Genomic DNA, 115,343 nt, shown 5'->3' on the forward strand with positions numbered 1-115,343 from the left:
TCCCACCGGCGGCCCCCACTCTAATAGAACGCTCATACTGATATTGCTGTTGAATCTCATTGCGTAAGGCAATAATAGAAGGGAGAAGGCAAACCAAAGAACGATTATCTGTGTGACCACCAGAGTCAGCTTCAACGGTTATATCATCGGCTAAAGGAACTTTTTCAGCTAAAGTTGCTTGTAAGGTTGTAATTTGTCCCTGTTCGACTAAAGCTTTCAGCAGTTTAGGGGGAGCAGGTTTTAAGAATTTCTGAGCAACTTCGGTCCGAGAAATTTTGGCAATGATCTTATTTTCGGTTTCAATATCGCCTTGAGAATTGAGATGTAATCCTGATGCTCGGTAACGGACAATATGGGGGGTTAAATCCATATAAGCAGAGGCTTCAACAGTTCTTACCTCATATTTGAGGTAAAGTTCCACTGAACCCCGTTCTAGGGCTTCCTCTGAGGGGCTATGGATTAAATTAAAGGCATATCGTCCATTGGGTAAAGCTTCTTGAATGGTGTGAATGGCTTTTTCAACCCGTTGGGGAACTAACCCGGCTGCCCCAAAACTGGCTAAAAATCCAGCTTTTCCCAAAGAAATCACCAAATCTTCGGAAGCGATACCCCCGGCCATTGCACCGGCTGCATAAGCATAGTCTAAACCATGAAAGTGACAAAAAGCGCGATCGCCTAATTGTTGGGGTGATAGGGCATTAATCATGCTACGGGGCAGTATATCAGCATTAGGTTCGTGAGAAAGTCCTATCTGGTTATTTTTGACATATACATAACAAGGCTGCTCTAAATTGGCTAATTTTTCTCGAATTCCTTCACTATCAAAGGAAATGGATGATTTAGGGGCGCTAGTAAGAGGGTTATGGTTAGCTAACATGGGGTTTATTTCTCCATTGTTATTGACTTTAAACTGAGGGAAAAGATGGGTGTTTACTATTCACTGGTAACTGGGTTTATCGCAGTTCGATGCTTAATGCACTAACCAAGTAGTCGAGATACACTGGTCTCTGTTAACTGTTCACTGTTCACTGTCTAATAGACACAAGGCGATGTCTTTAATTTCGTAAATTCTTAAGTCTTCTTTCCAAAGACTGGCATCTCCGATAATTGTGATTACATCATCTTCAACTCGAATATCGGAAATATGCACTTCTAAAGACATTAAACGATTTTCGGGTGTAATTTGTCCTCGATATTTCCAGGTAATTTGATGATTAATGGCTTGACCAAAGCGAGGATTTTTAAAAGATTTGCCTAAGTCTAATTGCAGCGCATAAGTTTGCATAGCTTGAAGAATAGACTCAATGCCTAAGGCACCAGGCATGACGGGATCTTGATAGAAATGGAATGGAAAATACCAATCTTCGGGAGTAATTGATTGGCTGGCATAAATATATCCTTTTTGATACTTACCCCCATCTTCAATTAGAAAAACTTTTTCGATAAAATCAAGATAATTTTGAGAAAGACGATAGTGGGGTTTTTCAGGATTTACTGAATAGAAGTTTTGGTGAGTTAAGGAATCTTGTAAATTAATTTCCTCTACGCTTAAATCGGATAAATCATTCAATTGATACCAAGGTTTAAGCCGTTTTCCGCCATCAAGTCCCACTTGATTTGCTAACACTGCTGTGCTAAAGTCTCCAAAAACCATATTACCCCGATAAAAAGGTTCACCCTCACAAGATAATTCAAACTCAAATTTTTGAATGATTGCCCCTTGAATAGCGGTAGTAGAAAGGAGACGAACTTTATCCGTAATGGTTTTATTACGGAGGTCAATTTCTTTGAGAATTGTTCCCTGTCCATCCAAATTACGAAAATGAAGATCATCTTCTGGGAATAATAAAGTTGCTCCCATATAAACCCCTAAGAAAATACAAGGTTGACCTGCAATTTCGATATAGGTACAGTAAGGTAAAGTGGGATAGGCATTATGGTTATAAAACCAAGCATTTTCTTTGACATCAAATTCGGTAATAATTTCCGATGGTTTTTGCAATTCATGACGCTTACCTTTGATGTCTAATACCCGACTGACTAACTTAAACTCCCCCTTAGGTAAACGAACCGATTGACGATTTTCATAAATATCGAATTCTGATCCCAAACAAGCAGCCACTGATCCTTGAGCAAAGGTTTTTAATTGGTTTTCATTAAATAAAACCGATGACTGTTTTGATAATTGGGAAATATGGGGGAATGTTTCTGACTCAATGGGTTGAAAAATACTGGGAATGGTAGCTGTTTTTTCTACCAGTTGAACACCAATATTTTTAATAGTAGCAATGGTTTTTCCGCCAAAAATAACATCCACATTAGCCAGAAGATAAGGTTGAGGAGAAAGTCCAATTTCTAACACCTCCATTTGATACATTAAAGTTCCATGTTGGGGAGTCACTTGTCCCCGAAAACGGGCTGCTTGGGTTTGATTTGGAATCACCTGAAAACGAGCATCTTTCCTGTGAGTTTGTAACCCTAACCATAAACAATAAAATTGCACCAGTTGGATACTTCCTTCAATCATTAAATTCCCCGGTAAAGTGGGGTCATTTTTAAAATGACAAGAATAATACCAGTCCTCAGGGGTGATCTGTTTTGCTCCCACTGCTAAACCTAGTCCAGCTATTCCTCCTTGAGGATTTACCATCATCACTTTCTCTAACATTAAGAGTTTTTCGGGGGGTAATCTGAGGGAAGAATTTAAGCCATTTTGTTGATAGGTTTTCCCGAAACAAGCCTCAATATTTCCTCGACTTAGATTAAAAATTTCTTCTTTTTTAAAGGATGACTTAGAACAGTTTAAAAGAGGAGTAAACTGTTGTCTTTTAATCAAGTCTCGTTCTTTTTCTTCAGCCTCTTTTAGCACAATTCCCTGTCCTTTTTCTAATTCTTCATCAGAAAAGAGACCAGCACAACCGTCATGAAGTTTCATCCAAACTTGATCCCCAATTAACACCTCTCCTTGGAAGAAAATTAATAAGCTATCATCAGTTTTAACCGAAGAGGTGATCTTAACTCGACACCGTAACAACTTAACATTTTCAGGTTGTTCAAATAAGAAGGTTGCAGATAAATCTAATAAACGGAAAGAGCGTTTTCCTTGATTTTCAAAATCTGTCCCGATATAACTTAATAGCATCAGGAGTCCGTGGCCGGCTTCTTTACAAATTCCTACCGTTAATTGACCATCTACTGCATACCAAGCATCTTCTGGTACATCATATTCTGTTTCGATGAAACCTGATTTATAATCACCTAATTTTCCTTCTAATTGAGTCACCCGACTGACGAACAAAAAGGGAGGAGACGGCATTCTGACTCGTTGGGTATAATGATCAATGGGTTCATATTCTTGACCAAAAACCTTAGAGACTTTACCTTCAATAAATTCGAGAATCTCAGGTTGATCAAATAAACAAGGTCTAACGGTTTTAGGATGAGAAGAAATAACGCTTGTTCTTAAATGATCAACTGTAGAAATGGTTGGAACTTGTGAAAGAGTTTGAGTAGAAGAAGCGACTAAAGCAGCGACTTTTTGAGAAGCAGTATTTTCTCGAATAATTGAATTTTGTTGCTCGGTTTGGGGTTCGATATTAGCTTTGGGTGCTGTGGTTAACACTGTCTTAAAAATCGCTTCTAAGGTTTCTGCTTCATCTGTTAAATAAAGAGGAGATAAGTCTAGTTCTACCCCATGACTGACTAATTGTGCTAACGTCTTAATAATGGTCGCTAAATCATCAGCACCTCGACGATTAATACACAATGCAAGATGCTCTTTTTGACCAAGAGTTTCCGATATCCAACGAGAACAACTTCCTCCTGATCCTAATTCTAGAAAAATTTTTACCCCGTCTTGATAAGTGCGTTCAATTAAGCGAGGAAAATCTAACATTTGACACATTCCTTGACTTAAATGCTCACCAATTTTCTCTTGTTCTAAGGCCAGAGAATCATAATGAGAAGAGGAATAAAAAATAGTATCAGGTGGTGTTCCTATTGTCACCGTATTTAGCTTAAGAAACTCATTGTATTCTGATTGCATAACTTCACAATGTAAAACCATATCAGAAGGCGAACGAAACCGATCACATTGTAATTTTTCAATCACCCGTAAACAACCTTGAGAATCTCCTGCGATCGCAACTTCTTGAGGGGTATTAATATGGGTTAAATAAACCTTACTTTCTGTTTTTAGACATTCCTGAACTGCTTCAGCTGTAGCCATTAAAACATAACTACTCCATGAATTTTCATCTATCGGTTGACCCCAAGATTCTGCAACGGCTTGTTTAGCTCCCATTAAACGGGTTTTAAATAGGGGAGAAGAATGAACAAATCGACTTCCTTGATCCGCATTTGGCCACACTCCTAATGAATACATCATGGTACTTTCTCCCATGCTATAACCGAAGGCAGCATCAGGTTTAATCTTGAAATATTTCTGCATAATTTCGGTGAATAAAACCGCAAAACCTGTTCCCGTTTCTAAGAGAGATAAAGGGTTAGCAATGAATTGAGTTTCTAGGGTTTCTAAGTCTTGTTTAGAAAGGGGAGATTGACGGCGAGGATAAAGAGAGTTAGCTTGAAAAAAGGTAGCAGGATCACTAATTAAACTCTCTGCTCTCTCCCATAATTTAGGGAATAATTGAAAAAGATTTCTTCCCATTCCTAAATAGGAGTTAAAGGCACCCGGATAAACAAAAGCGACTTTACCCACTTTTCCTAACCGTTTAGGGGTAAAATAACTTCCCTGGGGACTTTTCCAAGGCTTTCCTGTATGAAAGGCTTTATCAATTCCTTTTTTAGCCTGTTTAATTTCCTTTTGCAAAGCTTCTTTGGTATTCCCAACAATTGCTAGAACATAAGGAGATTGAGAATTCTGTTGAAACTGAATAAAATTCTCTTTCGCAAGATGGGGTAAGGAGAAACTGTTTTCAATACTCTGGGTTAAGTTATCAAGCTGACTTTGTAAAGATGAACTATCATTTCCAGCGAGGGGAAATAGATAAAATGACCCATAGGGTAAATAGCCATTATTGGGTGTACTTTGAGGAGTTGCTTCTGATAAAATTAAATGACTATAAGTATTGTTTTGAGTGACTAAATTAAGCGCAGCATAGCGTTTTTCTTGTCCTTTTTCAAGAAACCAAGGAAGTGATACATCAGGTAGATAAAAAGGACTATTTTGCCATTGTTGAGGAATATTAGAAGTTAACAGTTGAGCGGAAGCAGGAAGATAACGATTTTTTAAGCAAAGTGCTGTTTTAATTAAGCTAATTAAATCCTCAGTTATCCCTAAGTTATTATTATTCTCTTGGACTGTTCCGACGGCACAAGTTAGGTTATTCTGATTAGCAGAATAAGCTTCTAATAACCCTTGATCTATCTCTCTTGAGGAAACAGCTAAATAACCAATATTTGAGGGGTGAATCTTAGCATTTTTAAATGCTTGCTGACAACTTTGTTTAATCGCAACTGATGGAGAAGATAAGGGGTTAACTATTTTACTAAAGCTATCAATAATCCCGTAAAAAAGCGTATTATTATTGTTGGGGATTGTTTCATAATCTTTGAGGATTAAAGCTCCGCCAATAATAGACTCACAATTCCTATTAAGCGCACTAATAATAACTGTATCAACTTCTTTGGCAGTTAAGAGAATTTGGGCTAATTCGAGAGACTTTAATAAAGAATCAGAGCCTTGGGTTAATTGAAAGGGAACAATGGAACAATTCCATAATCTTTCCAATTGATAACTAATATTTTTAAGCTCAGTTTCTTGATTGTTGCTAATATTATTAGCAGTAATTAAAGCGACTTTTTTTCCTATCTTACAAGTACAATCTTTTAACCCTTGATCAGACATCTTTGATAAGATAGACCAAGAATGATCACTAATCGCTTTGTTAGAATAATCAAGGGAGTTTCCTTGATAAATTAAAGCTGATAGTTGTTGACTGGTTAACAGCTGATTAAAGAAGCCACTTAAGCCAGCGATCGCTAATTTGGACGGTTTCATAATATCTCCTGTGAAAATGTAAATAGGGTATCAATTGAGAAAAAATTACAAGCAAACGGTATTCGATGAATTCACCGTATTATTAAGAAACAAAACATTAAGACAAGAACTCAAAGTAACCTCCATATTAGTTGCTTCTAAATAAATTTTACCTTGAGAATGATAAGATAGTGCATTAGCAATTACCTTAGTATCACTATGTTCATTAATGGATAATTTGATCCAAAATTCTTGATTAAAAGGGAGGGAACTAAACTGCTTAAGCTCATTTAGTTTTAGGGGTAAACTACCCGAATTGTAGTGTTTTCTGACCCAAACTAAAAGACATTGAAACAAGAGATCAGCCGTATAAGAATTAAAGGATTGAACGCTAAACTGTCCTTGATCTTGTGTAGAAATTGGAGGTAAGTAACAGTTAAAAAGAAGTTCGTTGTTATTAATTTCTAAGATTTTCTTAATTCCTTGAAATCTGGGCTGATGAAACAGAACTCCTTCTTGATAGGGTTGGAAATTAAGGGAAGGTTCCTTAACAGGCTGAATACTTTCCTCAAGTTTTCTCTCAGCTATTACTTGTTTAGTAATATTAATAATCGCCCGATAATGATAAAGGGGAATTCCTTTAGCGGTTTCACTCCAAATTAAGGCTTCAAATTTAATTTCATCTTCTGTTTTCTCAACTTCAGTCAGATCCAAACAATACAAATTAGCTAAACTTTTATCAAAGACAACTCCTTTAAGCACTTGATAGTTATGACAACTTAAAAAACGATATCCTTTATAAAGTTGTTCGCAACTATTAGTGATCCATGCTAAGGCGCACATCGCGGGTAAAACTGCATTTCCCCCGATGACATGATCATAAACGAAAGGGTTTCCTCGTAACGTCAACCGACGATATAAACGGTAACTATGCTTTTGCGGTGTAACCAGTTTAGGAGAAGGAGAAATAGGGTTACTCATCACAATAATCTGAGGGGTTTTAGCTTGAGTTTGGGTTAATTCTTCCGCTAACATTTGCGCCCCTGTTTGTTGAGGAATAACCTTAATATTTTGCTGCTCAAACAACTGTTTAAGCTGTGGTGTCACCATTCCCCCATCCCAAGGACCCCACCCAATAGAAACAACATGACATTTAGGATATTTTTGTTGAAGTAAATAAGCATATTTGTTCAAAATTTCGTTAGCTAAAGAATAGTCAGATTGACCGATATTGCCATAAAATGAAACAAAAGAAGAAAATAAGGCAATAAATTTTAATCGGTTAACTTCTAGGGAACCTAATAAACTATTTAACCCATCAATTTTGACACTATAAACCTTATCGAAATCCTGTTCAGTTTTGTTTTCAATTAATTTATCTGCTAACGTTCCCGCACCATGAATAATGCCCGTAATCTCTCCCCAACGTTGAATAATCGGTCTTAAAGTTGCTTTTAGTTGCTGTGAATCGGTAACATTAACACTGCAATACTCGGCTTTTCCTCCTACTTTTTCAATCTCTGATAAGGTTTGCTTAATTTCACGACTTTGACAGAGTTGTTGATACAGTGCTTGAACTTTTTTCGGAGTTGGTTTTTCATTTTGAGTTGTTAAATGTTGCATGATTTGCTTCTTTAACTGAGACTCATCTTGACAAGAAAGACTCCATTCAGGTTCAGGGTCTAAAATTTGCGAACGACCTAATAAAATAAATTTACAATGATATTGTCGCGCCAAATAGATAACGCATTGAGCCGTAATTCCTCGGCCACCACCACTGACAATAACCACCGAAGATGAATTAAGTTGAGTATCATTAATCATGGGGAACATACCGTGTTAGTTGATAATTGATAGTTGATAGTTGATATTTAATAGTTAGTATATATTAGCCAAAAATCAGAATTTATACCGTAATTTATTTGAATAAATATAATTCTGTAGGGGCGCAATGCTCGCGCCCAGCTAATTTTATTCTAACTATTAACTTTTCCCTAATTACTGCTCAAAGAAGCTAATTCACAAGTCAAAGTCATTCGACCTTTTGGGGTATAACCCACCTCTTGAATTAAGCTATTAGGATCATGCAATTCAGCTAAAACAATTTGAGCCGTTGTCATTTCATCTAAGTCGGGACTAATATCTAGAGCGCGACAGAAGACCGATTCCCACTCTAGATTTAAGGTTTTCGTTAAGCCAAATAAACCGCCACTAATAGGGCTAAATTCTCGTTTTCCACTAAGACCAAATTCTCCATCTAAACGGGTTAAGCTGAGAAAACAACTGCGTCCTTGACTGGCCGCTTGCGTCAGAGAAGATTTAAGATGTTTGGCTAGTAAAAACACTTGTTTAACAATCGCTTGATCGGTGTTAATTGAAGTCTCTTGATCTTGATTAAACCCCTGAGAGAGAGGATGTAAATGAATAAATGTGCCGATCAGTCCACAAGTTTTAAATATATCTCCCAATTGTGCTTGTAAATGTTCTTCACTTAAATGATTGAGAACAAAATGTCGAACCCCCGCAGGAAGAGAAGAACGCACAGGAATAAGGAATTGAGGGAAACTGAGAACCACAACTTGCCAGCCTTGGTTTAGCAAACTTTGAGCAACTTGGGCAGTAGTAGATGAACCATCATCGGTCACCAAACAGGTTTGATCAGGGGTTGAGGGAAAATCCCAATAATCAGGTGCAGCAAGGGGCTTCAGTTTCATTTGATAACGTCCAATATCACCGTGTTTTCGATGGTTAGACTGGGTAGAGGTAACAACTAAGCTATTTTTTTTTCTGTCACCATCATTTTCTCCCTCAAGTACTGAACAATGTGGGCTAGGGTACGTTTTTCTGCTAACGCTTCAGGGCTAAGTTTGGGCAACCCAGAGAAAGCTTCTTGGAGACTTCCCATGATTTCTACCCGTTTGATCGAGTCAATGCCTAAATCTGCCTCTAAATCCATTTCTAATTCCAACATTTCCGTAGGATAGCCTGTTTTTTCACTGACAACCTCTAATAAGGCTTGACTTAGTGCATCATCTTGAATGGAGTCTAAAGAAGATTCGCTCACTTCTGACACAGGTTCAGGTATAGAGATGGGTGCAATGGGTTGACGAGGTTCTAAGTAGTTGACAATGGGGGAAATGTGAACGGGTTCAGGTTCGGGAGTCGGTAAGGGTTGAGGTGCAGTGTTTAAAGGTTGAGGTTCTGGAGTCCGTAAGGGCTGAGGTTCAGACTTAAAAGGGGTAGGATCAGGAAAGCTAACAGAGGAAACCTCTGAATTTTGCTGATCAAATTTTGAATTCTCCGAAGCCGCAGCAGGAGTAGAGAGTTCGTCAATTTGAGCAACTACTGTCATCTCTTTTTGTTTTAATAACTGCAACACTGACTGAAAACTCTGAGATTGATGTTTAATATACTCTTCGTGAACCTTGGCAAGACTCTGTTGATATTGGTAGAATGCCTGTAAAAGAGGGTTGATGTTGTTAGAAATAGCGTTGTTCATAGTCATGGTTACAGTTTGATCTCGAGAAACGATAGATAAATTGAGTGTTGGAATTTCCTCTGAAAGAGGCTGAGAATCAGAAGGATAGGGGTTGACGGAAGGAATAGAGGCTAAAATTTCCTCGTTTTCCGACCCTTTCACTTCCTCACACTTAGATTCAACCGTTTGGGAATCAACTGACGGTTCTATTTCCGCAGGTGAATCAGGTTGTAATGCAGCTCCGATCAAAGCTTTGGTTTTATCGCTGATGTAGTTGGTTGCATTCAGCTTAAGGGTCATACCTTTGCGTTTGCTTGAAGGAGTCTTCACCGTCAAAGCTGCATTTTCCAGATCGTTTAACGGTAAACCTAAAACTCGAAGCTGCATTACTCCTTGTGACAGTTGAACATCACTGTCCTTTTGCCGACTGGGGTTGAGCGCAATGGCCAGATGAGGGCGATCGCCTAAGATCTGTTTAACTAAGTTAGTGAGAATTTGGCGCGGTCCAATTTCCACAAAGCAATATCCGCCTTGAGCATAAATATTTTCAATTTGTTGGACAAACTGAACCGAATTCAACAACTGAGCTTCTAAAAGCTGACGCATCCCTGATAAATCTTTGGGATAAGGGGCCGCCGTCACATTAGCATAAACCGGAAGTTGGGGCGCATGAAACGTCACTTGATCCAACGCTTTCCCAAAGGGTTGACTAGCATGACGTACTAGAGAAGTATGAAAAGCAGCAGACACGGGTAAAGGCGTAACCCGATAGCCTTGAGAGCTTAAAATCTTATCAATAGTGGCAATTTCTGAGGCTAATCCCGATAATACCACCTGTTCAGGTGCATTATAGTTAGCAATCTGCACATTGGCCATTCCTTCAACCCATTGCGCTATCTGAGATACTTTCCCAGTCACCGCTAACATCGCCCCTTGAGGGGTGGCTCCTTTCGGTGCGGCCATGGACTGGCCTCTAGCTTGGATCAAGTAATAATAATCGTCGTCTGTGAAAACGCCCGCGGACCAGAGTGCGGTTAATTCCCCAAAACTGTGACCGGCCACAAAATTTGGCTTAAATCCCGTCTTTTGCAACGTTTTATATAGTCCTACACTGAAAGCCCCGATCGCAGGTTGAGCATTTTCCGTCCGTTGCAGTAAAGAGGTTTGCCGTTTTTCGTCCACCTCGTTAAAGGTAGGAATCGGAAATACTCCTGCTGAAAGGGGCGTTAAACCCGCTTTAGCTCTCAATGTATCCAATTTTTGATAAGCGGTTTGGATTTCTGGGAAATTTAGGGCAATTTCTCGACCCATATTCAGGTATTGAGAACCTTGGCCGGGGAACAGTGCTACGACTTTTCCCTCAAGTAATAACCCCGTCTTACGGTAATAAATACCTTGGGGATGTTCCCATGCGTCTGCTTGAGGCTGTTTTTGCAACTGTTTAACGGCTGCTTGCAGTAATTTAATAGCTTCCGCCAAGGAAGTCGCGACAAAGCCCACTCTAGCAACCTTTAAGGGAAGTTGAGCCGATTTGCTTTGATTTTGTAGTTCAATATAAACTTGTGACCCTTGGGGAGATTGCAACTGTTCTAGAGCTTTTTGACAAGTTTGTCTTAATTCTTCAGGATTTTGACCCCAGAGTAAAATTGATTGGGGACGGTGATGAATTCGATTTTCTCCTTGGGGTAATTTGGGCGTATATTCTTCTAACACCACATGATAATCTGTTCCCCCAAAGCCAAAGGAACTAACCCCGGCTCGTCTCGGTGTCTCTCCTTTGGGCAACCAAGGACGGGTTTCGGTGTTGAGATAAAAGGGCGAGTCTTCAATCTTAAATTTAGGGTTGGGTTCGGTAATATTAATGGTAGCAGGAAGAATTTTATGATGTAAGGCCAAAGTCGTTTTAATTAAACTTGCAGCACCCGCCGCCGCCTTAGTATGACCAATTTGAGATTTGACACTACCCAGAGCAATCGTTTGCTTTTCTGCGTTATTTTCGCTAAAAATCTCATTCAGGGCTGTAAATTCACAAAAATCTCCTGCTGGTGTTCCAGTACCATGGGCCTCAACTAACCCCAAGGTAGCGGGAGAAAATCCAGCCTCTTGATAGGCGCGCCGTAAGGCTCTAACTTGACCTTCAGGACGCGGTGCATAGATACTTTTAAAACGACCATCACTAGCAGTCCCGATGCCTTTAATCACTGCATAGATGCGATCTCCGTCTCGTTCCGCATCCTCAAGCCGTTTAATCACCAGCATTCCCAATCCTTCCCCCACCATCATGCCATCGGAGGTGGCATCAAAGGGATTGAGACAATCTTTCTTGGAAAAAGCCGGAGTTTTGCTAAAACACATATAATTAAGGATGGAATTATCCGTGTCAAAGCCCCCTGTAAGCATCATGTCACAACGGCCTTCGATTAATTCACTGATCGCCATTTTTAAAGCACTTAAGGAACTCGCACAGGCTGCATCCACCACACAATTAGTTCCTCCGAAATCAAAGCGATTAGTAATACGACCCGCTACGACGTTTGGTAACATACCGGGGAAAGAATTTTCTTGCCAAGGCACATAGGCTGCCTTCATGTTTTCGATAATTTTGTCGGTTTGTTCTTGAGATAAACCACTTTTTTGGCAGATTTTCTTCCAGAGAGGATATTGCAGACGACTGGTTAAGGGAGTAATGCTTTTCCAGAGGCCGCTTCCTCCTAAAATAACCCCTGTTGTTTCTCGATTAAACTCTTTTCCTTGGTCATAACCCGCATCTTCTAAAGCTTGTTTAGCCATCACTAAACCAAGTAAATGAGCCGAATCTAAAGCTTCTAACGTATCAGGTGGCAGACCAAATTCTAAGGGGTCAAAATCAATTTGAGGCAAAAATCCCCCCCATTTGGCATAGGTCTTATCTGGTGCTTTCGGGTCTGGATCATAGTAATCTTCTAAATTCCAGGCACTTTCTGGCACTTCAGTGATTCCATTCACTTTACCGAGAATATTTTCCCAATATTCTTGTAAATTCTTGGCCTTAGCAAATAGGGCCGACATTCCAATAATAGCGATCGGTGTTTTTTGTAAAGCAGTTAGGCTAGAGGTTGAGGATTGAGCAGACATTGTAGGTGTGTTCTCCAATCAATAATATAGCAGTCTGTAGAGACAACGAATAGTTCTTAAAGAATGAACAAAGAATTGTTTGATTCCCTTTAGCTTCAGTTTAGGCAGAGTTCCCCGTTTATACAATGGATGATCTACTCTCAAAAATGGATGATTTTTAGTAACCGTTCAAGGAGGAGACGAAATCTGGTAGGTGGAGTAGTCCATCACGCTCTTTGTAACGCCAATTCCAGTCTGAATTGGCGATATTCATCGATATCAAATCTATATTTGACCGATGATTGTCGATGTTTTTTTCAGACAGAACTGATGATCTAATGATTCTATCCAACTCTCAAAATTGGTTAGTAATTTATGATTGGCTTTTCTTATCTTTTGACAATCAGCTTCGTATTTATCTTAATCATCTATCACAAATTACCTGCATATAGTTGCTCATTTTTGTCGATTTCTGTATTACTATTCATGTCAATAACTAATCAATCTAAAGCTTGCTTAATTTTTGCCAGTCCACATCCTCTCAAGGGGTGACAAGCACCCCGACAGCTTGTCAGGGGGGAGTTTTGAAACTTAGAAGTGAGTAAAACAATGGCTCTTCGGTTTGTCTTATGCAACGGACAGGATTATAAGAGATGAAACCCTTATAGAGAAAGACATTGGGCGATTTTTGTCAATTGTTTTTGATCTAGAGCGAACTAATCAATTAAGTCTCTTGCCAGATAAGGATTTAGCCGATTTCTGCCCCCTGATCGAACCATACCAAGTAACGAAGAACCGGAGATATAAGTATTTCATATATGTTGATCGAGAAACCCTTATCTGGTAATACTTCTAGGTTTCCTCATTCTCAATAAGGCTGTCCTTATTGCGGTGACTAATTACAAAACCTCTTCATCCCTGGCACGAGATTTAACTCCGAGAAAGTTTGATAATCTTGACCATTTTTCTGATAGTTAGTTCCTTTTTTTTGCTGGAAAGCAAAAAATATTTTTGGTTCCTTTTCGGGCTGTTTGAGCCAATAGGCTAACTTAACACTATGAAATTCTCGGTCGTCAATAATCACCACTTCATAATTTATCAAGAGACGAATTACGGGTTTAATTAGGGTCTGCTGAAAAAGTTTTTCGTGGGGACAGGGTGTGGCCCCCCCTGCCCCCCCGACATCGGGGGGGCAGGGGGTAGGGCTGATTCATTCTCTCAAATGTCATTCTCTCAAATCCTTATCTGGCAAAGTTTTTAGTCGATTTCTCGGAAATATATATCTGAAAATTTTTAAAAACGTCGTGCTTTGCTTACCTGATAAGCGATTAAGGGTAACAAAAAAAAGAATTAGATTCGGAGAATGAAACGACCCTAGGGCAGGGGGGGGGTGTAGGTTTTTACCGATTTTGAGGGGGTCAATTACCTAATTTTCAGGGAAAAAGTCCCTGCATTTTCCCCCTGATCACTCCCGTATCCGGCACTTTTTGATTGACAAAAGGTCTAAAAGTGTTACCCAACAAGGTTTTCAGATTTATTCAGCCAACCCTAGGTAAAGATAAGCCGCCTCCAGTAGTGTTTCTTTGGTAATTCTCTCGTCGTGACACAACTGCCGCAAGGAATCATCGATCGCCCGATCAAGACGGATAGTATTGCGAACCGTCTCGAAATCATCCAGAACTGTTTCGGTATTAGTATCTTGACTCAAAGATGTCTTGCTGTCTTGACTTAAATTTTTTATAACATCTTGAGTTAATTGAGCAATTTTTTCTTTTTGTTCTGAAGGAATTGGCAGGATTTATTCGACCACATCGATGCGGGGGGGAACCGAGGTTTTTTTCTTGTTGACCAATCGATCGAGGGTGTTGCTCATCTACTTTCCTCAAGATACAGAAATCCCAGACGACGATTTGGTCTGAGATTGAATTTGATTGCTGGTATCTACAATTACGAACTTCGTTACCAACAAAAAGATATATCTTGATTACTTTTGCAAGAGAGCTAATTATTATTTTCCTAGTCCGAGTTTTCTGGTTACTTTTTGCCAAAAAGTTGGGGTCGGTGGTTGATAGGGTTTGGGACTGCTGGTAAATATAGGACGTTGACTAGGTTCGTAGAGATAACGATAGTGTAAGAAAATATCTCGATAGGGAAAATCGATATTTTCACCGCTACAAAGTCGAGTGAACAGAGAGGAAGATAAACCAATGTAGTGAAGGTATGTCAACCGTTTGTCGTGGTCGTATAATAGCCCATCCCGTTGTTGGAAATGGGCGGAGGTGACGGCGTTGCCGGTGCGACGGCTGGCAGGCCATTCTTTCGCTAAGTTACAGACGGATAGATGTGATCGCATCACCATATAGTTCAGCACCGACTGATTGGGAGCCGAGGGATACAACACCTCTGCCTCGCCCTCCTGTAGCCTTGCCACTAGCCAATCCCTTTGTTCCGACGGCATAAAGCCGCGCTTGGAGGCGTAGAACCCAGCACAAAAGATCTCCGCCTCGATCCGTTCTTGGGGAAACACTTCCAGCAGTTTCGGCGAATTGACATTGTAAATGTGGGTGGGGTCTTTGTACTGAAAGTCGTAAGTCACCACATCACAACTGTCTAACTGTTCAAACACAGGGGTGACATCATCCAAAATCAGCGCATCTGCATCAATGTAGATGAATTTTTCAAAGGGGGCGTTGGGGTCAAAGGCACAGTAACGGCGGTTCATACCCAACCGTCGTACTCCTTGTATGCCTTCAGTTTTCCGCCAATGTTGCAGTGCTGTGGGGTGAGCTTGCCAGACTTGTAACGAAAAGTCCTCCCACGGCTTAAACAGATCTTTGTCATTCCAGAGGGTGACATTGGGACGGGTGGCGATTTCGGCGGCGGTTTTTTCCAAGCGGTCGTCGTAGGCGATGACGCAGACGGGCATACCCGCACCCGCATTGACGGCGATGCTATTCAGCAAGGCCACCAGTTGGTCAAACACGACATCATTACCGAGGGTGTAAATACCGTAGTTCATTGCAGCTCAGGAAGAAAAAAAATCAAAACTTATTATCTTTGCCGTTAGTTTAGCTTATTTTTGTCGATAAATTTCGGTAATTTCAGATTATGACCATGACTTTAACTGCTGATCAGCCAATTCCCATTCAAGAGTGCAGTGCAACCCCTAAGATTGATAGAGGTAAGTCCCTAGAGATAATCTCAAGTTTCTCACAACAGAAGGACTGCCCGATCGACTATACCCAAAACCGATCGATTTAGCGTTTGCGTTTGAGTAATTTAGAAATGCGTCGATCATACCGCAACCAACGCCAAATTTTAATGACTAATTCCTCCACCCATAAAATAATCGCATCTAATCCCTCTAAAATCCGTTCTAAGGGGTGTTTAACGTAGCCGACGGGGGTTGATTCGGTTTCTAACCATTCTTCGTTAATTGGTTGAATTATCTCCTTGGCATAGCGGGGATCTAATTGGGTTGTGGGGGGGGATTCTCTAGGGGTAATTTGGGCAGCGGCCGGGGGGATTTTTTGTAAAGATTTATTTTGTTTTTCTTGACTAAAAGCTTTTTCTGTGCTGCGAGGATGGGACGGGGTGACTGGGGACTGGGGAAGGGTATAAGCGGGGTTAAGGCGCGGTTTTTCGGAGTCTTGGGGAGAAATAGCCAAGATATCGGCGGATTCTAGCCATGGCTGCTCACTGACGGCGGAAAATGTCAGGGATTGGCCAGAGGCAAAGAAGTGATCGATCGCCGCTTGGATGAGTTTGCCGATCGTGAAGGGATCCGCTTGGGTTTGTTTTTCTAGCCAATCCTGGAGACGTTGCTTGAAGGTGATCAGCAGAGAATTAGGAAGACTTAGGGGATATTTTGCCGATAAAGCGGGTGAATCAGCACTATATTCTAAATTATTCTTCTCTTTTGCCCAGAAATGCTCGATCGCCGCATAAATTAACCAATAAAGTCGCCAGAGATAGGAGGAATTTTTCTCCAGATTCGGGGACTCGTTAATGAGATCGGAAGGTAGGTTAGAGGTGTGGCTAACACTGCTGGGGATTGCGGGGGAGATAGCGAGAAATTTAGCCTCGAAAATTGCTAATTTTTCGTCAATAACCTGTAAAATCGCTTGAGAATTTAAATTAGGCAGTGGTAAGGAGGGTGGTGTCGGGGTTTTGACGAGATGGGATTCTTGGAATAGATCTATGGCGATCGCTATTTGTCCCTGTTGTTCCCAGCGTAGTAGGTTCCAAAACCAACGGATCGGAGGCAAGACAGGATTTTTGTCGGTAAAATTCGGTAATAAAGGCGGATATTGACGATTTAATCGCTTAATTCTCCGTTTTTCGAGGGCGTAGTTAGCCAGTGCCGTCCTAATTTGTTTTTCTATTTGTCTTTGGGTTTGATTATCGGTGATTTTAACAGTCTGGTGATCTTTAGTGACGAAAACTAAAGCTTGATCCTCTAGATCGGCTGCTATGCCAATAAATGCCGTTTCTTGGTCGGATAAGCTCTGGAGAAATTCTTCGATCGCATCCGTCCCATCTTTTCCGGGGGGTGATAATTGTTTCTGGAGACTGTTCCCTAATTGATTAGCCGTCATCCGCAGGGATTGTACCAGCAAATAGACGGGATAGAGGGCTATTTGCAAGGCAATAGCGATCGCATTTTGACCGCGACGGGAGACGCGGCCGAGGTTATCTTTCAGACGGATCAAACGACGGTTGATCAGGTTGAACAGTCGGCTTTTATAGGGATCGGCAGCCATGGATTTTGGGCGATAACATCTTCATTTAGACTATCCTATTGTGCAAGGACGGGATAAAAAAAATTTTGGCCAAAACCCTTGACTCCCAGAAAAATTATTGTTATATTTAAAAAGGTCTGAAATCCACGCCCCCATCGTCTAGTGGCCTAGGACACCTCCCTTTCACGGAGGCGACAGGGATTCGAATTCCCTTGGGGGTATGAAAAGAGGTCAGAGGCATCAAGCTTCTGACTTTTCGGTTTTTTTCTCCCGTTGATGGCTTTTCGGTAAGCTGACGGTGAAGATTGTTCCTCGATCGATCTGACTTTCGACGCTAATTTGTCCATGATGACTGAGGGTAATCGCTAAAGCGATCGCTAATCCTAATCCTGTTCCCCCGGAAGTGGCAGAATTTTGTCGCGCGGGATCGAGACGATAAAAGCGATCGAAAATATGGGACAAAGCAGCCTCGGGAATCCCGATTCCGTTATCTTTGACGCGTACCAGTAACACCGATTGTCGATCGCGTTTACTTTTTTCCAATTCCACTGCGACATTTTTAGGCTCAGATTCGGGCAAAAAAGCGTGTTTTAGGGCATTAGAAATTAAATTTGTGAATAAACGGGCTAATTGATCCCAATCTCCCCCCATAGTAAACATTTCATCGCTATAGGAAAAATCCTCCTGGTCCGGTTCCACGATCGACAAAGAGAGGGAAATTCCCTGCTTATCGGCGATTAAACGCTGTTCTTCCACTACTTCCATCAATAAAGCATCCAAAGGTACAGCTTGCTCGATCGGTTGGACGATGCCACTATCAGAACGGGCTAAAAAAAGCAGATCATTGACTAAATTGCCCAATCTTTCCGTTAAACGATCGATCACTTGCAAACGTTGATGGCCAGTTTGGGGATAGGCGATCGCCATTTGCACGTTAGTTTGAATCGTGGCGATCGGATTGCGTAATTCATGGGAAGCATCGGCGGTAAATTGTTTTAAACTCTGATAGGACTCTTTTACGGGTTGAATGGCTAAACCGGACAAAAACCAACCAATCCAGGCAACACTAGCAATCATCAGGCAAATTCCGAGGATTAAATCCAATAATAGCTGTCTAATTGGTTTTGTCACCTCAAACCAAGGATGACTTACCCGCAGATATCCCAAAACATAATGACCGATTTCCACCCTTTCGGTTACTTGTCGCAGCAGACGATTATCGGATAAGCGAATCGTTTCTCCTTGACGGTGGGGATGGAGGGGAATATCTAAGGATTCGGCCAGAGTTGACCAAAGTAGATTACCTTGGGGATCGAACCATTCCAAATCTATATGATCGTCCTCGACGGATTTACCCTGACTGGGAAAACTTGCCAGGGGATCGACCCGATAACGTCCTTGGTTCGGGGGAATCGATTCGATCACGAGGGAACGATTTACCACCTCAATGATGTGTTTGAGGGTATCATCAATGCGATCCACTAGGGTATGGCGCACATAAAAATACATTCCCGTAGCGAGAAAAAGCAGTAGTATGGCAGTGACAACAGTGTACCATAAGGCTAAACGGCGGCGAGTGGCTTGGAACACCGATAATCTATGGATTGGCTAGAGATTTTTAGAGCAATGTATCTTATTTTACAGCTTATTTGATTGATTTAATGCTGGGAATAAATTATTTTTAGCTATAGGGAAAAACTGACGGTTGCCAAGAATAGCTAGACTTGAACCCTTATAGTCCTTAAAAATTGCCGCTAACAAAAGTATTTTTAGATACATTCTTCTCAATAATTGTTTGAGTAGCTCGGCAAAAGCAGCCAAAGTGAATTATATTTAACCCTATGGTGATAGGGCTGACAGGAATGGCTAAAAATATTTTTGAGCTTATTTGAATTAATAACAACTATAAATGATGAATTTAAATTATTGGTTAATGAAATCGGAACCCGATGTCTATAGTATCGAGGATTTAAAAAAAGATGGTCAAACTATTTGGGAGGGAGTGCGAAATTATCAGGCGCGCAATTTTCTCCGTCAGATGAAACGGGGAGATTTGGCCTTTTTTTATCATTCTAATACGACCCCGCCGGGGATTGTCGGCTTGATGCGAGTGGTGCAAACTGATATGATCGATCCCACACAATTCGATCGCGATAGTCCCTACTATGATCCCAAATCCTCTCCAGATTCCCCGCGCTGGTGGACGGTTAAAGTTGAGTTTGATAGCCTTTTTCCCCAACTGCTGCCCCTAGGAATTTTAAAACAAAATTTTACCGCCGATGAATTATTATTAGTAAGGACAGGAAATCGTCTGTCAGTGATGCCTGTCAATCAAGAGATCGCAACAAAAATTCTCGCTTTAGTCGCTCATCAAGGAGTATAAACTGTGAACCAGAAAGATGCTATTAATTTACTTTCCCTGATCGGGGGATTATTAGCTGCTATTGTCATTTTAGCGGCCTTTAATGCCTATGTGATTATCACCCCCGGACAAGCGGGAGTTTTAAGTGTGTTAGGAAAGGCTAAGGACGGGGTTTTATTGGAAGGATTGCACTTTAAACCTCCCTTTGTTTCTAGTGTTGATATCTACGATGTTACGGTGCAAAAATTTGAAGTTCCCGCCCAAAGTTCCACTAAAGATTTACAGGATTTATCCGCTAGTTTTGCGATTAATTTTCGTCTCGATCCGACGCAAGTAGTGGTCATTAGAAGAACCCAAGGCACCCTGCAAAATATTGTCGCTAAAATTATCGCCCCTCAAACCCAAGAATCCTTTAAAATTGCCGCCGCTAAAAGAACCGTAGAGGAGGCAATTACTCGACGCAGTGAGTTAAAAGAAGACTTTGATAATGCCCTATCGACTCGCTTAGAAAAGTATGGTATTCTAGTCTTAGATACCAGTGTGGTAGATTTGAATTTTTCTCCGGAATTCGCCCGGGCTGTCGAAGATAAACAAATCGCAGAACAACGCGCCCAAAGAGCCGTTTATATCACCCAAGAAGCGGAACAACAGGCCCAGGCAGAAATTAATCGCGCTAAAGGGAAAGCTGAGGCACAAAGACTATTAGCAGAAACTTTAAAAGAACAGGGAGGAGGATTGGTTTTACAGAAAGAAGCGATCGAAGCTTGGCGCGAAGGTGGGGCGCAAATTCCCCGGGTTTTAGTGATGGATGGATCGGGAAAAAACAGCGTACCATTTTTATTTAATTATAGTGATTCTTTTCTAGAAAATACCCCCTAAATTCGGGTCTATCTCAATGGAGCGAGAGGACTGCCGTTAAACCCCATGGCGGTTAACGGGAGATGAATCGCCACCAGAATGAAACTAACGCAGTAGCGTTTCCACTTTACGACGTTAGGTTGCGACGGATTGCTAATTGTCGCCGTCTAACGCACCCTACTGGATTGTTTCAGCTAATTTGGTGTATTAGAAAAATGCTATAACTTCTATAATTTAAGACTTTAAGCCGAAATCTATTGCCCTATTTTAGTTGAAACAATCCACTACATTTTACTATCAGAAAACTCCCACTCATACTAATCCGTTGACTATAGGCTACTTATATAGGAGAGGCACTCATGCAAAAGGGGAAATAAATAATCAGTTGTTAATAACCAGATTTAGTGTCAGGTGGCGGCAAGTCTTTCGGGATCGGCACTGGCGACAGCTTCCCGGTATGTGCCGGTGGGGGTGGGTTTATATCCCACATTCCGCACCCTAAGCTGTCACAGAGAGAAATTACGGAGAGAAAAAATCAAAGTGAGCATAAAAATAAACATAAGGAGCGAAAAAAGGCATTTGAGAAACAGTAAAGCACCAAAAATGGCATCAAAACCTATTCTCAATAAGGAGCAATAAGAATTAACACCACCTAGAGGAGTCAACAGATAAATAAAAGAAGAAATCCAAGAGATAAATCATAATTTAGACTAATCAATTAAAGTAAAAAACTAAATTATAGACATAGTAAAGTGGAGCTATAAATCAAAGATATTAGCTCATGTTCACTCATAGAAATTAAATTGATAGAGATAATAATTAGGTGGCTAATTGATAGTAACGTAAACAATCATCTGGTAAAAGACGCAAGATAAAATCTCTGTCCTTATTCCAATTAGAAATATGTTCCTCCTGATTAAGTGTAATCAAATGAATACAATGAAAGCATTGAAAAATCCAGCGTAAAGTAGGGGAATTAGTTGCTTTACCTAATTGATTTTTAATTGTTGATTTAGACTCTTTCAGAGCATTTCTAATTTGACGTTGAGCCAATGTATAAACCAAGAGACATAAACCCATAATCATTCCCATAGACTCTATTCTCTCAGGACTTTTAAGGAAAATACTATCGGCAAAAAATAATGGGTCTTTGAGAAAACCAAACCCCCGTTCACATGATTGTTGAGCTTTATATTCCCTGAGCATAGAATCATCACTAAGTTCCTGTGAATCTAAAACATTCGTAGCAATAATAAAACATCCTGCACTCAGCAATTCTGTATTAATTTTACTTTCATCCTGGCAGACTGTAGCTGATATTTGGTAGGATATTTCATTTAGAGAATCTTTTTTATTAGATTTGGCTGGAGTAACCTTACTTTCGTTAATTTGGTGATATTTGAACTGGGTTGATAATTTTGATAATGCCTTGATAGCATCTGCTTCACAAGCAAATCTCTCTTGTGATAACTTTTTCAAATCAAGAACCGCTTTTGATTCGGCTTTGGTAATTTTTTGGGTTAGTTTACGCAGGTCTGATTCTCTTCTTTCTTGACTTTGTACTACTAACCATCTTTGTTCTATTCCTGCATAATTTTCGGTTTTTGATACTAATTTATATCCTGGTATTGTACTATCAATAAATTCTGATTCTGGTATTGTTGATATTAATGATTTTGCTGCTTTTATGCTTAATGGTACTCGACATAACCACTGTAAATCTGACATCATTTTCAGGTTTGATTCTGTATATAAGGCAGAGTCAGCAACCATGAGACTATTAACTTCTAATTGTTTGTGATATTCTACTGCTATTTGACCAAAACATGATGAGTCTGCTTGGTTTCCTGATGCTAGTTTCAAAAATATTGGGATGTCTCCATCTCCTGAACATATCATTTCTATGATGAACTGTTTTAAGTCCGGCCGATGGTCACGAGAATAACCATAAGTGATGGTTATTTCTTTTGGTGATTTTACTGCTATTTCTTCTAATTCTTGGTTATTTCCTATTTTTTGATTCTCAAATATTACTTCTGGTAAGCTAGTGTTATACTGCCCATGTACGTGGATTGATGATGAGTCTAGATGTGATGTTGATAGTGATACTCCAAATTTTTGGGCGGCTTTTACTGCGATGATGAAAAATATTGTATCTAATCCTTTTATAAATAGTTTATCCATGACTCTCCCCAATTTATCGTCGTTGAGATATTCTGGTTTTACTCCTGTTCCTATTAGATGTTCACAGGCGATTGTTTCAAAATATTCGGGAAACATATATAAGGGTTTGGAAACAAATCCTAACCCGTTGATTATCATGGCTTTTACTACTTGACCTGCATTTACTTTTTCGTCTTTTTCGACTCCTATCAATTCGTTTATTATTTCTACTATTCCGATTGAGTCTATTATTCCTGCCACTATCCCTAGATGGTCTATGTTCTGAATTTCTATTTCTTGGGGTTTTAATTTCACAACAGATTCCTCCACTACTTCTAAGTACCTAAGCAAAATTAATTACACATATCTAACCCCGCTCTTGCCTCTTGCCTATCTTCACTAGGAAATTAATTTTGCACGACTACTTATTGTAATCAATTATTTCTTGTTTTCTGAACAATTATTTTTTTCTCTTGAATTTTCTCTTTCTCGCTCCATACCCCTTTTAATGCTATATATTCTCATTAACCCTTTTAACCTTTGAATTAATTTTAGTTATTATGTACTACTTTAATGGCTTTTTTGATCTGTGACAGTTGAGGGTGCGGAATGTGGGTTATATGCGGGTTGGAATCCTGATTTTTCCTTAAAGGGTTGACAAGCTCAGGTGAGGACGGTGGAGCGTCAGGGTTATTTGTTGGGAGTTTGTGGTCATGCGTCATCTTTTTAATTATATTCCCCGGTTTTAACGGGCTAAACAGTAGGTTGCCTGAAATGCCCGGTTAATATTATAATTTTTTTATCTCAGTCAATGAATCGGCCATCACACGCTTATGAGTTTAATTCAAGAAGGAATAAAAAAAGGCTTAATTAAGTTAGATGATGAGCAGAAATATATTACATATATTAATCAAAATAAAAAGCGAAATTATAGCAATCATGAAGAACAGGTACAAGCTGAGACTTTTTTAAAATTAGTTTTGACCTATGGTTATGATCAAAAGCGGATTCGGTTATTTGTTCCCGTAGCAATGGGATCATCGACCAAAGAAGCGGATATTATTGTTTATAATGATGATGGGCATAAATCGCCTCATATCGTTGTTGAATGTAAAAAACAAGAGGTTTCAGAATTAGAATTTACTCAGGCAGTAGAGCAGGGTTTTAGTTATGCGGTGGCGGAAGGAGCGAAATATGTTTGGATAACTTCCGGTATTAAAGATGAATATTATCAAGTACCAACAGAAAAGCCAAAGGAAAGAATTACTATCACGGATATTCCACAATCGGGAGTGGAAACATTAGCGCGTTTTAAATATGCTAAAGGTGGTGGTATTTCTAATGGACAAAAGTTATTTGAGTTAACAGTAGTTACAGAGGATGAGTTAACCCGTCGTTTTAAGCAGGCTCATCAATCCTTATGGGGAGGGGGAGAGTTGAATCCCTCGGAAGCTTTTGACGAGTTAGATAAGCTAATTTTTTGTAAAATTTGGGATGAAAAGAAAGCTCGCAAGGTAGGGGAACCCTACGATTTTCAGATCTTTAGTGTTGCACCTAAAGCTAATGAAAAAGAGGAGGAAAGAAAACAACGGGAAAATAAGCAATTAAGTGAGCGCATTAAGGCTTTATATGAAGAAGGCCGTCGAGCAGATGCAGAAGTTTTTAAAGATGATATTCGCTTAAGTCCAGAGAAGTTGCGGACGGTGGTGGGTTATTTAGAAAGTATTAATTTAGGCGAAACAGACTTAGATAGTAAGGGTCGCGCTTTTGAGACGTTTATGGGGTCATTTTTTCGCGGAGATTTTGGGCAGTATTTTACACCTCGACCAATTGTTAAGTTTATTGTGGATGTGCTACCCATCCAGCACAATTCTTTAGTTTTAGACACATCTTGTGGAAGCGGTGGTTTTCTGCTTCATGCGTTAGAGAAGGTTCGTAGGGAGGCCAATGAATACTATCCCAATTATAAAACGGATCCGAAAGAATATAACAAACATTATCAGCATTGGCATAATTTTGCTCAGAGTAATTTGTTTGGCATTGAAATTAATGAACAGATTGCCCGGGTTGCCAAAATGAATATGATTATCCATGATGATGGTCATACCAATGTAATTGCGGCGGATGGTTTACGCGATAGTGAAGATTTAATTAAACGGACAGAAAATAAAGGCTTTACATATAATCGCTTTGATTTTGTTATTACTAATCCGCCTTTTGGTTCGGTTATTAAACAAACGGAACAGGCTTATATATCCCAATATAGCTTTGCGATGAAGGCGGTAGATTGGTTAAATCCTAAAAGTAGAACAACGGAGCGGGATAGCCAAAGTACAGAAGTTTTATTTCTTGAGCAATGTCATCGTTTTTTAAAGGAAGGTGGCTATTTAGCGATGGTGGTTCCTGATGGTATTTTGACTAATTCAAGTTTGCAGTATGTCAGGGAGGGAATCGAGGAAAAATATCGCATTGTGGCTGTGGTTTCGATGCCTCAGACGGCTTTTTCGGCAACGGGAGCGGGGGTTAAAAGTTCGGTTTTATTTTTGAAGAAGCATTCGCAAGCAGTAACGGAAAGTATTCAACAGGCTAAACTGACTTTACAGGATCAAATTAAGCAAGGCAATGATTATTTAAAGTTATTGGATAAGATTGAAAATAATAAGAAGCGGCATTTAAAGGAGTTACGAGGTTTTGATAATGCTCAAAATTTGTCTGGTAAAGCGTTGACGGATTCTGAGCTTTATAAGGAGTGGAAAAAGTCGGTCACGGCGGAATATAATGACCAAATTGAGGCGTTAAAGGAGTCTTTGAGTGATCAGTATGCGGAGGAAAAGCAAAAGGTAATCGAAGATTATCCGATTTTTATGGCAATTGCCGAAGATATTGGTTATGATGCAACGGGTAAACCGACTAATAATAATGAGTTAGATTTTATTGGTCGGGAGCTTGCCCGGTTTATTGAGTCGATAGAGTCAGGAAAGGATGGTTTTTTTTTAGGTCTTGATGTGGATAAAGATAAAATATTTTTAGTTAATTTAGTCGAGATAGATGAAAGACTTGATCCAACTTATTACCTTCCTTCCTTGAGAGGAATTAATTATATTTATGAAACTAAAAAGTTGAATAATATTTCAAAATGTATAATACATCCACCTGAGCATAAAAGAATTTATGTAGATCGAGGCATACAGTTATTAAGGTCTCAAAATATAAGACCAGATGGAATAGATATTAGCAATAGTCCTGTTTTTCTTGATTCTTCAATATTATCTTCTACTGAAATTTTTCCCCGTATTGGAGATGTTTTAGTTGTTCGATCTGGTGTTAATGCTGGAGATACTGCAACAATTGATGTAGAACTTCCAAATATAGTCATTGGAGCAGATACCTTGTTAATAAGACTTGAAAATTCTGTAGAACCTAAGTACATTCAATGCTTTTTTTCTTTGGTAATTGGTCAAAAAATTATGCAAAGAAGTTTAACAGGAGCGACAAATAAACATATTAGTCCTTACAACTTAAGTAAAATCAATATACCTGTTCCAAATTTGAATATTCAAAAAATAATTATTTCACAAATGGATGATGCTTATGCGGCTAAAAAACAAAAAGAATTAGAAGCACAGCAATTACTTGAAAGTATTGATGATTATCTGTTAGGGGAGTTGGGGATTGAGTTACCCGAACCCGAAGAAAACACCATTAAAAGCCGTATTTTTATCCGTAACTTAAGCGAAGTATCAGGCGATAGGTTTGATCCAGATTATTTTCAACGTTATTTTAAAAATCTTGAGAATGTGATTTTGTCAAGTTCCTTTAATGTAGAAAAAATGAGAGAAGTGACAACTTTAATAAAAAATGGTCATACTCCAGCAAGTTCAGAATACGCTGAGGAAACAACGCTATATCCTATCATCAAAGCAGGTAGTTATAACGGTGATTTTATTGCACTAGATAAAGTAGATTTTACAAAATCCCAGAAAAACTTACAAGCTAAAAAATTTGATATTTTTATTTTATCCGCAGCCCATCAAGCTCATTATGTAGGCCGCTCTATAAAATATCTTGATAGTAAACCCATAGACAGCACCTCATTTGTTGGTGAATTAATTTGCGTGAGAGTCGATCCCAATAGATGTCATTCAATGTATCTTTTTTCTTTGTTGAAAACTAAATTGTATAAAGACTTGCTAAATCGAGAAAAAACGGGTCAGACATCGCATATCTACCCCAAAGATATACAGCATATCCTTGTCCCTATCCCTCCTCTTGAAAAACAAATCGAAATTAGTGAGCATATCACGGCAATTCGTAATCAAGCCAAACAACTCCAACAACAAGCCAAAGACGACCTAGAAAAAGCTAAACAGGAAGTCGAAGCCATGATTTTAGGTGATGACTAAAAGCCTAATTTATCGGCTCTTCTAGGTTCTGTGTGATCAGTTTAACTTACATAGGATCGATCTTTGTGTCCTCTGTGTCTTTGTGGTTCCTTCCACTCCCTCGCCAACAGGACTGTATCTTAGAATCCATTTTACCCACCAAACCTAAGAGAGCCATATTTTTAATACACTCGACCGCGCCAACTTTGGGGACGGGTAAAAGCAGAGATAAAAATGCGGATAACTGCCAGCGGATCCGCGAGGGGAGATAGCCAAAATAATCCCGAAGATAGATTGACTTTTTCGCCCCGATAGTAACTAGGAGAGACAGCCAATAAAAGGGCAAAACGAATCAATAACAGCAGCAGGTTTAAAGTCAAGACAATTTTTAAACTCAGGAAATTGTAGCCAAAAATCAAAGCTGTGAGCAGTAAAGGGGTGATAATTATCGGTAATCCCTGAGTAAGAGCTAATAAAGCTAAATCGCCCCATAATTGCCCCTGATAGGAGGCATCTTTGAGGTCAAGAGATCTGCCCCATTCGCGCCAAGTTTCCTTAAGTCCTTCGTACATCCGCACGCGAATCAACTTCGCCCCATCGAGAAATCCCACCCGATAGCCTTTCGTTGCCGCTAGACGGGCCAGGGTGACATCATCGCAAAAAGAACCTTTTGCCCCGCTATAACCGTCTAAAGCCGCTAAAACTGACCGCCGGCAGAGAAAACATTGACCATTGGCCATGACTCGTTGGGGATCTTGCCCGCGCACTCCGGCCGCATCAAAGCGATAGAGCAAAGTCATCAATAAAGCTGGCTGTAACCACCATTCTCCCGGATAGGAGAGGATAAATTGCGGCGACAGGGAAACTAAATCGTAACCTTCTGCGATCGCAGCTTTGACTAAACTAGCCACTAAATTTGCTTGGGGTTGCGTATCGGCATCAATGCCCAAAATCCAGTCACTTTTAGGAGAACTAAACAAAAAACCATTGTGTAACGCCCAGGGACGACCTACCCAATCGGGAGGCAAAGCATAATCGGTTTTCAAGCGAAAGCGGGGGTCTTTTGCCGCTATCTCTTTGACTTTTTCCCGCGTACCATCTTGGGAATTGCTATCGACAATCAGAATTTCTCGCACTTCGTAACTCTGTTGACTCAATCCCTGTAAACAACCGTCAATCCTGGCCACTTCGTTTAACGTCGGCACAATCACGCTTACTGTCCCTAACATCTCCGGGGTGGGAGGTTGGGGAGTCAGGGGAGGACGACGACGCGCCCCTTTTAGCAGACGGGAAAGAAGGATAAAAAAGGCAACAGCCTGAGACAGCAGTAGCCCCAGGCAGAATGCACCGAGAATTATCTCAGTTAACAACTTATTTGGCTCCTCTCACCGAAACAACGGGGATTTTTAGGGTTGTTACTTCGCTGGTTGCCACTGTTTGCCCGGAAGCAACAGCCTTGGCGCGATTATAGAGGAGTGTTAAAGGCAGAATACCGGTGAGTAATCCTAAGAAAATCGGCGGATAAATACCAGCACCGATACTCATGACCGTAGCAAAGCCAAAATTACCCAAATACATCACAAAAGGCAGGGTTAAATCTTGACTTGGCAGTTTCACCGGTTGCACTTGCCAGATTAAAGTGGCTACCGTCATAAAAACACAGCCCGTACCGAACCAACCGGCAAAATTTTCATAGGGCATCCCAAAGAAGGCCCCCGGTTGTTCCCAAATCCAGAAGGGCATGGTAGTTTGACTCATGGCCGGATCTAGGACAAAATCCCAGGAAGTTAATAATACCGCCCCGATAGCGATCGATCCTAGATTTTGTAGCCACTGGGGTATAGCAAGAGTGGATAAACCAACACGAGCGATGATATAGGCACTAAAACCGAGATAAAACCAAGATAGGGGGATAGTAAAGGGTACTAAACCCGCAATTTTGTAACCTAGGCCCGAAAGATAACGATAATGACCGAAAGGAAAGCCGGTACTGGTTCCTAATAGTTCGCTACAAAGGGATAAACTGATAGCGGGAACCATGAATCCTAACCAGTGCCACACTCCTAGAGTCCGATAGGCATAAACAGCCACCGCTGCCATTCCTAACACCATATACACCACACCCCCCCCGGCCATTGACCAAGCAAAGGCGGTTTTGCCAAAATCCGGTAAATTGGCCACAAATTCGGGATGAGGCAAGACTAGCAACAATCCCGCTAGTCCAAAAGCCATCGATACAATATGACCGATGAGCAGAGCTTTTTCGATCGCAATTAGTCGTCTCATTAAATCTCTAGCACTGCGAAAGGATAATCATTTTCAAGTTTACAAATCTTTATTAAAGAATTATTACGCAGATCGGTCACTTTCGGCAAAAAACTTTTACAGGGGTTAGGGATTTGTCTGTGGTGGTTGTTTAGGAGTCAGCAGGCAGGAGTCAGTAGTTAGGAGAATTAAGAAGGAATAATAAGCAATTAAATTGTCTATTTAGAGATTTTATGCTACTTTATACTTAGTTTTTTCTTTTTTTTCAACCCCCAAAAATTAAGTATGGGAGAGACAATGACTAAAAATGCCTGAAAATATATGTTAACAACCATGCTTTTAGCCTAAAAAAAGGGCATTCTAAGATTAAGTCCTCTCGATCACATAGGGATTGCAGCGGTTCTTAAAAAAACTCTCTCCATCAGACTCACTATAAATTAAAACGGTAGCCTAGCTATGTCGGCAGAATCTAGACATCGGCGCTTACTTGCCAATCGATACCAACTGGTCGAGTTGATCGGTAGCGGTGCCATGGGACAAGTATATCGAGCAGAAGATAAACTATTGGGTGGCGTAACCGTCGCCGTGAAATTCCTCTCGCAAACTCTCCTCAACAAAAGAATGCGCGAGCGTTTCGAGCGAGAGGCAACTATTTCGGCACTTTTAGGCGAAAAAAGTATTCATATTGTTAAAGTTCGTGATTATGGTGTAGATGAAAAGGATGTCCCCTTCTACGTCATGGAGTTTTTGCAGGGGGAAAGCATGGGTGAAATCATCAAATATCACCCGCTGCCTCTCTCTCGCTTCCTCAATCTCGCCCGTCAGATTGGTTTCGGCCTGGAATGCGCCCATAAGGGTATTATCTTCCAAGGCGAGATGTGTCCGATTATTCACCGGGACATCAAACCAAGCAATATTCTTGTGATTCAGGACTCAGGATTAGGGGAATTGGTGAAAATTCTCGATTTTGGCATCGCTAAACTCATCCAATCGGGAGAATCGGAAACCCAATCTTTTATGGGAACCTTAGCCTATTGTTCCCCGGAACAGATGGAAGGTAAAGAACTCGATCATCGTTCCGATATCTACAGTTTTGGGATTATGATGTACGAGATGATCACGGGAGAAACGCCCCTTTTTCCCGATAATTCCTCCTTTGGCAGTTGGTATGAGGTTCACCACTACGCCGAACCCCGTCCCTTTAATCCTAGCTTGCAATTACCGCCAGAATTAGAACAGTTAATCCTGCGCTGCCTGGCCAAAGCACCCAGCGATCGCCCAGAAAGTGTTACAGATATACTACAACTTCTCGAAGGACTCGAATCCCTAGTCAAAAATGAAATAGTCAAAAAAACCGACGATTACAGCACCAAAATCAAAACCCTTAATGATTTAAATCAAACCATTGTTGCTGCCGCTAATGCCAAGGATATCTGTCTCAAGTCCAGTTGGCCCCAGGACAAACCCCGCCAAAAAATCGTCTTCCCACGCTGTCTCCAGGCTGCTGACGGCGTTTTTGCCAGTTTATGGGTAATGTTGGATCGAGAGGATATCGCTGTCCGGGTTGCTAGTGTCCGTTATAATCAATTCCTCTTTTTGCCCGCACCCCACCCGATGATTCTCTGGATTACTGTCCTCTATCATCGTCAATGGGGGCCTCGCTGGTTGTCCTGTTATTTGGACTTAAAAACCCCCCAGGGTCAAAAAATTACCAAAACCCTCGCCGAAACCGGTCAATACTGGATTTTATTTTTCCCCCTCGAAGGCAGCCCGATCTGTGAAAATGTGATCACCGCTAATATTCTCCCCAATCAATGCCAAATTTTGCAGCAATGGGTGACAGATGGTCAATTGGCCCAGGTTGGCAACCCGCAAATTAGCAAGCGGATGTTAAAACGGAAACTCGAGCAACTCAAACCCCAAATTCTGGCCAAATTAGCTTCAGAACTGGCTGCGCAGCCCTAAAAAATCAGGGAGGCGTTAACTAGGGTTTGCGGCAAAAAGTTTGTTGGTGGGGGCAGGGTGTGGCCCCCCAACCCCCCCGACATCGGGGGGGTTGGGGGGTGTAGGGTTTCACCGATTTTGAGGGGGTCAATTACCTAATTTTCAGGGAAAAAGTCCCTGAATTTTCCCCCCGACCACTCCCCTATCCGGTACTTTTTGATTGACAAAAAGTCTAAAAGTCTTACCCAACAAGGTTTTTAGATTTATTCAGCCAACTTTATCTATTCACCCAGATTACAGGGGTCGATAGACACGGTAATCAATATTGGGGAAAATATTGTCGATTTCCTCGACTTTTTGCAACCAACCAGCATCAATCTTCTCGGATTTCACATCTTCATAGATTTTATTTAACCGCAGCAGGTGGGAACGAGTGCGCCGGACAGCATAGGGAACCATTGTACCGGTTCGCATAATAAACGCCCAATCGGAAGATTGCGCCAATAATAACTCCCGGGCCGCCTGATTTAAAGCCCGTTGCTGCAATTCATCCTCCGCTTCGTGATGACTTAATTCAATCATCCGTTCCGTGCCTTTGTGCAGGTGAGGATAGATCCAAGCGTTAGTTTCATTCAGCCAGTATTCATGGAAACCCTTATAACCCCAACTGGATTGGGAAGGACGACAGACCTGCTGAGTCGGGTTAGCCCGGAGATAATCGGCTAAATGGGTCATTTGGTAGATATTTTGGTCATACCAAGACTTGCGGAACAGAAAATCAATAAACCAGGGTCCCTCATACCACCAGTGACCGAATAACTCGGCATCGTAGGGAGAAACCACCAGGGGAGGACGGCCCATAATTCCGGCTAAACTCTCCACCTGCCGCTCGCGATTATACATAAAATTGCCCGCGTGTTCGGCGGCCTTTTCTTTGGCCCAGTAGGGGTCATAAAGCCCTTTTTCCGATAAACCACCGTCCCGGCTAGTAATTTTGTGGTATTTAATGCCTATATTCTTGCGTTGACCGTTGGGCATGATATAGGGCTTAATATACTCGTATTCCGCTTCCCAGCCCAGATCTTTATAGAATTCCCGATAGACCACATCCCCCGGATAACCGACTTGGGAAGACCACACCTGTTGGGAAGATTCGTGGTCACGACCGAAAGCGGCCACCCCGGTTTCCGTGAAAATGGGCGCGTAACTGCCGTAACGGGGGCGAGGACGACCGTAGAGAATACCGTGGCCATCGACGAGGAAATAACGAATGCCTGCATCGGCTAACATTCTTTCTACCCCTTCGTAGTAGGCACATTCCGGCAACCAAATGCCCTTGGGACGACGACCGAAATTTTCCTCGTAGTGTTGACAGGCCACCTCAATTTGCGCCCACACCGCTTGTGGGTACATTTTCATCAGGGGCATATAACCATGAGTCGCACCACAGGTGATAATTTCTAGGTTATTACTGTCGAGGAATTGTTTAAATGCCTTGACCAGATCCCGATCGTATTTTTCCCAAGTTTGTCGGATACTTTGGAAAGATTGAGCGTAATATTCGGCTAAGTAGCGAATATGCCCATGGTGTTGATTGTGGTCGATTTCTTTAGCAATTAATTCTTCTAACTTACCTAAGTGTTCTTCATAACGCTCTTGCAGTAACGGATCCCGCAGCATCGACACCAACGGCGGAGTCATGCTCATGGTCATTTTAAAATCGATACCATCCCGTTGGAGACCTTCAAAAACTTGCAGGAGAGGGATGTAGGTTTCTGTGATTGCCTCGTATAACCATTCTTCCTCGAGGACGTAATCGCTTTCGGGATGGCGGACGAAAGGGAGATGAGCGTGGAGAACTAGGGCAACATAGCCAAAAGCCATAGGATTTCTTCTTAGAATTAAGGAATAAAACTTTAAGATTAGGTTGAGTAGATTTTATACTATCTTAAGCTTCTACAATAAAGAATATGATAAAAGTCGATCGACGATCGATCAATCCCGTCAATCCCTAGGTTTACTAATTTTCCGATGCTCCCATCTAACGAGCCACTGACTGCTTTAGGGAGAGAGACGACAACGCCTCTCTCGATTCAACTTTTGCTGTTTGTTGATGACCGTCCCAGTTCTCAAGAAATTATCCGTCAAATTCAGGCCTATCTCCAGTCTTTAAAGTCTGATTACCCAATTGACCTACAAATCATCGAAATTCGCCAGCAACCTCATTTAGTCGAACATTTTCGCCTTGTAGCTACCCCCGCCTTGGTCAAAATTGCCCCCGGCCCCCGCCATACCCTCGCGGGCAGTAATCTGGTGGAACAGTTTAAAAAATGGTTGGTACGCTGGCAAAAAGCGATTAAAGAGGAGGTCAAAAATAATCACGCTGATGATGCACAACTTCAAGAGGTAGAACATTCGGGCGAACTCATCCGCATCGCCGATGAGGTTTTTCGTCTCAAACAAGAAAAGGAAGAATTATTAGAACAATTAAAATTTAAAGACCAAATTTTGGCTATGTTAGCCCACGATTTACGCAGTCCTCTCACCGCCGCTTCCATCGCCGTGGAAACCCTAGAATTAGCCTATCATCAACCAGATACTGAGCGCAGTCTGCAATTACGAGAACAACTGCACCAACAGGCCCGCAAACAGTTCCGGATTATGAACCGTTTGATCACGGATATTCTGCAAGCTTCTAAGAGCATGGCGGCGCAATTCACTCTCCACCAGAGTAAATTCTATCTGCAAGCCCTCTGTCAGGAAATTTTGTCTCAATTTACCGATACTTTTCAGGAAAAGACTTTAATTCTCCAAAGCGATATCCCCCAAGATCTGCCCCCCGTCTATGCTGATGAGGAGTTAATCCGACAGGTGATTATTAATCTCTTGGAGAATGGCATCAAATATACCCCCACCGGCGGCGCAATTACCCTTTCTGTCCTCCATCGTACTACTCAAAAAGTACAAGTGAGCATCAGTGATACTGGCCCCGGCATTCCCGAAGAAAAACAAGAGCATATTTTTGAGGGTCATGTGCGTCTCAAACGGGATGAGGGTAAAGAAGGTTATGGCATCGGTTTATCGGTCTGTCGCAAGATTATTCGCGCCCACTACGGTCAAATTTGGGTGGATAGTGTCCCTGACCACGGCAGTAGTTTTCACTTCACCCTGCCAGTTTATCGCTAAAATGCTCCGCTAACCAATTATCAATGTCCCCTAAAACTAAGTCGGGGATTTCCCAGGGGAACAGATGGGCCGTATCTGGGTAACATTTCCACTCAGACAGTTTCAGTTTTTCGGCCGTTTCTTGGCTCGAGGCACTGGTAATATGGCGATCATTTGCCCCCGCCAGAACTAAGCAGGGAATTGTGATTTTGTCAAGAGATTTTAAACAATTGTAACCTTTTTTTAAAGCCCGATTTAAAGCGCGATTAGCAGCTGGAGAAGTGCCTAAGTAGGCAAGAACAGCATCTTGAGCGAGATATTGATAAGAAATCGCTTGATGTTGTGAAAAAAGGTACTGAAACAGGGAACGACGAGCAAAAGTATCAATATTCCAACGCCATCCCGGTTTGATCTGATTGAGAATTGCCGCCATCCCCGTCAAAATCAGATCCGTGGTGGTGATAGGAGGATGACTACCCCAAGGCCGCGCAGCCGAGGCCACTAGAATTAAACCAGGAAAGCGATCGGGATGCCGCAATACTAATTCCAGTGCGATTATACCCCCCAAAGACCAACCGAGAATTAAACATTGCGGGATTTTTTGGCGATCGAGCAGCTCGATTAAATCCTCTAGATGTTCTTCTAGCTGAAAATCCAGGCGATAACGACTTTTACCGTAGCCGCGCAGATCCGGGGCCAGGGTTTGCCAGCGTTGGCAAAAATGATCGGTAAATACAGACATACTGGCTGCCGAACCGGGATGACCGTGCAGACAGAGGATCGGATAGCCATTACCTTTGATCTTAACGTTGAGAGCGATCGACATTGAGCAGTTATCAGTTATCAGATTTGAGTTTTAAGTGAGCAGTATGTAAGTACCTAAGCAAAATTAATTACACACATCTAACCCCGCTCTTGCCTCTTGCCTCTTGCCTATCTTCACTAGGAAATTAATTTTGCACGACTACTTATTAAGCGAGCAGTATTAAATAGCAGTTTCCTGCTGTCTTTTCACTGTTCACCGTTTACTGATCACTGATTATTGACTAGGATATATGAGCGATCGAGTCTCTGGTATGTCAAACTAGAGAATAGGAGAGAGTTGGTCTAGAGGTTGCGGAATCATTTGATCAATGATTCCGAGGAAAGTCCGAACTCCCGAAAGACCACACTTGCTGGATAACGTCCAGTGCGCGCGAGCGTGAGGATAGTGCCACAGAAAAATACCGCCCCCTTTTTTTAGTGTTGCCAAAGGCACGGCGTAGCCGTCCAGTAAACAGTGATCAGTAACGAAAGTAAATTCACTGATAACTAATAACTTTTCACTGATAACTTTCCACTGATAACTGATAACTGATAACTGATTGGGGGTAAGGGTGCAAAGGTGCGGTAAGAGCGCACCAGCAGTATTGAGAGGTACTGGCTCGGTAAACCCCGGTGGGGAGCAAGGTGGAGGGACAAAGGTTGGTCTTTTTCCTGTCCCGTTCTTAGGAACCGCTTGAGATAATTGGTAACAATTATCCCAGATAGATAACCTCTATTCCAACAAAGGTAAAAGCAATTTTACTGCTGTTGGGAAATACAGAATTCGGCTTATGTCTGACTCTCTCCTTTATCAGTTATCAGTATTCAGTATTCAGTAATCAGTATTCAGGAGATTATTTTTATTTATTCTCCCCTGCTCCCCCGCTCCCTGCTCCCATCTCCCCTGGAACCTCAACTACCAATTTAAATGCTTCTTAGCTTAGAGGGGGATTGCACCGCTAACGGTTAGGTAATTGATCAAATCCCGTATCGCTTGACCGCCGCTACCGTGAGCTAGAGATATAATGGTGTGTCGCACTTAAGTAAGTCTGGGGTGTTTTTGGTTCTTTAGGAGATCTTAGGCTAAAATATTGGTCAATGGGTAAGTACCAGCAATATTGAATCTCTTAACAAAACTTGACATTCTGTTCAAAAAATGAGGCAAAGTCTATTGGCTAATCGCTATCGAATTATTCGACAATTAGCAAGTGGGGGAGGGAGCATCTCACTTATGCAATGAGTATTAATACTTATAGCAGTCAAAAACTAGAAAATCTTCAACTTGATCACAAAGAGAAATGAGATTATAATAGTTATAACTTACAATTCAGAATAGCTCTCGATGGGAGGAATAATTCAATGTTATCAGAAAATGAAAAAAGAATTAAAGAGTTATGTCAAGAGTTAGGGCAATGTCTCTATGAGCAATCCCAAATTAAGAAATTTAATAACTTGGGAGAGATAGAGGAGACAGTCAGAGATTTAATGATTCATTATGTTAACCCAGAAATCGGTATTTTTTTGTCAAAACAAGCACAGAAGAAACTGCCGGTCGGACGAGAAAAGTGAAAAGTATTTTGGGGGAATTACCAATTACAGAAAAACAAGCGAAAAAATTAGAAATAAAGTCTCGGACTCAGATGAGTCCAATGTTAGAGAAGAACTGTTTGCTATTAAGTGGCGATGAATCCTACGAAAAATCGGCGCAGAAAATCAAATCATTGACAGGGATTGCTGTTTCTCACAGTACCCAACAACGCCTCGTACATCGATATGCTTTTGAAGAATTACCGTCTAACCCAGAAGTGGAAGTGGAAGAAATGAGCCTAGATGGCGGTAAGGTACGACTAAGAACTGCCAAGGGAAAAGCCTTAATTTGGCGTGATTATAAAGCAGTGAGTTTTCATCAACTGGGGGTAGCGGCTTTTTTTCAAGATAACTCAGCTTTATTAGATTTGGTTAATTCTCAAGTTTTGGCCAAGCCTTTAATTTGTTTAGGAGATGGACATGATGGTATCTGGAATTTATTTCGTGAGATCGGAGAGAAACAGGAAAGAATTGAAATATTGGATTGGTATCATTTAATCGAAAACCTCTATAAAGTTGGCGGGTCATTCCAGCGAATTGAGGAGGTAAAATGTTTTCTATGGAAGGGGGACGTGGACGCCGCTATCTCTTGTTGTGAAGGATGGTCAGAGCCGCAAGTTGAGAATTTTATTACTTATTTAAACAAGCATAAACATCGAATTGTCAATTATGGTTATTTGCAGGCAGAGGGGATTTCCATTGGCTCTGGCTCCGTCGAATCAAAAATTAAACAAATTGCTCATCGTCTTAAAATTACTGGTGCAAGTTGGCAATCTTGTAATGTACCGCAAGTCCTTCGTCATCGCTGTGCTTATCTAAATGGTTGCCTTTTTTAACTTTTTTATTGATCTCATTAAGCATTTCTACTTATTGCAAAGGTGAGATGCTCCCGTGGGGGATTTGGCGATACCTTTCTTGCGGAAGATACCCATTTACCATCAGGTCGCACCTGTGTAATTAAACAACTGCGGCCCATGCACAATAACCCACAGGTCTATCAACTGGTCAAAGAGCGCTTTCAAAGAGAAGCAGTGATTTTAGAAGATTTAGGAAATAGTCATGATCAAATTCCCACATTGTTTGCTTATTTTGAGGATCAGGGACAGTTTTATTTGGTTCAAGAATATATTCAGGGACAGACTTTATCTAGTTTAGTTAAGAGCCAAGGAAAACAAGAAGAAACCTTTGTTAAAAGAATTTTACTAAAGCTTTTAGTCCTATTGGAATATATTCAAAGTAAACGGATTATTCACCGAGATATTAAACCAGATAATATTATTATTCGTCACCACGATCAAATGCCAATTTTAATTGACTTCGGTGCTATTAAAGAAGCAATAGGTACAGTGATGTCTCCTAGGGGTAATTCCACCAGTTCTATTGTAATTGGAACACCGGGGTTCATGCCTCCAGAACAATCAATAGGAAGACCAGTTTTTTCCAGTGATTTATATGCTCTTGGTTTAACAGCAATTTATTTATTAACAGGGAGAATACCTGAAGAATTAGAAACCGAACCGCTTACTGGAGAAATTATCTGGCGACAATATGCTTTAAATGTTAGTCCAACTCTAGCCAATGCAATTGATAAAGCTATTAAATCGCAAGCAAATCAAAGATTTACAACTGCTCAAATGATGAGACAGGCGCTACAGGGACAGCCGAGAGTAACGCCAACTGAACTTTCTTTCCCTTCATCTCAACAAGGCAACGTGATTCTGAAAAATGACTGGATAAAAATTACTATTGCTGCTGTAACAATAGGTATTACTTTCTTAGCTGGCTGGACTTTCTTCTCTAAAAAACAACAACAAAAATTAGAAGAAAGAATCTCTGAAATTCAATCAGAACAGACTAATCAAGCCAAACAACAAGAGCAAGAATTAGCGGAAAGGCAACGACAGCTAGATGAAAAACAACGTCAGCTTGAACAAAACCAAGAAGAATTAGCTGAAAAACAGCGTCAACTTCAACAAGAAAAACTTAAACCAACTGAAACTATCCCCTCTTCTTCTGAGCAAACAAGCTTAATTTGGCGTTCTCAAAGTAATTTAACTACAATTGCAAACTTAAATAAAATTTGTTTTGGTAGTAGTACACTCAGTTTAGTTGAAACTGTTTTTGGATATGGTAAACCACCATTTACAGGAACAATTACGATTCCTGCTCCCCAAACAGAAGGTTGTACAACTGGAGATACCCTACAAGGAAATTTTAACCTATCTGGAAATGCAGGTAACTGTGTCGGCACAGTTAAGATTACTTGGAAAAATAACGATAATGCTTTTATCCAATGGAATATTACTAATTTGGGTTTAGCTTGTCCTGTAGCTACAAGCAATTGGCAAGTTAATACTTATCCTGTCAAGCTTTAATTCGCCAAATTTTGAAAATTACCAAAAATAAAGCTTTGACTCTTGTAGTTAGCAATAAATTTATGATAAAATATTAATAAATAATCAGGAGCAATTATGACAGTTAAACCAAAATCAGAAAAATTAAACAGTGATATTTTATTAGAGCAAGAGACGAAAGCCTTTAATCCTCCGTCCCTTCCTAACTCTTCCCCAAAGAGTAAAACTGTTTTTCTGCAACAAGCAGGTGCTTTAAGGGATGATAGCTCTCTTGCTGACCTAAGAGACTCTATTTACCAAGCTAGAGGACGTTCAGAAACTGAAGATGATGTATATTCTTGACACGGATACTTTAACTCATCTCCACGCAGGTAATACTAACGTTATTAATCGGTTAGAAAGCTTACAGGATGAGGAAGTCGCCATTGCGATTGTCACCAAGATTGAAATTTTGCAGGGAAGGATAGATTATCTACTTAAAGCTTTTTCAGGAAGTGATTTATTGAAAGCACAAAAACTTTTTTGTCGTTCAGAAGTCCTACTGAATCAACTTCCTGTAATTTTAATTGATGGAGATGCTGCTAATCAATTTGACCGTTTACGAAGTGTTTCTAAAATCCAAAAAATTGGCAGAGCCGATCTATTAATTGCTAGTATCGCATTAGCTAATCAAGCTAGGTTAGTAACCAGAAATCTGCGACATTTTAGACAAATTCCTCATTTATCCTTAGAAAATTGGGTAGATTAATACAAGGTCTGATTTTCCCAGTTTCTGAACCTGTAGTTGGCTCTAGATTTACCTCAATAATCAGTCCTCGCTTGAGATTTATTATGCTGTCCATCCTACTAAAGCTGATTCGGTAAGTTGCTGTAATTCTTCATCTTGTTGATAAATTGCTGCATACAGATTTGCTGATTCTTGTAAGTCCTGAGCCTCTAGTTCTAGTTGAAATCGCTCTAGAGCCACTCTCACTATCTCATTAGCATCTTTAAAGCCGTATTTTTGATAACGGTTGAGAAATTCTCTGTGAGGTTTTTCTAGACTGTTGGTAAAGGTAATCCTTCTTTGAGTATAACGCTACAGATGAGATAAGCTGTTGTGCATTTAAACTGGGTATGAGGACGTTACAAAACAAACAGAGAAACTCACTCTCTCCCCTCTCCCCTCTCCCCCACACCCCTTCTCCCCGCTCCCATGTCCTTAAGTGATCCGCGTCGCCAAAAACAATTAAAAACCCTAGTGGAAAAGCTGGGTTTATCGGCTGATGTCCCCGTCAGGTGGGATTTATTAGATTTAGCTCTAACTCATCCCAGTATTTCCCGTGATCAGAATTATGAACAATTGGAATTTGTGGGCGATTCTGTGGTAAGACTGGTGGCGGCGGAGGTATTGTTAGAAACCTATCCGGAGGCCCTAGTGGGAGAATTTGCCGCCCTGCGATCGATGATGGTTAGCGATCGCACTCTGGCGGAATTTGCGGATCGCTACGGTTTCGAGCGTTATTTGTTGGTATCAAGTAGTACAAGTATTGACCAAGCGGGGCGAATTTCCCGTCTAGCAGACGCTTTTGAGGCGGTTTTGGGGGCATTATATCTTAGTACACAGACTATGGTTTTAGTGCGTTCTTGGCTAGATGAACCACTAAGGGAAAAAGCGGCCGAAATTCGTCGAGATCCGGCCCGACAGAATTATAAGGATGCCTTGCAGGAGTGGACACAAGCAAAATACAAAAAACTGCCGCAATATTTAGTTAAAGAAATCAATGGTTTAGATCAAGAGCGTTTTTGTGCGGAAGTGTGGTTAAATGAGCAGAAATTAGGAGTGGGAACTGGCAGAAGCAAAAAAGCGGCGGAACAGGCAGCGGCTAAATCAGCTTTTCTAGAAGTGGTTAAAGGCTAAATGGGGGCATTTTTGCCTAACGGACGAATTGCCAGAGGCGAATTTTAAAATCATAATTACCACTAGCCAAATACTGCCCATCGGGACTAAAAGCTAGGGATTCCACCCAGTCGGAATTATTATCAAACCAGGCTAACTGTTTACCCGTGGTCACATCCCATAAACGCACACCGTCATTACTGGCACTAGCGAGAATTTGTCCGTTAGGATGGAGCGCGAGGGAACGGATTCGGTTCGTATGACCGATGAGGGTAAATAATAACTTATTATTGCTCGTATCCCAGATTTTAATCGAGCGGTCTAAACTACCGGTAATTAAATTTTTACCGTCGGGACTGTATAAAAGCTTGCTCACCGCTTGGGGATGGGCAGCAAATTTTGACAAAAATTTGCCCTCGCGGATGTCCCAAAAATGTACCTCACCGTTTTCATGACCACTGGCAAGGGTGAAACCATCGGATTTCACCCCTAGGGAATAAACAAAATTACCCACCCAATTTAAACGATAGAGGGGACGGCGGGGGGGTTGCACTGTCCAGAGGCGAATTCCTTCCAAACCACCACTAATTAACGTTTTACCATCGGGAGTAACGGTGAGGGCGAGGACCGTATTGCCGTGTTCGAGGGCAATTCCTAAATACTTGCCTTCCACCAGATTCCAAAAATTAATAGAACCATCTGAACCGCTACTAACTAATAATCTTTCGTTGGGACTAATAGCTAAAGCTTTGACGCTGGTTCTTTGGGCGCGAGTTTGGGAAACTTTTTGCCCTGTTTTTACCGACCAAATTCTCAGGAGAGGATCCGTATCACTACCACCAGCGAGAACAAATTGGTTATCGGGACTGAAAATCACAGCATTAGGGGTGGATTGTTGCCCTTCTAGGGTTTTAGCGAGGGTAAGTCTGCCTAAACCTTCTACTAGGATAGTTTCTGGGGTTTTTTGGCCACTTGCAGCCGCGGGTTTAGGGGGAGCAATAGGACTTTGGGCCTGACTAAGCTGATGTTGCCCGATTGTCAGCGTGGTTAAGACACTGACCACAATTGCCCCGACAAGTTTCTCCCCACCCGTAAATCGGAATTTCATAAATTTAGTTGAATATTAACCAATGAACCGTGCTATAGATTCTAGCCTTTGAGGAGATTGATTGCCAAGCAAGGTGAGATTTTTGAGCTAAGAAGGTCGATTTTTTTCGTTTTTCAGGTTTGGTAAAGCCACTTGACCCGATTGGGGCGGTAAATAGTATCTTGCTGCTTCTTCTTGGTTGATTGCCTCAGTTTTTTGGCTCTGTTGCCACCTGGTGAGGATAGCGATCGCCATAATCGTTGCCCCTAAAGATAGCAGTGTCCATCTTTGTCCTAGAACCCCGATGATGACATCTACTGCCGCTGCGGTAAAGATAAAGCTGGTTATTGGTTCTTGACGGTAAGCTTTCTTGAGAAAACGCGGCCAGAGGAGATTACTCATTTTATCTATTATTTCTACGGTTTCGATAATTCCAGCTTATCCTATCATCCTAAAAAATGTTGTCGATCAGGTGATGGGGGGTTTTTCAGTGAGCAGTAATCAGTAATCAGTAATCAGTAAGAAAAATAATATTAGGGATTCTACTGCTGAACTGCAAATAATCACCCCCAGAGAATCGGATCCTTTAACAAATGCAAAGAGACGATACCCTCTCAAAACCCGTTGATAGGATTATGGTAGTGACCAAAATCAACTTTTAAGAATCTATAATGGGCGTTATTGTCCATTATCATCCAAATAACGGCTAAACAGCCTGTTGTATGCACTTTTCCTCGGTATTATCATGGCCTATCCTCTCTACGTCGCTTTTATTTGGCATCAACACCAACCCCTCTACAAATCCTGTCAAACTCGCACCGATGCTTCGGGACAATATCGCTTACCCTGGGTGCGACTGCATGGAGTGAAAGATTATCTCGATTTAATCCTGATTCTAGAACGTTTTCCCAAATTACATCAAACTGTCAACCTTGTCCCCTCTTTAATCCTGCAATTAGAGGATTACGTCAACGGACTAGCTATAGACCCCTATCTTGCCCTCACCGTCACCCCAGAAGCGCAGTTAACCCTGGCACAAAAACACTTTATCCTCGAACACTTTTTCGATGCTAACCATCGTACCCTGATCGATCCGCACCCCCGTTACGCCCAATTATACGCACAGCGTCAAGAAAACGGTCATAGTTGGTGTATTAGTCATTGGCATCTGCAAGATTATAGCGATCTCTTGGCTTGGCATAACCTGGCTTGGATCGATCCTATCTTTCACAGTGACCCGGAAATCGCTGCCTGGTTAGAACAGGGAAAAAACTTCACTTTAAGCGATCGCCAGCGAATTATCTCCAAACAGCGTCAAATTCTGCGTCGTATCTTGCCGCAACACCGGTTAATGCAGGAAACCGGACAACTAGAAATCATTACCAGTCCCTACACCCATCCAATTTTACCCCTGCTGGCCAACTCGGAAGCCGGCCGGGTGGCAGTGCCGAATATGACCCTTCCTCGCCAATATTTCCACTATCCTGAAGATATTTCCCGCCATCTCCAGAAAGCTTGGCAAATCTATATCGATCGCTTTGATAAACATCCTCGAGGACTTTGGCCCTCGGAACAATCCGTTAGTCCTGCGATTCTCCCCGCGGTCGCTAAACAGGGTTTTCAGTGGTTATGTTCCGATGAGGGGGTGTTAGGTTCGTCCCTGGGACATTACTTTCATCGCGACGAAAAGGGCAATATTAGCGAACCGGAATTGCTTTATCGTCCCTACCGTCTGGAAACTAGCAACGGCAATTTATCGATGGTTTTCCGCGATCATCGTCTCTCGGATCTGATCGGATTTAGCTATAGTGGCATGAAAGCAACCGAGGCCGCTACAGACTTAGTTAAACACCTAGAAGCGATCGCCGAACAACTGAAAACTAACGCAGAAACCACGACGCTAGAAAAACCCTGGTTAGTTACCATTGCGCTAGATGGTGAAAACTGCTGGGAAAACTATCATCAAGACGGTTTACCCTTCCTAGAGAACCTTTATCAACTTTTAAGCGACCACCAAGCGATCAAATTAGTCACCGTCTCCGAATATCTCGATCGCTTTCCCGCTAATGCCAAAATCCCTGTCAATCAACTTCACAGCGGCTCTTGGATCGATGCCAATTTTACCACTTGGATCGGCGATCCCGCTAAAAATAAAGCTTGGGAATATCTAATTTTAGCCCGTCAAACCCTGGCTAATCACCCGGAAGCGACGGAAGATAATAACCCCGATGCGTGGGAAGCATTGTATGCAGCCGAGGGTTCCGATTGGTTTTGGTGGTTTGGTTATGGCCATTCCTCCAATCATGACGCAATTTTTGACCAACTTTTCCGCGAACACCTGATCGCTCTTTATCAAGCTTTAAATGAGCCAATTCCCTCCTATTTGCTCGAACCGGTGGAAGAACACGGGGATAAACAAGGTAATCGTCCACTGGCTTTTATTCACCCCATTATCGACGGTTTTGGTGACGAACAGGATTGGGATAAAGCCGGACGGATCGAAATTGGCGGCACCAGTGGTACAATGCACCGGACTTCCTTAGTACAAAAGCTCTTTTTCGGTTGGGATCACCTCAATTTTTATCTGCGTTTCGATTGGAAACCAGGGGCAAAATTAGGAGAAGAAATTCCCGCAGAAGTGCATTTATACTGGTATTATGACGAAGTGCATCGTCTGCAAAGTCCAATTCCCCTAGCAGATATTCCCCCTCGATCGCCCCTCAATTACGGTTATCATCATCATCTAGGGGTTAATTTAATCACGGAATTTACTTGGCTAGAAGTCGCTCAAGAATATTTTACTTGGCAGCGAGTTCCTAGTAATGCCAAAGCTTCTTTTAATCAATGTTTGGAAATTGCTGTCCCCTGGGAAGGATTACACATTGAACCCGATGATCGTCTCCATTTAATTGCAGTTTTAGCCAATCAAGGTCAATACTATGATTTCCTCCCCGTTGAAGAATTAATCTTCCTGCAAAGACCTTAAATCAGTTATCAGTTATCAGTTATCAGTTATCAGTGATCAGTGATCAGTTATCAGTTATCAGTTATCAGCTTCTGAAGGCAAGAGGCAACAGGCACTCGTGCAAAAGACAGGATCTGGCAATTCTCCTACTTAGGGTTTGCGGCAAAAAGTTTTTGGCTCTCTTGGATTTGGTGGGTAAAATGTATTCTAAGATACATTCCTTAAGAGCGAGGGAGTGGAAGGAACCACAGAGACACAGAGGACACAAAGATCGATCCTATGTAAGTTAAACTTATCACACAGAACCTAGAAGAGCCAGTTTTTCAGCCAACCCTATATAGTCCCATGATCTAGCTTTTTTAGGGCGCTGAGAGCATGGAGACGGACAATCGCCTCCCCATCGGCTGCTAAAGTCAGCAAAATACTTTTATTGTCCCGATCTAATTCTCCTAAAGCGATCGCTAGAGACTGTTTAACTCCAGCATGAGCGAGGAGCGCCGGACGGGAGTGATAAAAATTACCGAGAATTTCCCCTGCTTGTCGGCGTAATTTCTGGGAGGTTTGCCGGCCGAGAATAGCGATAATTTCCCGACAAATCAAGACATTTTCGCTATATAAAGCCTTTTCTAGGTAATTTAAAGCTTCCCCATCCTCGATCCAGCCCAATGCTCGCACTACAGTTAATTTTAAACTATCGGGAGTTAAGGAAGATTGCAGCAGTGGATTTAAAGCTTTGGCTGAGGTTGCTGTGCCGATACGACCGAGAGCGATCGCCGTTTCTTGACAGATCTCCAGGTGGATATCGAATAACAGCGGTTGCAGATGGTTAACTAAATCTGCTTGGGGATAATTTGGCCCCAGGTAACTACTAGCTTTAATTGCTTCCCGTCGCACATCGATGGCCGGATCCTGTAAAGCATCGAGGATCATCGCAGTAATCTGGGGATGGTGAAAACTGCTTAAAGCTTCGATCGCCATCGACCGAATGGCACTAGATTGATCCTTAACTACGGTTAAAAGCGGTTCGATAATTTCCGGCCGGCGAATTTGTGATAAAGCTTGTACGGCTAAAAAACGCCTGTTCGAGTCGGACAGTAATTGTCCTAAACTAGAGATGGCAGAACTGCCGATATTGGCTAAAGCGGCCGCAGCCATTTGGCTGAGTTCCTCCTCCTCCGATCTTTGCAATAATTGACTGAGAGCGAGAATACAGGCTCGATCGTCAAATTGACTGAGAATTCTCGCCAGAAACCAGCGCATTTCCCCATCTTGTTCCTCGGATTCTAACAGGGCAATTAAAGGAGCGATCGCTGGTTGGCCGATTTGGGGAAATAGTTTCGCTATCTCCCATCGCTGTTGAAAATCGCATTTTTGTAAAGCTTCTAGGGCTAAATCGAGGATTTCATCGTTAATAATCGGTTCAATCGCATCTTTTTGGTTTAAAAGTCGCTGTATGCTGGTGTTTACTGTCTCCCAGTCCTTTTTATTTAACGCTATCTGAGCTTTTTCTAGCAGAGCTTGCATCGTCAGAAATGGCCTCGATTTTCGTGCTACCTATCCTAAAGAATGTCAGACTTTCTCGCTTTTGTCTTCTCTTCTATGCAAGAAACCGATAATAAATCTCCAAATTGTGCATCAGACGTCAGTAGAGGGGGCATCAGCGATCGCACAGTAGGGACGACTATAACAAAGGGGTGTTTCCAGGTCGTGTTGTTCCAAAAATTCCCGATTACTTAAAATCTTAGCGGTTTCTCCCGCTGCCACCACCTGACCACGACTTAACACCACCGTGCGATCGCATAGTTCTAAAGCCAGATCGAGATCGTGGGTGGCGATCACTTGGGTTTGGGGTAAAGTGGCCAACAGTTGTATTAATTGCCGACGGGACCGGGGATCCAGTTGGGCGCTAGGTTCATCAAAAACTAATACCTGCGGCAACATGGCTAAAACCCCCGCAATGGCCACGCGTTTTTTTTCACCCCCCGATAGATTCTGACTGTTTCTCTTACCGTAATGCTGGGAATCCAATCCCACCGCGTGTAAAGCATGATGACAGCGATGGTTTAAATCCTCTCCCCGAATTCCCTGATTCATCGGGCCAAAAGTCACATCTTCCCAGACAGTGGGCATAAATAGCTGATCGTCGGGGTTTTGGAAGACTAAACCGACAAAATTGCGGATATTTTCTAAATTCTCCGGTTTAACTTGGTAAGGACCGACGGTGATTTTACCGGTTTGCGGCGGGAGAATACCGTTAAAATGCAGTAATAGAGTGGATTTTCCCGATCCATTGGCCCCAACCAAAGCCACCTTTTCCGTAGCTTCAATGGCTAAATTAATACCTTTTAACGCTTCTGTGCCGTCAGGATAGGTATAAACTAGGTTTTCAATAAAAATCGGGTTGTGGTGCATGAAAAACGAGACTTTTACCTGAGTAGATGTACCATTTGACCCCAGAGGATCAGAATTACTATGGCAATTATAGCGAGATGATCGTTCAGCTTGCTTTGGGGAAGCTGTAGAGAAGGCAAGGAACCAGTGTAACCCCTCGATAACATGGCTTGATAAATGCGATCACCACGTTCGTAGGTACGGATAAATAAAGCGCCGATTATATGTCCCACTAGCAGCCGTTGCCATCGGGGACTACTCATTAAATTACGCGCAATTGCTGCCCTTCGCATGGAATTAAATTCAGCGATCAAAACAGCTAGATAACGGTACATAGAAGCTAAAATTGCCACCAATAAAGGGGGCATTTTCAGGGTAACTAAGGCTTGTAACAGGTCGGGAATTGCTGTGGTTAAAACCAGAATATTAACCGTACAAAGACAGAGAAAAGCTTTTAGGGCCACACTGCCTAACACCAGCAATCCCTCGCTAGTTATCCGCAAAAATCCCCAAGACCAAAGAATTTCGCCGCCATCGCGAAAAAGGGTTCCCAATAAAACCACACCAATAAAGACAAATTCGATCGCTACTCTTCGTAAAAGTACGAGAATAGTCACCCGACTGATCAGAATTAAAATAATTAATCCTAATCCGTAAATCCCCCAAGTTTCCCAGCTACCATTCGGAGTTAACGATGTGGCAAAAACTAACAAAAGAGTCACTAAAACCCGGGTATGGGGCGCAAGTCTCTGCCAAAAACCGCAATTTTGGCGCTCATTTTGGCGAGAAAAAGTGGCAATGTGTAGCATTTATTCAGTGATCAGTTATCAGTGATCAGTTATCAGTTAGAAAGGGGATATAGGGGTTTAGGGATTTAGGGGTTTAGGGATTTAGGGATTTAGGGATTTCGGGAAATTTCAGCTAAATGCCCCACTCCTATCTCTTTATTCCTGATTTTGGGATTTTGGCATCACTAATTTACCGATACCCCAAGCGATGGCGAAAGTGGCAAGAGTTCCCAGAAAACCGGCGAGGGGAGTGGCCACACCTTGGGGAACACCTTTGAGGGCATAACCATCAAAAATTCGGGCGAAGGGTAATTGATTACCAAGGGCGTTGGGGTCTTCTTTTTGGCTAAATTGCAAGTCTTCCGCCACTCGATCGAGTCCGTCGGGATCGGGACTGGCAAAGGGAGAAAGAAAAACGGCGATAATTAGGGAACATACTAGGCCAATCAGAAAAAATTGCCTATTTCTGCGAATATTCATCGGCTAATCTTTATTGACGAGGAGCGTAGGCAGGGGAAACAGAAGTATTAACGGAATCGGGTGGATAGTAGAGGAGATCGGGACGAGTTCGCCAGATATAACCGACCGCGAAAACGGTAATCACCGCTTCCCCGATACCGATGAGGATATGCCAAGATAACATGGCAACAAGGGCGACTAAAGGCGGTACAGTCCCCGATAAAGCCAATTGCAGGGCGCAAGCTAACGCCGCCACCACTACACTTGTCCAAGCGGCCAGGGCAACAGCGATCGCCGTACTGCGCCAACTATTAAAACCCAGGGCTTTCCTAATCCCCAGATAGAGATAATAACCGCCAAACGTCCCGATCAGACCCATATTGACGATATTTGCCCCTAAAACCGTTAAACCGCCATCTTGAAAAAATAAAGCTTGCACGATAAAAACCACCGCCATCACCAGAGAACCCGCCCAGGGACCGAGTAAAACCCCCGCCAGAGTCCCCCCTAACAAATGTCCTGAGGTTCCCCCCGGAATGGGAAAATTAATCATCTGGGCGGCAAAAATAAAGGCGGCACAAACTCCCATCAAAGGTACAGCCCGTTCAGCGTAGTGACCGCGCACTTTTTTAAGAGAAAAGCCAATCAGGACGACGGCAATTATCCAAGTAAATAGACTCACCGATGGACTCAAAAAGCCGTCAGGAATATGGAGGGCGAGATAAGGGGTGAGGAGAGGGTGAAACAAACCAACTCCCAAAAAATTAACAGACATTAAAACTCAGTCTCCTTGGCAATTTGGGTTAAAGATTTTAATAGAATTGTTTCGCCTGGACGGAAAATTCCTATCTTCTAGTAGATAACTAACCGCTTCATTCTACAATGCTCTCTCTGGGGATTTAAACCCTTTAGCTTCTTAAGAATTTCTGTTATTTTTTTGGTCGTCAGGGTTCAGGGTTCAGGGTTGAAAACTGGGAGCATCTCACATTTTCCCTAAGCATAAATACTTAATTTCCCTTAAATGATACCAGTCCAAAATTTCAATCCTTTCCTATTCCTCACCGATTTAACCATTGATCCTCCTCGATATTAATTGGCCTCCCTTCAACTTGTACTATATTAGGGAATTGAGGGAGATGGGGTAAAAAACCAAAGGAATTAGGAACCATCGGTCCCTAATTCCTGTAGTATATGCCATTGTATCTAACGGGCTTGGAGAGACTCGAACTCCCGACCTTGTGGTCCGTAGCCACACGCTCTAATCCACTAAGCTACAAGCCCTCGTTTTTCTCAACAGTAAACCACTATAGCACAGGTTCATTCAATGACGCAAGAGGGTAAAGAAAAATTATCTCATCTCGATGGCCTTGGCCAGGCCCAGATGGTGGATGTATCGGAGAAAATGCCCACTAAACGCACTGCTATCGCCCTAGGACAAGTGAGAATGCTAAAAACGACTTTTGAAGCCATAGAACAGGGAAATGCGCCTAAAGGTGACGTTTTAGGGACGGCCAGACTAGCGGGAATTATGGCGGCCAAACAAACTTCCTCCTTAATACCCCTTTGCCATCCCTTACCCTTGCAAAAAATCAATGTTCAGATTATCCCGAAAGCAGAGTTACCCGGCTACGAAATTCGGGCAGAAGTGGTGACAAAATCGGAAACTGGGGTAGAAATGGAGGCTTTAACGGCGGTATCTGTGGCAGCCTTGACTTTATACGATATGGCCAAAGCGTTAGAAAAATCAATCCTGATTGAAAATATCCGTCTGCTGAGTAAAACAGGAGGGAAATCAGATTATGCCAAGGATTCCCTGTTGCCATGAAAACCCGGGTGCATCTCACATTTGCAGAAATACCGACAATCAGCAATTATTAGTAACTCTTAAATTATTACAGATGGGTCAGCGGCTGCGTGTAAGCATCCCACCGAAAAACTAATGCGCGGGGGGTTTGGGGGCGGCGCCACGCCCCCAACGGGGGGTTTGGGGGGTAGAACCCCCCAAAGGCTTGGATTGAGTGGTAAAATCGGAAGTAATGACCGATTTTAGCCGAGAGTGTCCCCGTAAAAATCCCAACTTGGTAGATTGACAAAAATGAGATGCAGCCTAAAAAACCTAAGTAACCCCTTCTAACTTTTCATCGGTCAATTGATATAATTCCTGTAATTTCTCTAATTTGTCGGGGTCTGCTTGCCAAAAACCGCGACCCTGTGCTTCTAACATTCTACCGACAATATTACGGAAAGCTTCGGGATTAGCTTGACGCAATTTTTCCGCCATTTCTGCATCAAAAGCGTAGGTATCGGCTGCCTGATCATACACCCAATCGTCACTAAAATTAGCCGTACCGCCCCAACCAATTAAAGCGGTCATTCTTTGGGAGATTTCGTAGGCCCCACCGGAACCTTGATTAACCATGGCATTGGCCCATTTAGGATTGAGTAATTTACTGCGGTATTCTAAGCGCAAAACCTCCTCTAATTTGCGGGGAGTTGTATCATTGGAAAAACTCTCGACAAAACTTGTCATCACCGGTTTACCGCTTTGTTTTTCTGCGGCTAATTTTAATCCTCCCGTGTTGCCGTAGTATTCCTGAATATCGGTTAAACCGTATTCTACCGAGTCAATTTCTTGGATAATACTTTCACTGGTTTTTAATAACTGTTGTAGCACTTCTGGCCGCGCTTGTCCCTTATCTTGACGACCATAACTAAAAACATTACGCTTTTCCCAAGTTTTCGCTAATTCGTTGTCATTGTCCCAATTTCCCTCCACTACTTGGTCATTAACTAAAGAGCCAAAATCCCCGGCAGGATTGGAAAATAAACGAGCGCTGGCATTGTCAATTCCTTGACTTTTTAAGGCTAAATAGTGCTTACGGATATAATTATCATTTTCCGATTCTTCTATCTCGGCTGCCCGCTGCATTAAATCATCCAATAACTCGATAATATTGATAAAAGTATCCCGAAAAATTCCCGATAAATTAGCCAGAATATCGATGCGCGGGTGTCCAATTTCCCCTAAAGGTTTTAATTCATACCTGACAATTCTTCCTGTTCCCTCTTTCACCGGTTCCGCACCGACTAATTCTAAGAGAATACCCAGGGATTCACCCTTAGTTTTAATCACATCTAATCCCCAGAGTAAAACTGCTACAGTTTCGGGATATTTTCCTTTTTCAGTTAAGTTTTGTTCTAGCAGTTTTTTGGCGATTTCCCGTCCGCGGGTGTAGGCTGCGGGGGAAGGCATCCGGTAGGGATCCAAAGCGTGTATATTGCGTCCTGTGGGTAAAACTCCCGCACCATCCCGGAGTAAATCACCCCCCGGTGCCGGTGGTACATATTCCCCATTTAATCCCCGCAAAAGATTAGTTAATTCTTCGCTATTTTGTCCTAATAAATTTTTAATAGCAATGCCTTCTTTAAGCTTTTCATTGGTTGCTTCGTCAGCGAGAATTTGCTGAAATTCTCGCTCAGATAAATCGGTGAAATAAGCATCAAGATAACCTTTTAATTCTTCCTGATTAGGAGCAGTTCCTAGGGTGTGTAAACCCGAAGAAAATAGTCTTTGTTCGACGATTTGTAGGTAATTATACACCTTGACAAAATAATCGGTTAGTGCATAGCGGCTAAATAATTTGGCATTTTCTAAAGTGAATTCTATTCCCTGTTTTTCTGCTTCCAGAAAAGGACAATCTTTAGAGATACCTGTATCAATAATCTTTTGGAGGATACTATCTCTTAAAGCGTAATTTTTCTCAGGATTTTCTCGAAACTCTGCAATCAAATCTCGTAAAATCATCAATTCTTTATATAATCCCGCTCGTCCGTAGGGAGGCACATTATGGGAAATTAACACCCCATAGCCGCGACGTTTAGCTAGGATAGATTCCGAGGGATTATTAGCGGCATAAATATATAAATTCGGTAAATCTCCTAATAAAATATCTGACCAAGAATAACCAGTATTTCCTAGGGGTGAACCGGGCAGCCATTCGACAGTTCCGTGCATACCAAAATGAATGATCGCATCGGTCTTAAAATCTTTTTGTAACCACTGATAAAAGGCTGCATACTGAGGGTGAGGAGTTAAATCTTTTTCAAACATTAACCGCATCGGATCCCCAGCAATTCCTAAAGGTGGCTGTACTCCAATCCAGATATTACCTAACTCAATTCCCCCTAAATGATACTGGTTGCCAACAGTTTTTATCCCCGCATCTTTCAGAGATTTCCAGTGTTTTTCAATGCGAGAGGTTAACAGATAACCTAGCCAATTTTCTAAAGTTTCTATCGATAAACGATTTTGTTTAGAGAGATTTTCATCATCGGCAAATTTAACTTTTTGAATAATTTCCTCCCCGTCTTCGGGAATTGTTCCCACATGATAACCCTGCGCTTGTAAAGCTTGTAAAAACTTAACTAAACTCCGGGGAACATTTAATAAAGCTGCCGTACCAACTGCCCCATAACCCGGGGGAAATCCATAGAGAATGATGGCTATTTTGCGTTCTTGGGGAGGGGTTTTATGTAACTTAATCCAACTGTTTAAACGTCCAGTTAAACGCTGTAATCTTTCGGGGATTAAATAGATAGTTTCCCCCACTAATCCCCCCAGAGGAATCGTATCAATTGCTCCATCTAATTCAGGTAAAGCGTATAGAACCACACTCTGTAAACCACCGATTCCCTGTCTTGTCCAAGAATAAATATCTTGAATCAATAAAGGGGCAGCGATAAGATAAGGAATATTTTTAGCGGACAGAATTCGTTTAGCCACTTCTACCTGTCTTCCTGCTTCCATAGAACCCGCAGGACCCCCCACCAAAGGAAAGCCAATCGTCGAGACAATTGCATCTACTGTCACCGCATCTTCACTTAAAGAAGGAGTTTCAATAATTCCTTTTTTTCTTTGCTGAATTTCGTAGTCTGTGGTTAACCAATCCCGAACAATTGTATGGCCTTCTACTCCGTTAATAAACACGGGTAGGGGAATTAAATTAGCCGTTTCAAAATGACGGATTAATTGATTAATATAGGGTAGTTTACTGATAACGTGCTTCCGATAAAGCAGCACTGCCACCACTGGTTTATCAAGAGATTTATTTTTTTTATACCAAGCTAAATATTCTTGGGGAGTGAGAAAATAACCCTGATAATCGGGGTGTAATAGTCCCTTATTGGGAGTTTCGATAACTTCGGGTATTTCTCGTACTTTTAATCCTAGATATTTTTGGGCAATTACCCAACACATAGCGGCAACATTTTCCGTTCCTCCCGCATTCCAATAACCGTAAATAATTAACCAGTTACGCAAATCTTGAACTTTTTTAGCGGGAATAAATTTCAGTAGTTTCGGACCGGTTTTGAGGAAACTAAGATAACCAGCTAACTTATCTTCTTCCTTGCCACTGGAAAATTTACTCAAGATAAATTGAATTGGTTTTGGCATTCCTTTTGGTTTATCCCCGATGGCAAATTCTCCCAAACGGGTTAAACTCATTAACTCTAAAGCAGACTCAAAAACTAAGCGAATGGGAATCTGTGCCGCTCGTTGCCGCAGCCAAGTAACTTGATCGTAATCGAAGATCAAACTAGCAAAAAAAACGTCGGCAGTGGCTAAAGCTTGCTCGACTATTTCCGGTTCGCTAGTCAAGGATTTATCGCTAAATACTTTTACTTCTAAATCGGGACATTTAGAACTAGCCAACAGGCCCGATTGCCGATATAAATTCCTGTTAAAGGTTTCAAAGCCAACAATTAAAACAATGCTTTTCATAAGAATATATTTTTAGACCAATCAGGGTGGGTTATCCTGCCTGAAAACACCCCCTGAAATGATCATAACGACAAATTAATAATAACTGCCGGATTTGCGATGATGGATAGCGGTTAAACCCTGGTGTAAAACCTTGCCTTTTTCTGCGATCGCATAAATCAGCCAATGATCACCGCACTCCATTCGTTGTTCTACCCGACATTCCAGATAAGCGAGCGCTTCGGCCAGAATCGGCCCACCGTTCTCAGCTTTAGTGGTTTCGATATGAGCAAAACGATCTTCTCCTGGAGTAAAAGGTTTAAGAAAATGCTTCATTAAAGCCAAATGTTGACCTTCTTGGAGGATATTAAGGACAAAAGGCGTACCGCTATAAAGCAGAGACTCGATCGCTCGTTCTTTCGCCACGGCAATAGTCAATCCGGGGGGGGTGAACGTCGCTTGCGACACCCAAGAGGCTAACATGGCGCCGCGCAATTCCCCCAATTCGCAGGTGACGATACAGAGAGAACCCACCAAACGGCCCAGAGCCTGCGATCGCCGATCGCTTTGGGATTGGTTAACATTAGTTTTCGGTTGTCTGCTTTTGCGAGCTTTTTTGACTACTTGAGCGAAATCGGTTCCCGCTTCCTCACAGGTCTTTAAAATTGCCTCCGTGGGCTTAAATTTAACCCGAATTGGCTCAAAACCGAAGCGATAACCGCCATCCCGGAATTTACCTTCCAAAAGATCGATCGCTTCCCCACTCCAACCGTAGGAGCCAAAAACCCCCACCAGCTTGCTTTTATCGCCATTGGACAGGGTAATCCCCAAGGCGGTTTGGATGGGAGTCGGTGCGTGTCCTCCCAAAGTGGGGGAACCAAAGATAAAACCGACACTTTTTTCGATCGCCGTTTTGATCTCGTCTGGTTCGGCGGACTCGGCGTTAATCGCCGTGACTGCTACTCCCGCTTTCGTGATCCCCATCGCGATCGCTTGAGCGAGGGTGGCGGTGTTGCCGTAGGCACTAGCATAAATCAGGGCGATTGTCAACTCTTGGGACTTTTGTACTGCTAACCATTGTTGATAGGAAAGGGTCAATTCGTGCATCCCGTAACGCACCAGAGGACCGTGACCAACGGCATAAAATAAGGGCGATTTAGCGGCTAATTTCTCCAAAGCGTTGCTAATTTGGCTGGCATAGGGAGCCATGAGACAATCGAAATAATAACGCCGATCTTCGTTATAAACGCTCCAACCCTCATCAAAAATTTGGTCGCCACAAACGTGCGCTCCGAATAATTTATCGGTGTAGAGAATATCGGTTTTACTGTCGTAGGTACAGAGTTGATCGGGAAATCGGGGGTTAGGAGTGGGGATAAATTCTAATTGATGGTTTGCTCCTAAATTTAATATTTCTTCCCCCTTGACAACCAACAGATTTAATGCTTCGGTTTCGAGAATTTTTTTCAGGGAAATTGCCCCCGGATTGGAACAAACAAAAGTGACTTGAGGCGCGATTTCTAAAAGTGCCTTGAGGGTGACGGCACGATTGGGGTTAACGTGACCGAGGATAATATAATCAATCGTTTTCGGATCGATTCTTTTAGTTAAAGCCTCTAAAAATATGAACGAAAATGATTCCCCCGGTGGATCAAAAAGAGCGACCTTTTCACCTTTAATCAGATAACTATTGGCGGTGGTTCCCTTTTGTAATCCGTATTCGATCTCGAATTTTAACCGGTCCCAAGTGCGGGAACGAAAGACAAAAGTATCGGCGGCTATCGGTGCTACTTGTACATCTCTCGGTTTGACAATTGCATTATTCATAATTTTAGTTACCAGTTATCAGTTAATTAGTCAAGTAGTTAAGCGGCAACTTGAGGCTGTCATCATTTTTTACTTGGCAAGTTTGGCATCAAAGTCAACACTTGATTTTTGACTAAATACAGCCTTTTATCGCTGGGGACGAGTGGGGAAATTTACAGGTTATCTTGCCAGCCGGAAGGACATCAATATCTAAAGTACACTATCTCTGGGAAGAAACCTAGCTTCTAGCAATTTGTTTGCGAGTAAGGATACTCCTCTGGGGGGATTTGCCAGTCTATTGAGAAATTCTAAAGGGAACGTGATCCCCAGAAGCGAGGTGCTAGTCTGAGGGAAACCCTGCTCTCTTCCTATCAGGCCAAGTTTTTATGAGCTATCAGCACTCGTCTTTTGACTGCACTAGCGCCAATTTTGAGAAAGCCGCTTTGAGTCATTTTCGCACTCTTGTGGCTTTTTTACCGGATAATTGCCGTGTTTACCGGCAAACTTGGGAATTTTCTACGGTTCTCTGTCTCGATTTTCTAGCCTGTTTGCAGGGACTAGCAATCACCCGTCAAAATTTTGCCCATCTAGTTAATGTGACACAAGAACTGGGTTTAGGTCAAGCAATTATTTTGAAAGTAGGCAATAAAATCGTTGAGTGGCATCGTTTAAGCTAAGATTTCAATTTGCGACAATCCCAACATTCTAGAAAAAAATCGGCTCTCTCTGTTCTTTGTGTCTCTGTGGTTTATAACTACCTCTTGCCTGTCCTAACCAAGAAGTTAATTTTGTCCTAAGTAGGGAGGCACAATTATTTGTAGGATGGGTTAGCGGTAGCGTAACCCATGCGGGCGTTGGGTTTCATACTTCAACCCAACCTTGTATATTGAGAGAGGTGGTAGACCGTCCCAACCTTGGTCGGAAAAGACCGCTTCGTAGCAAGGGTCACCACCATAATCTCCCTGACAAAACTCGAACAGTCGCCGGGGTCGTGGCGAAAACAATCAATTGTTAAGCTAAGAGACCGTATCGGGCAAGGATGAGTAAAATCAAGGGGATGCTCTCCAAAAGAACCATTAATCCCGCCAATTTCTCAGGTTTAATCATGGAAAATATCTCTCAATGGGTAGGCATTGACATTAGTAAAGCGACCCTAGATGTTTACCTTCGTCCCCTCAGTAAAGCGATGAAAGTTGCTAACACAAAGGAGGACATATCTAAACTGGTCGAAACCCTAAAATCCTACACTGTCAACCTCATCGTTCTGGAAGCAACAGGAGGTTTAGAAACTGAACTGGTGATTCAATTACAAGAAGCGGATTTACCTGTAGCCTTAATCAATCCCCGTCAAGGAAGAGACTTTGCTAAAGCCACTGGTAAATTAGCCAAAACCGATGCCATTGACGCTCAAATTTTAGCTCATTTTGGCGAAGCAATGCAACCGCAAATATTAGCGGTTGAGTCGGAAGAATCTCGTCAATTGGGCGACTTAATTAGTCGTCGCCGGCAACTTGTCGAGATGCGGACTGCCGAAAAAAACCGACGGGAACGCGCTCGCGGTAAAGCTTTGGTCGATATCGAAGCCCATCTTGAGTATCTCGATAACTGCCTCGAAAAACTCAATCAAGAAATTGAGGAATTGACCCAAGCTAACCAACAATGGCTCGAGAAAGTCAATTTACTCAAAACCGTGCCGGGGATTGGTCAAGTAATTTCTACTACTCTCGTCTCCGACTTACCAGAACTCGGTCAATTAACCGCCAAACAAATCTCTCGCTTAGTCGGTGTCGCACCGATTAATCCTGATAGTGGTCAACATAAAGGTAAGCGAATGATTCAGGGAGGTCGCGCTCAGATTCGGGCGACTCTTTACATGGGAGCGGTGGTAGCTATGCGTCATAATCCGGTGATTAAAACCTTTTACGAACGCCTAGTCGGACGCGGTAAATCAAAAAAACTGGCTCTGACTGCTTGTGTGCGGAAAATCTTAGTTATTCTTAATGCAATGGTTCGCCAAAATCAGCCTTGGCAGCTTGCTGACAATTTACCACCTTGTTCCTAGAGATTCACACTTTTTGTTATCTCTGATCAAGGGTTGCGCTTGCTTTGGTTTAACCTGAGCGACTTAGTTTTTGCTGCGCTTTTTTCTGGCTTGAGATTTTAGGTTCGACAGCAACTCCTTGATTGTTTTTTGAGTTACCCCTTGACAATCAAGACAGTCGCTACGTTCATCTATTTGTAGGATGGGTTAGCGGTAGCGTAACCCATGCGGGCGTTGGGTTTCATACTTCAACCCAACCTACGTTCATGTTATATTTAATTCCACCCACCTACTTATCTAGAACTGTTTGAGTTGAGAAAAAGCTCCGATAATTTGACCGAGGCTAATACCACCATCATTAGTGGGAACAGTTTGCTGCCAGTAGGGTTGAAATCCCGAAGCTTGTAGGCGATTAATTGTTCTTTCCGTCAGATAACGATTTTGAAAACAGCCTCCCGTCAGGAGAATTTTTTCTCTACCTATTTTGTGTGCAATTTCTACAATAATCTCACATAAACTATTATGAAATTTAGCGGCAATTATGCCGATTTGTACTTGTTTTTCTAAATCTTCAACAACTCCTAAAATTATCTGATTCCAATCAATAACTATGGGGGAGTCGGCGGACAAAGAAAAATGATAATATTCCTCCGTTTTAATGCTCTCAAGGGCAAATTCTAGCTGCATTGCTGCTTGTCCCTCAAAACTTAATTGATAACATAAACCTAGAATCGCCGCCACACCATCAAACAAACGCCCGACACTAGAAGTTAAAGGACAATTAATTTTTTTGGTTAACATTTGCCTAAAAATAGACCATTCCTGTTCACTAAAAGCTGATTTTATCCTATCAGTATTTTCCATAACTTCTAGTAATCCTAAAGCCACTCGTCTGGGTTCTTTAACTGCTTTTTCTCCTCCAGGTAATGGCCAGGTTTTAAAATGGGCGATTCGCTGCCAAGAATCGGCAGCAATATGGATAAATTCTCCCCCCCAAATTGTGCCGTCTAAACCGTATCCTGTTCCATCCCAAGCAACCCCTAAAACCGGAGGTTGTAGCTGATGCTCTGCCATGCAGGATAAAACGTGAGCGTAATGGTGTTGAATGGGAATAACGGGCAAATTTAAGCTATAAGCGTACTTGGTTGCTAGATATTCAGGATGAGCATCACAGGCAATAACTTCGGGTGCAAACTCGTATAATTTTTTTAAACTATCGAGGATATTTTTAAAATGATTGACGGCATTAACTGTATCTAAATCGCCGATATGTTGACTAATAAAAACTTGATTTTTTTGGTAGATAGCCACGGTATTTTTAAAATAACTTCCCACGGCCAGAATCGGGGGAAAATCTCCCTCATTAACTTTAACTGGAAAGGGAGCATATCCCCGCGCACGGCGCAAAATCATCGCTTTTCCCGCCATTTCCCTGATAATAGAGTCATCCACTGGTCGAAGGATGGGACGATTATGAACTAGAAATAAATCGGCGATTTTTCCTAATTTTTCTAAAGCTTCTTTTTCCTCAATACAGATAGGTTCATCGGCTAGATTACCACTGGTTGCTACAACAGGAAAGCCTAATTCTGCCAATAAAAGATGATGTAGGGGAGTATAGGGTAACATGACTCCTAGGTAGGGATTACCCGGAGAAACGGCAGCAGAAAGATAATTTTTTCGCTGTTTAATCAGGACAATTGCCGCAGCAGGAGACTGCAATAATTGCGATTCTAAAGAAGATACATAACCGTGGTTTTTCACTAACTCAAGATTAGGATACATCACGGCAAAAGGTTTATCTGGTCGCTGTTTACGTTGTCGCAATTTTTGCACTGCTTCCGTATTTCTTGCATCGACAACTAGGTGAAATCCTCCTAATCCTTTGATCGCTATAATTTTTCCCTGTTTAATTGCTCGAGCGGTGGCGATTAAAGCTTGATCTTTTTCCGCTAATACAGAGCCTTGACTATCTAAAATACTAATTTGGGGTCCGCAACGAGGACAGGCATTCGGTTGGGCATGAAAACGGCGATCCAGAGGGTTTTCGTATTCCCTTTGACATTCGGGACACTGATTAAAACCCCTCATAGTTGTGGCACTCCGATCATAGGGTAACCTCTCGATAATACTGTAGCGAGGACCGCAGTTAGTGCAGTTAGTAAAAGGATAGCGATAACGACGATTATTGGGGTCAAAAATATCGGCTAAACAATCGGGACAAGTGGCTAAATCGGGCAGAACAATTGTATTTTTTTCACCGCCGCTACTGTGACGTATGCTAAAGTTTTGATAACCGATGGGATTTAACCATTGAGTCTCAATATTTTCAATTAGCGATTGAGGGGGTTTTTCTAAAGATAATCGATTCAAAAAAGTTTCTAGTTTGTCTCGATTGCCCTCGACTTCAATAAAAACTCCCGCTGCTGTATTATTCACCCAACCAGTTAGGTTTAATTCCGTTGCTAATCGATAAACAAAAGGACGAAAACCGACTCCTTGTACTGCTCCGCGCACAATTAAAGCTAATCGCTGCTCGGATTGAATGCTCTGATTATTCATAAATAATTTAACGGGGAAATCATCAAATCTATCCCTGATTACTTTTCCCGTTATACTAAACTTTCACTAATCACCCGACAGCATTCTTCCACACTGGCCCTTTTTTCCATAGCTATCACTAAAGCTTGATAGGCAGTCTGTTGTTTTTCTAAAAGAGTTTTTGCCTGTAATAAACTCCAGCGCTCTTTTTGGGCATAATTATTCTCAGGAACCCCCGCTAATTTTAAGGCCGATTGCAGATAAAATCGATCGCTTTCTCCCCCTGCCGCTTTACCATAAACTAAGGTTTCGGCAGCAATTCCCGCCATCCACACCGTAGAAATTCGCTCTAAAAAAGCAGGAAAATCGGTAAAATTCTTGACTTTTTGCTCTAAATCTGCTAGGTCAAATTGAACACCGCCGACTCCCTCCTGGCCTTGACGAAAGGCTTCCCAGGCGGTCAAACTATAACTGGCGATCGGAATGCCCAAAATATAAGCGGTGAGAAAATGTCCGGCTTCGTGGTAAATAACTCTTTGACGGTGTTTACTAGGAGAAAGAGCATCCAGTAGTAAAGTCACGCCCCGGTTATTAAAGGTGAGAGTATCAACGGTAACTAATCCCAAGAGGCTAAAAGTAGCCAAAGCGGGGACAAAAGGCGAAATAGACAGCAAAGGGGTGACAAATACGGAAAGAGTGATCGAAAAAACGGTAATCGCGATCAGATTTAAAGCTGTCTGTTCCATAAAAATTAATAAAAATATACAAATGCTTAATACTATGTTACATTGCCTAGTTTTATTTTCCCCGAATCAACCAACCAATTACCCCACCCACAAAAGCAGTCACATCCATACCTCCCCAATTTTTTCAGCTAAATCGGGAATTTTTCCCACGGATGCCTCGATGAGTTGCACTCTTGCATTTAAACCCGTGATTTTTGCGTCTAAAGTCCTGATTTCTCCCTTAATTTCCGTCTGTCCTATCTCTAAGACCTGAATTTCTCTTTTGATCTCTCCGATGCTATTCTCGATCGCTTTTTGTCCATTCTCCAAAGAGGTTAAACGAGTCTCGATCGCTTTTTGTCCATTCTCCAAAGAGGTTAAACGAGTTTCGATCGCTTTTTGTCCGTTGATAATCAGATTTTCTAACCTTTTTAGGTCATTTTCCGTAAAAGCCGTCATCAGCTAAACTCCTAATAGATTAATTTTTTCTCGTCTTGAGATTGAGTCGATCGTTGACTAATTTAATTATGGAGTCAAAATCAAGCTGTTACCCATTGATAGTTCTAGGTTCGACGCAGCAATAGGGATTTAGGGTGATAGGCAAATTTCCCCCACTTCCCCAATTCCCCACTTCCCCTTTACCATAAATAAACATTATTGTTTTCCTGTATGGATAACTTTTATTGATGAATATTGATCGCACTATGCAAGAGGCAATAGGGATTTAGGGTGATAGGCAAATTTCCCCCACTTCCCCCATCTCCCCACTGATAATTCATAATTCATAATTTATAATTCATAATTCCCCACCTCCCCTTTACCATAAATAAACATTATTGTTTTCCTGTATAGATAACTTTTATTGATGAATATTGATCGCACTATGCAAGAGGCAATAGGGATTTAGGGTGATAGGCAAATTTCCCCCACTTCCCCCATCTCCCCACTGATAATTCATAATTCATAATTTATAATTCATAATTCCCCACCTCCCCTTTACCATAAATAAACATTATTGTTTTCCTGTATGGATAACTTTTATTGATGAATATCGCTCGCACTATCCAAGAGGCAATAAGTATTTAGGGTGATAGGCAAATTTCCCCCACTTCCCCCATCTCCCCACTGATAATTCATAATTCATAATTTATAATTCATAATTCCCCACCTCCCCTTTACCATAAATAAACATTATTGTTTTCCTGTATGGATAACTTTTATTGATGAATATCGCTCGCACTATCCAAGAGGCAATAAGTATTTAGGGTGATAGGCAAATTTCCCCCACTTCCCCCATCTCCCCACTTCCCCACTTCCCCACTTCCCCACTTCCCCACTTCCCCACTTCCCCACTTCCCTACTTCCCCACTTCCCCACTTCCCCACTTCCCCACTTCCCCACTTCCCACACTCCCTACTCCTGTCTCCTGTCTTCTAAATTCTGCTGTATTGTTTCCCCTCATGAATATCGATCGCACTATCCAACTAGCTCATCAATTAGCGGACGCTTCTGGAGAGATTATCCGGCGCTATTTTCGGCAGCCCCATCTAGAAACCGAGACCAAACTCGAGCAAGTTTCCTCAATAGTAACAATCGCCGATCAAGAAGCTGAGGAGGCGATGGTGGCGATTATTCGGCGAGAATTGCCTGAAGATGGGGTTATTCGAGAAGAAGGAGCCAATATTCCCTCCCAAAGTGGTCGTTATTGGGTATTGGATCCGATCGATGGCACATCCTCTTTTGTCAAAGGATTGCCTATTTTTGGGACTTTAATCGGCCTAGTGGCAGAAAATCAACCGATTTTAGGAATTGTCGATCAACCGATTTTAGGCGATCGCTGGTTAGGAGTGAAGGGAAAAGCGAGTCTTTATAATAACCAGATGATTGTTAATCCCTACCGTCAAGATCGAGAACTTGTCTTAAAAAATGCCTGTTTAGCCTCCACCACTCCCTTAATGTTTATCACAGAACGACAACAGGCGATCGCTCGTCAGCTGCAAAGCGTCTGTAAACGTACCGCTTTTGGGGGTGATTGCTATAACTATATGATGTTAGCCACCGGCTGCACTGCCATGCCGATGGTCATCCTAGAATCAGACCTGAAATACTACGATTTTTGTGCTTTAATCCCGATTATTGAAGGTGCGGGCGGAATAATTAGCGATTGGTCAGGTAATCCCCTAAAAGCTGATTCTAGCGAAGTTTTAGCCGTCTCTAATTCCGGTTTATGGCGGCAGGTTTTAGAACAAATCAGTAGAGTGGGTTAGTGCGAATGCCAAGATAATTAGTCAACAGCTAACCCACCCCCGCGGCAATTAAACGGTGGCTAATTGAGGTTGGGGACGTTTGCTGTGACGGATACCTTCGATCGCCGCCGCGTAATCGGGGGCATTAAATACCGCCGAACCTGCTACAATCGCATTAGCGCCCGCTTCGAGAACTTGCCAAGTATTAGCCGGTTTTAAGCCGCCATCCACTTCAATCCAGGGATCCAAGCCTTTTTCATCGCACATTTGGCGTAATTGACGGATTTTGGGGACAACTTCCGGGATAAAACTCTGGCCACCAAAACCGGGGTTAACGCTCATAATTAGGACTAAATCGCACAAATGCAGCACGTATTCGATTAAATCTAGGGGAGTGGAGGGATTTAATACCACACCCGCTTGTTTACCGAGTTCGCGGATTTGGCAAAGAGTACGATGGAGGTGGGGAGAAGCATTATGTTCAGCGTGAACAGAAATAATGTCAGCACCCGCTTTCGCAAAGTCAGCCACATATTTTTCTGGTTCGACGATCATTAAATGCACATCTAAAGGTTTTTTCGTATAGGGACGAATAGCGGAGACAATCAGGGGTCCAATGGTGATATTCGGGACAAAACGACCATCCATCACATCAACGTGAATCCAATCGGCTCCTGCCTTATCCACAGCCTCGATATCGGCTCCTAATTTACTAAAATCCGCCGATAGGATCGAGGGAGAGACAACGATCGACTTCGAGCTTCCGTTTTGGGTCATGGCTAACTATAGAATTTCGTGTTTATATTTTCGTAACAATCTTATCAGCAATCAGTGATCAGTGATCACTAATCGGATTTGAGTTTTCAGTCGGGGTAATCCCAGAGCATTTTGTATAAATTGTAACAGACAAAAATTTTTAATTGTTGTATAGCAATAACCGCTACTGACAATCAATCATTTCTACTCTAGAATAAAAGATATTGCAATCCCCGTTAGGGAATTTATTAGAAACTTGAGGTATATAAGTGTGACATAATCACAGTTTTGCATTTAACCTTCATAACCTGAAATATGAATATCATTGACGCTTTAAATCTCAAAAACCCCCAAGATTACCCCTCTAGAGAAGCTTATCAGCAAGACGTTGTCAAAGCGGTACAGGTCTTAATGCGTTGGGAGCATCTCACTTATGCAATGAGTATTAATACTTATAGCAGTCAAAAACTAGAAAATCTTCAACTTGATCACAAAGAGAAATGAGATTATAATAGTTATAACTTACAATTCAGAATAGCTCTCGATGGGAGGAATAATTCAATGTTATCAGAAAATGAAAAAAGAATTAAAGAGTTATGTCAAGAGTTAGGGCAATGTCTCTATGAGCAATCCCAAATTAAGAAATTTAATAACTTGGGAGAGATAGAGGAGACAGTCAGAGATTTAATGATTCATTATGTTAACCCAGAAATCGGTATTTTTTTGTCAAAACAAGCACAGAAGAAACTGCCGGTCGGACGAGAAAAGTGAAAAGTATTTTGGGGGAATTACCAATTACAGAAAAACAAGCGAAAAAATTAGAAATAAAGTCTCGGACTCAGATGAGTCCAATGTTAGAGAAGAACTGTTTGCTATTAAGTGGCGATGAATCCTACGAAAAATCGGCGCAGAAAATCAAATCATTGACAGGGATTGCTGTTTCTCACAGTACCCAACAACGCCTCGTACATCGATATGCTTTTGAAGAATTACCGTCTAACCCAGAAGTGGAAGTGGAAGAAATGAGCCTAGATGGCGGTAAGGTACGACTAAGAACTGCCAAGGGAAAAGCCTTAATTTGGCGTGATTATAAAGCAGTGAGTTTTCATCAACTGGGGGTAGCGGCTTTTTTTCAAGATAACTCAGCTTTATTAGATTTGGTTAATTCTCAAGTTTTGGCCAAGCCTTTAATTTGTTTAGGAGATGGACATGATGGTATCTGGAATTTATTTCGTGAGATCGGAGAGAAACAGGAAAGAATTGAAATATTGGATTGGTATCATTTAATCGAAAACCTCTATAAAGTTGGCGGGTCATTCCAGCGAATTGAGGAGGTAAAATGTTTTCTATGGAAGGGGGACGTGGACGCCGCTATCTCTTGTTGTGAAGGATGGTCAGAGCCGCAAGTTGAGAATTTTATTACTTATTTAAACAAGCATAAACATCGAATTGTCAATTATGGTTATTTGCAGGCAGAGGGGATTTCCATTGGCTCTGGCTCCGTCGAATCAAAAATTAAACAAATTGCTCATCGTCTTAAAATTACTGGTGCAAGTTGGCAATCTTGTAATGTACCGCAAGTCCTTCGTCATCGCTGTGCTTATCTAAATGGTTGCCTTTTTTAACTTTTTTATTGATCTCATTAAGCATTTCTACTTATTGCAAAGGTGAGATGCTCCCTAATGCGTTTAGGTATTATGGATAGTCCCTCGGCCGATTTAACCGCTTCCCTAGACTCTATCCTTGAGAAATTACAAGAGGATGAACTGGCTATCTACGGTAGAAAACGCAGTAAACAAGAAATTATCGCCGATTTAAAGCAAGTTAATAGTGAAATTGTCGAACTCGATCCAGAAATAGCTGACTTAGAATGGCAAATTGCGCTCAAAAAAGCTGAAATAGCCGTTAATGAAGCATCTTAGGGTTTTTTATCTTGATTCTGTTTCGGTTTCTCCAAACTGAGCGCAATAATCATCCGCACTAATAAACTTCATCGTGAGTCCCAATTGACTCCAAAAGAATTGCCTGTTTCTGCTCATATTCAACGAATTTAAAGACAATTCTTAAATCATAGCCCACACTACAAGCATAAGAGTCTTTAAGCTCCCCTTTTAATTTGTGTGTTCTTAATCGAGGTTGAAATGGATCTACGGATAATAAAGCTAAAGTTTCTTGGATATTTTGAGCTAAAAAAGCCTGTTTTTTCACAATTTTTCGAGCATTTCTAATAAATATATTGGAGCGTAATAAAACAAAATTCACGAAAGGATTTCCTCCATGATTTGTTCAGGTGTCAGGGGTTGACATTGACCTTGTGCAAATTCTTGTTGAGCTTCTTGAACATCTCTAAACAACTCTGTTCTTTTTTGATCTCGAAGACGATTCTGTAAAATATGAATGAGATTTTCTTGATCTTCAAGGGGAAGTTGCTCGGCTGCTTCTAAAATCTCTGCAAAGGTTGTTTGTATTGCCATTTTCCTAAGGGGCGATCGATTAAACTATCTAGAATTTACAATCAAGGCTAAAAATAGCGAGAGTTAACGCATAAACATTCATTATATCGATATTTTTTGTCTAGTCAACCCAGAGAACAAAAAAACAGAAACTTGACCTATATTCACTGGGTAGAGAATGTTATCTAGAAACATTCCCGACATTTCCGAGAATGGCCAAGGGTTGCTGATTTTTTTCTTAACCACAAAGAGACAAAGGACACAAAGAGAGGGAGTAAGGGATTTCCACCACTCTCAGAGCGCCAAGAGAGCCGAATCATCTAAGGACTAATATGAATTTGACTGAGAATATAACGCAAGCGATCATAATCATCCTTAAGTAAAACACTTAACTGTCTGCCCACATTCACTAACCATTGTCGATCGGCTTGACGCAATTGATACATCTGACGGATAGAAGCAGCTGCCAAAGCTTCCACGGGAGTATTCTTGACCTGTAATAAAATTCGTAAAAAGTCTAATTGTTCACTAAAATAAACCACTTCTAACGACTCACATTGATAAACCGCCTGATGAATTTGTGGGGGACGGGGAGGAATATATTGATAGATATAACCTCGCCCGGCACCATTGCCATTAAATTGTCCTGGCAGGGTTTCAAAACCGACAATAGTTGCCCGAAATTCCGTTTTTAACATAGCGAAAATCTGCGGCTGTTGTTCCCGCAATTCAGCCAAAGATAACCCCAAAGCTCTAGCGCGATGTACCGAATCGATGGGTGCAGTGGTGGCAAAGGTGACAATCCCAAAAATCTTATTACCCGTTTCTTCATCGTAGGCTTTCACCCAACTACCAAAAGCAGGCATAAAAGGGAAGTTTAACTCCTCTGGTTCCAAACATTGCGCTAAAAACTCGGTCGTCGTCGTCTCGATAACTTCGGCGATATGATCGGGATGGCGGTTATCCGTGGCCAATTGCGGTAAGGGTGGACGCATGGTTATTTTTTGCCTTTAGCCGGGGCAATAATTACTTCTTCTAATTCCGAGAGATTAAAGGTGACTAACTTATCCCAGTTACCCCCCTCAAAAAGAACGGCCACTTTCCCATCGCTTAAACGCTGGGCTAAACCTTCAAATTTATAGTAGGTATCATCGGGATTGGTGACTCGAACGGTACTACCTGGCAAAATCATAGGATTGACGATGAAATTATAATTACTGTCTCTTAGCTTATCAAAAATTAGTGATCAGGGAGTCGTGACTTACCCCTACCTTCTGTTATCCTTCTTAGGCAATACGTCCCTGTTCTCTACCCGATCAGGCGATCGCAATTCGTTCCTCAGGCGACAATTGTTGTACTGCTTAAATAAGCTGTTCTAAAGTTAAGGGAATGGTTCCCATCGATTTTGCTTTAATAATTTATAATTCGCTCTATTTAACTCTCAACACGAGCTACAGGAGATCGCAATAACTACTAGTGGACTGTTTCAGCTAAAATAGGGCAATAGCTCGAACAAGCAGAGGACATCAATCATGGGAAGAGGTCGGCGAGATAAAGTCAATCTAACAGGGGAACAAAGAGAAAACCTCGAACAAATCAGTCGTAATGGCTATGCACCGGCTAAAAAAATTCTCCACGCTCGGATTTTGCTGATGTGTGACGAGGGAGAACAGGCGAAAAGAAAATGGACAGATGAAGAAATAGCCGAAGCTTTAGAGGTCCATAGAAATACAGTGGGACGTATTCGTCAAAGATTTCTTCAAAAAGGCGAAAAACCAGCATTAGAACGGAAATCGAGAAAAACTCCCCCCACTCCAGCAAAAGTTGATGGAGCCGCCGCTGCCCAAATCATTGCCCTGTGCTGTTCGGAGCCACCATCTGGCCGAGCCGAGTGGACAATCCGACTATTAACCTCGGAACTCAAACAAAGACAAATTATCACCGAGATTTCCAGTCCAACGGTGTGGCGTACTCTAAAAAAAAACCAATTACGCCCTTGGAAAACCCAAAGATACTGTATTCCGGAACAGGATTTAGCCCGATTTGTTGCCCAGATGGAAGTTGTCCTTGACCTGTATGGCACTCAGCCATCGGAAGAAGAACCGTTAATTGCGATGGATGAAGCATCAAAGCAACTACTTGGAGAAGTTTACCCTCCGATACCCATGCAACCTGGACAAGATAAAAAAGAAGACTATCACTATAGTCGTGAAGGGGTTCAAGCCTTGTTCATGTTTTTTGACCCCCATCGAGGATGGAGACGGGTGAGTAACCGAGATAGTCGAACCCGAATAGATTGGGCAGAAGAAATTCGTCAATTATTGGATGTGGACTATCCAAAGGCTCGAAAAGTCAAGCTCGTCTGTGATAATCTCAACACTCATAACATAGCCTCGCTTTATGAAGCATTTCCAGCACCCGTTGCTCATCGTTTAGCTAGAAGACTGGAAATTTATTACACACCTCGTAATGGTAGCTGGTTAAATGTAGCCGAAACTGAACTAAGCGTCTTATCGAGGCAATGTTTAGATAGAAGGATTTCTAGCAAGGAAGAACTGAAAAGGGAGATAGAAACATGGCAAAAAGAACGTAATCAGACTGCATCTACAGCCCACATTCCGCACCCTCAACTGTCACAGATCAAAAAAGCCATTAAAGTAGTACATAATAACTAAAATTAATTCAAAGGTTAAAAGGGTTAATGAGAATATATAGCATTAAAAGGGGTATGGAGCGAGAAAGAGAAAATTCAAGAGAAAAAAATAATTGTTCAGAAAACAAGAAATAATTGATTACAATAAGTAGTCGTGCAAAATTAATTTCCTAGTGAAGATAGGCAAGAGGCAAGAGCGGGGTTAGATATGTGTAATTAATTTTGCTTAGGTACTTAGAAGTAGTGGAGGAATCTGTTGTGAAATTAAAACCCCAAGAAATAGAAATTCAGAACATAGACCATCTAGGGATAGTGGCAGGAATAATAGACTCAATCGGAATAGTAGAAATAATAAACGAATTGATAGGAGTCGAAAAAGACGAAAAAGTAAATGCAGGTCAAGTAGTAAAAGCCATGATAATCAACGGGTTAGGATTTGTTTCCAAACCCTTATATATGTTTCCCGAATATTTTGAAACAATCGCCTGTGAACATCTAATAGGAACAGGAGTAAAACCAGAATATCTCAACGACGATAAATTGGGGAGAGTCATGGATAAACTATTTATAAAAGGATTAGATACAATATTTTTCATCATCGCAGTAAAAGCCGCCCAAAAATTTGGAGTATCACTATCAACATCACATCTAGACTCATCATCAATCCACGTACATGGGCAGTATAACACTAGCTTACCAGAAGTAATATTTGAGAATCAAAAAATAGGAAATAACCAAGAATTAGAAGAAATAGCAGTAAAATCACCAAAAGAAATAACCATCACTTATGGTTATTCTCGTGACCATCGGCCGGACTTAAAACAGTTCATCATAGAAATGATATGTTCAGGAGATGGAGACATCCCAATATTTTTGAAACTAGCATCAGGAAACCAAGCAGACTCATCATGTTTTGGTCAAATAGCAGTAGAATATCACAAACAATTAGAAGTTAATAGTCTCATGGTTGCTGACTCTGCCTTATATACAGAATCAAACCTGAAAATGATGTCAGATTTACAGTGGTTATGTCGAGTACCATTAAGCATAAAAGCAGCAAAATCATTAATATCAACAATACCAGAATCAGAATTTATTGATAGTACAATACCAGGATATAAATTAGTATCAAAAACCGAAAATTATGCAGGAATAGAACAAAGATGGTTAGTAGTACAAAGTCAAGAAAGAAGAGAATCAGACCTGCGTAAACTAACCCAAAAAATTACCAAAGCCGAATCAAAAGCGGTTCTTGATTTGAAAAAGTTATCACAAGAGAGATTTGCTTGTGAAGCAGATGCTATCAAGGCATTATCAAAATTATCAACCCAGTTCAAATATCACCAAATTAACGAAAGTAAGGTTACTCCAGCCAAATCTAATAAAAAAGATTCTCTAAATGAAATATCCTACCAAATATCAGCTACAGTCTGCCAGGATGAAAGTAAAATTAATACAGAATTGCTGAGTGCAGGATGTTTTATTATTGCTACGAATGTTTTAGATTCACAGGAACTTAGTGATGATTCTATGCTCAGGGAATATAAAGCTCAACAATCATGTGAACGGGGGTTTGGTTTTCTCAAAGACCCATTATTTTTTGCCGATAGTATTTTCCTTAAAAGTCCTGAGAGAATAGAGTCTATGGGAATGATTATGGGTTTATGTCTCTTGGTTTATACATTGGCTCAACGTCAAATTAGAAATGCTCTGAAAGAGTCTAAATCAACAATTAAAAATCAATTAGGTAAAGCAACTAATTCCCCTACTTTACGCTGGATTTTTCAATGCTTTCATTGTATTCATTTGATTACACTTAATCAGGAGGAACATATTTCTAATTGGAATAAGGACAGAGATTTTATCTTGCGTCTTTTACCAGATGATTGTTTACGTTACTATCAATTAGCCACCTAATTATTATCTCTATCAATTTAATTTCTATGAGTGAACATGAGCTAATATCTTTGATTTATAGCTCCACTTTACTATGTCTATAATTTAGTTTTTTACTTTAATTGATTAGTCTAAATTATGATTTATCTCTTGGATTTCTTCTTTTATTTATCTGTTGACTCCTCTAGGTGGTGTTAATTCTTATTGCTCCTTATTGAGAATAGGTTTTGATGCCATTTTTGGTGCTTTACTGTTTCTCAAATGCCTTTTTTCGCTCCTTATGTTTATTTTTATGCTCACTTTGATTTTTTCTCTCCGTAATTTCTCTCTGTGACAGCTTAGGGTGCGGAATGTGGGCTACAGTAATATGGACGTTTACGACCAGCGATGCCAGGGTCAAGCTGAAACATCTTTATCCTGTGTTTGAGGAGGAGGAATCGGGAGAATCTATTGCACCAAATTAGCTGAAACAATCCACTAGGATGCGCTTTTCGATAGCGTAACGCACCAATTTAATAATAAAGTTAGTGCGCGGGCCGCGGATTGTTAATTTTGGTTTTTTATCAGAGATTATCACCGCAAACACGCACCCAACAAGATCGGTGTACTGCTAGGCATTGCCTTCGGCATCGCACTATTGAGCATTCAGGTTTCTGAGAATTTTTTGTGCTAAAAATTCTTTGATTTCTGTATGTCGTGGTACAGCTTCAATCACCCCAGTTTGAGGGTTAATCCAAAGAGAATGAGAAGCGCCCTCTCGCTTAAGATAACAACCAGCTTTCCGCAACTTTTTTTCTAATTCTTGACGTTTCATGGAATGGAAATTGTCTCCTCGATCGCTTCTTTTGATAGTCCTCGACGAATATCAGCCAAACGATCTTCAAAAATTAGTTGAATAGCACTTTTTAAGCTTTCTTTGGCTTCTTCAATGGTTTCTCCTTGACCATTTGCACCTAGTACTTCAGGACAAATCGCCCAGTATCCCCCTTCTGTTGCTGCTTCAATGATGGCGGTGAATTCTCCTTTCATGATAATCTCCTTTGATAATTTATGAATTAGCGAGCTGCTACGCAGTGCCTTCAACATCGCACTCTCAATCAAAATATCACAAGATCACGACACAAGATTAGAGCATCATGGGGATGATATTGGGTTTCGTTCCTCAACCCAACCTACAAGATCGGCGATCGCACTAATTCGTAGGGTGTGTTAGCGATAGTTGCTCTATGAGTCAATAGTCAGCAACGAAAGTAGTAAAATGTAGTGGACTGTTTCAACTAAAATAGGGCAATAGATTTCGGCTTAAAGTCTTAGATTATAGAATTTATAGCATTTTTCTAATACACCAAATTAGCTGAAACAGTCCAGTAGGGTGCGTTAGACGGCAACAATCTCTGCTCTTACTTAGGATTAGCAATCCGTCGTAACGCACCACCCACCAGATATATTAAAGATAGAATAATGCCTAATTATAGAAGACCTAATGTTTCTGGTGGTACTTATTTTATCACCCAAGTTACTTATCAACGTGAACCCTGGCTCTGTAGTGAAATTGGACGGAAGGCTCTCAGAGAAGCTCTTCACAAGGTAAGAGAAAAACATCCTTTTTTAATTGATGCTTTTGTTTTGTTGCCAGATCATTTTCATTGTTTGTTAACTTTGCCACCAGAAGATAAGGATTTTTCTATGAGATTGCGATTGATTAAAACGTATGTCACCAAGCATTATGCAGAACAATTAGGTATTAATCGAGAAGTTTCTCAGTCACGAATAAAGCGCAGAGAGAGCAATCTTTGGCAGCGTCGCTATTGGGAACATTTGCTTCGAGATGAAAGAGATTTTGCTCTGCATTGTGATTATATTCATAATAATCCCGTAAAACATGGATTATGTGCGAATCCGCAAGATTGGCAGTTTTCGAGCATCCATCGGTTTATCGCTCAGGGAATTTATCCGCCTAATTGGGGGAGCGATGGGATTAAAGAAATACCAACAGCAATTTGGGATGAATAATTTAATTATCAATTCTCGCAGGGTGCGCCATTCGATAGCGTAACGCACCAATTTAATAATGAAGTTGATGTGTTACAGCCGATTGTTGATTTAGTTTTTTAACAGAGATTATCGCCGCAAACAAAAACATAAATCGTAGTGGACTGTTTCAGCTAAAATAGGGCAATAGCTCGAACAAGCAGAGGACATCAATCATGGGAAGAGGTCGGCGAGATAAAGTCAATCTAACAGGGGAACAAAGAGAAAACCTCGAACAAATCAGTCGTAATGGCTATGCACCGGCTAAAAAAATTCTCCACGCTCGGATTTTGCTGATGTGTGACGAGGGAGAACAGGCGAAAAGAAAATGGACAGATGAAGAAATAGCCGAAGCTTTAGAGGTCCATAGAAATACAGTGGGACGTATTCGTCAAAGATTTCTTCAAAAAGGCGAAAAACCAGCATTAGAACGGAAATCGAGAAAAACTCCCCCCACTCCAGCAAAAGTTGATGGAGCCGCCGCTGCCCAAATCATTGCCCTGTGCTGTTCGGAGCCACCATCTGGCCGAGCCGAGTGGACAATCCGACTATTAACCTCGGAACTCAAACAAAGACAAATTATCACCGAGATTTCCAGTCCAACGGTGTGGCGTACTCTAAAAAAAACCAATTACGCCCTTGGAAAACCCAAAGATACTGTATTCCGGAACAGGATTTAGCCCGATTTGTTGCCCAGATGGAAGTTGTCCTTGACCTGTATGGCACTCAGCCATCGGAAGAAGAACCGTTAATTGCGATGGATGAAGCATCAAAGCAACTACTTGGAGAAGTTTACCCTCCGATACCCATGCAACCTGGACAAGATAAAAAAGAAGACTATCACTATAGTCGTGAAGGGGTTCAAGCCTTGTTCATGTTTTTTGACCCCCATCGAGGATGGAGACGGGTGAGTAACCGAGATAGTCGAACCCGAATAGATTGGGCAGAAGAAATTCGTCAATTATTGGATGTGGACTATCCAAAGGCTCGAAAAGTCAAGCTCGTCTGTGATAATCTCAACACTCATAACATAGCCTCGCTTTATGAAGCATTTCCAGCACCCGTTGCTCATCGTTTAGCTAGAAGACTGGAAATTTATTACACACCTCGTAATGGTAGCTGGTTAAATGTAGCCGAAACTGAACTAAGCGTCTTATCGAGGCAATGTTTAGATAGAAGGATTTCTAGCAAGGAAGAACTGAAAAGGGAGATAGAAACATGGCAAAAAGAACGTAATCAGACTGCATCTACAGTAATATGGACGTTTACGACCAGCGATGCCAGGGTCAAGCTGAAACATCTTTATCCTGTGTTTGAGGAGGAGGAATCGGGAGAATCTATTGCACCAAATTAGCTGAAACAATCCAGTAGGGTGCGTTAGCCAAAGCGTAACGCACCAATTTAATGATGAAGTTGGTGCGTTACGGCGGATTGTTAATTGAGGTTTTTTAACAGAGATTATCGCCGCAAACAAAAACATAAATCGCAGTGGACTGTTTCAACTAAAATAGGGCAATAGATTTCGGCTTAAAGTCTTAGATTATAGAATTTATAGCATTTTTCTAATACACCAAATTAGCTGAAACAGTCCAGTAGGGTGCGTTAGCGAAAGCGTAACGCACCAATTTAATGATGAAGTTGGTGCGTTACGGCGGATTGTTAATTGAGGTTTTTTAACAGAGATTATCGCCGCAAACAAAAACATAAATCGTAGTGGACTGTTTCAGCTAAAATAGGGCAATAGATTTCGGCTTAAAGTCTTAAATTATAGAATTTATAGCATTTTTCTAATACACCAAATTAACTGAAACAATCCAGTAGGGTGCGTTAGCGACAGCGTAACGCACCAATTTAATGACAAAGTTGGTGCGTTACGGCGGATTGTTAATTTGAGTTTTTTATCAGAAATTATCGCCGCCTAACGCACCCTACAAGATCAGGCGATCGCACTTTATAATTTATAACATTTTATAAAAGAGTCTATTACGTTGAATAAACTTAAAGCGGCAGCACTTTTTAGGGTTGCAGATACACTTCCCAGAATTACAGCTACTATTGCACCCACTATTGCACCTCTAGCGGTTGCCAAAAGAAGTTCTTTCCCTGAAATATCCTTGGCTAAATATTGACAAGTAAACTCTCGTGTAAAGTTAACTACAGCACCAATTATGATACCATACTCCATTAAAGACACCTCCCCACTAGGATCGATCGCATTTACCGGATTAACCCCAGCGTATAAATAATCATGCAAGGTTATCGGCTGATTATTGTAACCCTCAAACGGATCAACGGAAGCAAAACGTCCAGTATTAGGATCATAATACCTTGCTCGTAAATAATAACCATCCACTGCCTCATCAAACTGCTCACCCGCAAACAGATAATTATTATCTGCATCCCCGACTTTACGGGTTAAATTACCATAAGCATCATAATCATATTCTACAATGACAGAACCATTATTACCCGTCATTAAACGAGTGCTACCTAAACCATCCACTTGATAGTAAATCCGATTTGCACCGTCCTCTTGAGAGATTAAATCCCAACCGTGAGTATAGGTAGTATTAACTGTACCATTAGTTTGATATTCCTCAATCACTTGGGCGTATTGCTGTTGATTATTGTCGATTAAGAAGCGAGTCACCTCACCATCCACATCAATCGCCACTCGGATACCATTATGATCATATTCAAACTCAATGCGTCCGGTTTCGCCGTTTTCCGTGACTTCTACTGCGGTTAATTCACCCTTAGCATTCCACTCATAATTAGTGGTAGTTGCGCCATTTTCTACCTTAGCAAGGAGATTACCCTCATCATCGTATTGATATTGGGTAACATTTCCGCCAAGAATTTCTTTTAACAATCTGTCGTTTTTATCATAGTTATAGGTGGTTTTACCTGCCACTGAATCGACTTTTTCTAAACGATTTCCTACTGCATCAAAACTATAAGTAATCGTTTTGTTACCTGCTACAGTGTCAGTAATTTTCTCTTGGGTTAAACGATAGAGATTGTCATAATTGTACTCCACAGTGCGACCATCATTTTCTACCACTTTCACCCGATTACCCATTGCATCTAGGGTATAAGCATAACTAGAAATAATACCCGTAGAGTTGCGGTTTTCGAGATAGGTTAAGCGATTTAATAAGTCATATTGTTGATTTTCAATCACCCCATTGGGGAAGACTGTTTTAATCAAATTACCCACCGCATCATAATCGTAGTCTGTTACTCCATTATCGGCATCTTTAACAGTATCAAGGCGATTCAACCCATCATAAGTATAAGTAGTTGTGCCTGAAGGTACGGTTAAGGTAAGAATATTACTAGCCTTGTCGTAAGTATAGCTAATAGTACGGTTATCGGGTTCGGTACGACTAATTAACCTGTCACGCTCATCATAAACATAATTTGTCATCCCTCGGTTATCGATAACGGTAGCTAATTCCCCCGTCAAGGTATAGGTAAAGGTTTCCGTAGCTGTACCATCAGAGAAAGATTTTTCGGTTAACCAGTTACGCTCATTATATTTATAGGTGGTGACTGCTCCGTTAAAGTCGGTTACTTTAATTAAATTACCGATTTTATCGTGAATTGTCTCGTTACGTTGTCCACCAGGTAAGATGGTAGCTTTTAGACGGCGTAAACTGTCATATTCAAACTTAGTGATGTTACCATTTGCGTCTTTTTGCTCGATTAAATTACCCACTAAGTCATATTTATACTCAGTGCGTTGATTTAAAGCATCAATTACCGCCGTTAGTCTTCCTAAAGCGTCATATTCATAATTAGTGGTATTTCCTGCTAAATCGGTTTCTGCTATCACTCGTCCTAAAGGATCATAAGTGGTAGTCATTACCGTATTATTAGCATAAGTTGTGGTAAGAAGACGATCAAGCTCGTCATAATCATACTCAGTGATGCGCCCTAACGCATCTGTTTTGGCAATTTGTCGCCCGTCTGCATCATAATTATATACTTTAGACGTTCATAATCTGAGATTTATTAAACTTCTGAAATCGTAGAGTCAGCAAGGAATCCAGTTCTTTTTTATGTTTCAGATGGGCATCATTCAGACATTCATAAATAGCTGAAGAAAAGTCAGAAAAGTTCTCATAATATTTACCATATAAACATTTCTTTTTGACAAATTTCCACAGCCTTTCAATTAAATTTAGATTAGGCGAATAAGACGGTAGATAGAGTAGCTCTATTGACAAAGAAAGAGCCAATTCTTCAACAATTTTACATTTCTGATAGCGGGCATTATCTAATACGAGAGTGATGGGAATCATTAGTCCTAAAGCAGCTATTTTTTCAAGAAGTTCACAGACTTGAGTTGCTGTAATATAAGTGTCATTCGTAACCAGAATAACTTCATGAGTTATTGCATTTAATGCTCCTAAAACATTGAAGCGTTTACGCCCGCTTGGTGACTTAACAAAAAGTCTCTCAAAACACCAAACAAAACCGAGAAATGCTCCCATGACGAAGTGAGCGGCATCAACAAAAAAAACAGCCCTTTTTCCTTCTTTAGCCTCATTTAGTCTGGGTTCTAGCTTTTTTTCTTTGTAGTCCTCTTGTTCATCTGGGTCAGCTTTAGAAGGAAGAGAACCTACTTTTAAACATTTCATTCCCATTGATTTTAAAAATTTTCTCACTTGGGTAGGACTTCGTTTTATTCCCGTCAATTCTTCTATCCTATATACAGCTTCATTTATTGTGGCTGGTGGATTTTTATCGAAGTATTTTTTGAGCGTTTCTTTTTGAGACTCTAATTCACTTTTAGGGCGATAGAAGTTGATTTCTTTTAATTTTTCTATTCCGCCTTCTTCATAATCTCGAAGATAGGTTAATAAGGTATTTGGCGAGATTCCTGCTAACTGACAAATTTTTTTGTGCGGTATCTTTTGGCTCTTTAACCAGAGAACTTCCATCTTCAGTTGAACCCGGGGATGGGGATGATGAAATCTTTCATAATACAGTGAGTTCTTTTCTTCTTCCGTGAATTCTAGGTTAATCATGTTTTTAATGAGTGCTTTGCTTCTAATTATGACTCTTAAACTATATTATTGTCCTTGAGTAAAAAATGCAAGTTGTAGCCGTGCAAAGTATAGCTAGTAATTTGATTGAGGGCATTAGAACCTACTCATCCTCCCCATTCAAACTCAAATTCAGGTTCAGGTAAAGTTTCAACTCCTAAATCTTGAGATTCCAATAGAGGAGTGTCATTAAGCTCAGGTTCAGGTTCAGGTTCAGGTTCAGGTTTTGCATAAGCTTCAGGTTGATCCTCTTCTTTGCATTTTATATCAATGGTTTTTATGTCGTTATCCCAAAATGGAGCATCCACTTCTTTTACAGAAATACTTTCAGGTTCACAACTTTTTGTATCTATAATAGTATTGTGTTGATTGCCTTCAAAAATATCTCCTTTTTGAGTAAAATTTTCGATGTTGGTCGTTTTTTCAGAGCTATCTTGATTAATATCTCTGCCAGCAAAGTTATCTGGACTATCTTGGGCCAAACGTTCAACGACATCCTCTGCCAAATGTTTGAAATTACTCCAAGTGCTTTTTTCTGACATGATTTATCACTCTCCTAAGTAAATAACTAAGATAATCATGGCTTATACTCGTCTAATCCTAGCACATAATCTACTAAATTTCTAGTCTGGGATGTGGCATCAGGGGCTAGGGCATCTTTAAGCAGAGTTTTAATATTAGCGAGTAGTTCATCCTCAAAATCTATCCAAAAAAGTTTGCGTTCTTCCTGAAGTTGAGGCGATTGTAAAAGTCCCGTAAAGCGACCACTCATTTGTAAGGATCGATTCGCTACACCTGGATTATCTTCTCCTAAAGATAATTCATAATCTTCTCTCTTTTCTAATCGTACTTTTGTAATTCCACTAGCATTAGGACTGTAACGCTGAATGGTGGGACTTATGGGTAAGTTAGGTAATCTATCACGCATTAGGTTGGTTAAAGTTGGGATTCCAGGACTTAAGGATAATAGGGTTTGGTAAACGTGCTTATTTTGTTCCCAACGTTTTTGATTGTCGGGAATAGTGGGAGCGACTTCAACTAAACCGACATTAAATTCTCGTAGATAGTCACCAGCAAGCCCCAATGTACCGACAGGAATCCGATGAGTTTCATCAAGAATAGCTAAGATTTTTTCACGGGGTTTATCATCTTTGGGTTGGGGATTTGGCCCTAGTTCCAGAATACGAGTGAGTAGGTTGTCTAAAAATAATGGACCAACAATATTTGATGATGATTTAGAGAGTGGTTGGCTTAAAATAACGAGGGCGCGATGATAAAGAATGTCATCCAAGTCAAGCATTTTTAAGTCTGGATGAGGTTCTGTATATTCTAATAAATCCTCATGGTTTAACATATCTTTAAAAAGTTGTACCCCCCGTCTTGTTAAAGTAAGTTGAGGCTGATTAAGATAGAAGAAATTGGCCATGTTAAGTTGTTGTTCAATATCTTCTAACAGTTGTAAATCTTTTGATTTTAAAGAGGTTTCCTGCCTTGCTGCATTCTCTTTTACTTTTTTTAGTTTTTCTTTGACTTTATCTGGAAAATACAATAGATGAACTAATTTTCTTAATGTTGGTATTTTTTCTGATTCAAAATTTTGAAGATATATTAACAGATATTCTGCAATTGTGGCCGCATTATAGACAACGGCAACTGTTTCACCATCCAGTTGATAATGCTCAACGATAACCTGAGCAATCATTGCAAAAAATTCGCGTCTATCTTGGGGATTGTTGAGATACTGCAATGGGTTAAAACAGCAGTTACCACGCGGCCAACGATAACAGATAATATCAGGAAATTTCTGTTGTAAGTAATCGGCAAGATCGGTAAATGCTGCGCCTTCTTTTCCGCCATTAATACCGCCTTTAGCTTCGCAAACAATGACAGTACCATACCACTTTAAAGCCCCTGAAATTAATCTTAATAATACGGTAGTTTTGCCAGACCCAATTGCTCCACCAATAAACAAATGAGTAGAAAGTAAATCTACAGGCAACCAAAAAGGGTATCTAGTTGTTGTTTCGGGATAGGATGCCGCTTGTCCTAAATAAATTTTGTTTTTTCCCGGTTTAATTTTATCGCCATCGTATGGATTATCAGCATTATCGTCATCAGAATTAAGATTTGCTAAGACTGACTGAAGACTTTGAGGAATCCGTTTAGGCGTTCCTAGATTATTACTGGGTTGAGCTAATAGGATTGGTTTAATGGGAGAAAGATCAGACATATTTTTATTTTAGGAAAATGGATCGTCACTGTTATCTTGATTATTATAATCTGTGGCAATTGTTGGTGACTGACCAAAGCGATTTGAGCGAGGAGTTTGGGTACGATCTACATTAAACTCTTCAAACGTACTACGAATTAAATTCTTAATTTCTCGCAAATCGGCATTCTGAAAGGAACCATCCGCAATTTTTTGAACAAGAAAGTTACTGATCGCATTTTCTATCGTACTTCCGAGGGTAGAATAATGAACTGTAATTTGTTGTTTTTGTCTTTCCATTTCTAACTCTATTTCACGAATAATATCTGCTCCTTCCGTCAACTCATTACGAGCTTTCACCAATTCTTCTTTATTTGCGGCAAATGTATCTGTGAGATAAATAGAGTCTTTATGATTAATTTTAAAACAGATCCAAAGAGCAAAGACACCTATCAATCCCCAAAAAGTAAATGAATTAAGATTATTTTGGATAAAGCCACCAAAGCTATTGTATTTAAAGAAGTTATCCCAGGTAATAGACTTAGCAATAAAAACCTTGACAATCAAGGAAATTAAATATGCTGTAAATTTTAACAGTGGAGGCAATAAGGCAATCCAAACAAAGATTTGTAGTAATGGGAGGATGCCATAAACATACCATTGTTTGATAATAATACCATCTTTATATTCTAGCAAGGCTGATTTATTTTTTCGGATTAACTGATCAATATTCCAAGCGTCAAAGGTTATTCGCATGGACGTGAGAATCTTTAGAAAGCCATCATCTTTGCAATGCTCCGCAAGACGAGTTATTTTATCTAATAAATTCAGGACTTTGTTTAAATTTTCAGGGTGAAATTTGGAGTTGACAGTGTATCTTACTACCATAAAAAATCCTTCAAGAAATGAGTAAATAAAGGCAAAAACTAAGGCTCAATAAGTTTTCGAGATTCTTGTTGACGGTATTGAGATTTAAGATACTGTAGTCTTAAGGGTGGATAAATTGATAATCCTGTTAATGAAACCGCAGATAAAACACTGGCTGTAAGAAGGTAAGTATTAAAACCACTAACAAAGCCTAAGCCTGTTGAAATGCCTAAACAAGAAGTTAATAAAATATATGAAGCGACTGTCCATTTATTTGTACATTGTTTTCCCTGTTTTTGACTGATCAATAATTCCTCTGAAAATTTTTTAATAGGATCAGAAAATATTCTTATGAAAACCACTAAGTAATGAAGCCCAAGGCCTACAATAGCGGCAAAAACAACAGAAATAGGTACACACAAAAAAAGACCTATCCATGTAAATATCCATGACCATGACCATGCAGAGATGCCTTGAAAAGCAGTCTTGAGAATAAACCCGAAATGTGTTGCCATGATGAAAAAATACATAATTAATGATGTAGCAATGTATGATATATCAAGATGATCCATACGATAACGATCATGATTTACAAAACTACGTCCGTAAAAGCCGAAAAAATCAAACAAATACTCTAACCATGTACACACAAAAGCTATTGGCAAACTTAAAAAAACAATAAAAACAGTTAGTCCCAATATAATGTTAGAAGCAAATATAATGTTGTTAGAAGCAAATATAATGTTAGAAGCAAATGAATTAGTAAGAATCCACCCATAGACATTAAACATTCCTACTGATGAAAAAGCTAAAAATACACCTAAACCTAACAACGCTAGATAGGGAGGAAAAGCAACATCAAATTTAATTTTTGCCGTTTGAATCGAAACATTAAAACGGATGCGCTCCTCCTTAGCATTACTTTCTAAAACAATTTCTCGCTGATAAAATTTATCTGCTTTGAGTTTACTTGTATCAATCGTAATCGTGCAAGTTACCTCTTCCTCATGGTGCGCTTCAAACCGTTTAGGAGTAATGCGAATCCAGACATGATCATCTGGTGTATGGGGGGGATCATTCGGATGAGGCGCAACATACCATTGCCCTTGTAAAATCGTCTCAGAAACCGTATTTTTTAGCGTAATTGTTTGGCTTAACTTTTCCCCTACTTTGCCAGCAACAAACCTCAATTCTGACTTATCAAAAGTAATATCAGGAATCCGAACAATATAAAGCGGTTGTAAAGCCTCTAAAGCCGTTTTTGCATCAGGAAAGCGATTCACTGGCTCAGGTTCAACCATTTTTTCCAGCCATTGAATAAACTTAAAACTAAACTTGGGAACCCGATCTTTAAAAATAATACGATTTGTGGAAAAATTGACTAATTTTCCAATATCGGATGTCTTAGTTTGGGTAATTAAACAGATTAAGGTTGCCCCTAAACCATACAAATCAGACGCTTCTGTTAACTTTTGATTATGAACTTGTTCTGGTGGCATAAATCCCAAAGTACCGCCCATCATGGTACTAAATGCCATTGTATTATTACCAATTCGTGCCAAACCAAAATCAATTAAATAAACCTTAATATTATCATCTACTAAAATATTTTCAGGCTTTAAATCTTTATGTATAATGATAGGAATCTGATTTTGTAAATAGATCAAGATTTCTAAAATTTGATTAGCAATATCCTTAATTTCTTCTGGGCTAAACGTGCGAGGTTTTGATAAAGGAGCGGCATTCTTATATTCCTGTACAAAACATAACCCATCCCCTGGATCAAATTTAGTCAGAAATTTTGGTATTCCTGGATGCTTTAACCCCCGCAGTACCTCAATTTCTCGCTCAATCGCCTTGTACTCATCCCAGTTGTTAGTTTTTGCAAAACAAAACTGCTTAATCACCACCGCTTGCTGTGAGTTAAGATCAAGAGCCTTATAGGTAATCCTGCCGCCTGTGGCATTGTTGTTCAGGCATTCTGTCACTTCATAACCAAATTGACGAAAATCGGGGAAAGTAGTCATGGATAGACCTCTCAGCGAAATAACTCAGGACATTTGCCCAGAGTCATTTCTGGCAAAAATGCCTTGTTTGAACGATGGTATCAAAAATTAGTGAAGTTTTCTACCTCTGGACATTTTTATTTTGAAAATATTGATCTCCCCCACCCGTCAAATCTTCCCAGTTAAGCTGCCAGATTTGCTAGGAGAAGATAGGGTGAGAGGCGTGACTTGAGGAAGCACCTCTACCAGATCGGCGATCGCAATGAAAAAAGCTCCCCACTTCCCCAACAGTGAATAATAGGTTCCCATCTCAGGGATCTGTGTTACCATGCGGGGTAAATTCAAGCGATCTCCAGACACCTATGAGCAAGGTTCTCGTGTTGAATGCCTCCTACGAACCGCTAAATATTACCAGTTGGCGGCGCGCGATCGTTTTGTTGTTGAAAGGAAAAGCTGAATCCCTAGAACATAACGGAAAAGTGGTTTGTCGTGACTTACCCCTACCCTCTGTTATCCGTCTTAGGCAATACGTCCGTGTTCCCTACAAGGAAATTCCTTTAACCCGTCGTAATATTCTTGAACGAGATCATCACACCTGTCAATACTGTCTCTACCGAGGTGAACAATTAACCATCGATCATGTGATTCCCCGTTCTCGCGGAGGGGGTGATACCTGGGAGAATTTAGTGGCGGCTTGTGTGCGTTGTAATGTGCATAAGGGCAATCGTACACCAAAAGAGGCCAATATGTCCCTGCGCGCCCAGCCGCGTCGTCCCTACAGTAGTCTCCACTTTGAGCTATTAAAGCACACTAGGGGGAATCACAATCACGAATGGCGTAAATATGTCATCGGCATTTAGGGTGAGAAAGGCATGGTGAAACCAAGACCAAAATTGATTCCCATGCCATTATTATTAGTCTGGGTGCGAGGATTGGCAACTCCCGTGCCTAGATAAACTGAACAACCAGGACAGGGGGAATTGACTCGGTAGCGCACCGCCATGGGATCATTGGGATCGGTGATGGTTACTCCCTGATGGTTTAAATCTTTAATTAGATTGGTGACGGGTTTGAAAAAATCGGCGCTGGGGGGTTGACTTGGTTGCAGTTCTAGGGTTTGTTCTTGGGAAGCAAGAACGATTTCCGAAGCGATAATTAGCATTAGAGAGGTGGTTAAGCCAAATAAACCCAGATTATTTTTGATCTTCATTTTTTTTTATCACCGAGAGATTGTTAATTTCTTCTGGTGAGAATTCTAGCGTTTTCTCGCGGGAAAGGAAACTAATCAGTAAAAAAAATTTACTAATTTCTAAGTACCTAAGCAAAATTAATTACACATCTAAGCCACTACTCCGTCAGACTTCTGGTGTGAGGAAACAGTGAACTGAAAACTCAAATCCGATCCCTAATAGCTGTCTCCCGTCTCCCGTCTCCTGTCTCCTGTCTCCTGTCTCGACTAGGAAATTAATTTTGCACGACTACTTACCATACTTATAATAAGCGGCACAAGCACCTTCACTAGAAACCATACAAGTACCGATGGGATGTTCGGGAGTACAAGCAGTACCAAATACTTTACATTCCCAAGGTTTTAAAACACCTTTAAGAATTTGGCCACACTGACAAGCTTTGTGATCTTTAACACGCTGATTGGGTAGGGTAAATTTTTTCTCCGCATCAAAATTAATGTACTCATCCCGCAGTTTTAACCCTCCTTGGGCAATTTCTCCTAAACCTCGCCATTCAAACTGATCCCGCAGTTCAAAAACTTGCTTGATTGCCGATAAAGCGACTCTATTTCCTTGATTTTGTACCACTCGATCATACTGATTTTCGATCTCACATCTCTGCTCATCTAATTGTTTTAATACCATCCAAATTGATTGGAGAATATCCAAGGGTTCAAACCCAGAAACTACCAAAGGTTTATGATATTCTTGGGCAATAACTTGATAGGGTTCTGTGCCAATTACCATGCTAACATGACCGGGACCAACAAAACCGTCTAACTGTAAATCTGGGTTATCTAACAAAGCTTTCAGAGCGGGAATAATCACCACATGATTAGAAAATAAACTAAAATTAGTGATACCATCTCTTTGGGCTTCTAAAACGGTTAAAGCTGTGCTAGGAACGGTTGTTTCAAACCCTAATGCTAAAAATATTACTTCTTTATCGAGGTTTTCTCTGGCAATTTTTAAGGCATCGCGAGGAGAATAAACCATGCGAATATCATCACCTTTTGCTCGCGCTTGCAGCAGACTCAAATGGGAACCGGGGACACGCATAGTATCGCCAAAAGTTGTCAGAATTACGTTCGGTTGTTGTGCCAGAAAAATGGCATCATCTAAACGACCTCGCGGCATCACACAAACGGGACATCCAGGACCATGAATTAATTCGATAGTTTCCGGAAGTATGGCCTCGATACCGTATCTAAAAATTGAGTGGGTATGACCTCCACAAACCTCCATAATTTTAGTAACTTTTTCCCGCTTTTCAGAGATTCTTATCGATAATTGTTCAATTTGCTGAATTAATCCTGCCGCTTTAACGGGATCACGAAATTCATCAACGTATTTCATTGTTTATCTCCTTTAATTATAATTTCTAGCTGTCGGTCGTCGGTAATAATTGCCGTGATTTATAGCATTTCCTAAGCTAGTGAGGTACACCTATTTTTCTTCCCTTTTGCCTCTTGCCTCTTGCCTAAAACCCATAACTTTTGTACATCAGGAGACTAAAAAACGCTATATATTTCCTAAGATCAACAACAAAATCAATTTATGTATGGGTGACTACTTAAGAACATTAATTATGATTAAATTCTGACTCTAATTCTGCTAATTGTGTTAATAAATTTAAGGTTTCTTGCGCCTCATCTTCATCAATTCGATTCATGGCAAAACCCACATGAACTAATACCCAATCCCCTACACAAGTATTAGCGGGATGGTCTTCATCAACAATACAAGCGATATTTACTTCTCTTTTTACACCCCCCACATCGACGAGAGCCAGATGATGGTTTTCATCAATAATTGCCGTAATTTGTCCCGGTATGCCTAAACACATAGTTTTTACCTTAAATCTAGTTTTTGTTAATTATACACCGATTTTTTGGCTAGAGATTGCAGTAATATCAACTGACAGCCCTTCTCATAAAGATGAAGTATAAGCTAATTTGGTATCGACGACCGACGACCGGCTCCCGAAAAGGAAAACCGAGTCAAAGGTTATCCTTTTTACTTGCTCTTACCTGCCATTCTGGACTATTGCCCTCAAGAACAGCTTTTTTTCCCGTATCTTTTTTAAGATTTCCCCTGTCCCGGACCGTGGACGCTATCCCAGTAAGGGTAAAACTTTTGTATTAGGGACTACATCTATGATAAGAAATTATTCAATCAATCGATCGGGTGACATTCTAGGCTATGATTTCCCTGACTATAGTTATTTCTCTACATTAAGGAAAATCGACAATGACAGCCTTTCCCATCGATTTGAGCGCCTATAAACCCATCAGTCTCGACCCCAGTAACCCCACCCTCACCGACCACCAAAGAAGCGCTCTAAAAGCCAATATCCAACTCTGTCGCGATGCTATCATCTTTTTTACTGCCACGGGTGCGGCCCGGGGTGTGGGTGGACACACCGGCGGCCCCTACGATACCGTCCCGGAAGTGGTGATTCTCGATGCTCTTTTCCGCAGTCAACCTAGTCAATTTGTACCAATCTTCTTCGATGAAGCAGGACACCGCGTCGGTACTCAATATCTCATGTCTGCGTTAGAAGGTTCTTTACCCCCAGAACAATTAATGCACTACCGCGAGGCCAATTCTAAACTCCCCGGACACCCGGAATTAGGATTAACCCCTGGTGTCAAATTTAGTTCTGGCCGTTTAGGACATATGTGGCCCTACGTTAACGGTGTCGCTTTAGCTAACCCCGGAAAAACCGTTTTTTGTTTAGGTTCCGATGGTTCTCAACAGGAAGGCAATGACGCGGAAGCTGCCCGTTTAGCCGTAGCTCAACACATCAATGTTAAGCTAATTATTGATGATAATGATGTGACGATTGCCGGTAATCCTTCCAAATATTTACCCGGTTATGATGTGGCTAAAACTCTTGTTGGCCATGGTCTAAAAGTGTTAGTGGGAGATGGGGAAGATATCGATAGTTTGTATCGCAATATCTGTGAAGCAATTAATACTCCCGGCCCGATTGCGATTATTAATAAACGTCCCATGTGTCCGGGGATTGAAGGTTTAGAAGGTTCTAACCACGGCCATGATGTGATTTCTGTCCCCTTGGCTTTGAAATATTTAGAGGCAAAAGGACACAGTGCCGCCGTGGAATATCTCAACAGTATTAAGAAGCCTTCTAATGACTATAAATTCCTCGGTTCTGGGGATAAATGGGGTTCTAACCGCAACGTTTTCGGCGAAGCGGTGGTCAGTCTTTTAGGCAAAATGAGCGAAGAAGAACGCAAAGCTAATGTATTAGTAGTAGATAGCGATTTAGAAGGTTCCTGCGGTCTGAAAATTATCCACGATAAACATCCCGAAGTGTTTATTCCTTCCGGTATTATGGAACGGGGTAATCTTTCGGCAGCCGCCGGTTTTGGTATGGAAAAAGGTAAACAGGGAATTTTCGCCACCTTTGCCGCTTTTCTAGAAATGTGTATTTCTGAAATCACCATGGCGCGTTTGAATTATTCTAATCTTTTATGTCATTTTTCCCATTCCGGTATCGATGACATGGCGGATAATACCTGTCACTTTGGTTTGAATAATTTCTTTGCCGATAATGGACTCGATGACGGTTACGAAACCCGTCTTTATTTCCCAGCCGATGCGGCACAAATGACCGCTTGTGTCGAGGCAACTTTCCATCAACCCGGTTTACGTTTTATCTTCTCGACTCGTTCTAAAACTCCCAATATTCTTGATACTAACGGTAATAATTTCTTTGGCAATGGTTACACCTTTGTCCCCGGAAAAGATGAAGTAATTCGAGAAGGCACTGCCGGTTATATCATCAGCTTTGGCGATGGTTTATACCGCGCTTTAGATGCAGTGGAACGCTTAAAACAAGAAGGGATTAACGTGGGTTTAATTAATAAACCGACTCTCAATGTGGTGGATGAAGAAATTATCGCTAAAGTTGGTAATTCTCCCTTTGTTTTAGTGGTAGAAGCATTTAACCGTCGTACGGGTTTAGGTAGCCGTTATGGTTCTTGGTTACTCGAACGCGGTTTAACTCCTAAATACGCCTATATCGGTACTCACCATGAAGGTTGTGGCGGTTTATGGGAACAATTCCCCCACCAAGGTATTGACCCAGTTGGTATCATTAGTAAAGTTAAATCTTTAATCGCTTAGATAGTATTTTAGGGTGGGCTTTAATCAGTTATCAGTTATCAGTAAACAGTAATTAGTAAAAAGTAATTAGTAAACAGTCATCAGAACGTAGGTTGGGTTGAAGCATGAAACCCAACGCCTGCATCGGTTACGCTACCGCTAACCCATCCTACAAATAATTGTGCCTCCCTACTTAGGTTTTAGATTCGGCCCTTGTAAACAGTGAACAGTAATCAGTAATCAGTGGATATCTTTAATAATTAAGATTTTAGCTTGGTTGAGAGCTTGAACAATTGTACTAAAATTTCCCAAAAGCAGTTTAAATCCCTGACAGCTTATAAACTTTAGCGGCTTAAATCGCACCATTGAGGGGAAATCCCCCTTAACTAGGTACGGTAAGCCCCTAGGAGCCGACAAACCGGTCAATCTAGAATAATCTTTAGGGTATAAAAGTAATCTCTTATAGAAAATGCAGCCAACCAATCCACAACAATTTACAGAAAAAGCTTGGGAGGCAATCGTCAAAACGCCGGACATTGCCAAACAGCACAGCCAGCAACAAATCGAAAGCGAACATCTAATGAAAGCCCTTCTCGAACAGGAGGGATTAGCGGGCAGTGTCTTTAGTAAAGCGAATATTAGTCTAGCCCGTTTGCGGGATCGAACCGATGACTTTATCCGTCGTCAACCGAAAATCTCTAACCCCGGCGACTCGATTTATTTAGGTCGTAGTTTAGATAGTTTACTCGATCGAGCGGAAAATTATCGCCGAGAATTTGGAGATGACTTTATCTCGATCGAGCATTTAATTTTAGGTTACGCTAAAGATGATCGCTTCGGTAAAAATATTTTTCAAGAATTCGGACTTACCGAAAACAAACTCAAAGAAATTATTCAACAAGTCAGAGGTAGTCAAAAAGTGACCGATCAGAATCCAGAAGGCAAATACGAGGCCCTAGAAAAATACGGACGGGATCTGACCCAATTGGCACGGGAAGGTAAATTAGACCCCGTAATTGGACGGGATGACGAAATCCGTCGCACCATTCAGATTCTCTCGCGTCGGACTAAAAATAACCCGGTTTTAATCGGGGAACCGGGAGTAGGAAAAACTGCCATTGTCGAAGGATTAGCCCAGCGGATTATTAACCGTGATGTGCCAGAATCTCTGTTAGATCGGACTCTCATTTCTCTCGATTTGGGTGGCTTAATTGCGGGAGCAAAATATCGCGGGGAATTTGAGGAAAGATTAAAAGCTGTCCTCAAGGAAGTCACCGATTCTCAAGGCAATATCATCATGTTTATTGATGAAATTCATACCGTTGTCGGTGCGGGAGCCACTCAAGGGGCAATGGATGCGGGCAATTTATTAAAACCAATGTTAGCCCGGGGTGAATTACGTTGTATTGGGGCCACTACCCTCGATGAATACCGCAAATATATCGAAAAAGATGCGGCGCTAGAAAGACGTTTTCAAGAGGTTTTAGTGGATGAACCAAATGTGGTCGATACTATTTCGATTCTTCGCGGTCTCAAAGAACGTTATGAGGTGCATCATGGGGTGAAAATTGCCGATAATGCTTTAGTGGCGGCAGCACTGCTTTCTAATCGTTATATTAGTGATCGCTTTTTGCCCGATAAGGCCATTGATTTAGTTGATGAAGCGGCGGCTAAATTGAAGATGGAAATCACCTCTAAACCAGAAGAACTCGATGAAATTGATCGCAAAATTCTCCAGTTAGAAATGGAAAAACTTTCCCTACAACGGGAATACGATCCAGCTTCGCGAGAACGGTTAGAAAAGTTAGAAAAAGAACTGGCTAACCTCAAGGAAGAACAATCGGGATTAAATGCCCAATGGCAAGGGGAAAAAGAGATTATCGATAAAGTTCGTGGGGTTAAAGAAGCGATCGAACAAGTTAATCTGGAAATTCAACAGGCCGAACGCGATTATGATTATAATCGGGCTGCGGAATTAAAGTTCGGAAAATTAACCGATCTGCAGCGGCAAATGTCCGCCCTAGAAACTCAATTGGCCGACAAACAAACCACCGGCAAAAGTTTATTAAGAGAAGAAGTTCTCGAATCGGATATCGCCGAAATTATCTCGAAATGGACGGGAATTCCTCTCAATAAATTAATCGAATCGGAAAAAGAAAAACTCCTCAATCTGGAAGAGGAATTACACGAAAGTGTCATCGGTCAAGAGGAAGCGGTCACAGCCGTAGCCGAAGCGATTCAACGTTCCCGCGCCGGTTTATCGGACCCCCACCGTCCCACGGCCAGCTTTATTTTCCTCGGTCCGACGGGTGTTGGTAAGACAGAATTGGCGAAAGCTTTAGCTCGCAATCTCTTTGACACCGAAGAGGCTCTAGTTCGCATCGATATGTCGGAATACATGGAAAAACACAGCGTTTCCCGTCTCATGGGTGCGCCTCCGGGATACGTCGGCTACGATGAAGGAGGACAATTAACCGAGGCAATCCGGCGTCGTCCCTACTCTGTCATCCTCTTTGATGAGATTGAAAAAGCCCATCCCGACGTTTTTAACGTTATGTTACAAATCCTTGACGATGGGCGCTTAACCGACTCTCAAGGTCATCTGGTTGATTTCAAAAATACCATCATTATTATGACCAGTAATATCGGTTCTCAATACATTTTAGACGTGGCCGGTGATGAGTCTCGTTATGAGGAAATGCAGGCCCGGGTGATGGAAGCAATGCGGAATAGTTTCCGTCCCGAATTCCTCAATCGTATCGATGAAACGATCATTTTCCATAGTTTACAAAAAGCACAACTGCGCTCGATTGTCAAACTACAGATCGGTAATCTCAGCGACCGCTTGATGGAACAAAAATTAGCCCTGAAATTTGCCGATATTGCCCTCGATTATCTAGCAGAAATTGGTTACGATCCAGTGTACGGTGCGCGACCCCTAAAACGAGCAGTACAAAGATATGTGGAAACTCCGATCGCTAAGGCAATTCTGCGCGGCGAATTTAAAGCGGGAGACACGATTTTTGTCGATGTGGCCGATGAAAGATTGACCTTTAAACGGTTAGCTTCCCCGGTAGTAACTGCTTAATTCGCAAGGGTGGGCAATGCTCACCCTTTGATTATTATGGAAGCAGGGTATTTTTGCTTGAATCTATGACTGTAACACTGTTCGCACCACCGGCTGAAATAATTCACCTGTCCGGGATTAGCTGGAAAACCTACGAAACGCTGCTGGAAGAAATGAGCGATCGCCGTCTCCGGCTGACCTACAATCGTGGCAATTTAGAAATCATGGCTCCTTCGACCGGACACGAAAGATTCAAGAAAGTGGCGGGGCGATTTGTTGAGACAATGGCTGAAGAACTCCGGATTCGGATAGAACCCTTGGGGTCAACCACCTTTAAACGCCCTCAATTAAGCGGTGCAGAACCAGATGAATGCTTTTACATTGATAATATTGAGGCGGTTCGGGGGAAAAAGCGACTGGACTTAAATGAAGACCCACCACCGGATTTAGTCATAGAAATTGATGTCACCAGCAGTTCTCAAAATAGCCTTCAGGTTTATGCAGATCTAGGCGTGGCAGAGGTTTGGGTTTATAATGGGGAATCTCTGGTTATCCAACAATTACAAAATGGCACTTATATCACCTCCCCAACCAGTCGATTTTTTCCTAATTTACCCATCTTATAAATTGCTATATTTTTACAACAAGCTGGCCAGACAGATTACCTAGAGTTAGTAAAAGCATTTCGGAATTGGGTAAGAAGTCAGTTGAAAAAATAAATCTGAACTGGAGGCTCAAAAAGGGAAACTTGTTAATTTCCCCTTTTGGGTCGTCGGTCGTCAATACCAAATCAGGTTACACTTCATCGACCCGAAGGTTAATGCGGATGGAGGGACTCGAACCCACACATCGAAAAGATACTAGAACCTAAATCTAGCGCGTCTACCAATTCCGCCACATCCGCAAATATGTCAGCTTATTCCATCATAGCATAAGATACTATAGGAAAGATAAAATTTTTTATTCTTAATAATTTTATGCTCTTAGGTTTTGTCTTTCAGTCTCCCGGCCCCGTCTTCTGGGAGATCGGACCGATTTCGGTGCGCTGGTATGGATTTCTCATCGCTATGGCGGTATTATTGGGTGTCACCCTCTCCCAGTACCTCGCCCAAAAAAGAGCGATCAATCCCGATTTAATCGCTGATTTGGCCATTTGGTTAGTAGTGGGGGCCATACCTGCAGCCCGTCTGTACTATGTTCTGTTTCAGTGGCAAGAATACGCGCAAAATCCTGCTGATATTATCGCCATTTGGAAGGGAGGTATCGCTATTCACGGGGCAATTATCGGGGGTTTGCTGGCGGCCCTAATCTTTGCTCGCATTAATCGGGTTTCTCTTTGGCAATTACTCGATCTGGTGGCCCCTTCCGTCATTCTCGGTCAAGCGATCGGACGTTGGGGTAACTTTTTTAATTCGGAAGCTTTTGGCAGTCCGACTAATTTACCCTGGCGGTTGTTTATTCCTCCGGCTAGTCGTCCTTTAGAATATATCACCGTCGATTATTTTCACCCTACCTTTCTCTACGAATCTATCTGGAATCTGGGAGTTTTTGCCCTACTTATCTATCTATTTTTCTGGGGTTTAAAACACCCTAGCAAATTAAAAATTGGCACCCTTACCCTAGTCTATTTTATCGCCTACAGTCTAGGTAGATTCTGGATCGAGGGACTACGCACCGATAGTTTAATGTTTGGTCCTCTGAAAATGGCACAAATAATTAGTTTAGCAGCGATCGCTGTCGGTCTTTTCGGTTTATTCTGGTTATATAAACTCCAGCGTCCTTTACCGGATGTGGTGGCGACCGTCAGTTATAATCAAAAGTTACCCTAGCTAACCCTGACCATGGATCTAGTAACAATTTTTCAACAGGTTTTAAACGGTTTATCTATCGGTAGTGTCTATGCTATTTTTGCCCTCGGTTACACTTTGATTTTTTCCATTTTAGGGATTATCAATTTTGCCCATGGCGCAATTTTTACCCTCGGAGCCTATTTTACCTATGCTCTAGCGGGGGGAGTTTTCGGTTTTAATGGTTTATTGGCTAATGCCAAATTACCCTTTTCCTTACCCTTTTTTTTAGCACTCTTGCTAGGCTGTATCCTTTCAGGTTTCACCTCGGTTCTTCTGGAAAGATTGGCCTTTAAACCCCTCCGGGTACGGGGTTCCGATTCCCTCTTAACTTTGGTTTCTAGCCTAGGAGCAGCGGTGGTGATTGTCAATGTTATTCAATACTTAGTCGGGGCAGAAATTTATACTTTTCCCGATGGTATCTATGGCAATCTTCCCCCCGCAATTAATTTCGGTACAGATGATCGGCCCGTGGCAATTCGCACAATTCAGATTATTATTTTTCTGGTTTCAGCAGTTATGGTGGCTTTACTAACTTATTGGGTTAATTTTACCAAAATGGGCAAAGCTTTACAAGCGGTAGCGGAAGATGTCACCACGGCCAGTTTGTTGGGGATCAATCCCGAAAAATTTATCGTGATTACTTTTTTTATTAGTGGTGCCTTGGCAGGTTTAGCAGGAACTTTAGTCGGCTCTAGTGTTAGTATCGCTGGCCCCTATTTCGGTATTGCTTTCGGATTAAAAGGTTTAGGAGTGATTGTTTTAGGGGGATTGGGAAGTATCCCCGGAGCGGTCATCGGTGGTTTATTATTGGGTATTGCCGAAGCTTTTGTTCCCGCAGAATATTCCGGTTATCGAGAGGCGATCGCTTTTGCTATTCTCTTTATTATGTTGTTAGTTCGTCCCCAGGGTTTACTAGGCAGAAAGTTAATTGAAAAAGTCTAAGTAAGTTTAATTGGCCCGGAGAAAAACTGTTTTTCCCGACAAGGAAGATTGATAGGCAGCATAGGCCACTTCTAGGGCATAAAGACTGGCTTGGGGAGTAACATAGAGAGGAACCCGATCAAACAGATAATCTAGCACCATGGCGGTATCTTTGGCAAAAAGACCGCGACGGGTTTCCGCTTCTAAAGCTTGGCTACCTTGACTATTAATTAACTGCCCTTTTTCCCCTTCAAAAATTAAGCTGCCCCCCTCACCATGAATAGTGAAAGTTCGCTCATTTTGCCAAAAAACTTGGCCTTTACCGTAGGTAACTTCGGCAATTAAGCCATTTTTAAATAATAACTGCGCCTCACACAAACAGGCAAGAAAATAATCGGATTCCGAACCATTCCAATAACGACAATGACAGGATACGGACTCCACTTCCCCAAATAAATTAGTAAAGCGATGGATACGAGAAAGGGCTGCAATCAAAGGAAAACCGAATAAATCCCGATGAAATGTCCAGCGCTGGGGTGCTGGTCTGCCTGGGACGATCGTGGTATAACGGGCTAGGTGGATATTACCGAGGCTGGCTAAATATTGCTGTTGGGTTTGATGCAGTCCCCCCAAAAGTTCGATATGTTCGACGTGCAGTAATTTGTTCTCGGTTTCGGCTAGGGTGATTAATTCTGCTGCTGCCGCTGGGTGGAAAGCCAGAGGATACTCGACGATAACGTGCTTACCAGATTTTAAGGCCGTACGCGCAATCAAAGCATGGGACTGATTAACGTTGGCAATGACAATCAGATCGAGATCGGGATGGCTGGCCAGGCTTACTGCCGAATCTAGGGCAGAAATTTGGTATTTTTGCGAGAAATTAGCGATCGATTCGGGACTATTACCGCTAAAATACAGAAGCTCGGTGCGATCGTCGGCTTGCAAGCTTTCAGCACGACGTTGAGCGGCGAACCCTGTGCCAACTATACCAATTTTTAAGGGACGATGAGAAGTCATCAGGGGCATTCTGGCGACATTAATTATCGGGAAGTGGGGTGTGGGGTGCAGGGTGTGGGCTGTGGGGAGATAGGGGTGTGGGGAGATAGGGGTGTGGGGAGATAGGGGAATTTCAACTAAAACCCCAAAACCCTAAAACCCCAACTCCCTAAAACCCCAACTCTCAACTCCTGAATACTCTCTCCTGAATACTTTCTACTGAATTCTGCCTTTCCTAGCTTTATCTTTGCAATCAACTCATCTATTATCTCAAAAATAGCGCCATAAAAGATGTGGGGGGGGTGAATTCAGATTTTGAATGGACAACGCCAATTTTTTGCTCCTGTTTAGGCCTCAGATCTTCTAAACTGCCGTCGGTTGTCGGGGAGCATGACGACGAGGGGAAACCACCACGGGAGTGGGCGACACCGTACAGGTTAATTCTAGAGACTGTTCTAAACTAACCACCCGATTGAGTTGTTGCCATTCAGTGCTAAAAGGAGGCATCGCTAGAGCGCAGGCTTTCCAATGAGCTTCGACGGGAACATCTAGTTGTTGACAAGTGCCACCGCGCCGACCTTGGGTTTGATAGTATCGGCAGTATCGACAGGAAGAAGTAAGAAAGTTTGCTGCTTGCATGGGTGGGCTTTAAAAGGAAGATGATTATAAGGAACTCAAAGGATGACTCTCTTTTTGCTCTGTGTAATATTGTCCTACCCCGTGCCAAGGCTATTTTCCTGACTACCATAGCTAGAACTGTTATGCCATATAGTTTTTAGTGATCCCCAAAAAAAATTTTGTTTTTAGAATCTTTTAATAGTTACTTTGCAAAAAGCAGCACTGTCTCAAAACAGAGGAGTTTAACTCAGTTGTGGCCGCGGTTATCGGCTCTAGTATCGCCGATAACAAACCGGGGATCAAGCCTTAGCCGAATAGAATTGATGAATACAGGTTCAATTAAGACAGAAAAGATCGGCCAATTGATTCCCGACTCAAAAGCACTCTTTCCACAAGACTATAAAAAAAATTAATCTTTTACCCCAGCGGACTGGGCAAAACAAAAAGCACAACATTGCCAACGCTCAAGCTCTCCGGAGGGAGTGGGAGACTGACAACGAGGACAAATCGGCCAGGATCGGGTTCTGTGAACTATTTTCTGGCTCCAACTCTCTAAACCGTCCAGTTGCCGGGGATTTTCTGGCGGTTTTTCCGGGGTGACATAACTAGGATGATCTCTGAGGGAATTAGGTGCGATCGCTTCTGGGGGAATTAACTTACTATCCTGCTGCCAACGGGCAGCAGAAAAGCGCATATCGCTCAGGGAAGTCTCTAACTGACTATTAAGCCGTTTTAATAAGCTATAGCGTTGTAAGGACAATTCCTGTGCTAAAGCGGCGCTACTGGTAGCCACCGATAAAACCCCGCGACTCAGGGAAAAAGGCCGGGTTTGCTCCAGCAGACGGGGATTAATAATTTTTGGCCATAATTGCAGCACTTGCTCGTAGTGGCAATATTCTTCCCAACCCGCCTGTTGAGTAATAGCCGCCAAAATTTTGTCAAGAGAATGTAAAGACATCTGGAAAATCTAGAGAGTACCACGTTAGACTAGGACGAAAAAACCCCTAAGTAGCTGGTTATAATTAAATTAAAAATGGATTTTAGATTCGATCCCCCCTGCCCCCCTTGATAAGGGGGGTGCCGATCCCCCCTTAGTCCCCCCTTGATAAGGGGGGTTTCTGATAATTTTTAACGCCTACCTACTTAACTTTTCAGCATAACCCTATAATACCGTCATGAAATCCGATCGACCCCCATCCCGCCAAGATTTGCCTCTCTCGATCGTCCATCAACCCAGTTCAGCCATCGATCCCGCTCAGAAACCAGAATACCTAGAAGCTTCTGTCATCAATGTCTATCCCCAAGCTAAAGATATCTTTTTTACCCCTTGGGGTATCCGGGCAATGGTGATCTTTTTAATGGCTAATAGTCTCCTCTCTCTCAATCAATGGTTAACCAGCACCACCCCCACCCCGAGGAAAGCTGAGAATTCCCCCCGGGAGCAGCACCAAAATAACTCCCGCCACCTCGATCGATTGATAGCGATCGCTCGTCCAGTACAGAAAACCCCTCAAACCAGTCCGATCGCTAATATTCCCGCTCCTCCCCTTAAAACCAGTCCGATCGCTAACATTCCCGCCCCACCGGTGGTTCAGCCTCCCCCCACCGCTATCAATCTGACTAACGCCCTCTTACCCCCGAATCCGCCACCGTCCCTCATGCCCGCCCATCAATTACCCGTCAGTAAGATCAAGCAATCTTTACCCGTCGCCCCCTCTTCCCCCGCTACCCCGCCCGTATCTTCCCTAGTTTCCGCACCACCACCACCACCGCCCAAAGTCACCCCCGCCCCCTCTCCGGCGGTCATTAACGAACGAATGTTAGAGGAATTGCGTCAAAGAGAAGAATCACCCGCTAATTTACCCTTTTTTCAACGGGAAAAAGCCCGTCGCTTGGCCGATCAAAACCGACAGGATGCGGCCGAGTTGATGAAACAGTTACCGCCAGAATTACAAGTGGCCCCTTCTCCCAGCAGTCCGCCACCTTCAGAAACAGTCAATCCCTCCCAGTCCCCCGTCCCTAGTTCTATCATTATTGATAGGAGCGGCACTTCGGTAAACTACTAGGGTTGGTATCGGGAGGACGGCAATGGGTTTGTTAGATCGCATGGGCCAAGCAATTCGCGCCCAAGTCAATAGTCTGATTCAGGAAAACCAAGATCCAGAAAAACTGCTGGAAAAGGCCATCTTGGCCATGGAAGGGGAATTGATGCAAATGCGACAAGCCCTGGCGGCAGCCGTCGCTACCCAGAAACGTACCGAGCGCCAAAGACAACAACAGGAAAAAGCCGCTCAAACTTGGCACGAACGCGCCCAATTAGCCCTAGATCACGGTAACGAAGAACTCGCCCGCCAAGCTCTCAGCCAATGGCAAACCTATCAGAGTCAGATCGCCCCCCTACAAACCTCCCTGCAACAACAAACGGCTATTATACAAAAATTAAAGAAAGAACTCTTGACAATTGAACGCAAATATGCTGAGATGAAAGCACAGAAAAGCCTTTATGTGGCCAGATTGCGATCAGCGAGCGCCAGTCAAAAAGCTCAAGAAATTATGGGCAGTTTGAACAGCGGTCAGATGGGGACTATTTTTGAGAAATTAGAAGCAAAAGTCCTAGAAGCCGAATCCCAAGCCGATTTAATCCAGTATAAAGACCCCTTAGAGCGACAATTCCAAGATTTAGAGGGACAAAAACAAATTGAAGCGGAATTACTCAAGTTAAAACAAGAAAACTTGGATGGGTGATAGGGAATTATAAATTATGAATTATGAATTATGAAGTGGGGTGTAGGGTGTGGGGAGAAAAAAGCTGTCTCCTGTCTCCTTACTCTTGACTGTTGACTCCTAACTCCTATCCCCTATCCTAGCTCTCGTGGTTTATATTGGATAATAAGCCGTTAGGCAAGATGGGAAATTTTAAGAACAGTTAACTGATTTAGTACACACTGAGAGGAACAAGAGCGTCATGGGTTTATTTGATCGCCTTAGCCGAGTTGTCCGAGCTAACCTCAATGATATGGTGAGCAAGGCTGAAGATCCAGAAAAAATGCTGGAGCAAGCTGTCAGTGATATGCAAGAGGATCTAGTACAGGTACGTCAAGCGGTTGCTAGAGCGATCGCAGAACAACGACAAACGGAACAAAAATACAGCAAAGACCAGTCAGAAGCCAATAAATGGGAACAAAGAGCCAAATTAGCCCTTTCTAAAGGGGATGAAACTCTCGCTCGGGAAGCTCTTAAACGCAAGAAAGATTGCACGGAAACCGCCGCCATTCTCAAAAATCAACTGGATCAGCAAACGGTACAGGTAGATAGTCTGAGAAAAAACTTGATCGCGCTCGAAAGTAAGATTTCTGAGGCAAAAACCAAGAAAAATATGTTAGTAGCTCGCTCCAGAGCCGCAAAAGCTAACGAACAAATCCAGAAAACCCTTGGCAGTATCAATACCAGTAGTTCCGTGGATGCTTTTGAGCGCATGGAAGAAAAAGTTATGCAGTTAGAAGCCAGTAGTCAAGCGATCGGTGAAATCACTGGTAGCGACATGGAACGTCAATTCGCTGCCCTAGAATCAGGTAGCGATGTGGAGGATGAATTAGCACTGCTAAAAGCACAAATGTCCGGGGGAGTATTACCCCCCAGCACAACTTCTAGTCAACCCACTTTACCCCAAGCAACCACCGTCAGGGATTCGGTAGTGGATGCAGAATTAGAGGAATTGCGATCGAAGTTGAAAGAACTGTAAAACTTTGAGAGCGTCGAGACGTACTATCTATGGTACGTCTCTATTTATTAATTTTGTTGTTGAGATAGGGAATAAGCTAAAACGCATTTTAACCGCCTATCCTTAGATTAGTTCTCTCCTCCGACGTCGGGGTAGGGTTGATTCATGAATCAACCCTACTATGAATCAACCCTACTATAGCGGTGTTCAGTCGTATGAGGTACAGTGTCACAAGCTATAAACCATGCTAGGCAAAGCTTAGTCTGTATCTCACTCAAGCGCTTGCCGCTATATGAATCAACCCTACTATGAATTAACCCTACTATGAATTAACCCTAACATGAATTAACCCTAACATGAATCAACCCTAACATGAATTAACCCTACTATGAATTAACCCTAGGGGCAAGGGGGGGTGTTGCCTCTTGGCTCATCTCAACAAGCAATTTAAATACTTAACATCTTCTTAATTGCTACTCATAATTAACCATCACTATTATGCGGGATGATTTATCTAATTTACGTTCCTCAATTATCGAAGTAATTGCCTTACAAAAAAGAGCCGAACAACAGTACAACCAGGCACAAGCTGAGGTTTTAAAATGGCAAGAAAGAGTTAAACTCGCCCTAGATAAAGGTGATGAGTCTCTGGCACAAGAAGCTAATATAAAGAAAAAACATCACATTAATACCGCAAATATTATTAAAAATCAACTGGAAAAACTGAATATCCAAGTTGATAAACTGAAAGAAAAATTGCCGATTTTAGAAAGAAAGATTAACGAAAAAAGTATCGGCAGTATAGATACTATTTACCGTTCAGCTTTTGAGCGCATGGAAGCAAAATTTATGCAGTCAGAAGCCAGTAGTCAAGCGATTGGTGAATTGAGTCCTAGCGACATGGAACGGGGGTTCTTCTAGATTCTGTGTGATAAGTTTAACTTACATAGGATCGATCGATCTTTGTGTCCTTTGTGTCTCTGTGGTTCGTTCCACTCACTGCCCCAAGACTGTATCTTAGAATACATTTTACCCACCAAACCTGGGAGAGCCGAACGGGTATTCGTTGGACTAGAAGCGAGTAGCGATGTGGATGATGAATTAGCACTGCTAAAAGCACAAATGTTACTGGGTAAAACTGCCCATCCACCCACCCTCAAGGATTCAGCAGTAGATGCAGAAATAGAGGAATTGCGATCGAAGTTAAAAGAACTGTAAAACTTTGAGATTGTCGAGACGTATTGCAGCCCTTCTCATCAATATGAAGTATAGCCTAATCTGGTATCTAAGACCGAAGACTAGCTAATGTTAACCGTTTTGGCGTTTCCCAGAACGAAAACTTTGTACCTCATCATTATAAAAAAAATCCCAAGCAATGGCGATCAAAACCCTTTAATTCTGAAGATAATCCTAAGATTCAGCCCGAAAAAGAGCCAGAAAGGTGAGGATAGCTAGGATGGAAGTGAAAAGCAATTTTGACTCGAAATTATCCCAAGGGATCGATCGCATTTAACGAAACCCTTACCCCAACAGCATAAGACAAGAGAAGGACTTATTAAGGAGAAACCCAGCCATGAAAATCGGCGTAATCAAAGAAAGTGACCAAGGCGAGGCGCGGGTGGCGCTAGTGCCGGATACCGTCGCCCGTTTAGTCAAGGCGGGATTTGAGGTAATGGTCCAAAATGGGGCGGGAATTAGCGCTAACTTTGCCGATAGTGCCTATAGTGCCGTGGGAGCCGCCCTGAGCGAAAACAGCGAATATATCTATGAAACTGCCGATATTATTCTCAAAGTCGTCCCTCCTAGCGATAGCGAGATCGATCGCCTGAAAGGTGGCGGTATCCTCATCGGCTTTCTCGATCCCCTGCGTCAACCCCGGCGCATTGCCAAATTAGCCGAGCGCGGGATTACAGCTTTGAGCATGGAATTAATTCCCCGCAGTAGTCGCGCCCAGAGTATGGATGCCCTCTCCTCTCAGGCTAACCTCGCCGGTTACAAAGCGGTACTCCTCGCCGCCGTGCAGCTGCCGAAAATGTTCCCGATGATGACTACCGCCGCCGGTACGATCGCCCCCGCCAAAGTGCTGGTATTGGGGGCAGGAGTTGCCGGATTGCAAGCTTGCGCTACCGCCCGCCGTTTGGGGGCAGTGGTGGAGGCTTTTGATATTCGTCCGCAAGTCAAAGAAGAAGTACAGAGTGTCGGGGCGAAATTTATTGAAATGCCCCTAGAAGAAGATACCGTCGCCGATAACGGTTATGCCAAAGAGGTTTCTCTTAGCACACAGGAGCGCATTTGTCAAGCCCTAACGGAACCAATTAAGCGGGCTGATGTGGTGATCACCACCGCCCAAGTACCGGGGAAACAGGCCCCGCTGCTAGTCACCAAAGAAATGATCGCCACCATGAAAGCGGGGTCGGTAATCGTTGATTTAGCGGCGGAACAGGGCGGAAATTGCGCCTACACCCAACCGGGACGAGAAATCATCGAAAATGGGGTAAAAATCGTCGGAGCCGTTAATCTTCCTGCCACAGTGGCCACCAATGCCAGCCAGATGTACGCCAAAAACCTGCAAATGCTGCTACAGCTTCTAGTCAGCAAAGAGGGCAGTTTAAACCTCGATTTTGCCGATGACATCATTGATAGTGCCTGTGTCACCCACGCTGGCGAAATCCGCAACCAACGCATTAAATCCGCCCTCAGTGAACAGTTATCCGCTTTTTAGCTATCAGGATTCAGGAGGCAGGAGTCAGGAGTCAGGAGTTAGGAGTTAGGAGTCAGAAGGCAGCTTTGTTCTCCCCACTTCCCACTTCATAATTCATAATTCCCACTTCCCCAATCCCCCACTTCCCAATCCCCAACCCCTATCCCCTTTTTAATTAACCAATGACTGCCCAACTTTTAACCGCTTTAGTGGTATTTGTCCTCGCTTCCTTTGTCGGTTTCGAGGTGATCAATAAAGTTCCTCCCACTCTCCATACACCCCTGATGTCGGGAGCGAATGCAATTTCAGGTATCGCCGTTGTCGGTGCGCTCCTCATCGCCGGAGGCACGGATTGGCACGAATTAACCGTAATTTTAGGGTTAATTGCCGTTATTTTGGCGATGGTTAACGTGGTCGGTGGTTTTGTCGTTACCGATCGAATGCTGCAAATGTTCAAGAAAAAAGAGGCTAAATCATGAATAATGCCCTGATCACAGGGATCGAGTTATCCTATCTACTCGCCGCCATTTTATTTATCATCGGTCTTAAACAATTATCTTCCCCCGCTACCGCCCGTCAAGGCAATTTTCTGGCTGCCATCGGGATGCTAATCGCCGTTATTGCCACCTTAATCAATCAAGAAATCCTCAGCTATGGTTTAATCGCCGTGGCGTTGGTGATTGGCTCAATTATCGGCCTAGTTTCGGCGCAAAAAGTCCCGATGACGGCTATGCCCCAAATGGTGGCGATTTTTAACGGTTTAGGCGGTGCTGCCAGTGCTTTAATTGCCATGGGCGAATACTGGCGTTTACTGCAAAGTGGTGAAAATATTGCCTTTGACTCGATACTGATCGCTATTTTGGGTATATTGATCGGCGGTGTCACTTTTACCGGCAGTGTCCTCGCTTTTGCCAAATTACAGGAATTAATCAGTGGCGCGCCCGTAACTTTTCCTTTCCAACAACCCTTTAACATTCTCTTGCTACTCACCTTTTTAGGGGGTAGTGTCTATCTCTTTTTTGATCCCACCTCGATCGATGTTTTCCTGACCTTGGTGGCACTTTCCCTAATTTTCGGGGCTTTATTCGTGCTTCCCATCGGCGGCGGCGATATGCCGGTGGTTATCTCCCTCTTAAACTCTTTTTCGGGACTTGCCGCCAGCGTGGTCGGTTTTATCCTGATGAATAGTATGCTGATCATCGCCGGTGCTTTGGTGGGTGCGTCGGGGATTATCCTGACTCAGATCATGTGTAAAGCCATGAATCGATCGCTGGCTAGTGTACTATTTGGAGCATTTGGTACAGGTGCTAGTGCCGGAGGCGAAGCGAGCGCCACTTCTAGCCTTGATAAATCGGTTCATGCGATCGATTCAGAAGAAGGGGCAATGATGCTCGGTTATGCGCGTTCTGTGGTGATTGTACCCGGTTACGGCATGGCGGTGGCCCAAGCACAACACGCGGTGCGAGAATTGGCTGAACAGTTGGAAAAAAATGGCGTTGAGGTTAAATATGCTATTCACCCCGTGGCGGGAAGAATGCCCGGCCACATGAATGTATTATTGGCCGAAGCTAATGTTCCCTATCCGCAACTCTACGACATGGATGATATTAATCCTGAGTTTGAGCGCGTCGATGTGGCCTTAATTATTGGGGCGAATGATGTGGTTAATCCCGCTGCCCGTCACGATAAAGCTAGTCCCATTTATGGAATGCCAATTCTCGACGTGGATAAGGCACAGCACACGATCGTGATTAAGCGCAGTATGCGATCGGGTTTTGCCGGGGTAGAAAACGAATTATTCTACAATCCCAAAACCTTTATGCTCTTTGGTAGCGCTCAAGATGTGGTAGCACAATTAGTATCACAAGTCAAGGATTTGTCATAATTCTTGACAAATAGGACGGGGTTTTCACCCCGTCTTTTTTTTTATCCGATTTTCCAGAGTTTAAAGATAATCCAGAACTAATTCCCCTTTGCTCACTTTTTCGGTAATTAAAGTTCTGACTAACTCTAATTCTTCCAGGGTCACTTTACCATCAGACCTCATAGCTAGGGCGATTCTTTCCCTTTCTCCTTGAGTGATCACGCCATCAACACTAGCCTGTTCGATAATAGCCCGTAACTTTTCTAGTTCCTGTTGTTCTTCTGCGGTTAATTCTGCTTGATTAGGGCGAGATATTTCCATAAAAATTTCTCCTTGAGTGATCAATACAAACTTGATAATTTTTTTCTAAGTAGTAGAAGCCATGGCAGTTATCCCCAGTCAGGATCAGCAATCAGGGACAATGATTTTAGCAAGAGCTAGACCTTGATTCTTGACAGGGAGCCACTAAACCTCAACAGACGATCGATGATAACTGATAGAGCTTACAGTATAGTGATTAATAGAAGCATTTTGCAAAGAATTATCGAGATAAAGAATGGATATTCGATCGACTGACACCTCGCTCCTTACTTGGACAGGAGATACTTTAGCCCTAGGTTTACCAGAAGGAGCCGTAGAGATTGCAGGAGAATTGGCAGAATTAAACAATAAACTGGGGGGAACCCTAGAGGAACTCATCTCCGAGACGGAATTCGAGGGAAAATTAGGCAGTAGTGCGGCCACTCGTCTAGGTGGTGGTGGTCCGATTCGCAAATTAATCCTGGTGGGATTGGGAAAAACTGCCGATTTCGACCTGCAAACCCTGCGTCTAGCGGCCGCTGCCATCGCTCGTCTGGCCAAACAACAAAAAAGCCAAGCTCTGGCCATCAGTTTACCGGTAGTTGGTGATCAGTCCGCCACCGCCGGAGCAATCACGGAAGGGCTGCTGTTGGCCACCCATCAGGATACCCGCTTCAAGTCCACTAAGGAGGAAAAAGGAGCCAAATTAGAAACCGTCGAGTTATTGGGTTTAGGAGAGCAAACATCTGCGATCGCCAAAGCCGAGCAAATCTGTTCCGGGGTGATTCTGGCCAGAGAATTAGTCAATGCTCCCGCTAACACCGTTACCCCCCTGACCATGGCAGAAACCGCCGAGCAAATTGCCAGCGAATACGGATTAAGTCTCAAAATTCTGGAACAGGAAGAATGCGAAAGCTTGGGTATGGGAGCATTCTTAGGAGTGGCAAAAGCATCAGATATTCCCCCGAAATTCCTTCATTTAATCTATAAACCCGAAGGAACACCGAAACGTAAACTAGCAATCGTTGGCAAAAGTCTAACCTTTGATTCCGGCGGTTTGAATATTAAAGGGGCCGGCAGTGGCATCGAAACCATGAAAATGGATATGGGGGGTGGTGCCGCTACCCTAGGCGCAGCCAAGGCGATCGCTCAATTACGGCCAGAAGTGGAAGTACACTTTATCTGTCCGGCTACGGAAAATATGATTAGTGGTCGCGCTATGCACCCCGGGGACATTTTAACCGCTTCTAACGGCAAAACTATTGAAGTCAATAACACCGATGCCGAGGGACGATTAACCCTGGCCGATGGCTTGGTTTTTGCGGAAAAATTAGCTGTGGATGCGATCGTGGATCTAGCCACTTTAACCGGGGCCTGTGTCGTTGCCTTGGGGGACGATATCGCCGGTTTATGGAGTAGCGATGAGAGTCTCGCGGATCAACTCCAACAGGCCGCCAAATTAGCCGGCGAAAAATTCTGGCCAATGCCTCTAGAAGAAAAATATTTCGAGGGGATGAAGTCTCAAATTGCCGATATGAAAAACACCGGCCCGCGCCCCGGCGGTTCCATTACAGCCGCTTTATTTTTGAAGCAATTCATTAATAATACTCCCTGGCTGCACCTAGACATCGCAGGTCCGGTCTGGTGCGATAAGGAAAATGGCGTTAATAATTCCGGGGCCACCGGTTTTCCCGTCCGCACTCTAGTTAATTGGGTCATGGCCAATAATTAAGTTATCGGTGATCGGTAAGCGGTATTAAGTGAGGAGTATTTTCACTGATTACTGTTTACTAATCCCTGAAAAATCTGCCCCACCCCTGACCCCTATCTCAAGGTCGCGAGAGGACTCCCGTTAAACTGCGTAGCGGTTAACGGGAGTCCTCTCGCGACCAGAATGAAACTAACGCGGTAGCGTTTCCACTTTCCGGGAGTTTTGGTTCTCGACGTATTTTTTTAGTTGTTCGACAGTAACGTCGCCACAACTAGCCACGAAATAAGCTCCCGCCCAAAAATAGGGTTTGTTGTCGAAATACTTTGCCGCCAAATCTGGAAATTCTTGTCTAATTAAGCGACTACTAACTGTTTTAAGGTTAGCGATTAGTTTGGTCCATGATTGTAATCAGTTGAAATATTGGGCGGTAAGTGTTATAATTTAACTATACATCACATCACGAAACTAACGACAGTGATAACGCTTACCTACCAGTACAAACTAAAGGTAAACAGACAACAGGAGATAATCCACATTCTTGATGTTTGCAAAAGCGTTTATAATTACGCTCTTTCAGAACGGAAAGATTGGTTAAACTCTCGAAAGTGTCTTGCGGATCACTGTTCGCTAGTTTCCGAGTACATAATTCCTGCGGATGAACCCTATCCTAATTACTTTGTTCAAGCCAAAAATCTAACGGAAGCTAAAAAAGTTTATCCGATATTAAAGACGGTTAACGCTCAAGTTTTACAGCAAGTCTTAAAAACTTTAGATAAGGCGTTTAACCAGATGAAATCGAAAGGCTTCGGCTTTCCTAGATTTAAGAAAAAGATGCGAAGTTTTGTTTTTCCTGCGCTCTCAAAAAGCTTTCTAGGTGACGAATACTTAAATTTTCCACAATTGGGAAAAATTCGGATTAGGAAATCTAGAAAGTACCCGTCTGGGTTCGAGCCTAAACAAGCTCGAATTATCCGCAAAGCGTCGGGATTTTACGTTTCGGTTTCCTTCCAATCTACGGAATTAGTTCCCGATATGACAGTGGGGAAGACCTGTTTAGGAATTGACGCGGGAATTGAGAGTTTTGTTGCTACTTCACGAGGAGATTTAATCAAAGCCCCTCGATTTTTGTTGAAAGTACAGAGTAAGCTTAAATTGCTACAAAGACGCTTGAAACATCAAGTCAAAGGCTCGAACAATTGGTTGAAACTCCAAGATAAGATAGCGAGATTACACGAAAAAGTGTCTAATACTCGTAGAGATTGGCATTTTAAGTTAGCTCATTACCTTTGCGATCTCGCTGATAATATCTTTGTTGAAGATATTAACTTCGTTTCCTGGTCTAGAGGGATCGTTAGAAAACAATCTCTGGATTCAGGTATCGGTAGTTTTATTAACGAGATACTACCGTTTGTCGCTTGGAAACGGGGAAAATATTATCTTAAAGTCGATAAAAACGGAACTTCCCAGGAGTGTCCGAATTGTGGCGCAATTACTGGCAAAAAAGCGTTATCGGAAAGAGTTCACCGGTGTGATTCTTGCGGTAACATTGAACCGAGAGATACGGCATCAGCAAAGGTAATCGAGAACCGAGGAAAAAACGCGGTCGGACTGACCGTGTTAGAAAACGCTCGCGGAGGCGATTTGACGGGGATCGACTGGGTTAAACTCGGTCGATCTAGTTAAAAGCCTAAGAACCGAGAATCCCCCGCTACACCGCGCTCCGCGGTTAGCGGGGGAGAGTCAATCCCCGATAACTGATAACTGCTAGACTAATTGGGTGATGCTTGCAAGATTAATAAAACCAGTGTCGAGATTAGAATGCAGGGACTTTTAAGAAAACTTTGGCGCGCGATCGAAAACTTTTTAACCCGACTTTTGGGGGGACAAGGAGGAAAGGGGAGAGTAGAAGCGATCGAATCTGTTCCCCTAACCGATACAGACTACGAGTTTCTCTATATGCAGTTACTCGATGGCGTGGCCCACGGTTGGCACGAAGGCAGAATTCTGAGATTTTTTGAGAAATTGGGCGATCGAGGTCGGCAAAAAGATTGGGTAGAATGGTTAGAGCGTTTTGGAACCCGTCTGCAATCCTCCGCTTCCCTTAACCAACTTCTCGCCACCAGAATGATTCGTTTAGGAGAATTAGCCCGCGCTTTCCCCGGGATTGAACGCATTGGTGAAGCTTCCTACGAGATCGGTTATCAACTCTACACCAAAGAAACTGCCACTTTAATCTGGGAATACGCCGGCGAAGATGAGGCACCGGGCAGTTATACTGTTGCTACCCCAGAAAATCTCTTATATTCCGGTGAAACTAGCGATTTTAACGGTAATGACTCGGAAAATCCCCAATTAGAAACCCTCACCCTCGATGAATTATTTAACCGTCTGCAAAACGATCCTACCCTAGCAGGCCAAATGGCCGAACAATTGGGCATCGAAAATAAGGACGCAGAAAGCATTATTGATAGTCTGATCGCTCAATTTTCCCCCCAGGAGGGTAAAACCCCTGAAACTGCCGCGGATTGGTTTAATCAGGGCTTAGAACAGGCAAATTTAGGCAATTGGTCAAATGCGATCGCCGATTGGGAACAGGCCCTGAAGATCGATCCCCAATTAGCCTCGGCCTGGCATAATCGTGGTGGTGCCTTAGCCATGATCGGTAACTATGAAGAAGCGTTAAATAGTTATGATCGCGCCCTAGAAATCACCCCCAACGATCACCAAGTCATTAACGCTAGGGGCAGCGCCCTATACGGACTGCAACGTTGGCAAGAGGCTTTAGAATGTTGGCAACAGGTGCTAGAAGCGGACGATAATTTTTATCAAGCTTGGTACAATCGCGGCAGTACCCTAGAAAATTTAGGCGAAACCCAAGCAGCGATCGCCTGTTATCAAAAAGCTTTAGGGATTGCGCCAGATTTTGAGCTTGCCCAAACTCGTCTAGAGGCTTTACTAGGGCAAAAACCGCCCGAAGACGACGGTAATCCCCCTGCCTGATTCAATCTGAACTTGAGCAGTCAACAGCCTACAATGGGGGAAGTATAGAGACTAATTTTAATTAATCAGGCCCAGCAATGAGTATAAAAAGCAAACCTCCTTCACAATCTCGCCTGATCGGTAATGTTTTATTAGCCGTGGGCGGCTTATTTCTGATTGTTAACCTCCTTTTTCCGCAATTATTTGGCCCTAGCGTCCCCAAAGTTCCCTATAGTCTTTTTATCGACCAAGTGGAAGATGGCAACGTCGCTAGGGTATCCGTGGGACAGAATGAGATTCGATATCAGCTTAAAAACGACCAAGAGGGCAACTACGGACGAATTTTCAGCACTACACCGATTTTTGACCTAGAATTGCCCAAACGTCTGGAAGCTAAGGGCGTAGAATTCGCCGCCGCACCACCGCCAAAAAATGGCTGGATTGGTAGTGTCCTTAGTTGGGTGATTCCTCCCCTGATTTTTGTCGGTATTTGGCAATTTTTCCTCGCCCGCAGCGGTGGCGGTGGTCCGGCCGGGGCTTTATCGATTACCAAAAGTCGCGCTAAAGTCTATGTGGAAGGAGACACCACCAAAACCACTTTTCAAGATGTGGCTGGTGTGGAAGAAGCGAAAACCGAATTGGCCGAAATCGTCGAATTTCTCAAATATCCCCAACGTTACATTCAAATCGGGGCGCGGATTCCCAAGGGTGTCCTCCTCGTCGGTCCGCCGGGGACAGGAAAAACCCTGCTGGCAAAAGCAGTCGCAGGAGAAGCGGGGGTTCCTTTCTTTAGTATCTCAGGTTCGGAATTCGTGGAACTCTTTGTTGGTGCAGGGGCAGCCCGAGTGCGAGATCTGTTTGAACAGGCCAAGAAAAAAGCCCCCTGTATTATTTTTATCGATGAATTAGACGCGATCGGTAAATCTCGCGCTAACGGTAATTTTATGGGGGGTAACGATGAGCGGGAACAGACGTTAAACCAATTATTGACGGAAATGGACGGTTTTAACGCCGGCGATGCGACGGTGATCGTGCTGGCCGCCACTAATCGCCCGGAAACTCTTGATCCCGCCCTTTTACGCCCCGGCCGTTTTGATCGCCAAGTGTTAGTTGATCGCCCCGATCTGGCTGGTCGCTTAAAAATCCTTGAAATCTACGCAGGTAAGGTAAAATTAGGCTCGGATGTGGATTTAAAACAGATTGCTACTCGTACCCCCGGTTTTGCCGGTGCTGACTTAGCTAATCTAGTCAATGAGGCCGCTTTATTGGCAGCTCGCAATCAACGCAGCACCGTCGCCCAAGAGGACTTTAATGAGGCAATCGAGCGGGTAGTGGCTGGTTTAGAGAAAAAAAGCCGGGTTCTCTCGGAAAAAGAGAAGAAAATCGTCGCTTATCACGAAGTTGGTCACGCTCTCGTTGGTGCAGTTATGCCGGGGGGTGGTAAAGTTGCTAAGATTTCGATCGTGCCTCGCGGCATGGCAGCCCTCGGTTATACCCTGCAAATGCCCACGGAAGACCGTTTCCTTATGGATGATACGGAATTACGCGACCAAATTGCTACTCTTTTAGGTGGTCGGGCCGCCGAGGAAATTATCTTTGGTAGTATTACTACTGGGGCAGCTAATGACCTACAGCGGGCGACGGATTTGGCCGAACGCATGGTGACTACCTATGGTATGAGTAAGACCCTAGGCCCCCTGGCCTACGAAAAAGGTCAACAGAATAGTTTTCTGGGAGATGGTATGATGAATCCCCGGCGTTTGGTGAGCGATGACACGGCCAAAGCGATCGATAATGAAGTGAAAGAGATTGTCGAAAATGGTCATCAGCAGGCCCTGGATATCCTCGCTCAAAATCGCGATTTACTCGAAGAAATTGCCCAAGAAATCCTCAGTAAAGAGGTGATTGAAGGGGAACAATTACAGGTCCTGCTCGATCGCGTTAAACCCCTCGATCGAGAACCTGTTACTGTTTAGATTGATTTGATTTTTACCTTACCCCATCTTCAACAAAGATGGGGTTTCTCATCTAGAAATTTTGACCTTTAAGAGGGATTGGGGCTGAATATTGAGGAGATAATCCAGAAAAGTCTTGGCGATCACCGATAGTTTTTTATCCTTGGGATAAACCACATACCAATGGCGTTGGATGGGAAAATCTTCCACGTCAAGGATGGTAAATTCCCCATTAGGATGATCTAAATTTAAGACGTGCTGAGAAAGAACTGAAATTCCTAAACCACCAGCGATCGCTTGTTTAATGGCTTCATTATTGCCGATTTCCAAACGCAGAGATACGGTGATGCCATGGTCGAGAAAAATTTGCTGTACTGCCCGTCTAATTCCCGATCCCATTTCCCGCATAATAAAAGGTTCCCCTTGCAGTCGTTTAATTGGAATTTTTTTCTGTCCCGCTAGGGGGTGATCTTTGCGTGCAATGACCACAAGGGGATTTTCCAGAAACGGTTGAATCTCCAGGTTTAGATCTTGGGGGGGTTCGCTTAAAATATATAGGTCGTCAACATTATTGGTGATCCTTGCTTCTAGATCTTGGTGATTGGTCAATTCTAGGGACACATCCACCCCTTGGTACTGTTGACAAAAAGGACCGAGGATCTGAGGGATTAAATATTGGGCTGTGGATACCGCCGCTAAACGCAGTTTACCCTGTTTAATGCCCTTGATATCAGCGATCGCCATCTCAAAGTTATCAATATCCTTGAGGACTGCCTGACAGGTTACTAATAAACTGCGTCCGGCCTCGGTTAAATACAAACGTTTGCCTATCTGTTCAAACAGAGGCAGACCCACTGCTTTAGTCAGTTGTTTCATCTGGGTAGAAACGGTGGGTTGGGTGATCGATAGTTCTTCGGCAGCCCTGGTAAAACTGCCATGACGAGCGGTCGCTTCAAAGACAATCAGTTGATGTAAAGTGGCGTGAATCAAGAGAGGCCTCTAGAGAGCTACACTTCTGTTACTGCCTTGAGGAGCTTTGCTAAACAGAAGCAGGAATGGAGGGGAACGAGTAAAAACCTCCCCACCCCGCTTATATCATAGGTTTAAATCAATACTTTTGTAAAGATATATCGATTTAAACTCAATTTATAAAATTTGCTTGTCAAGATATCCGTTCTAGTATAGATTTATAACAATCGATCTTTAAAAACCATAAACTTTTGTCTATCAAGGCTGGTCTCTCAACCGCCAGCTTTGTTGTGGCAAAAAATCCTTTGCTCAGTTGGATTCTCATGGAAATAACCAATCGTATTCATTTTGACAATTTGCGGGGCGATATCTTTGGTGGTCTCACAGCTGCCATCGTTTCTCTCCCTCTAGCTCTCGCTTTCGGGGTAGCTTCTGGGGCTGGAGCGATCGCTGGTTTGTACGGTGCTGTCTGTGTGGGTTTTTTTGCTGCCCTTTTTGGTGGCACCCCCACGTTAATTTCGGAACCGACGGGGCCGATGACGGTAGTAATGACGGCGATCGTGGCCAGTTTAACCGCCAGAAATCCCGAATTAGGCCTACCCATGGCCTTTACGGTAGTCATGTTAGCGGGCATTTTCCAGATTCTGTTCGGTATCTTCAAAATGGGTAAATACATTACCCTGATGCCCTATAGCGTTATTTCTGGCTTTATGTCTGGGATCGGGGTAATCCTGATTATTCTGCAAATTCCGCCCTTTTTAGGGCAAGCCGCCCCCAAAGGAGGGGTTTTAGGCACAGTGCAGAAAATCCCGGAACTACTCTCTAATATCAATCCCCCTGAAGCCATTCTGGGGGCGATCACCTTGGCGATCATCTTCCTGATGCCCTCGAAATTCAAGCGTTTTGTCCCCCCTCAGTTATTAGCTTTGGTGATAGGAACTCTGATTTCGCTGTTTTTCTTCCAAGGTGCTGAAATTCGCCGGATTGGGGATATTCCCGTGGGTTTACCCACCCTGCAAATGCCCACCTTTAGTGCTGCCCAAATGATCACGATGTTGGTGGATGGGGCAGTTTTAGGGATGTTGGGTTGTATTGATACCCTATTAACGGCGGTAATTGCCGATAGTTTGACCCGTACCGAACACAAATCGAATAAAGAATTGATCGGTCAAGGTATTGGTAACTTAGTATCAGGAATCTGTGGCGGTTTACCCGGTGCCGGGGCCACGATGGGAACTGTCGTCAATATTCAAACCGGTGCGACCACTGCCCTTTCTGGCATCACTCGCGCTTTAATTTTATTAGTCGTCGTTCTCTGGGCCGCCGGTTTAACTAAGAGTATCCCCATGGCGGTATTAGCGGGGATTGCCCTAAAAGTGGGGATCGATATTCTCGACTGGAGTTTCCTGAAACGCTCCCACAAGATTTCTCTAAAAGGGACGCTAATCATGTACGGTGTACTGTTATTAACAGTATTCGTCGATCTGATCGTTGCTGTGGGTGTGGGGGTCTTTATTGCTAATATTCTCACCATTGATCGCCTCAGTGAACTGCAAGCGCAGGAAGTGAAAACGATCACCGATAACGATGACGAGATTCTCCTAAGTCCAGAAGAAAAACGGTTACTCAACCAAGCTAACGGTCGCATCATCCTATTTTATCTCAGTGGTCCGATGATCTTTGGAGTCTCGAAAGCGATCGCCAGGGAACACACAGCCATGAAGGAAGCGGATGTTTTAATCTTGGACTTGAGTGATGTGCCTTTGTTAGGGGTGACAGCTTCTTTAGCGATCGAAAATGCGATTAAAGATGCGATCGATAAAGGTTTACAAGTTTTTATCGTTGGTGCCACCAGCAAAATCCAGCATCGTTTGGAACGTCTCGGCATTTTAGCCCAAATCCCCCCCGATCATGTGCTAATGGACAGAACCATCGCCCTACAACAAGCGGTAACTTTTGTCAAGACCCATCCTCACCAAGAACCGGAGGATTTTGAGGTTAATCAAGGGGTTTACCCGACATAAATTTAACCGCATTGGGAAGTACGCCTGCTGTTGGGGTGAAGCACCTGACCCTTATTTTCTTTAACTCTTGAAAGTTCATTTGTATTAATACTCCTCATCAGGGGAGGCTTAAGGAGGTATTCGTGGATTTTTTGTCATTGTTTGTCATGGACTTTATCCAGCAGTTGCAGTCCCCAACACTGGCCTTTTTGATTGGTGGGATGATCATTGCTGCTCTCGGGAGTGAATTGGTCATTCCAGAGTCGATTTGTACGATCATCGTCTTCATGCTGCTGACCAAAATCGGTCTGACTGGCGGGATTGCCATCCGCAATTCCAACCTGACGGAAATGGTATTACCAATGATCTTTGCCGTCATAGTAGGGATTATTGTGGTCTTCGTCGCGCGCTATACCTTAGCCAATCTGCCCAAGGTGAAAGTGGTCGATGCGATCGCAACTGGGGGGTTATTTGGAGCCGTGAGTGGCTCGACTATGGCAGCCGGTCTGACGGTAC

Annotated in this window: 90 protein-coding genes, 3 tRNA genes, 1 other RNA gene and 5 pseudogenes (2 of these 99 only partly in view); 45 read left to right on the top strand and 54 right to left on the bottom strand. The window is 42.2% G+C overall.

The window, feature by feature from the left end:
• The 7 genes from B5D77_RS11650 to B5D77_RS25855 all read right to left on the bottom strand — a co-directional run.
• Window positions 1–877, bottom strand: the 5' portion of a protein-coding gene (locus B5D77_RS11650) for a PfaD family polyunsaturated fatty acid/polyketide biosynthesis protein (RefSeq protein ID WP_008207013.1). It extends 698 nt beyond the left edge of the window; 877 of the gene's 1,575 nt are visible here — the first part of the coding sequence; it begins with the start codon at window positions 875–877; the stop codon falls past the left edge of the window.
• Between the two features lie 141 nt (window positions 878–1,018).
• Window positions 1,019–6,022, bottom strand: a complete 5,004-nt coding sequence (locus B5D77_RS11655) for a short-chain dehydrogenase (protein ID WP_106908868.1) — start codon at window positions 6,020–6,022, stop codon at window positions 1,019–1,021.
• A gap of 45 nt (window positions 6,023–6,067) precedes the next feature.
• Window positions 6,068–7,792: an SDR family NAD(P)-dependent oxidoreductase gene (locus B5D77_RS11660; protein ID WP_254053072.1), complete on the bottom strand. Its 1,725-nt coding sequence runs from the start codon at window positions 7,790–7,792 to the stop codon at window positions 6,068–6,070.
• A gap of 203 nt (window positions 7,793–7,995) precedes the next feature.
• A complete protein-coding gene (locus B5D77_RS11665; protein WP_052277693.1) occupies window positions 7,996–8,715 on the bottom strand; it encodes a hypothetical protein in 720 nt (239 codons plus the stop codon).
• 56 nt (window positions 8,716–8,771) lie between these two features.
• Window positions 8,772–12,593 carry a type I polyketide synthase gene (locus tag B5D77_RS11670; RefSeq protein ID WP_106908869.1) on the bottom strand — a complete coding sequence of 1,274 codons (3,822 nt, stop codon included), beginning with the start codon at window positions 12,591–12,593 and terminating at the stop codon, window positions 8,772–8,774.
• Window positions 12,594–13,467: 874 nt separating this feature from the next.
• Complete coding sequence (locus tag B5D77_RS11685; protein ID WP_149979010.1) at window positions 13,468–13,674, bottom strand: hypothetical protein; 207 nt, start codon at window positions 13,672–13,674, stop codon at window positions 13,468–13,470.
• Window positions 13,675–14,106: 432 nt separating this feature from the next.
• Window positions 14,107–14,280: a hypothetical protein gene (locus B5D77_RS25855; RefSeq protein WP_008207034.1), complete on the bottom strand. Its 174-nt coding sequence runs from the start codon at window positions 14,278–14,280 to the stop codon at window positions 14,107–14,109.
• A 165-nt stretch (window positions 14,281–14,445) separates the two neighbouring features.
• Here B5D77_RS25855 and B5D77_RS11690 point away from each other — a divergent pair.
• A pseudogene (locus B5D77_RS11690) lies at window positions 14,446–14,556 on the top strand (IS5/IS1182 family transposase); the annotation flags it as partial.
• Between the two features lie 24 nt (window positions 14,557–14,580).
• Here B5D77_RS11690 and B5D77_RS11695 read toward each other — a convergent pair.
• Both B5D77_RS11695 and B5D77_RS11700 read right to left on the bottom strand, forming a co-directional pair.
• Window positions 14,581–15,591 carry an Npun_R2821/Npun_R2822 family protein gene (locus tag B5D77_RS11695; RefSeq protein ID WP_106908871.1) on the bottom strand — a complete coding sequence of 337 codons (1,011 nt, stop codon included), beginning with the start codon at window positions 15,589–15,591 and terminating at the stop codon, window positions 14,581–14,583.
• Between the two features lie 238 nt (window positions 15,592–15,829).
• Window positions 15,830–17,335 carry a hypothetical protein gene (locus B5D77_RS11700; protein WP_106908872.1) on the bottom strand — a complete coding sequence of 502 codons (1,506 nt, stop codon included), beginning with the start codon at window positions 17,333–17,335 and terminating at the stop codon, window positions 15,830–15,832.
• A 127-nt stretch (window positions 17,336–17,462) separates the two neighbouring features.
• Between B5D77_RS11700 and B5D77_RS11705 the strand changes: the two genes are divergently transcribed.
• Window positions 17,463–17,535, top strand: a tRNA-Glu gene (locus B5D77_RS11705).
• A gap of 19 nt (window positions 17,536–17,554) precedes the next feature.
• Here B5D77_RS11705 and B5D77_RS11710 read toward each other — a convergent pair.
• Entirely contained in the window at window positions 17,555–18,904 is a 1,350-nt protein-coding gene (locus tag B5D77_RS11710) for a cell wall metabolism sensor histidine kinase WalK (protein WP_008207040.1), read from the bottom strand.
• Between the two features lie 48 nt (window positions 18,905–18,952).
• Window positions 18,953–19,135 (bottom strand): hypothetical protein, encoded by a 183-nt coding sequence (locus tag B5D77_RS11715; RefSeq protein WP_008207042.1) that lies wholly within the window; start codon window positions 19,133–19,135, stop codon window positions 18,953–18,955.
• Between the two features lie 88 nt (window positions 19,136–19,223).
• Here B5D77_RS11715 and B5D77_RS11720 point away from each other — a divergent pair, with 88 nt between their 5' ends.
• Together B5D77_RS11720 and B5D77_RS11725 are read left to right on the top strand one after the other, a co-directional pair.
• A complete protein-coding gene (locus B5D77_RS11720) occupies window positions 19,224–19,697 on the top strand; it encodes an EVE domain-containing protein (RefSeq protein WP_008207045.1) in 474 nt (157 codons plus the stop codon).
• A gap of 3 nt (window positions 19,698–19,700) precedes the next feature.
• The gene (locus B5D77_RS11725; RefSeq protein ID WP_106908873.1) at window positions 19,701–20,555 is read left to right on the top strand and encodes a prohibitin family protein; all 855 of its coding nucleotides are present in this window, start codon (window positions 19,701–19,703) and stop codon (window positions 20,553–20,555) included.
• Between the two features lie 798 nt (window positions 20,556–21,353).
• On the opposite strand, the gene B5D77_RS11735 is transcribed toward B5D77_RS11725, so the two are convergent.
• Window positions 21,354–23,012 (bottom strand): IS1634 family transposase, encoded by a 1,659-nt coding sequence (locus B5D77_RS11735; RefSeq protein WP_104395285.1) that lies wholly within the window; start codon window positions 23,010–23,012, stop codon window positions 21,354–21,356.
• A gap of 518 nt (window positions 23,013–23,530) precedes the next feature.
• Here B5D77_RS11735 and B5D77_RS11740 point away from each other — a divergent pair.
• On the top strand, window positions 23,531–27,100 hold the full coding sequence (locus B5D77_RS11740) for an N-6 DNA methylase (RefSeq protein WP_106908874.1): 3,570 nt from the start codon (window positions 23,531–23,533) through the stop codon (window positions 27,098–27,100).
• 161 nt (window positions 27,101–27,261) lie between these two features.
• On the opposite strand, the gene cruG is transcribed toward B5D77_RS11740, so the two are convergent.
• Entirely contained in the window at window positions 27,262–28,449 is a 1,188-nt protein-coding gene (gene cruG, locus B5D77_RS11750; RefSeq protein WP_008207061.1) for a 2'-O-glycosyltransferase CruG, read from the bottom strand.
• A gap of 1 nt (window position 28,450) precedes the next feature.
• Window positions 28,451–29,365 (bottom strand): gamma-carotene 1'-hydroxylase CruF, encoded by a 915-nt coding sequence (gene cruF / locus B5D77_RS11755; RefSeq protein WP_008207062.1) that lies wholly within the window; start codon window positions 29,363–29,365, stop codon window positions 28,451–28,453.
• Between the two features lie 435 nt (window positions 29,366–29,800).
• Between cruF and B5D77_RS11760 the strand changes: the two genes are divergently transcribed.
• Window positions 29,801–31,309 carry a serine/threonine-protein kinase gene (locus B5D77_RS11760; RefSeq protein ID WP_106908875.1) on the top strand — a complete coding sequence of 503 codons (1,509 nt, stop codon included), beginning with the start codon at window positions 29,801–29,803 and terminating at the stop codon, window positions 31,307–31,309.
• A gap of 273 nt (window positions 31,310–31,582) precedes the next feature.
• On the opposite strand, the gene B5D77_RS11765 is transcribed toward B5D77_RS11760, so the two are convergent.
• Complete coding sequence (locus tag B5D77_RS11765; protein WP_008207066.1) at window positions 31,583–33,172, bottom strand: glycoside hydrolase family 57 protein; 1,590 nt, start codon at window positions 33,170–33,172, stop codon at window positions 31,583–31,585.
• Between the two features lie 147 nt (window positions 33,173–33,319).
• Here B5D77_RS11765 and B5D77_RS11770 point away from each other — a divergent pair, with 147 nt between their 5' ends.
• A complete protein-coding gene (locus B5D77_RS11770) occupies window positions 33,320–34,474 on the top strand; it encodes a histidine kinase (RefSeq protein ID WP_008207068.1) in 1,155 nt (384 codons plus the stop codon).
• Here B5D77_RS11770 and B5D77_RS11775 read toward each other — a convergent pair.
• Window positions 34,452–35,279: an alpha/beta fold hydrolase gene (locus B5D77_RS11775; protein WP_008207069.1), complete on the bottom strand. Its 828-nt coding sequence runs from the start codon at window positions 35,277–35,279 to the stop codon at window positions 34,452–34,454. The genes B5D77_RS11770 and B5D77_RS11775 overlap by 23 nt on opposite strands.
• Before the next feature lie 272 nt (window positions 35,280–35,551).
• On the opposite strand from B5D77_RS11775, the gene rnpB reads away from it, so the two are divergent.
• From rnpB to B5D77_RS11800, 5 genes are all read left to right on the top strand, one after another.
• Window positions 35,552–36,064, top strand: an RNA gene (rnpB, locus tag B5D77_RS11780) — RNase P RNA component class A.
• Window positions 36,065–36,616: 552 nt separating this feature from the next.
• A protein-coding gene (locus B5D77_RS11785) for an ISKra4 family transposase (RefSeq protein ID WP_106908108.1) occupies window positions 36,617–37,680 on the top strand; the annotation gives its coding sequence in 2 pieces (ribosomal slippage) (window positions 36,617–36,773 and window positions 36,773–37,680; 1,065 coding nt in all).
• 42 nt (window positions 37,681–37,722) lie between these two features.
• Window positions 37,723–39,219, top strand: coding sequence for a protein kinase (locus tag B5D77_RS11790; RefSeq protein WP_254053073.1), 1,497 nt, complete (start codon window positions 37,723–37,725; stop codon window positions 39,217–39,219).
• A 96-nt stretch (window positions 39,220–39,315) separates the two neighbouring features.
• Window positions 39,316–39,540 (top strand): hypothetical protein, encoded by a 225-nt coding sequence (locus B5D77_RS11795; RefSeq protein WP_002792717.1) that lies wholly within the window; start codon window positions 39,316–39,318, stop codon window positions 39,538–39,540.
• Window positions 39,524–39,946 (top strand): type II toxin-antitoxin system VapC family toxin, encoded by a 423-nt coding sequence (locus B5D77_RS11800; RefSeq protein ID WP_008207071.1) that lies wholly within the window; start codon window positions 39,524–39,526, stop codon window positions 39,944–39,946. The genes B5D77_RS11795 and B5D77_RS11800 overlap by 17 nt, the downstream gene beginning before the upstream one ends.
• Window positions 39,947–40,027: 81 nt before the next feature.
• Here the strand turns inward: B5D77_RS11800 and B5D77_RS26260 are convergent, their stop codons facing one another.
• Entirely contained in the window at window positions 40,028–40,165 is a 138-nt protein-coding gene (locus B5D77_RS26260) for a hypothetical protein (protein WP_002792709.1), read from the bottom strand.
• A gap of 228 nt (window positions 40,166–40,393) precedes the next feature.
• On the opposite strand from B5D77_RS26260, the gene rnc reads away from it, so the two are divergent.
• Window positions 40,394–41,098, top strand: coding sequence for a ribonuclease III (rnc, locus tag B5D77_RS11810; protein WP_008207072.1), 705 nt, complete (start codon window positions 40,394–40,396; stop codon window positions 41,096–41,098).
• Window positions 41,099–41,114: 16 nt separating this feature from the next.
• Here the strand turns inward: rnc and B5D77_RS11815 are convergent, their stop codons facing one another.
• A complete protein-coding gene (locus B5D77_RS11815; RefSeq protein ID WP_008207073.1) occupies window positions 41,115–42,185 on the bottom strand; it encodes a WD40 repeat domain-containing protein in 1,071 nt (356 codons plus the stop codon).
• Between the two features lie 87 nt (window positions 42,186–42,272).
• A complete protein-coding gene (locus B5D77_RS11820) occupies window positions 42,273–42,566 on the bottom strand; it encodes a hypothetical protein (RefSeq protein ID WP_008207074.1) in 294 nt (97 codons plus the stop codon).
• Window positions 42,567–42,909: 343 nt separating this feature from the next.
• On the opposite strand from B5D77_RS11820, the gene B5D77_RS11825 reads away from it, so the two are divergent.
• The gene (locus tag B5D77_RS11825; protein ID WP_106908877.1) at window positions 42,910–45,150 is read left to right on the top strand and encodes a glycoside hydrolase; all 2,241 of its coding nucleotides are present in this window, start codon (window positions 42,910–42,912) and stop codon (window positions 45,148–45,150) included.
• 312 nt (window positions 45,151–45,462) lie between these two features.
• On the opposite strand, the gene B5D77_RS11830 is transcribed toward B5D77_RS11825, so the two are convergent.
• The 6 genes from B5D77_RS11830 to B5D77_RS11855 form a co-directional block, all read right to left on the bottom strand.
• Entirely contained in the window at window positions 45,463–46,653 is a 1,191-nt protein-coding gene (locus B5D77_RS11830) for a HEAT repeat domain-containing protein (protein WP_008207076.1), read from the bottom strand.
• Between the two features lie 111 nt (window positions 46,654–46,764).
• Window positions 46,765–47,541: an energy-coupling factor ABC transporter ATP-binding protein gene (locus tag B5D77_RS11835; protein WP_008207077.1), complete on the bottom strand. Its 777-nt coding sequence runs from the start codon at window positions 47,539–47,541 to the stop codon at window positions 46,765–46,767.
• 14 nt (window positions 47,542–47,555) lie between these two features.
• Window positions 47,556–48,329, bottom strand: a complete 774-nt coding sequence (cbiQ, locus tag B5D77_RS11840) for a cobalt ECF transporter T component CbiQ (protein ID WP_106908878.1) — start codon at window positions 48,327–48,329, stop codon at window positions 47,556–47,558.
• Window positions 48,330–48,464: 135 nt separating this feature from the next.
• The gene (locus B5D77_RS11845) at window positions 48,465–48,788 is read right to left on the bottom strand and encodes a PDGLE domain-containing protein (protein WP_106908879.1); all 324 of its coding nucleotides are present in this window, start codon (window positions 48,786–48,788) and stop codon (window positions 48,465–48,467) included.
• A gap of 10 nt (window positions 48,789–48,798) precedes the next feature.
• Window positions 48,799–49,542 carry an energy-coupling factor ABC transporter permease gene (locus B5D77_RS11850; RefSeq protein WP_106908880.1) on the bottom strand — a complete coding sequence of 248 codons (744 nt, stop codon included), beginning with the start codon at window positions 49,540–49,542 and terminating at the stop codon, window positions 48,799–48,801.
• 432 nt (window positions 49,543–49,974) lie between these two features.
• A tRNA-Arg gene (locus tag B5D77_RS11855) sits at window positions 49,975–50,048 on the bottom strand.
• A 43-nt stretch (window positions 50,049–50,091) separates the two neighbouring features.
• Here B5D77_RS11855 and moaC point away from each other — a divergent pair.
• The gene (gene moaC, locus B5D77_RS11860) at window positions 50,092–50,592 is read left to right on the top strand and encodes a cyclic pyranopterin monophosphate synthase MoaC (RefSeq protein WP_008207081.1); all 501 of its coding nucleotides are present in this window, start codon (window positions 50,092–50,094) and stop codon (window positions 50,590–50,592) included.
• Window positions 50,593–50,883: 291 nt separating this feature from the next.
• Here the strand turns inward: moaC and bchH are convergent, their stop codons facing one another.
• Both bchH and B5D77_RS11870 read right to left on the bottom strand, forming a co-directional pair.
• Window positions 50,884–54,549 carry a magnesium chelatase subunit H gene (gene bchH / locus B5D77_RS11865; protein ID WP_106908881.1) on the bottom strand — a complete coding sequence of 1,222 codons (3,666 nt, stop codon included), beginning with the start codon at window positions 54,547–54,549 and terminating at the stop codon, window positions 50,884–50,886.
• A 75-nt stretch (window positions 54,550–54,624) separates the two neighbouring features.
• On the bottom strand, window positions 54,625–56,355 hold the full coding sequence (locus tag B5D77_RS11870; protein WP_106908882.1) for a diflavin flavoprotein: 1,731 nt from the start codon (window positions 56,353–56,355) through the stop codon (window positions 54,625–54,627).
• A gap of 365 nt (window positions 56,356–56,720) precedes the next feature.
• Between B5D77_RS11870 and B5D77_RS11875 the strand changes: the two genes are divergently transcribed.
• Together B5D77_RS11875 and B5D77_RS26615 are read left to right on the top strand one after the other, a co-directional pair.
• Window positions 56,721–57,011, top strand: a complete 291-nt coding sequence (locus B5D77_RS11875) for a hypothetical protein (RefSeq protein ID WP_002791117.1) — start codon at window positions 56,721–56,723, stop codon at window positions 57,009–57,011.
• Between the two features lie 428 nt (window positions 57,012–57,439).
• Window positions 57,440–58,396 (top strand): IS110 family transposase, encoded by a 957-nt coding sequence (locus B5D77_RS26615; protein ID WP_216824542.1) that lies wholly within the window; start codon window positions 57,440–57,442, stop codon window positions 58,394–58,396.
• A gap of 276 nt (window positions 58,397–58,672) precedes the next feature.
• Here B5D77_RS26615 and hypF read toward each other — a convergent pair whose 3' ends face one another.
• The 3 genes from hypF to B5D77_RS11890 form a co-directional block, all read right to left on the bottom strand.
• A complete protein-coding gene (gene hypF, locus B5D77_RS11880; protein WP_106908883.1) occupies window positions 58,673–60,937 on the bottom strand; it encodes a carbamoyltransferase HypF in 2,265 nt (754 codons plus the stop codon).
• 50 nt (window positions 60,938–60,987) lie between these two features.
• Window positions 60,988–61,662, bottom strand: a complete 675-nt coding sequence (locus tag B5D77_RS11885; protein ID WP_008207088.1) for a hypothetical protein — start codon at window positions 61,660–61,662, stop codon at window positions 60,988–60,990.
• A gap of 99 nt (window positions 61,663–61,761) precedes the next feature.
• Window positions 61,762–62,100 (bottom strand): hypothetical protein, encoded by a 339-nt coding sequence (locus tag B5D77_RS11890; protein ID WP_254053074.1) that lies wholly within the window; start codon window positions 62,098–62,100, stop codon window positions 61,762–61,764.
• A 1,001-nt stretch (window positions 62,101–63,101) separates the two neighbouring features.
• On the opposite strand from B5D77_RS11890, the gene hisN reads away from it, so the two are divergent.
• Window positions 63,102–63,908, top strand: a complete 807-nt coding sequence (gene hisN / locus B5D77_RS11895; protein ID WP_008206599.1) for a histidinol-phosphatase — start codon at window positions 63,102–63,104, stop codon at window positions 63,906–63,908.
• 48 nt (window positions 63,909–63,956) lie between these two features.
• Here the strand turns inward: hisN and rpe are convergent, their stop codons facing one another.
• A complete protein-coding gene (gene rpe, locus B5D77_RS11900) occupies window positions 63,957–64,664 on the bottom strand; it encodes a ribulose-phosphate 3-epimerase (protein WP_008206602.1) in 708 nt (235 codons plus the stop codon).
• Window positions 64,665–64,958: 294 nt separating this feature from the next.
• Here rpe and B5D77_RS11905 point away from each other — a divergent pair, with 294 nt between their 5' ends.
• From B5D77_RS11905 to B5D77_RS11915, 3 genes and pseudogenes are all read left to right on the top strand, one after another.
• Window positions 64,959–65,147 (top strand): hypothetical protein, encoded by a 189-nt coding sequence (locus B5D77_RS11905; RefSeq protein ID WP_106908884.1) that lies wholly within the window; start codon window positions 64,959–64,961, stop codon window positions 65,145–65,147.
• Window positions 65,148–65,204: 57 nt separating this feature from the next.
• Window positions 65,205–66,268, top strand: a protein-coding gene (locus tag B5D77_RS11910; RefSeq protein ID WP_106908108.1) for an ISKra4 family transposase whose coding sequence is annotated in 2 segments (ribosomal slippage) — window positions 65,205–65,361 and window positions 65,361–66,268 — 1,065 coding nt in all. Because the reading frame shifts where the segments join, the coding sequence is not laid out codon by codon here.
• A gap of 54 nt (window positions 66,269–66,322) precedes the next feature.
• Window positions 66,323–66,565: pseudogene (locus B5D77_RS11915) on the top strand (hypothetical protein); the annotation flags it as partial.
• 58 nt (window positions 66,566–66,623) lie between these two features.
• On the opposite strand, the gene B5D77_RS11920 reads toward B5D77_RS11915, so the two are convergent.
• The 4 genes from B5D77_RS11920 to B5D77_RS11935 all read right to left on the bottom strand — a co-directional run bounded on the left by B5D77_RS11920 (window position 66,624) and on the right by B5D77_RS11935 (window position 68,288).
• Window positions 66,624–66,905: a type II toxin-antitoxin system mRNA interferase toxin, RelE/StbE family gene (locus B5D77_RS11920; RefSeq protein ID WP_008207104.1), complete on the bottom strand. Its 282-nt coding sequence runs from the start codon at window positions 66,903–66,905 to the stop codon at window positions 66,624–66,626.
• Window positions 66,902–67,117: a hypothetical protein gene (locus B5D77_RS11925; protein WP_002782275.1), complete on the bottom strand. Its 216-nt coding sequence runs from the start codon at window positions 67,115–67,117 to the stop codon at window positions 66,902–66,904. Before B5D77_RS11925 ends, B5D77_RS11920 begins: the two co-directional genes overlap by 4 nt.
• A 299-nt stretch (window positions 67,118–67,416) precedes the next feature.
• Window positions 67,417–68,091, bottom strand: a complete 675-nt coding sequence (locus B5D77_RS11930) for an HAS-barrel domain-containing protein (RefSeq protein ID WP_002759297.1) — start codon at window positions 68,089–68,091, stop codon at window positions 67,417–67,419.
• Between the two features lie 2 nt (window positions 68,092–68,093).
• Window positions 68,094–68,288, bottom strand: a complete 195-nt coding sequence (locus B5D77_RS11935) for an NAD(P)H dehydrogenase subunit NdhS (RefSeq protein ID WP_002759298.1) — start codon at window positions 68,286–68,288, stop codon at window positions 68,094–68,096.
• A gap of 340 nt (window positions 68,289–68,628) precedes the next feature.
• Here B5D77_RS11935 and B5D77_RS11940 point away from each other — a divergent pair.
• Window positions 68,629–69,705: pseudogene (locus tag B5D77_RS11940) on the top strand (IS630-like element ISMae25 family transposase); the annotation flags it as partial.
• 302 nt (window positions 69,706–70,007) lie between these two features.
• The gene (locus B5D77_RS11945; RefSeq protein WP_104395285.1) at window positions 70,008–71,666 is read left to right on the top strand and encodes an IS1634 family transposase; all 1,659 of its coding nucleotides are present in this window, start codon (window positions 70,008–70,010) and stop codon (window positions 71,664–71,666) included.
• A gap of 613 nt (window positions 71,667–72,279) precedes the next feature.
• Here B5D77_RS11945 and B5D77_RS11955 read toward each other — a convergent pair.
• Window positions 72,280–72,459: a type II toxin-antitoxin system HicA family toxin gene (locus tag B5D77_RS11955; RefSeq protein ID WP_002782277.1), complete on the bottom strand. Its 180-nt coding sequence runs from the start codon at window positions 72,457–72,459 to the stop codon at window positions 72,280–72,282.
• A complete protein-coding gene (locus B5D77_RS11960) occupies window positions 72,456–72,674 on the bottom strand; it encodes a type II toxin-antitoxin system HicB family antitoxin (protein ID WP_002782279.1) in 219 nt (72 codons plus the stop codon). Before B5D77_RS11960 ends, B5D77_RS11955 begins: the two co-directional genes overlap by 4 nt.
• Before the next feature lie 432 nt (window positions 72,675–73,106).
• Here B5D77_RS11960 and B5D77_RS11965 point away from each other — a divergent pair, with 432 nt between their 5' ends.
• Window positions 73,107–73,658 (top strand): transposase, encoded by a 552-nt coding sequence (locus tag B5D77_RS11965; RefSeq protein ID WP_106908885.1) that lies wholly within the window; start codon window positions 73,107–73,109, stop codon window positions 73,656–73,658.
• A 194-nt stretch (window positions 73,659–73,852) separates the two neighbouring features.
• A protein-coding gene (locus B5D77_RS11970; protein WP_106908886.1) for an IS630-like element ISMae25 family transposase occupies window positions 73,853–75,030 on the top strand; the annotation gives its coding sequence in 2 pieces (ribosomal slippage) (window positions 73,853–74,294 and window positions 74,294–75,030; 1,179 coding nt in all).
• A 597-nt stretch (window positions 75,031–75,627) separates the two neighbouring features.
• Here B5D77_RS11970 and B5D77_RS28080 read toward each other — a convergent pair.
• The 7 genes from B5D77_RS28080 to B5D77_RS12010 form a co-directional block, all read right to left on the bottom strand.
• On the bottom strand, window positions 75,628–77,544 hold the full coding sequence (locus B5D77_RS28080) for an RHS repeat-associated core domain-containing protein (RefSeq protein WP_254053076.1): 1,917 nt from the start codon (window positions 77,542–77,544) through the stop codon (window positions 75,628–75,630).
• Between the two features lie 124 nt (window positions 77,545–77,668).
• Window positions 77,669–78,712 (bottom strand): IS630 family transposase, encoded by a 1,044-nt coding sequence (locus B5D77_RS11980; RefSeq protein ID WP_106908887.1) that lies wholly within the window; start codon window positions 78,710–78,712, stop codon window positions 77,669–77,671.
• A 125-nt stretch (window positions 78,713–78,837) separates the two neighbouring features.
• A complete protein-coding gene (locus B5D77_RS11985; protein ID WP_106908888.1) occupies window positions 78,838–79,272 on the bottom strand; it encodes a hypothetical protein in 435 nt (144 codons plus the stop codon).
• 35 nt (window positions 79,273–79,307) lie between these two features.
• On the bottom strand, window positions 79,308–80,960 hold the full coding sequence (locus B5D77_RS11990) for a hypothetical protein (RefSeq protein WP_106908889.1): 1,653 nt from the start codon (window positions 80,958–80,960) through the stop codon (window positions 79,308–79,310).
• A gap of 9 nt (window positions 80,961–80,969) precedes the next feature.
• Window positions 80,970–81,827: a hypothetical protein gene (locus tag B5D77_RS11995; protein ID WP_106908890.1), complete on the bottom strand. Its 858-nt coding sequence runs from the start codon at window positions 81,825–81,827 to the stop codon at window positions 80,970–80,972.
• Window positions 81,828–81,865: 38 nt separating this feature from the next.
• Window positions 81,866–83,833 carry a serine/threonine-protein kinase gene (locus B5D77_RS27205; protein WP_253882680.1) on the bottom strand — a complete coding sequence of 656 codons (1,968 nt, stop codon included), beginning with the start codon at window positions 83,831–83,833 and terminating at the stop codon, window positions 81,866–81,868.
• 147 nt (window positions 83,834–83,980) lie between these two features.
• A complete protein-coding gene (locus tag B5D77_RS12010; protein ID WP_159036962.1) occupies window positions 83,981–84,142 on the bottom strand; it encodes a hypothetical protein in 162 nt (53 codons plus the stop codon).
• Between the two features lie 32 nt (window positions 84,143–84,174).
• On the opposite strand from B5D77_RS12010, the gene B5D77_RS12015 reads away from it, so the two are divergent.
• Window positions 84,175–84,672 (top strand): HNH endonuclease, encoded by a 498-nt coding sequence (locus B5D77_RS12015; protein ID WP_002785544.1) that lies wholly within the window; start codon window positions 84,175–84,177, stop codon window positions 84,670–84,672.
• Here B5D77_RS12015 and B5D77_RS12020 read toward each other — a convergent pair.
• The 3 genes from B5D77_RS12020 to B5D77_RS12030 form a co-directional block, all read right to left on the bottom strand.
• On the bottom strand, window positions 84,669–85,022 hold the full coding sequence (locus B5D77_RS12020) for a hypothetical protein (RefSeq protein ID WP_008207134.1): 354 nt from the start codon (window positions 85,020–85,022) through the stop codon (window positions 84,669–84,671). The two genes, B5D77_RS12015 and B5D77_RS12020, sit on opposite strands and share 4 nt — an antisense overlap.
• Before the next feature lie 268 nt (window positions 85,023–85,290).
• Window positions 85,291–86,397, bottom strand: a complete 1,107-nt coding sequence (hypD, locus tag B5D77_RS12025; RefSeq protein ID WP_106908892.1) for a hydrogenase formation protein HypD — start codon at window positions 86,395–86,397, stop codon at window positions 85,291–85,293.
• A gap of 226 nt (window positions 86,398–86,623) precedes the next feature.
• Window positions 86,624–86,887 (bottom strand): HypC/HybG/HupF family hydrogenase formation chaperone, encoded by a 264-nt coding sequence (locus B5D77_RS12030; protein ID WP_106908893.1) that lies wholly within the window; start codon window positions 86,885–86,887, stop codon window positions 86,624–86,626.
• A gap of 404 nt (window positions 86,888–87,291) precedes the next feature.
• Here B5D77_RS12030 and B5D77_RS12035 point away from each other — a divergent pair, with 404 nt between their 5' ends.
• The 3 genes and pseudogenes from B5D77_RS12035 (at window position 87,292) to B5D77_RS12045 (ending at window position 92,958) form a co-directional block, all read left to right on the top strand.
• Complete coding sequence (locus tag B5D77_RS12035; protein ID WP_106908894.1) at window positions 87,292–89,193, top strand: transketolase C-terminal domain-containing protein; 1,902 nt, start codon at window positions 87,292–87,294, stop codon at window positions 89,191–89,193.
• Window positions 89,194–89,641: 448 nt separating this feature from the next.
• Window positions 89,642–92,260: an ATP-dependent chaperone ClpB gene (clpB, locus tag B5D77_RS12040; RefSeq protein ID WP_008207150.1), complete on the top strand. Its 2,619-nt coding sequence runs from the start codon at window positions 89,642–89,644 to the stop codon at window positions 92,258–92,260.
• A 65-nt stretch (window positions 92,261–92,325) separates the two neighbouring features.
• Window positions 92,326–92,958: pseudogene (locus tag B5D77_RS12045) on the top strand (Uma2 family endonuclease).
• 102 nt (window positions 92,959–93,060) lie between these two features.
• Here B5D77_RS12045 and B5D77_RS12050 read toward each other — a convergent pair.
• A tRNA-Leu gene (locus tag B5D77_RS12050) sits at window positions 93,061–93,143 on the bottom strand.
• Window positions 93,144–93,216: 73 nt separating this feature from the next.
• Between B5D77_RS12050 and lgt the strand changes: the two genes are divergently transcribed.
• The gene (gene lgt, locus B5D77_RS12055) at window positions 93,217–94,068 is read left to right on the top strand and encodes a prolipoprotein diacylglyceryl transferase (RefSeq protein ID WP_008207155.1); all 852 of its coding nucleotides are present in this window, start codon (window positions 93,217–93,219) and stop codon (window positions 94,066–94,068) included.
• Window positions 94,069–94,080: 12 nt separating this feature from the next.
• Complete coding sequence (locus tag B5D77_RS12060; protein WP_008207158.1) at window positions 94,081–95,031, top strand: branched-chain amino acid ABC transporter permease; 951 nt, start codon at window positions 94,081–94,083, stop codon at window positions 95,029–95,031.
• Window positions 95,032–95,037: 6 nt separating this feature from the next.
• On the opposite strand, the gene B5D77_RS12065 is transcribed toward B5D77_RS12060, so the two are convergent.
• From B5D77_RS12065 to B5D77_RS12075, 3 genes are all read right to left on the bottom strand, one after another.
• Complete coding sequence (locus B5D77_RS12065) at window positions 95,038–96,036, bottom strand: Gfo/Idh/MocA family protein (protein WP_008207160.1); 999 nt, start codon at window positions 96,034–96,036, stop codon at window positions 95,038–95,040.
• Window positions 96,037–96,369: 333 nt separating this feature from the next.
• Entirely contained in the window at window positions 96,370–96,645 is a 276-nt protein-coding gene (locus tag B5D77_RS12070) for a hypothetical protein (RefSeq protein WP_002797302.1), read from the bottom strand.
• A 388-nt stretch (window positions 96,646–97,033) separates the two neighbouring features.
• On the bottom strand, window positions 97,034–97,582 hold the full coding sequence (locus B5D77_RS12075; protein WP_008207162.1) for a DUF721 domain-containing protein: 549 nt from the start codon (window positions 97,580–97,582) through the stop codon (window positions 97,034–97,036).
• A gap of 217 nt (window positions 97,583–97,799) precedes the next feature.
• On the opposite strand from B5D77_RS12075, the gene B5D77_RS12080 reads away from it, so the two are divergent.
• The 8 genes from B5D77_RS12080 to B5D77_RS12115 all read left to right on the top strand — a co-directional run bounded on the left by B5D77_RS12080 (window position 97,800) and on the right by B5D77_RS12115 (window position 104,931).
• A complete protein-coding gene (locus tag B5D77_RS12080; RefSeq protein ID WP_106908895.1) occupies window positions 97,800–98,690 on the top strand; it encodes a hypothetical protein in 891 nt (296 codons plus the stop codon).
• A 22-nt stretch (window positions 98,691–98,712) separates the two neighbouring features.
• On the top strand, window positions 98,713–99,369 hold the full coding sequence (locus B5D77_RS12085) for a PspA/IM30 family protein (RefSeq protein ID WP_008207167.1): 657 nt from the start codon (window positions 98,713–98,715) through the stop codon (window positions 99,367–99,369).
• Window positions 99,370–99,589: 220 nt separating this feature from the next.
• Window positions 99,590–100,366, top strand: coding sequence for a PspA/IM30 family protein (locus tag B5D77_RS12090; protein WP_002801277.1), 777 nt, complete (start codon window positions 99,590–99,592; stop codon window positions 100,364–100,366).
• Window positions 100,367–100,843: 477 nt separating this feature from the next.
• The gene (locus B5D77_RS12095; RefSeq protein ID WP_254053077.1) at window positions 100,844–101,266 is read left to right on the top strand and encodes a PspA/IM30 family protein; all 423 of its coding nucleotides are present in this window, start codon (window positions 100,844–100,846) and stop codon (window positions 101,264–101,266) included.
• 42 nt (window positions 101,267–101,308) lie between these two features.
• The gene (locus B5D77_RS12100; RefSeq protein ID WP_008207172.1) at window positions 101,309–101,563 is read left to right on the top strand and encodes a hypothetical protein; all 255 of its coding nucleotides are present in this window, start codon (window positions 101,309–101,311) and stop codon (window positions 101,561–101,563) included.
• A 355-nt stretch (window positions 101,564–101,918) separates the two neighbouring features.
• The gene (locus B5D77_RS12105; protein WP_106908896.1) at window positions 101,919–103,067 is read left to right on the top strand and encodes a Re/Si-specific NAD(P)(+) transhydrogenase subunit alpha; all 1,149 of its coding nucleotides are present in this window, start codon (window positions 101,919–101,921) and stop codon (window positions 103,065–103,067) included.
• Between the two features lie 161 nt (window positions 103,068–103,228).
• Entirely contained in the window at window positions 103,229–103,525 is a 297-nt protein-coding gene (locus B5D77_RS12110) for an NAD(P) transhydrogenase subunit alpha (RefSeq protein WP_002733247.1), read from the top strand.
• Window positions 103,522–104,931 (top strand): NAD(P)(+) transhydrogenase (Re/Si-specific) subunit beta, encoded by a 1,410-nt coding sequence (locus B5D77_RS12115; RefSeq protein WP_008207177.1) that lies wholly within the window; start codon window positions 103,522–103,524, stop codon window positions 104,929–104,931. Before B5D77_RS12110 ends, B5D77_RS12115 begins: the two co-directional genes overlap by 4 nt.
• Before the next feature lie 60 nt (window positions 104,932–104,991).
• On the opposite strand, the gene B5D77_RS12120 is transcribed toward B5D77_RS12115, so the two are convergent.
• Complete coding sequence (locus tag B5D77_RS12120) at window positions 104,992–105,231, bottom strand: hypothetical protein (protein WP_002757689.1); 240 nt, start codon at window positions 105,229–105,231, stop codon at window positions 104,992–104,994.
• Between the two features lie 235 nt (window positions 105,232–105,466).
• Between B5D77_RS12120 and B5D77_RS12125 the strand changes: the two genes are divergently transcribed.
• A complete protein-coding gene (locus B5D77_RS12125) occupies window positions 105,467–106,942 on the top strand; it encodes a leucyl aminopeptidase (protein WP_106908897.1) in 1,476 nt (491 codons plus the stop codon).
• A 168-nt stretch (window positions 106,943–107,110) separates the two neighbouring features.
• Here B5D77_RS12125 and B5D77_RS12130 read toward each other — a convergent pair.
• Window positions 107,111–107,317: pseudogene (locus B5D77_RS12130) on the bottom strand (transposase); the annotation flags it as partial.
• A gap of 78 nt (window positions 107,318–107,395) precedes the next feature.
• Between B5D77_RS12130 and B5D77_RS12135 the strand changes: the two are divergent.
• The 3 genes from B5D77_RS12135 (at window position 107,396) to ftsH4 (ending at window position 111,876) form a co-directional block, all read left to right on the top strand.
• Window positions 107,396–108,604, top strand: coding sequence for an RNA-guided endonuclease TnpB family protein (locus B5D77_RS12135; protein ID WP_106908898.1), 1,209 nt, complete (start codon window positions 107,396–107,398; stop codon window positions 108,602–108,604).
• Window positions 108,605–108,739: 135 nt separating this feature from the next.
• Complete coding sequence (locus B5D77_RS12140; protein WP_106909995.1) at window positions 108,740–109,921, top strand: tetratricopeptide repeat protein; 1,182 nt, start codon at window positions 108,740–108,742, stop codon at window positions 109,919–109,921.
• Between the two features lie 77 nt (window positions 109,922–109,998).
• Window positions 109,999–111,876, top strand: a complete 1,878-nt coding sequence (ftsH4, locus tag B5D77_RS12145; protein ID WP_106908899.1) for an ATP-dependent zinc metalloprotease FtsH4 — start codon at window positions 109,999–110,001, stop codon at window positions 111,874–111,876.
• Window positions 111,877–111,924: 48 nt separating this feature from the next.
• On the opposite strand, the gene B5D77_RS12150 is transcribed toward ftsH4, so the two are convergent.
• Complete coding sequence (locus B5D77_RS12150; RefSeq protein ID WP_106908900.1) at window positions 111,925–112,845, bottom strand: LysR family transcriptional regulator; 921 nt, start codon at window positions 112,843–112,845, stop codon at window positions 111,925–111,927.
• A gap of 302 nt (window positions 112,846–113,147) precedes the next feature.
• Here B5D77_RS12150 and B5D77_RS12155 point away from each other — a divergent pair, with 302 nt between their 5' ends.
• Window positions 113,148–114,848 carry a SulP family inorganic anion transporter gene (locus tag B5D77_RS12155; RefSeq protein ID WP_106909996.1) on the top strand — a complete coding sequence of 567 codons (1,701 nt, stop codon included), beginning with the start codon at window positions 113,148–113,150 and terminating at the stop codon, window positions 114,846–114,848.
• A 122-nt stretch (window positions 114,849–114,970) separates the two neighbouring features.
• A protein-coding gene (locus B5D77_RS12160) for a sodium-dependent bicarbonate transport family permease (RefSeq protein ID WP_106908901.1) crosses the window boundary here: on the top strand, window positions 114,971–115,343 show its start. It continues 749 nt past the right edge of the window; 373 of the gene's 1,122 nt are visible here — the first part of the coding sequence; its start codon is at window positions 114,971–114,973; the stop codon falls past the right edge of the window.

Source organism: Microcystis sp. MC19 (assembly GCF_003019735.1).
Lineage (GTDB): Bacteria > Cyanobacteriota > Cyanobacteriia > Cyanobacteriales > Microcystaceae > Microcystis.

Excerpts from the sequence above, each read along its gene's own strand:
- B5D77_RS11965 (WP_106908885.1), top strand. The coding sequence starts at position 73,107 with ATGCCTAATTATAGAAGACCTAATGTTTCTGGTGGTACTTATTTTATC.
- B5D77_RS11885 (WP_008207088.1), bottom strand. The coding sequence starts at position 61,662 with ATGGAACAGACAGCTTTAAATCTGATCGCGATTACCGTTTTTTCGATC.
- hypF (WP_106908883.1), bottom strand. The coding sequence starts at position 60,937 with ATGAATAATCAGAGCATTCAATCCGAGCAGCGATTAGCTTTAATTGTG.
- B5D77_RS12020 (WP_008207134.1), bottom strand. The coding sequence starts at position 85,022 with ATGAAGATCAAAAATAATCTGGGTTTATTTGGCTTAACCACCTCTCTA.
- B5D77_RS11720 (WP_008207045.1), top strand. The coding sequence starts at position 19,224 with ATGATGAATTTAAATTATTGGTTAATGAAATCGGAACCCGATGTCTAT.
- B5D77_RS12110 (WP_002733247.1), top strand. The coding sequence starts at position 103,229 with ATGACTGCCCAACTTTTAACCGCTTTAGTGGTATTTGTCCTCGCTTCC.
- bchH (WP_106908881.1), bottom strand. The coding sequence starts at position 54,549 with ATGAAAAGCATTGTTTTAATTGTTGGCTTTGAAACCTTTAACAGGAAT.
- B5D77_RS11835 (WP_008207077.1), bottom strand. The coding sequence starts at position 47,541 with ATGCACCACAACCCGATTTTTATTGAAAACCTAGTTTATACCTATCCT.
- B5D77_RS11775 (WP_008207069.1), bottom strand. The coding sequence starts at position 35,279 with ATGTCGATCGCTCTCAACGTTAAGATCAAAGGTAATGGCTATCCGATC.
- B5D77_RS12035 (WP_106908894.1), top strand. The coding sequence starts at position 87,292 with ATGACAGCCTTTCCCATCGATTTGAGCGCCTATAAACCCATCAGTCTC.
- B5D77_RS12015 (WP_002785544.1), top strand. The coding sequence starts at position 84,175 with ATGAGCAAGGTTCTCGTGTTGAATGCCTCCTACGAACCGCTAAATATT.
- B5D77_RS11890 (WP_254053074.1), bottom strand. The coding sequence starts at position 62,100 with ATGACGGCTTTTACGGAAAATGACCTAAAAAGGTTAGAAAATCTGATT.
- B5D77_RS12010 (WP_159036962.1), bottom strand. The coding sequence starts at position 84,142 with ATGGTAACACAGATCCCTGAGATGGGAACCTATTATTCACTGTTGGGG.
- B5D77_RS11845 (WP_106908879.1), bottom strand. The coding sequence starts at position 48,788 with ATGAATATTCGCAGAAATAGGCAATTTTTTCTGATTGGCCTAGTATGT.
- B5D77_RS27205 (WP_253882680.1), bottom strand. The coding sequence starts at position 83,833 with ATGACTACTTTCCCCGATTTTCGTCAATTTGGTTATGAAGTGACAGAA.
- B5D77_RS11905 (WP_106908884.1), top strand. The coding sequence starts at position 64,959 with ATGAATATCATTGACGCTTTAAATCTCAAAAACCCCCAAGATTACCCC.
- B5D77_RS12060 (WP_008207158.1), top strand. The coding sequence starts at position 94,081 with ATGGATCTAGTAACAATTTTTCAACAGGTTTTAAACGGTTTATCTATC.
- B5D77_RS12095 (WP_254053077.1), top strand. The coding sequence starts at position 100,844 with ATGCGGGATGATTTATCTAATTTACGTTCCTCAATTATCGAAGTAATT.
- B5D77_RS12070 (WP_002797302.1), bottom strand. The coding sequence starts at position 96,645 with ATGCAAGCAGCAAACTTTCTTACTTCTTCCTGTCGATACTGCCGATAC.
- B5D77_RS11770 (WP_008207068.1), top strand. The coding sequence starts at position 33,320 with ATGCTCCCATCTAACGAGCCACTGACTGCTTTAGGGAGAGAGACGACA.
- rpe (WP_008206602.1), bottom strand. The coding sequence starts at position 64,664 with ATGACCCAAAACGGAAGCTCGAAGTCGATCGTTGTCTCTCCCTCGATC.
- B5D77_RS11760 (WP_106908875.1), top strand. The coding sequence starts at position 29,801 with ATGTCGGCAGAATCTAGACATCGGCGCTTACTTGCCAATCGATACCAA.
- moaC (WP_008207081.1), top strand. The coding sequence starts at position 50,092 with ATGACGCAAGAGGGTAAAGAAAAATTATCTCATCTCGATGGCCTTGGC.
- hisN (WP_008206599.1), top strand. The coding sequence starts at position 63,102 with ATGAATATCGATCGCACTATCCAACTAGCTCATCAATTAGCGGACGCT.
- B5D77_RS11700 (WP_106908872.1), bottom strand. The coding sequence starts at position 17,335 with ATGGCTGCCGATCCCTATAAAAGCCGACTGTTCAACCTGATCAACCGT.
- B5D77_RS11985 (WP_106908888.1), bottom strand. The coding sequence starts at position 79,272 with ATGTCAGAAAAAAGCACTTGGAGTAATTTCAAACATTTGGCAGAGGAT.
- B5D77_RS11875 (WP_002791117.1), top strand. The coding sequence starts at position 56,721 with ATGAGCTATCAGCACTCGTCTTTTGACTGCACTAGCGCCAATTTTGAG.
- B5D77_RS12155 (WP_106909996.1), top strand. The coding sequence starts at position 113,148 with ATGGAAATAACCAATCGTATTCATTTTGACAATTTGCGGGGCGATATC.
- B5D77_RS11795 (WP_002792717.1), top strand. The coding sequence starts at position 39,316 with ATGACAGTTAAACCAAAATCAGAAAAATTAAACAGTGATATTTTATTA.
- B5D77_RS11930 (WP_002759297.1), bottom strand. The coding sequence starts at position 68,091 with ATGCGTCCACCCTTACCGCAATTGGCCACGGATAACCGCCATCCCGAT.
- B5D77_RS12085 (WP_008207167.1), top strand. The coding sequence starts at position 98,713 with ATGGGTTTGTTAGATCGCATGGGCCAAGCAATTCGCGCCCAAGTCAAT.
- cbiQ (WP_106908878.1), bottom strand. The coding sequence starts at position 48,329 with ATGCTACACATTGCCACTTTTTCTCGCCAAAATGAGCGCCAAAATTGC.
- B5D77_RS11670 (WP_106908869.1), bottom strand. The coding sequence starts at position 12,593 with ATGTCTGCTCAATCCTCAACCTCTAGCCTAACTGCTTTACAAAAAACA.
- B5D77_RS11980 (WP_106908887.1), bottom strand. The coding sequence starts at position 78,712 with ATGATTAACCTAGAATTCACGGAAGAAGAAAAGAACTCACTGTATTAT.
- B5D77_RS11935 (WP_002759298.1), bottom strand. The coding sequence starts at position 68,288 with ATGATTTTGCCAGGTAGTACCGTTCGAGTCACCAATCCCGATGATACC.
- B5D77_RS11850 (WP_106908880.1), bottom strand. The coding sequence starts at position 49,542 with ATGTCTGTTAATTTTTTGGGAGTTGGTTTGTTTCACCCTCTCCTCACC.
- B5D77_RS11995 (WP_106908890.1), bottom strand. The coding sequence starts at position 81,827 with ATGGTAGTAAGATACACTGTCAACTCCAAATTTCACCCTGAAAATTTA.
- B5D77_RS12065 (WP_008207160.1), bottom strand. The coding sequence starts at position 96,036 with ATGCCCCTGATGACTTCTCATCGTCCCTTAAAAATTGGTATAGTTGGC.
- clpB (WP_008207150.1), top strand. The coding sequence starts at position 89,642 with ATGCAGCCAACCAATCCACAACAATTTACAGAAAAAGCTTGGGAGGCA.
- B5D77_RS11955 (WP_002782277.1), bottom strand. The coding sequence starts at position 72,459 with ATGAAACGTCAAGAATTAGAAAAAAAGTTGCGGAAAGCTGGTTGTTAT.
- B5D77_RS11990 (WP_106908889.1), bottom strand. The coding sequence starts at position 80,960 with ATGTCTGATCTTTCTCCCATTAAACCAATCCTATTAGCTCAACCCAGT.
- B5D77_RS11870 (WP_106908882.1), bottom strand. The coding sequence starts at position 56,355 with ATGAATAATGCAATTGTCAAACCGAGAGATGTACAAGTAGCACCGATA.
- B5D77_RS12120 (WP_002757689.1), bottom strand. The coding sequence starts at position 105,231 with ATGGAAATATCTCGCCCTAATCAAGCAGAATTAACCGCAGAAGAACAA.
- lgt (WP_008207155.1), top strand. The coding sequence starts at position 93,217 with ATGCTCTTAGGTTTTGTCTTTCAGTCTCCCGGCCCCGTCTTCTGGGAG.
- B5D77_RS11960 (WP_002782279.1), bottom strand. The coding sequence starts at position 72,674 with ATGAAAGGAGAATTCACCGCCATCATTGAAGCAGCAACAGAAGGGGGA.
- B5D77_RS28080 (WP_254053076.1), bottom strand. The coding sequence starts at position 77,544 with ATGACTACCACTTATGATCCTTTAGGACGAGTGATAGCAGAAACCGAT.
- B5D77_RS12090 (WP_002801277.1), top strand. The coding sequence starts at position 99,590 with ATGGGTTTATTTGATCGCCTTAGCCGAGTTGTCCGAGCTAACCTCAAT.
- B5D77_RS11800 (WP_008207071.1), top strand. The coding sequence starts at position 39,524 with ATGATGTATATTCTTGACACGGATACTTTAACTCATCTCCACGCAGGT.
- B5D77_RS12125 (WP_106908897.1), top strand. The coding sequence starts at position 105,467 with ATGGATATTCGATCGACTGACACCTCGCTCCTTACTTGGACAGGAGAT.
- B5D77_RS11765 (WP_008207066.1), bottom strand. The coding sequence starts at position 33,172 with ATGGCTTTTGGCTATGTTGCCCTAGTTCTCCACGCTCATCTCCCTTTC.
- B5D77_RS12075 (WP_008207162.1), bottom strand. The coding sequence starts at position 97,582 with ATGTCTTTACATTCTCTTGACAAAATTTTGGCGGCTATTACTCAACAG.
- B5D77_RS26615 (WP_216824542.1), top strand. The coding sequence starts at position 57,440 with ATGGAAAATATCTCTCAATGGGTAGGCATTGACATTAGTAAAGCGACC.
- B5D77_RS11825 (WP_106908877.1), top strand. The coding sequence starts at position 42,910 with ATGGCCTATCCTCTCTACGTCGCTTTTATTTGGCATCAACACCAACCC.
- rnc (WP_008207072.1), top strand. The coding sequence starts at position 40,394 with ATGTCCTTAAGTGATCCGCGTCGCCAAAAACAATTAAAAACCCTAGTG.
- ftsH4 (WP_106908899.1), top strand. The coding sequence starts at position 109,999 with ATGAGTATAAAAAGCAAACCTCCTTCACAATCTCGCCTGATCGGTAAT.
- B5D77_RS11655 (WP_106908868.1), bottom strand. The coding sequence starts at position 6,022 with ATGAAACCGTCCAAATTAGCGATCGCTGGCTTAAGTGGCTTCTTTAAT.
- cruF (WP_008207062.1), bottom strand. The coding sequence starts at position 29,365 with ATGAGACGACTAATTGCGATCGAAAAAGCTCTGCTCATCGGTCATATT.
- B5D77_RS11830 (WP_008207076.1), bottom strand. The coding sequence starts at position 46,653 with ATGCAAGCTCTGCTAGAAAAAGCTCAGATAGCGTTAAATAAAAAGGAC.
- B5D77_RS11665 (WP_052277693.1), bottom strand. The coding sequence starts at position 8,715 with ATGAAACTGAAGCCCCTTGCTGCACCTGATTATTGGGATTTTCCCTCA.
- B5D77_RS12140 (WP_106909995.1), top strand. The coding sequence starts at position 108,740 with ATGCAGGGACTTTTAAGAAAACTTTGGCGCGCGATCGAAAACTTTTTA.
- B5D77_RS12115 (WP_008207177.1), top strand. The coding sequence starts at position 103,522 with ATGAATAATGCCCTGATCACAGGGATCGAGTTATCCTATCTACTCGCC.
- B5D77_RS11925 (WP_002782275.1), bottom strand. The coding sequence starts at position 67,117 with ATGGCAATACAAACAACCTTTGCAGAGATTTTAGAAGCAGCCGAGCAA.
- B5D77_RS12030 (WP_106908893.1), bottom strand. The coding sequence starts at position 86,887 with ATGTGTTTAGGCATACCGGGACAAATTACGGCAATTATTGATGAAAAC.
- B5D77_RS12080 (WP_106908895.1), top strand. The coding sequence starts at position 97,800 with ATGAAATCCGATCGACCCCCATCCCGCCAAGATTTGCCTCTCTCGATC.
- B5D77_RS12105 (WP_106908896.1), top strand. The coding sequence starts at position 101,919 with ATGAAAATCGGCGTAATCAAAGAAAGTGACCAAGGCGAGGCGCGGGTG.
- hypD (WP_106908892.1), bottom strand. The coding sequence starts at position 86,397 with ATGAAATACGTTGATGAATTTCGTGATCCCGTTAAAGCGGCAGGATTA.
- B5D77_RS11815 (WP_008207073.1), bottom strand. The coding sequence starts at position 42,185 with ATGAAATTCCGATTTACGGGTGGGGAGAAACTTGTCGGGGCAATTGTG.
- B5D77_RS11820 (WP_008207074.1), bottom strand. The coding sequence starts at position 42,566 with ATGAGTAATCTCCTCTGGCCGCGTTTTCTCAAGAAAGCTTACCGTCAA.
- B5D77_RS11695 (WP_106908871.1), bottom strand. The coding sequence starts at position 15,591 with ATGAACTACGGTATTTACACCCTCGGTAATGATGTCGTGTTTGACCAA.
- B5D77_RS11740 (WP_106908874.1), top strand. The coding sequence starts at position 23,531 with ATGAGTTTAATTCAAGAAGGAATAAAAAAAGGCTTAATTAAGTTAGAT.